Here is a 115,343-nt window from a genome sequence, read left to right as displayed (position 1 = left end):
GTCACCGATCACGTCGGTGGGAACCGAGAACGCGAAGGCCTCCATGGCGTCGACGGTGGTACCCGGACGCAGTCGGTCCATGTGTGTGGCGACAACCCTTTGCAGCGCGGCGTCCATCGCCGCGACGGCTTTTGGTGTGAAGAAGCCTTTGAGGACACCACGAATGCGGTCGTGACGGGGGGGATCCATGGAGATCACCGAGTATTTTCGGCCGTCGTTGTCGGGGTTCTCCGGCGCCGGACCCAGTTTGGACGAGAAGGTTTCCCAGTCGCGCAGGGCCTGCGAGACGTCGTCGAACCGGGACAGCACCCACCAACGGTCGTCGGGGTCCCGGTACACGGGCGCCTCGTCACGCAAGCGGCGATAGACAGGGTACGGATCGTCGAAGATCGCCTTGGAGAACGGCGAATACATCAACTCCCTGGTTGCCCGCACGGTACCAACTCTATCAGTTGCATGAACAATCAAACATAATCTGACTAGTTGCTCAGTCCGCAGCTGCCGGCCGACTTTCGATCAACTCGATCCAGTTGCCATCGGGGTCGGTTGCCATGAGCCCGCGACTCCCGCCCGCAAATGCCACCGTCCGATCGGCCCACGCCTTTCCCCCGTAACGCTCGATGAGCGAGACGAGTCCGTCAGGGTCATCGACGCGAAACGACAGATGGGTGAAGCCCAGCGCATTCAATTGCCGCGGTTGACCGTCGCCGTGCACCCCCGGCACCGGGTAGCCCAGCAACTCCAGCCGAAATCCGTCGCGCTGCAGGTAAACAAGATCCAGCACCAGACCCGGCACGCCCAGCAATGTCGCCGTCTCGGGATTGGCCACGCGCATGCGGCGAACTTCCTCGAAACCAAGTGCGGCACAATAGAAAACAGCTGAACTTTCGATGTCGGAAACACACAGCCCGATGTGGGTCAGCGCGAGGCGGGCGGTCATCGGTCGTCGTCCAATAGTTCGTCGAGCAGGTCATTGTGCTCACCGAGCAGTGGCGGGCGACTACGAGGACCGGCGGGTGTAGCGCTGAAAACATATGGCACACCCGGATACTCGAACGTTTCGTTCAGTTCCTCATGACGCACCGGAACCCGGAAACCCCGGGCCGCGATGTGCTTGTCCTCGAAGGCCTCGTCGGGCGACAGCACCGCACCGGCCGGGAATCCCCTGCGTTGGCTCTCCAAGAAGTACTCCTTGGCGGGCAACCGGGAAGCGATCAGCGTCATGGCACCCCGGGCCGCGGTCAGGATCGCGGTGGTTTCGTCGTCTGCACCGATCAGAGCTATGTCCACGGGCGCTTCGCGGGACGCGGCCAGCTCGAGGAATACCGATTCAGGAAACTCGTCCACTAGGTCGAGATCGGCCAGCCAGGCGAACAGGTCGGCGTACTCGCTGGGCTTTCTGGGCAACACTCCCGTGGTGGCGTAGGCACCGTCAGCACAACGCACCTGGGTCGGCTGACTAGGGGTGAAGTACGCGTGGCGCCCGGTCTGGCGTACACACGTCTCGTTGTTCACCAGCCAGTGGTAGGTGGTCTGTTCCGAGGTGACGTTGCACGCCGCGTTCACGCTGACGTCGACAAGTTGACCGTCGCCGGTCTGGTCGCGGTGCGCAAGGGCAACCAAGGTGCCGATCGCGCAATACATTCCGGCGATATTGGCCGATTGTTCGCCACCGCCCCGGATCGGCGGCAGCGAGTGGTCGTCGTAGCCGCAGTTCCATACCGGCCCGCCCCCGGCGAGCATGGTGAGGTCGGTCACTGGGTGGTCAGCGCGGACGCTATTCAAGCCGAACGGGCTGACCGCCACCCAGACCAGCGCGGGATGGTTTGTCGCCGGCCTGATGTCTTTGACCGCGCCAGCCCCCGAGATCACCACGTCTGCCGTGGCGATCAGGCGCCGGAGAGCGTTCATCCCCTCCCCCGAGCCGAATTCAACGGTCACCGAGCGCTTGCCCACATTGCCGCTCCACCAACGCAGGCTGGACTCGGATCCGGCGCCGCCGGCGAATGGCGGTCGCGCCCGGTCCGCCGAACCACCAGGAGGTTCCACGACGACCACGTCGGCACCGAGCTCGGCGAGCAACCGACCGCCTACGGCGGTGAATTGGTCGCCGATCTCGACTACCCGTATGTCATTCAGCGCGTTCAGATCACACCCTGTTTCGTCAGTTCGTCCAGCTCTCGATCAGTGCGGCCGAGCAGGCCGCCCAGTACATCGCGATTGTGTTCACCGAGGCACGGTGCCGCGCGCTGAATGCGCCACGGCGACGCCGAGAGTCGCAGCGGAATGCCCTCGACCCGCACCGTGCCGATCTCTGGGTGCTGCACCGTGGGGAAAAGGCCCCACTCTTCTAGGTCGGGATCGTCGTCGATCCGTTCGCGAGGAGATTTCACGACACTCGCAGGAACACCGGCACCAACAAGCTCATTCGCCAAAGTCGCGGGCTCCCGGGTGCGAGTACGGGCGGCGACCAGCCCGTCGAGTTCAGCACTGGACGCGAGCCGCTGGTCGAGGGTGGCGAAACGGTCGGCGACCAGTTCGGGTTCGTCCAAGACTTTGGCCAGTACGGCGACATCACTGTCGTCTCGGCAGGCTATGGCGATCCACCGGTCCTCTCCGAGGCACGGGTAGATCCCGTGCGGGGCCATTTCCCCGAAGTCGGCGTGGTTGCCGTTGGGCAGCCCCGCTCTGCGGGTCGACCGCTTGTTGACCGTCCAGTCGAGCACTTCTGTCGGCAGCATCGCGATACCGGCCGGCACCGTTGCCAAATCGACGTGCTGGCCCTCGCCGGTGCGCTCCCGATGGTGCACCGCCGCCAGAATCGCAATGACCATGTAATAGGCGGCGATGTGGTCCATGTAGGAGAAACCCCATCCGGCCGGCTCGCTGTCCGGCAGCCCGGAGGTGAAGGTCAGGCCGCTGAGCGCCTGCACAATCGGACCCCACGTCTTGAAATCTCGGTACGGCCCGGTGTGGCCGAACCCGCAGTTGGAGACGTAGATAATGTCGGGCTTGATCCGCCGCAGGTCGTCGTAGCCGAATCCCATCCGGGCGAGCACGCCGGCCGCAAAGTTCTCACACACGATGTCTGACAACGCGATCAGCTCGCGCAGCAGTTGCTTACCCGGATCGACACGCAGGTTGATGGTCACGCCGAGCTTGCCGACGTTGTGGTTGTTGAAGCCGGCGCCCAGGTTGACTCCCCTGCGCTCGTCGACGAACGGCCCGACACCGCGCAGCGCGTCCCACATCCCGCGAGTGACCGGATCTTCGACGCGGATCACCTCGGCTCCGAAGGCGGCCAGGATCTTCGTCGCGCCCGCTCCGGCCAACTGGCCGCCTAGATCGCACACGCGCAGATGGGATAGACCGCGGGTCATCATGCAACAATAAGACATAATTTGTTCTGCTGCCAACGTGGCATCCGTAGGCAGAAGCGGCCGGGAGCTGCTCGCAGAGTGACAACAAATGTTCTATTGTTCAAAGAATGGTGACGATCGCAGCCGCCCGATTTGACGAACCGGCGTTCTACCTCGGCGACCCGAACGCGACATTCGCGCAGCTGCGCGACACCGACCCCGTGCATTGGTATGACGAGGGCAAGTTCTGGGTCATCACTAAATACGATGACATCAAAGGGATTTCGGCGCGCCCGGAGAAGTTCAAGTCGGAGCGCATCGGCATCATGATGGATCTGATCGCCCACCGTGAGGGCCGAGACCCGCAGGGTTACGGGACTCGCGGCATCATGTTCATGGACCCCCCGGAACACCGCGCGCACCGGAAGGCAATCGGGGTCCGGTTCACACCCGCCGCGGTGGCGAAGCTGGAGGAGCGGGTCCGCCAAGTCGTGCACGACGTCCTCGACGACTTGCCGAACGGTGAGTTCGACTGGATCGAGCGGGTGGCCGAGCCCATTCCCGTCTATGTGTTCGCATACTTGCTGGGGGTGCCCGAAGAGGACTGGCCCAAGGTCGCCGGGTGGGCGACCACGATCGCAAATGTCGGCAGCGGCGTGGCCAGCGATGAGGACTACACGTTCATCTTCGAACACATCGGCCCCTACCTCATGGGTTTGGTCGCCGAACGCAAGGAGCAACCACGGGACGATCTGCTCACCATGCTGTCCACCGTCACCATCGACGGGGAGCCCTTCACGGACATGGAGGTGATGATCTACGCGCTGACGCTACTGGCGGCGGGCAGCGAGACGACACAAAGCCTGATAGCGGGAATGGCGGACTGCCTCGACGGTCATCCCGATCAGGCCGCAAAGCTGTTCGCCGAACCGAGTCTGAGCGGCAACGCAGTCGAGGAGGTCCTTCGATACTGGACGCCGGTCATGAGCATGGCACGCCAGGCCGCCCAGGATGTCAAATTACGCGGCGTAACCATCAAAGGAGGCGACGGCGTGCTGCTCGCCTACGCGTCGGCCAATCGCGACCAGGACCATTGGGGGCCTACCGCGGAGCGGTTCGACATCACCCGCGAAGACGCTGCAAGCCATCTGGGATTCGGTGTCGGGGAGCACTTCTGCATGGGCGCCGCACTTGCCCGGCGTGAAGCACGTTTGCTGCTGGAGGAAGTCACCAGGCGCGCCAAGGGCGTTCATGTGGTCGGCGACCGCGTGCCGCGGGCATCGGCGCTGGTCCACACCCACGACCACTTGCCTGTCGTCCTGGACTACCGCTGAAGCCCTCATCCATGAGCGGACCGATGGCCGGGGCGCGCGTCCTCGAGCACGACCGAGAGTATCGCTAACGTGCTCGAGCCCGGTGAACGGTCAATGGAAATCAACGGCGGCAGCGTCGTTTATGAACTCCTCGGGGAGGCAGGCGAACTCATCGTCCTGACGCCCGGAGGCCGGTTCAGCAAGGACAGCGACTGGTTTCGACCGCTGGCCGACGGGCTTGTCGCCGGCGGCAAACGCGTGCTGTTGTGGGACCGGCCAAACTGCGGCAGATCCGATGTCCAGTTCTTCGGTCCGTCCGAATCACACATGCGCGCCGACACGCTCTATGAGCTGCTGACCAGATTGGTTGCCGGGCCTTGCGTGCTGGCCGGCGGTTCGAGCGGGGCCAGAGACTCGATGCTGACCGCCATTCTCTATCCCGAGGTCGCGTCAAAACTGGTGCTGTGGAACATCGTCGGCGGCATCTATGGGTCCTTTTTCCTCGGTTCCTACTACGTGATTCCCAGCATCGTCGCCGTACGGGGGCTCGGCGGAGGAGGCATCGGGATGGCGGCATTGCTCAATGCGCCTGAGTGGCAAGAACGTATCGCCGCGAACCCCAACAACCGCCAACGGCTGCTGGACATGGACAGTGCCGAGTTCTTGAAGGTGATGAAGCGTTGGCTCAACGCCTACGTACCCAAGACCGGACAGGCAATGCCCGGCGTCGACGACGAGATGTTCGAGCGAATCACGGTACCCACCTTGATCTTCCGTGGCTCCGACAGCGACTGGGACCATCCACGCCGCACGTCTCTTGACGTGAGCTGCCTGATCAAGGGATCCCTCGTGGTCGACCCGCCGTGGCCGGACGACTACTGGCTGCGCGCCGCGGAGAAGTTTTCGACGGGCGAGGCAGGACGATTTACCTTGTTCGACAACTGGGTGCTACTGGTAGACCCAATCCTTGAATTCCTCAGTGGTCACCAGTCGTCGGAGTAATCCGGCTACGCCGGCATCTTCACGCTGAATTGTCAGTTCTGCGCGCCGGCTTGGCTGCTGCGAATGACTCCAGCGTCTCCACGGTACGTGTCGTCTGCCGATAGTGAATCGCCGGGGCCAACCACCCAGCTATGAAGCGGCGCAGCGCCATTCGATCTCCGACATGGTCACCAGGATCGACAACCAGCGAATGGAACGTGCGGATGCAAAGCTCACCGACCTCGTCGAGCGCGACGTCATCGTAGCCGTGCCGCGTCCAGTCCACGTCGTACCGACGTAGCATCGAGCGTCCGAACGCCGAGGCCAACTCTGAGGCGAAGGGCAACGCCGGCGAGTCGTTGACCCGAGCGGTGAGGACTTGATGAATCTGCGGGTCACCAGCCAGGCTTTCGACTGCAAAAGCAACGCCTTCAACCAACGCTGCCACAGGATCGTGCAGTCCACGGACATGCTCCGCGAACCGTTCCATGAACCCGTCGGCTGAACGCACCCGACTTCCCGCCAGCAGTGCCTCGGTGCCGGGGAAATAGCGGTACACGGTCGGGCGGCTGACGCCAAGAATGCGCGCAACTTCAGTCACGCGAACGGGCTTCCCGCGTTCGACGAGTAAATCAACGGCATCGAGGATTCGGTCGATCGCTTCCTCGTCGGATGCGGGGGTGTGGCCCGACCAACCGTGTCTACGCACGCCGGACTCCGGACTGACCGATCGCAGTAGCAGTCGCGACGCACGAGCAGCCAAACGCCCCGAAATCGCCTGCGGGAGAACATGCAATCTGGGATTCGCGCATCATGTTTTACCAACCAGCTCGGCGTATTCTCGGTCTGACGATCTAGACAAAATGTAATGTCTGACATGCAGCCCGTCAACCGGCACGACGGTGGGACGCCGTAACAGGCTGATTTATGGCTGATATCGCCAATAGACATACCGGTCATGAGGAGCCCAACACATTCAGACTTTACACTTCATGCGATAATGGCTAGTCTCAGGGGCGCGACCGTCCGGCCAAACGCGTCGCTTGCGGCAGCCGAAATCGAGGCGCTGTATTAGCACTAGGGCCGGGGCCAAGGAGGATTCCGTGACGCGGACTCTGGACATCGACCTCACAAACCCGCAGCTCTATGAGAATGGGTTCCCGCACGAAGTGTTCACCGAGCTGCGTCGCCGCGGGCCGGTGCACCTTCATCCCGCGATCGAGGGTCGCCCGGACATACCCTCGATTCCGTTCTGGTCAATCGTCACGCACCCCGAGATCCAACAGGCCAACCGCGACTGGAAGACCTTCGCCGCGCAGGACGGTCCTTTGCTCGGACCTGATCCATTGATGAGTGCCGGGCGCACGTTGCTGACGTTGGACCCACCCGAACAAACCGAGATGCGCCGGATCATTTCCTCGGAGTTCACTCCGCGCATGGTCAATACCCTCGAGCAGCGCCTAGCTGACCGCACCGCACGCATCCTCGAGGCCGCGGCGGCAAGCGGTACGTGTGACTTCGTCCGGGACGTCGCCTATCAGGTGCCGATGCACGTGATCGCCGACATCATCGGCATCCCCGAGGACACCCGCTCGTGGGTGTTCGAACGCACTGATCAACTGCTGAAAGCGGGCGATCCGTACCGGCCCGGCTTTTCCCCGGAAACCCGGCTCGGGTTGCAGGCCGAACTGTTCGAGTACGCGCAACGCATCACCGCTGAGAAGCGGGCGAATCCGGCCGACGACGTATGGACCAAGCTTGCGGAGCGGCTCGACGGGTTCGAACTGGAAATGTTCTTCCTCATCCTGTCCCTCGCCGGCAGCGAAACGACCCGCAACGCCCTCTCGATGGGTTTGGTCGCACTCTTGGAGAACCCGGACCAGTTGGCCGAGTTGCGTTCGAACCGAGGTATTTCGGCAACTGTTGTGGACGAGGTCTTGCGCTGGTCCAGTCCGGTGTTGTTCTTCGGACGCACTGCCACCAAAGACGTGACCATCGGGGATCAGGATGTGCAGGCAGGCGATCGTGTGGTGTTCTGGTACCCGTCCGGAAACCGCGACGAGAATGTCTTTGCCGACCCTTTTCGATTCGACATCAACCGATCGCCCAATCCGCACATGGCCTTCGGGGGCGGAGGTGCGCACTACTGCCTGGGCGCCAATCTCGCCCAGAAGGAGATCAAAGTGGTGTACGAGTCGATCGCGGCCGGTTACGACGTCGAGGCGGCGGGACCTGCGGTGTGGACAGGCGCCGGGCCAGTGCACAACGTTGGCATTGGGATCGAGTCATTTCCGGTGCGCATCAACGCACTCAGCTGACGCCGCTTTCAGCGGATTACCGTTCCAACAAGGCAACCACACAGGACCCCCCGCCGCCCATGGCCTGCGCCAGCCCGATGCGGGGATCCGCAACCTGGCGCGAATCAGCCTCTCCCCGAAGCTGACTGACGACTTCGGCCACCTGGGCAAGACCGGTGGCACCGAATGCATGACCACGGGCCAGGCACCCGCCGTCGGTGTTGGTAGGTAGCCGCCCACCGCTGGCAAGCCCACCGGAGACCGCCAGTTCGGCGGCCCCCTTGCCGTCGGCGAGACCCAGCGCGATCAGGGCGGTGATCTCCTCGCTGGCGCACATGTCGTGCAGCGAGACGATACCGATATCGGCGGGCGCCCTCCCGGCTGCGGCGAAGGCCCGGTTGGCGGCGAGAGCTATTTGCGATGGCGGACCGACGCACGGACCGGACACCGGCCACTGCGGGTCCAGCGGCCAACTGGTCTGTTCTACGGCGGCGACCGAAACCGATCGCGGGAAGGTGTTGGCGGTCACCACAATCGCCGCCCCGCCGTCGGCCGAGGCATGACACATCATCTTCGTCAGCGGCTCGGCGACCATGCGGGCCGACATGACTTGCTCGATGGTCACTTCGGCGTCGCTTCGTCGCGCGGCCAATGGATTGAGCCGAGCTTGGTTGTACGCCTTGGCCGCCACCGCGGCGATGACCTCCGGCTTCGAGTTCGTCTCGTACAGCCAGCGATTCGCCTCGATGGCGTAATGCAGTTGTGGCGGAAAGCGATCCCAGAATTCGACGGCGGCCGGCACGACGCCGCCGGGTTCCAGCGCGGTGGTCTTCTCGTATCCGATCGCCAGGGCGGTGTCGCACCGGCCGGACGCCACCGCCCACACCGCGTGGCGCAACGCGACCATGCCGCCCGCAGAGGCACTCTCGGTCGCGGTCACCGGGATGCCGGTGCGGCCCAACCGATGGGCCACTTTCAGGGCGGTCTGCGGCGGAGCCATTGAGGACGAGGTGAACACCTCACCCACGGCGTCATAGCCCAGCCCGGCGTCGGCGAGAGCCAGCTCCGCGGCCTCCACGCCAAGGTCGGCCAACGGGGTGCCGCTACGCTTGCCGAACGGCGTCACCCCGATCCCGGCGATGTGCGTGCCCGTCATGCCGGCTCCGCGTGGAAGAGGAGAACTGTTTTGTCCGACAGGGACGTTCGGATGATGCGGCCCGTGGTGCCGGGCGCCGGACGGGGCCCGGAAACCAACACTTGCAGCCGCCCGCCGTCCGTGTCGACCCATGCCACGCTGTAGCCGTTCTCGCCGTAGCCGGGAATCGGCGACTTCGCCGGCACGAATGTCGCCGACCACACGGTCGCCGTCAAACCGTCGGATACGTCAACGGGCACTTGTCATCCTTTCCTGGTGAAGGTTCGTGCTTCCCAGCGCCGGTGGGGGCGCGAGTGGCACGGGGCCGCGGCCCACGAACCGCCACGGCAGGCCGACCAACCGGGCGGTACCGATTTCGGGGTCTGGGTGGGCGATTTCGGGAAAGAATCCGCGTGCCGCCAGATGAGGATCGGCGACCAGGTCTTCGGCCCGCAACACTGGCACGGCGCGGATGCCCTCCGTCGCCAATCGCGCACTCGCTTCGTGAGCCGACATCGTGGCAATCACAGACGTCAAATGGCTTTGCGTCGCAGCATGATCCGCCGCATGTGTCAGGTCTTCCGACCCGCTGAGTTCGACAGCGACCCAACGCCCGTCGACGGCTCGGTAGATTCCCCGGTGTGGTGGGTTCGCATTGTCGACAACGGATTGTTCGGTAGCCGAGGCCGCACTGACGAACTCCGCTACGGTGGATGCGACGACCTCCGCCATCGACAGATCGATCACCGCGCCGGTGTTACGGCCCGGACCCAAGGCCCAGGCAGCGATCACGGTGGCCGCCACCACGGATGACAGCGGATCGGCGATGACGGTGCCCAGTTTCGCCGGGGTGCCGTCGGCGCCCAAGGTCAATCCCGCCAGTCCGCCGTACGCCTGAACGTTGTTGGCGTACACCCGATACCCGGCCATCGGTCCCGTCGAACCAAAGCCGGAGACCCGCATCACCAACTTGCCCGAGTCCGCGAGTGCCGCGGGGTTCACGTCCAACCGGGTCAGGCGAGAGGTTCCGACGTTCTCGATGAGTACGTCGGCATCTTTCAGCGCTGCGGCGACATCCTGGGTGGCCCGACTCGGCTCGATCAACCTGCTCTGTTTGGAGTGGTTGGAAACCGCGAAGTAGGCGCCGCGCTCGATTCCCGGTTTCCCGTGGGCGAAGGGGCCGGTACGGCGGTAGATGTCGAGACGGTCGGGATCTTCCAGGCGCACCACCGGCGCCCCCATTGCACCGAGGAGTGCCCCGACGATGGGCCCGGCCAGCACGTGGGTCAGCTCGACGATCCGCACGTCGCTGAGCCGGGACGTTCGGTCGTCGACACCGGGACGGCCGATTTGCGTCAGCCACGGTGCCTCGAGGACGGACAAGGGAACATCGCCGAGCCGAGTCGCCGAAACCGCAGCGCGGAAGGCGAATTGGGGTGATGTCAGAATCTCCTCGGGTGTGTTCACCGGGGTCGACGGCACGCCATGAGCCTGCAGCAGGGCGGCGCATCCCTCTTTGGCCTGAGTTGCCGCCCAGGCGGCGACGTGTTGGTTGATCAGGCCCGCGTGTTCGATACGGGCGGATCGCTCGTCAAGACCTGCTGCCCACGCAGGATGATTCAGGGCGCCAAGCAGCCCTTTCCACTGGTGGTTCTCCACCGCGGTGATCCGCACGAGGCCGTCGCGGCACTCGAACAGACCGGACGGTGCCAGGTAACGACCGCTGCCCGCCCGCCCGGGGCATGAGTAAAGCACGTGGGCGCACTCCGGCAGAGCTGCGGTGAACACCACGGCTTCCTGCACCGACACGTCCACCAGGACCGATCCCTTGGTGCTGTTGCGTTGATCGAGACCGTGCAGTGCCGCCAGCGCGGTCACCGCACCCGCGGCCTTGGACGCGACGTAGCCGGGTGCGGGCACGGGCGTGCCGTCAGACCCTTCGATGGTGGCGAGCATCCCGCCGGCGGCCTGGGCCACCAACTCGCCGCCCGACTCGGCGCACCGTGGTCCATCGAGACCGAACGGACTTACCACGACCACCACGGCGTTGTGGGCTTCCGGTGGTCGCACGACGGTGCCGCGGTCGACGATCACGATGTCATACATGTCATCGTTACTCGCCAAAGCGTCTGCATCCGTTGGCGGTCCGAGGATGCGTTTGGATTGGTCGAGCGTCAGGTCGACGGCCGCAACCGGCCCGGTCTTGGTGCTGATGATCGGCCCGACGCGGCTGGGTGTGTCGTGGTGAGACGCCTTGGCGACCTCGGCGCCCAGGCTGGCCAACAGCGCCGCCGCCGTGGATCCGGCGATCCCGTCACCGATTTCGAGGACCTTGATTCCCGTCAGAAAGGAGTCCCGAGCGCGGGTGTTCATCCACGCTCCCCGTTCTGGGCGACGGGATGGCGGCCACTGAGCCAGCGCGTCACGGCGTCCCGGTGCTGGGCTCGGGCACCGAGCGCGGTCACGGCACTCGCCGCACGGCGAAGGTGAACGTGAGCTTCGTGCTCCCACGTATAGGCAATGCCGCCGAATACCTGGGTGGCGCCTTCGGGTACCGCGCGCAGCGCATCGATGCCCCAAAATGCGCCAAGCGATGTCAGCGCCGGTGCATCGGGATGCCGTTGCTCGCACGCGTCCGCGGCGCGGTTGACCAGAGCCCGTCCGATCTCGATTGCGCACCGCTGGTCGACAAGGCGATGCTTGATGGCTTGATACGTGCCGATCGGATGACCGAATGCGATGCGCTGTTTGGCGTATTCGGTTGCGGCGTCGTTGGCCGCCGACGCGATGCCGACGAGTTCGGCCAGCTGCGCGACCTGCGCGCGCAGGATCGCGTCGCGATGACGTCGACCGGCGCCTTGGCCCTCATCGATGGCACGAATTGGCGCGTCCTGCAACTCGATTCGTGCAGCCGGATTATGATCCAATGGCGTCACCGGTTGGCGAACCACGCCGGCGGCGGTCGGATCGACCACCCCCAGAATGGTTTGATCGCCCGCGCCCGCGCAGACCAACAACCTGGTCGCGACCGCAGCGAACGGCACCAATGGCCATACTCCCGAGACGCGGTCGCCGGTGCGCTCACCGCATCCGGGCAGCAGCAGGCTGATTCCGTCGCCGCTCCGGTCCTCACACCAGTTCGCCGCGGCCGTTGCGGGCAACGGGACCGGGGCCGCCACGGTGCCGGCTAGTTCGGCGAGCACACATAGTTCGCGAAGACCCCCTCCTCCCCCGCCGTTCGCTTCGCTCACCAGGACATCGGGCCAGCCCAACCCGGTTATGGTTTGCCACAGCCCGGCATCGAAAGCCGGACTCGGTCCGTCGAGCAAGCTGCGGAAAGCGGCCGGTGACCACGCCCGCCGTAGGATGTCGCCGGCCGACTGCCGTAGTTCGGACAGTTCTGCTGCGGTGTCCGCGATCTCAGTCAGTAGACGGGTGTCGTTACGGGTCACGAGGCAGCCCCAGCAACTTCTCGGCGATCACATTCCGCTGGATCTCCGATGTGCCCGCCCCAAAGGTCGCGGCCCGCATCAGCAGATAGCTCTGCGCGACATTGCCGTTCTTGGCCGCGCCCAGTGAGCCGCGCTCCAGCGTTCCGGCGGGTCCGGCGAGGTCCAACCCGAAATTGGCCATCGCCTGGTCGACCTCGGACGTCAGCAGCTTGGCAACCGACGCCTCCGGTCCGGGGCTGACGCCACGAACCCCGGCGGCGGTCGCTTGCGCCGCGATCTGCCGCAGCGCCTCGACCTGTGCCGCGAACCCGACGACCCGATCCGCGACGTAGCTGTCGCCAAAGCCGTTGGTTGTCAGCGCATTAGGTTCCTGAGCCAGGCGGGCCAGAATCGCGAGTCGCCGCTCGATGCGGTGGGTGCGACTCTGGCCGACGCGCTCATAACCCAGAGTGGACTTCGCGACGGTCCAACCGCCGTGCAGCGGTCCGAGCACATGCGTGAGCGGCACCCGCACCGCATCGAAGAACACCTCGTTGAATTCGGCGGCACCGGTTATCTGGCGGATGGGGCGCACCTCGATCCCAGGTGTCCGAAGTGGCACCAGTACATAGCTGATCCCGGCGTGTTTGTCCGCAGCCGGGTCGGTGCGGGCCAGAATGTAGATCCAGTCCGCGTACTGGGCTTTCGAGGTCCAAATCTTCTGACCGGTGATCACCAGGTCGTCGCCGTCGATTTCGGCCCGTGTTTTCAGCGCGGCCAGGTCGCTGCCCGCCTCGGGTTCGCTGAACCCCTGGCACCACACCTCTTCTCCGGACAGGATTTTCGGCAGATAGCGGGCACGCTGCTCATCGGTGCCCCACTGGATGATGGTGGGTCCCAGTTGGTTGATGGCACTGCGGTTGATGGGCTCGGGAGCCCGCGCAGCGGCCATCTCGGCGTTGAAGATCAACTGCTGCAGCGGCGTTGCCGCGCGGCCGCCGAATTGCACGGGCCACGAGATGGCGGCCAGACCCGCGTTGTGTAGTTGTCCCTGCCACCATCGCATCCGTGCGAGGCGGCTCTCGTCGTCGCGGCGATCGCCCACGCCGGCAGCCAGTGTTGCGGCCAGGAAGGCGCGGACCTCGTCGCGGAACTCGCGGTCGGCGTCGCCGAGGACGGCATCGTAATCGGGTTCGGTCACGCCCCACCACGAAGTATCGAGGCCATCCGCACCTTCATGTCCCCGTAGGTGATCGCGGCGGCACCCGCTTTCGGCGCGCGTCCCGCAGCTACTTTCGGTGCGGACAGATCCAGGCCAGTATTCTTCTCCCGCAACGCCGAAACGGTGCAGTTCTGCCTGCCGAGGCGCTCTACCCCGGTGTAGCCGAACTCGCGCGCGGCGTTCTTCCACGTGATGGCTTCGACCTCGTCGAAGGTGCAGCCCTCCAGTTGGGCGGCGAGTTGTTCGGGCGCATCGGGCCAGCTGCTGTCGGAGTGCGGATAGTCCATTTCCCAGCAGATGGTTTCTATCCCGATCCGTTCGCGCATCTCGATGCCAACCCGGTCACGAATGAAACACGACATGAAGTTGCGGCGGAACACGTCGGTGGGGCTCAATCCGTCTCCGAGATCGTCACCGGTCCAGGCGCGCTGCCGGGAGTAGATGTCCTCAAATCGTTCCAGCAGGAAGGGAATCCAGCCGATGCCTCCCTCCGAGAGGGAGAACTTGATCGTCGGGAACTTTGTGAGTACCGGGGAGAACAGCAGATCGGCGGTGAACCGCTGGGTGTCGATCGGCATCATCGAGTTGTAAGCGAGGTAGGTGGTCTGGTCGGACGGCACGGGCAACCCACCGCCGGTGCCGATGTGGATGTTCACCACCGTGTTCTCTTCGCACAGCGCCTCCCACAACGGATCCCAGTGCGGGTCCTGCCAGGGCGGCTGGCCGTAATTGGCGATGTGCTGCGGCGCCGTCACCGCACGGCAACCCAATCCGGCCAGGCGGTGGACCTCGGCGGCGGCGAGCGCCGGATCCCACAGCGGCAGAATGCCCATTGGGATGAATCGATCCGGATGACGGCCACACCAGTCCTCAATGTGCCAGTCGTTGTAGGCGCGCACCATCACCGCCGAGACTTCACGGTCGCCCCGGTAGGTGAACAGCGCTCCCGAGATGGTCGGAAACGACGGAAAGCACAGCGACGCCAGCACACCGGCAGCGTTCATGTCGGCGACCCGTGCGTCGACGTCATAGCATCCTGACCGCATATCGGTGAAACGCGACGGCTCGAAGCCCCACTCGTCGTTGGGCCGTCCCGCGACTGCATTGAGTCCGATATTGGGTAGCTTCAGGTCGTCGTAAACCCAATAGCACACGCCATCTTCGTCCTCGATAATCCGCGGGGCATCGTCGGCGTAGCGGCTTGGCACTCGCCCCGCGAACATGTCGGGTGGCTCGATGGTGTGGTCGTCCACGCTGATCAGCACCAAATCGAGAGGATCAATCACCCGTACATCTTAAACTTCTAGACAGATTCTGTCTAAGTGTTCAGTCATGTCGCGTGCGCGTTGGCGTAGTCCGCGATCCAGTCGGCCATGAGCCCGTAAATCGCCTCGATCGCGTCGCGCGCGGCTGTATCGTCGCCGGTCGGTTCGTAGTCAACCTCCCAGACGACGGTCGATTCTCCCGCGTCATCCGAGGCGTCGGAGACGCGAGCCACAGCCACGAAGCGGCTGACCGGCATTGGATTGTTGGTGATCTCGTAGGACAGGGCGCGTTCTTCCGGCTTGATCCAGATAAGCGTCTCGGTCACCGGGTTCCCACCGCTGGTGCCGATGAGCCGCCGCATGCCGGGGCCGTCGCCCTCGACCCCAACGTCGCTGACCCCCGGGATCCAGTCGACGTTGCCGAAATCGGCAAGGGTCGCCCACACCGCTTCCGGTGGCGCGGCAAGGCGCTTGCTGACAGTAATCGTTGGCATTCGCCGACCGTATCACCGCGATGTAACAATTAGTCGACTAATGTACTTGTGTATCGCTGGCTGGAAGAGGGTGAGATGAGCAACGACGCCCCCGACGGAGACGAGTTCAAGGTCGAAGAAGACTGGGTCCGCTACGAAGTCGTCGAGCCGCACATCGCCCACATCACCATCAACCGCCCGGAGCGGCGCAACGCCATCCTCTCTCCTGACATGCACAACTTGTTCAAGGAACGACTGAATCGCGCCGAGGACGACGATGATGTCAAGGTGGTGGTCCTGCTCGCCGAGGGCAAGGATTTCTGCAGCGGCGACGATGTCCGCCGGTTACCAGTCGAAGCTGCCGGGCTGCGCAAAGGACAGCGGTTGCCGCAGACCGCACGACTGGGCAACGCGCGCCGACTGCACCGCCACCTGACGAACTGGCTGGAGTTCCCCAAGACCGTGATCGCCGCTTGCCAGGGCGCCACGTTGGGGGCCGGCATGAATCTCGCACTGGCCGCCGACATCCTGGTGGTGGCCGAGGACATGTACCTCGCCCGGCCGCAGGCGCGCATCGGGTTCGCGGGATTCTCCACGGCCATGCCGCTGGCGTTGCTCAAGCTGGGCCCGAATCGCGGCTACGAGGCCATGATCACCGGCCGCAAGGTGGCCGCGACCGAGCTGCGCGACTGGGGGGTCGCCGCGTCGGTGGTGCCGACCGAGTCACTGCGCGATGAAGCCATGCGTTACGCCCGCGCTATCGCCCACCACTCCGCGGACGGGTTGATGGTAGGAAAGCACGCGCTGATCGCGTTTTGGCATGCCGTCGGCATGGCGCAGTTTGGCGACTGGGTTCCGATGGGGCACACGGTATTCAGCAACCTGTCCTGGCGTGACGACGAGTTCAACTTCATGAAAGAACGAACCGAGCGGGGTGGTCGCGAAGCGCTGGCGGAGTTGGAGCGCCGCTATTCGGAGTGGGGCTTCGACTAGCTCCCGGACGAACAACTATACAGATACTGTATTTGTGTTCTGTATGCTGAGAACACGGACGTCGTTACGAAGGGCTGGATGAACGATGGGTGTGCTGGACGGACGTACCGCGCTGGTAACCGGCGCCGGGCGGGGAATCGGCGCCGCGGTGGCCGAAGGCCTCGCGGCCGAGGGCGCGACGGTCCTGGTGTCCGACGCCGGCGTCAGCGTCGACGGTACCGGCCACGACGCTGGTCCGGCCGAAAGTGTGGTGGCCGGCATCACGAACCGGGGCGGCAAGGCATTCGCCGACACCACCGACATCACCGACTTCGCCGCATGCGCGGAACTCATCGACCGCGCGGCCGAAACACTCGGCGGCTTGGACGTCGTGGTGAATGCGGCCGGAATCCTGCGCGACGGAATGGTATTCAAGATGAGCGAGCAGGATTGGGATGCGGTGGTCTCGGTGCACCTCAAGGGCACGTTCAACGTCACGCGCCATGCCGCGGCCTGGTGGCGCGAAAACCGGGGCGGACAGTACCGACTGATCACCTTCACGTCGATGTCGGGGCTGCAGGGCGCGCCGAGCCAGCCCAACTACGCGGCGGCCAAAATGGGCATCGTCGGCCTGACCTTCTCGTGCGCCAACGCGCTGCGAAACTACGGGGTCAGGAGCAACGCGATCGCACCGATCGCCGGAACCCGCATGACCCAGGGCATCAAGGGCGGCGGCAGCATGGACTACTCGGACAGCAATGTTCGGCTGTCCCCCAAGAACTGTGTGCCTCCCGTGGTGTATCTGGCCAGCGTGCAGTCGGATTGGCTCAATCGCCGCGTGATCTTCGCGGGCAACGGCCGGATTAGTCTGATGTCGAACCCCGTCATAGAGCGCGAGATCGTGTCGGCGTCGGGGACCTGGGATATTCCCACGGCCTTCGCCGAGATCGAGACGTCGTTCAAGGAAGCGGTCCTGTATCCCAACATCTTCGATAAACCACCCGCCAGCTAGTAGACGGAGAGGGTGACATGACCGAGGTTGCGACTGTGCAGGTACCCGAAAAGTACGCCTGCGGTGAAACTTTCGTGCCGAAAAGCCGGTACATCGACCCCGAATATCTCCAACTCGAACTCGACCGGTTGTTCACTCAGGTTTGGCAGCCCGCATGTCGCGAGGAGGAGATCCCCGACCCCGGTTGCTATTACGAATATGCGATCGGCCGCCAGTCGATCATGGTCGTACGGCAGAAGGACGGCGGCATCAAGGCGTTTCACAACACCTGCGCCCACCGTGGCATGAAGATCGTCCTGGGCAACGGTTGCACACCGGATCACGAATTCCGGTGTGGTTTCCACGGTTGGCGCTACGGGCTTGACGGCCGGTCGTCCTTTGTTCCGTGCCGCGACGAGTTCGCCTCCCGGCCACGCGAAGAGTGGGACCTGCGCCCGGTCAGCGTCGGAACATGGGGTGGGTGGGTCTTCGTAAGCATGGCCGCGGACCCACCGGACCTGCTTGAGTGGTTGGACCCCTTGCCCACGGCGCTAGCGCCATTTCGTTTGCACGACATGCGGTACCGCTGGCGCAAGCGCACCTTCCTGCCCGCGAATTGGAAGACCGTCATCGACGCCTTCATCGAGGGCTACCACACCCCCGGTACCCACCCGCAGACGATGCGTTCCGCGGAGGGCCCGCGGCCGTCGACCGCCCCCGCCACACCCCAGGAGTACGTCTACGCTCCGTACACACCGACCATCGCGTACCAGAATCATTCCCGGTTCGTCTACACACAGCGCCCCGAACACGCCAGCCGCGACAGTGGACGTCAGGAACTTTCCTCTCGCCCCGAGGTTTTTGCGAATTCGATGCAGTACCAATACCTCGAAGTCGGCTCCCTGGTCACCGAACGTGACTACCGCGCCGCCCAACAGTTGGCCACGGAGGAGCCCAGTGAAGTCCCGCCCTTCGTGCGCTACCACCAGCTATGCGAGGAGCTCGCACACGCCGAGGGCGTCGACTTCCCGAAGATGACGATGGAGCAGTACTTCGCCGGAAACGGCGACTGGCATGTGTTTCCCACCATGGTCATCCTCGTGGAAAAGTCGTGTCTCCTCGGCTACCGCATGCTGCCGGATGCCGACGATCCGAACCGCTGCACGTTCGAAATGTTTTCGTTGGAGCATTTCGCGCCCGGGGATGTTCCCCAGACACAATGGCAAGTTTTCGAGCGGTGGCAAGACCACGACGGATGGGGTGAGCTCCCGTCGCAAGACCTTCGAAACATCGGCGCAATCCACGCCGGCATGCATTCCGCGGGTTTCGACGGACTGTGGCTGAACACCGCGCAGGAGATGTCGATTCGAAACGAACACGCTATCGCCGACAGGTACCTGTTCGGATCGGGCACTCAACCACCCGCGTCCGGGTGAGGTTAGCCCTGAAAGTCGGGGCCTGGCGGCGGCAGTTCCGGCGGGGCGAAGGTCCAGTTGTCCGGATTCTTGGGTGAATACACGACGGGGAACTGCTGTCCGACGACCGGCCACTGCTCGACGTCGACGGCCATCCGCTGATACACGTCGTACTCGTTGACCGTCGGTCCGTTGATGACGCCGGAGATGGTGACGAACTGCTCGCCGGTGGCGTCGGGTCGCGGACTGACCCCGGTGACCAGCAGCGTGCCGCTGGCCATGTCGCCCCGTGGGCCCCGTCCAAAGAACCGCGGCCCGATCAACAGGAACAGGGCCCCTATCAACAGGACCAGCACGAGGAATTCCCACATACCGTCATGGTAGGACTGCTGCATGGATCGCAACGATCTGATTTTCGCGCTGCAGTTGGCAGACCGTGCGGACGCGGTGACGCGCGCCCGGTTCGGTGCGCTGGATCTGCGCGTCGACACCAAGCCTGATCTGACGCCGGTCACCGACGCCGACCGGGCGGTCGAGACCGCAGTGCGCGAGGCGCTTGACCGCGACCGGCCCAACGACAGCGTGTTGGGCGAAGAGTTCGGCGGCACAACAACTTTCAGTGGCCGACAGTGGATTGTCGACCCGATCGACGGCACCAAGAACTTCGTGCGCGGAGTTCCGGTGTGGGCGAGCTTGATCGCGTTGCTCGAAGATGGCGTGCCGATCGTTGGCGTCGTAAGTGCGCCCGCATTGCAACGTCGGTGGTGGGCCGCACGCGGGCAGGGCGCGTTCGCGTCGGTCGACGGTGGCACGCCGCGCCGGTTGAGGGTGTCGGCGGTTGCCGACCTGGGGTCGGCCAGCCTGTCGTTCTCCAGCCTCTCCGGCTGGGCGGAGCTCGGGATACGCGACCGCTTCATCGACCTCACCGATGCGGTGTGGCGGGTGCGCGGCTACGGCGACTTCCTGTCCTATTGCCTGGTGGCCGAGGGGGCCGTCGACATCGCCGCGGAACCCGAGGTCTCGGTGTGGGACCTGGCGGCGCTGGACATCCTGCTGCGCGAGGCGGGCGGACAGTTCACCAGCCTGGATGGCACCCCGGGGCCACATGGCGGCAGTGCCGTCGGGACCAATGGCCTGCTGCACGAGCAGGTGCTGAGCAGCCTGCGCGTTGTGAATTAACTAACACGGCCCTACCTATCTTACTCCGGAGTAAGATAACGTTGATGGCATCGCCCCAACGACAGAGGCTTTTGACATGACCCAGACCCAGCCCAGTGTGAAATCGCCCCGCTCCGGTTCAAAGCGACCCGGACGCGCGAACTCCAATTCCGGCGTCGGATTGCAGCCCCACAAACGCACCGGAATCGACATCGCCATAGCCCTGCTAACCCCGATCGTCGGCCAGGAATTCTTGGACAAGTACCACCTGCGCGACCCGATGAATCGAGCCCTGCGCTACGGCGTGAAGACGATGTTCTCCACCGCGGGCGCCGCCAGCCGTCAGTTCAAACGGGTGCAGAGCGCGGGTAGCGGGCCGACCCGCCTGAAGTCCAGCGGCAAGGACTACTTCGACCTCACCCCCGACGACGACCAGAAGATGATCGTCGAGACCGTCAACGAATTCGCCGAAGAGGTGCTGCGGCCCGCCGCACCAGACGCCGACGACGCCGCCGCCTACCCGGCTGACCTGATCGCCAAGGCGGCCGAACTCGGCATCACCGCGATCAACATTCCCGAAGACTTCGACGGCATCGCCGAGCACCGCTCCAGCGTGACCAACGTGCTTGTGGCCGAGGCCCTGGCCTACGGCGATATGGGCCTGGCGCTTCCGATTCTGGCGCCCGGCGGCGTCGCGGCCGCGCTAACCCACTGGGGCAGCGCCGATCAGCAGGCGACCTACCTGAAAGAGTTTGCCGGCGAGAATGTTCCGCAGGCTTGCGTGGCCATCGCCGAGCCGCAACCGCTGTTCGACCCCACCCGGCTCAAGACCACCGCCGTACGCACCCCGTCCGGCTACCGGCTCGACGGCGTGAAGTCACTGGTCCCCGCCGCGGCCGACGCCGAATTGTTCATCGTCGGTGCGCAGTTGAACGGCAAGCCGGCGTTGTTCATCGTCGAGTCATCCTCGCCGGGCCTGACCGTCAAGCCCGACCCGAGCATGGGCGTGCGCGCCGCAGCGCTGGGCCAGGTTGAGCTGTCCGGGGTTTCGGTGCCGCTCGATGCCCGGCTGGGCGAAGATCAGGCCACCGACAACGACTACTCCGAAGCGATCGCCTTGGCCCGGTTGGGCTGGGCCGCGCTGGCTGTCGGCACCTCGCACGCGGTGCTCGACTACGTCATCCCGTACGTCAAGGAACGCCACGCATTCGGCGAGCCGATCGCCCGACGTCAAGCGGTGGCGTTCATGTGCGCCAACATCGCCATCGAATTGGACGGGTTGCGCCTGATCACCTGGCGTGGCGCGTCGCGCGCCGAGCAGGGCCTGCCGTTCGCCCGCGAGGCCGCCTTGGCCAAACGCCTCGGCGCCGACAAGGGCATGCAGATCGGCCTGGACGGCGTGCAGCTGCTGGGCGGCCACGGCTACACCAAAGAACACCCGGTCGAGCGCTGGTACCGCGACTTGCGAGCCATCGGCGTGGCCGAGGGCGTCGTAGTCATCTGAGCAGTTACCTCAAACCAGACCTCATACGAGCTGAAAGTTTAGTCATGGCAATCAATCTGGAGCTTCCCCGCAAGCTGCAAGCGGTCATCGTCAAGACCCACCAGGGCGCGGCGGAGTTGATGCGCCCGATCGCGCGGAAGTATGACCTGAAGGAACACGCCTACCCGGTCGAACTCGACACCTTGATCAAGCTGTTCGAGGGCGCATCCGAATCGTTCAACTTCGCCGGCGCGGACTCGCTCCGCGACGACGACGAGGGCAAAGACGAGAACCACAACGGCGCCAACATGGCCGCACTGGTGCAAACCATGGAAGCCAGCTGGGGCGACGTCGCGATGATGCTGTCCCTGCCCTACCAGGGCTTGGGCAATGCCGCCATCTCCGCGGTGGCCACCGACGAGCAACTGGAACGGCTCGGAAAGGTTTGGGCCGCAATGGCCATCACCGAGCCGGGCTTCGGGTCCGACTCGGCGGCGGTGACGACGACGGCCACCTTGGACGGCGACGAGTACGTCATCAACGGCGAGAAGATCTTCGTCACGGCCGGCTCGCGCGCCACCCACATCGTCGTGTGGGCCACGCTGGACAAGTCGAAGGGCCGCGCGGCGATCAAGTCCTTCATCGTGCCGCGCGAGCACCCGGGTGTGACCGTCGAACGCCTAGAGCGCAAGCTCGGCATCAAGGGGTCGGACACCGCGGTGATCCGCTTCGACAACGCCCGCATCCCCAAAGAGAACCTGCTGGGCAATCCCGAAATCGAGGAGGGCAAGGGGTTCTCCGGTGTGATGGAGACCTTCGACAACACCCGGCCCATCGTGGCCGCGATGGCTGTCGGGATCGGCCGCGCCGCATTGGAGGAAATTCGCAAGATCCTCACCGAGGCCGGCGTGGACATCGACTACGACCGACCGGCGCATGTCCAAAGCGCCGCCGCGGCGGAGTTCCTGCGGATGGAGGCCGACTGGGAGGCCAGCTACCTGCTGTCACTGCGCGCCGCATGGCAGGCCGACAACGGCATTCCGAACTCCAAAGAGGCGTCGATGAGCAAGGCCAAGGCGGGCCGCATGGCCAGTGACGTCACGCTCAAGTCCGTCGAATTGGCCGGCACCACCGGCTATTCCGAGCAGTCCATGTTGGAGAAGTGGGGCCGCGACTCCAAGATTCTGGACATCTTCGAGGGCACGCAGCAGATTCAGCAGCTGGTGGTCGCCCGCCGCCTGCTCGGCCTCTCGTCGGCCGAACTCAAGTAGCCTCGACGACCCGGCGAGCAGACGCAAACTTGTACGAAATCGCCTAGAATAGTACAAGTTTGCGTCTGCTCGCGGTCAGTCGATGATTGCGGGCGGCGGGTCGATTTCCTCGTCTGGGTCCACCAAGTCCAGCTGCCACCACTGGACGTCGTGCCAAGCACCGAGCTTCCAGCCCACCCGCCGAAGTAGGCCCGCCGGCTGAAACCCGAACGACGCGTGCAGCGCATTGCTGCCATCGTTGGGTTGGGCGATGATGCCGATTGCCCGCCGGAAGCCGCGGCGGGCGAGCCGATTCAGCAGTTCATCGTAGAGCAGGCGGCCACCACCCGAGCGCCGGCGGTCCATCGCCACATAGACGCTCGTTTCCACCGCCCAGCGGTACGCGGCACGCGGATTCAGTTGCTGTGCATAGGCGTAGCCGACGACTTCATCGTCGATCTCTAACACCAGCCATTCGTGAATGACCTGTGCGGCGGCAATCCGTGCCGCCATCTGCTCGAGCGTCGGCACTTCCGTTTCGAAGCTTATCGCGGTGTCCAGCACGTACGGACGGTAAATTTCCACGCACGCCGCAGCGTCGGCGGCGCTGGCCGAACGAACGGCCGAACGTACCACCGGCATTACCCGGCAACCTCATTCAGCTGTTCGCGGGTTTCCTCATCGAGCTCGATGTCGGCGACGGCCATGTTCTCCTCGAGGTGCGGTACGGACGACGTGCCTGGGATCAGCACGACATTGGACGCCACGCCCAACGTCCAGGCCAGCGCGATCTGTGCTGGGGTGCGGCCGAGTTCGGCGGCCACGCGCTGGATCAACTCGTTCCCCAACACCGGGTTAGCCGGCCCCGCAAACGCCGATCCCAGGGGAAAGAATGGCACGAAGGCGATGCCCCGCGAACGGCAGACGTCCAGCACCGGCGTGGAATCCCGGTGTACGAGGTTGAACGCATTTTGCACGCAGGCGATCTCGGTGACTTCCAGGGCATGCAGCAGTTGCGCCGGACTGACGTTGCTGAGGCCGATGTCGCCGATCAGCCCTTCGTCCCGAGCGGCGATCATGACTGCCAATTGGTCGTCGAAGCGCTGGTCGGGTGCATCGCTCTCAAACACTCGCAGGTTGACCGCCGCCAGTTGCTCGACCCCGAGGGTGCGCAAGTTGGCTTCGATGTCGCGGCGCAACTCGGCGGGTTCGTCGATCTCCATCCAGGCTCCGGCCTCGTCGCGCCGGGCGCCCACCTTGCTCACCAGAGCCAAGTCCTCCGGGTAGGGGTACAACGCCTCCCGGATCAACTCGTTGGCAACGTCGGGACCGTAGAACTGGGCGGTGTCGATGTGGGTGACGCCCAGTTCGACCGCCCTGCGCAGCACGGCCAATGCCTCGCCTTTGTCCCGCGGCGGCCCGAACACTCCGGGGCCGGGCAGCTGCATCGCACCGAAGCCGATACGCGAGACGGTGTATCGACCGAGTGGAAATGAATTCATGCCCTGAGGCTAGCGTCGAGCCGACGAGTTCTAGATTGAGGCAGCAGGGATCTACGACGGGAGCAGCATGCGCGCGGTAAGAGTGACTCGACTTGATGGTCCAGACGCCATCGAGGTGGCAGACGTCGACGAACCCACCGGCGACGGTGTCGTGGTCGACGTACACGCGGCCGGGGTGGCATTTCCGGATGCGCTGCTCACCCGTGGCCTCTACCAGTACCGCCCGGACCCGCCCTTCACCCTCGGCGCCGAGATCGCCGGGGTGGTCCGATCGGCGCCGGACGACAGCGGCTTCCGTGCCGGCGACCGGGTGCTGGGCCTGACCATGCTCACCGGCGGCATGGCCGAAGTCGCGATACTGGCGCCCGACCGGGTGTTCAAGCTGCCCGACAACGTCAGCTTCGAGGCCGGCGCCGGGGTGCTGTTCAACGACCTGACCGTGTATTTCGCGCTGACGGTGCGTGGCCGCTTGCAGCAGGGCGAGACGGTGTTGGTGCACGGGGCGGCCGGGGGTATCGGCACGTCGGCGCTGCGACTGGCACCGGCGCTCGGGGCGTCGCGCGTGATCGCGGTGGTCAGCTCCGAGGAAAAGGGACAGATCGCCACAGCGGCCGGCGCCACCGACGTCGTGCTCGCCGACGGGTTCAAGGATGCGGTCAAAGAGCTCACCAGCGGCCGGGGCGTGGACATCGTGGTGGATCCCGTCGGTGGCGACCGGTTCACCGATTCGCTGCGCTCCCTGGCCCCGGCGGGCCGGTTGCTGGTGATCGGCTTCACCGGCGGCGAGATACCCACGGTGAAGGTAAACCGGTTGCTGCTGAACAACATTGACGTTGTCGGTGTGGGCTGGGGAGCCTGGGCCGGCAGGCACCCGGGTGCGCTGCAAGAGCAGTGGGCCGCACTTGAGGAGCTGTTCACCTCCGGGAAGTTGACCCCGCCGGAACCCGAGGTCTTCCCCCTCGATGAGGCGGCGGCAGCGGTGGCTTCGCTGGAGAACCGCACCGCCAAGGGAAAGGTCGTGTTGCGCGTCCGCAATTAATCGCGGACCGCCGGGTTGGCCTTGTTTCCCCGCAAAAGAAAAAGTAATGTCACTTTTAGTTTTGTAGCGGAGACCCCCGGGAGCCAGCCATGGAATCGTTCATCCACCTGCGAAAAGGCAAGACGCCGCGGCGCGTCCACGCCGACCTCGACGGACTCAAGGACGACGAACTCGGCCGCGGCGGATTCACCGGCCGCACGGCCAACATGTACCGCCGCCACGACCCCACCGCCTTCCGGTCGGTCGGCCCGCTGCGGCCCACCGACGTGCTGGCCGACCAACTCAAGCCCAGCGACGCCACCGACGCCAACGGCGGGCCGCTGCTGATGTTCAGCAACCCCGACTGCCGCATTCTGCTGAGTCGGCGGCAGGAGGAAATGCCGTTTTACACCCGCTACGTCGACGGCGATCTGCTCTGCTTCGTCCACCAGGGCAGCGGCCTGCTCGAGACCGAGTTCGGCCCGCTGAGCTACCGGCAGGGCGACTGGGTCTACATCCCCAAGGCGTGCACCTGGCGCCAGATACCCGATGGCGAGACGACCCTGCTGATGATCGAGGCGACCGACGAGTTCCGCGTCCCTCCCCCGGGCACCCTGGGCCGCCACTTCCCGTTCGATCCGGCACAGGCGACCATCCCCGACCCGGAACCGATCGAGGACGACGGCCGCGACCAGTACGAGGTCCGGCTCATGCACCGGGAGATCGAGGATAGCGATTCGACAACGCTGTACTACCAACACAATCCGATCGACGTCGAAGGTTGGCGCGGCGACAACTTCGCCTTCACGTTCAACATCGCCGACTACACCGTCGTCACCTCAGACAGCGTGCACCTGCCGCCGACGGTGCACCTGTTCATGCAGGCCACGGGCGTCTACGTGATGAACTTCCTACCTAAGCCGGCCGAAACCGTTCCCGGCACCGAGCGCACACCGTGGTATCACCGCAACGTCGACTACGACGAGATCGCGTTCTTCCACGGCGGCTCGCTGTATGGGATCCCGATGCCGCCGGGCCTGATCTCGCATGCGCCGCAAGGGGTTCACCACGGAGCCCCGGAGAAGGCGCGAGAACGAGCGCGTCGCAAGTTCGACGAATACTCCAGCGTCGACTGGCAGGTGATCGCCATCGACACCCGCCGGCGCCTGACACCCTCGGCCGAAATTCTGGCCAACGATCTCGGACAACACTGAGGTAGGACAACATCGAAATGACTCAAGCCGTCAAGTACGACTACGAACGCATCCCGTATCTGGTTGCCTTCCAAAATAATTCCGGTGTCCGCGACGTCTACGGCGGGCTGGCCGAGATCACCGTCCTGGAAAGCTTCCTGCTCAAGCCCAAGGACAAGCCGTCAGACACCGTGCTGGTGTTCATGCACCCCATCGGCGGGGGCGCCTACCTGCCGATGATCAATGCGCTGGCCCGCGCCGGCCACCACGTCATCTACTGCAACAGCCGGTTCCGCGGGACGGATTCGGCATTGATGATGGAAAAGGTCGTCGAGGACCTCGGCGAGTGCATCAAGGACGCCAAGAACCGGCTGGGCTATCAAAAGGTGGTGCTGGCCGGCTGGAGCGGCGGCGGTTCGCTGTCGGTGTTCTATCAGCAGCAGGCGCAAAAGCCCACCATCACGGCCAGCCCGTCCGGCGACGGCCCCGACCTGACCCAGCTGGACCTGATTCCGGCCGACGGCATCATGCTGCTCGCCGCCCACATCAGCCGGCACGGCACCCTGACCGAGTGGCTGGACGCCTCGATACTCGACGAATCCGACCCCACCAAGCGCGATCCCGAACTGGATCTTTACAACCCGGACAACCCCAACCAGCCGCCGTACAGCGAGGAGTTCCTGCAGCGGTATCGCCAGGCGCAGATCGACCGCAATCGCCGCATCACCGCCTGGGTCAGGGACAAGCTGGCCGAGTTGCGCGCCGCCGGCCGCCCCGACGAGGAGTTCTGCTTCGTCGTGCACGGCACCATGGCCGACCCGCGCTGGCTGGACCCGACCGTCGACCCCAACGAGCGCACCCCGGGCACCTGCTACCTGGGCGACCCGCGGGTGGTGAACATGAGCCCGGTGGGGCTGGCCCGGTTCTCGACGCTGCGCGGCTGGCTGTCGCAATGGAGCTACGACGACGCCCGGGGCGACGGTGTGGCGTGCGGCCCCGACATCGCCGTTCCCGCGCTGGTCATCGGTAACCTGGCCGACGACGCATGCACCCCCAGCCACACCCGACGCCTCTTCGAGGCGATCGGTCATCCCGACAAGGAGATGCACGAAATTTCGGGCGCCACACACTATTACGCGGGTCCTGACCAGCGCGACAAGTTGCGCGAGGCCGTCGGCATAGTGACCGACTGGCTGACTCGCCACGACTTCGTGGGGTCGGAATGACGGTTAGTGGCGCATTGGACGGCATCCGGGTGCTTGAACTGGGCACCCTGATCGCGGGCCCGTTCGCCGGACGACTGCTCGGCGACATGGGCGCCGAGGTCATCAAGGTGGAACCACCCGGCGCCCCGGATCCGCTACGAACCTGGGGTCAAGCCGAACTGGACGGCCACCACGTCTTCTGGACGGTCCATGCCCGCAACAAGAAAGCGATCACCCTCGACCTGCGCCGGCCGCGCGGTCGCGAGTTGTTTCTCGAGCTGGTGGACAAGTCCGACATCGTCGTCGAGAACTTCCGGCCGGGCACCCTCGAAAAGTGGGACTTGGGTTACGACGTGCTCAGCCAACGCAACTCGGGCATCATCCTGGTCCGGGTGTCGGGCTACGGGCAGACCGGGCCCGACGCGCGCAAGGCGGGTTACGCCTCCGTCGCCGAGGCGGCCAGTGGCTTGCGCCACCTCAACGGGTTTCCCGGTGGCCCGCCGCCGCGGCTTGCCCTGTCGCTCGGTGACAGCCTGGCCGGCATGTTCGGCGCCCAGGGCGCCCTGGCCGCCCTCTATCGCCGCAGCGTGACCGGGCACGGCCAGGTGGTCGACGTAGCCTTGACCGAATCATGCCTGGCCGTACAGGAATCCACCATCCCGGACTACGACGTGGGTGGGGTCGTGCGCGGACCGTCGGGCACCCGACTGGAAGGCATCGCGCCCTCCAACATCTACCGCAGCGCCGACGGGTCCTGGGTGGTGATCGCGGCCAACCAAGACACCGTGTTCGCGCGCCTCTGCCAGGCGATGGACCGTCCGGAACTGGCCACCGACGAGCGGTTCGCCACACACGGCGCCCGCGGACGCAATCAGGACGAACTGGACAAGATCATCGGCGCGTGGGCGGCCGAGCGACAGCCAGCCGACATCATCGAAACCCTCTCCGCCGCAGGCGTTATCGCCGGGCCGATCAACACCGTCGCCGAGGTGGTCAACGATCCGCAACTGCGGGCCCGCGGCATGCTGGTCGAACACTTCGACGAGCGCCTGCAGCGACCCGTGCTGGGACCGGGGATCGTGCCGGTGCTGTCGGAGTCCCCGGGCAGCGTCCGCAATGCCGGCCCCGCGTATCCGGGCCAGCACAACGACGACGTCTATGTCGGACTGCTCGGCAAGACACACGACGAGCTTGCCGATTTGCGTGCCGAAGAGGTGATCTGAGATGACGCACATCTCGATTCGCGAAGTGGCGCTGCGCGACGGTCTGCAGATCGAGAAGCCAATCCCGTTGGCGGCCAAGCTGGAACTGCTTGCCGCCGTGGCGGCCACGGGCGTCCGTGAGGTGGAGGCGACGGCGTTCGTCTCCCCGACGAAAGTGCCGTCGATGGCCGACGCCGCCGAACTCGCGGCCGAACTGCACAACTACCCCGACATCGATTTTTCGGCCCTGGTGGCCAGCCCGAACGGCGCCAAGCGGGCCATCGCGGCGGGGTTCCGCTCGATCGAGTACGTGGTGGCTGCCGACGACACGTTCAGCATGAAAAATGTCGGGCGCACCAGCGCCGAGGCCACCGAACAGATCGCGGATATCGTCGCGATCGCGCACGGCAGCGGTGTCGCCGTCGAGGTCATCGTCGCCACCGCGTGGGACTCCCCCTTCGAGGGACCCACCCCGCCCCAGCGAGTGCTCGATATCGCCGCCGCGGCACGAGACCAGGGTGTGGACCGCTTCTCCATCGCCGACACCATCGGCACCGCCACCCCCGGTCGGGTCAGTTCGCTTATCGCACAACTTCGTCCGGTGATCGGTGACCTCGCGTTGGGCGGACATTTCCACAACACCCGTGGCGCGGGACTGGCCAGCGCCTATGCCGCCGTCACCGCCGGCGTCACCCGGTTGGACGCCTCCGCCGGCGGGCTCGGTGGTTGCCCGTTTGCGCCAGGCGCGACCGGCAACATCGCCACCGAGGATCTGGTGTATCTGCTGACCGACAGCGGGTTCGAGGTAGATATCGACCTGGCCGCCGCGATCGCCGCCGCTGAAGTCGCGAAATCCGTTGTAGGACATGACTTACCCAGTGCCCTGTTGCGTGCGGGCGACCGGATTCGCAGCTGATGCCCGCCAGCACGCTCAGCGCCAAAGGCCGCCAAACGCGGGAGGCGATCGAACAGGCAGCGCGAAAGCTGTTTGCTGAGCGTGGCTTTCACGGAACCACCCTGGCCGACATCACCTCGGCCGCAGGAAAATCGTCGGCGGTCTTCTACCGGTACTTCACCGACAAGGAAGATCTACTGGCCGCGCTGGCGGAGTCATTTCTGCACGATGTGGTCGCACCGTCGGGGCAGAGCGTGTCGCTGCCGGAGTCGCCCAACGACGACACGTTTTTCACTACGGCGGTCACCGGTTACTGGAACATGTTCAAACAAAACATCGGCATCATGATCGCCGTCGCCCAGTTGGCCGCCACCCAGCAGCGGTTCGCTGCAGTGCAGAACGAGTTCCGGCGGTTCGGCATGGACATTGTGGCCGCCTCGGTGCGCCGGGCGCAGGAGCAGGGCTACGCGGCCGACCTCAACGCCGAACACATCGCCGCCGCGATAGCCTTGCTCTTCGAGAACTTCACGACCGTCTTCGTCGGCGCATCGGGACAGGACGGCCCGCGGGGGCTAGGGGTCACGATCAACGACGACGATGCGATCAAGACGTTGTCCACGGTCTGGAAGAAGACACTGTACGGCGGGTAAGGAGATCGTTGACCGGGGTCGAAGAGCTGGCCGACAAGTTGCGTGCAGTGATCGGTGGCACGCTGAAAGTGGACGCGGCAAGCATCACGATTGACAACCTGCGCCCACTGCGTCGCAACTACGGGGCCGCCGCCTGGGCATTCGACGCCACCAGCCCGGCGGGCCGCGGCACGCTGATCCTGCGCCTGGAACCGGTGAACCGCAGTTCGATCGAGGCCGCCCCGCAGCTGCAAGCTCATGCCCACTTCAGCGCCAAGGCGAAAGGGGTTCCGGTGCCGCGCGTCGTTGCCGCCGACGACTCCGATGCCACGCTGGGCAGTCCTTACGTGATCCTCGAAATGCCCAGGGGCGAAACGGAACACTCCGTGATTGTGCGCCGGCTCGACAGCGCCGGCCGACACGCCGGCGGCCGTGCGCAACTGCTGCGACAGTGCGCGCTCGCGCTGTCTCGCATCCATCGGATCGAGACCGCTGAACCGGAAAAGGCCCGCCAGGACCGCCTCGCGATCTACCGCGCCTCACTCGACGCCCTGGCCGACGCACCCGCCGCTTTCGAATGGGCTTATCGGTGGCTGCTCACCCACCAACCACCCCCATCGCCGGCGGTGGTGGTCAACGGCGACTTCCGAATGGGGAATCTCGCGGTCGATGGCATGCACCTGACCGCCATACTTGGGTGGCGGTATCTGCACGTCGGCGACGCATGCGAAGACCTGGCCTGGTTCTGCGACCGGGCCTGGCGCTACGGCGCCCCGCTGACCAGGGGCGCGGGCGGTCTGGGCAGCATCGACACCTTCCTGGGCGCCTACGAAGAAGCCAGCGGGACTACCGTCGACCGAGTGAGGTTTCACTGGTGGCGGGTGATGGCGGCGCTGCTGCGGGGAATCATGAACTTCTCGGAAGCCCAGATCGGACGGACGGCCCAGGTCCCCTCGATGAGGGCGGCCATCATGGGCCGCCGGATTTGCGAGACCGAATGGGACCTGCTCAACCTCATCGGCGAGGGAACGGGTAAATGAGTTCGAACGAGTCCCCGTCCCGGGACCGCACCGCCACCGAGCTGCTGGCGTTGGTCACCCAGTTCCTGGAAGAGCATGTCTTGCCGGCCGCCACCGCCAGCCCGCACAGCCACGACGAAATCGCCGCGGCCGTAGCCGCGCTGCGAATCGTCGAGCGCGAAATGCTCGGCGACCCGGCCGGGGATGCAACCTCCCGGGCTGCGCTGGCCCGCCTCGGCTTCTCCGACGAAGCCCAACTGGCGGCGGCGATTCGCAACGGTGATCTCGACGACCGCGCCGCTGACGTCACCTCCTGCTTGCGGGTACTGGCACAACAGCGGCTGGCGGTCGCCAATCCCGGATACCAGAACGAATAGAGTCCACCGCAACAGAGGAGATATCAACGTGGATTTCACCCTCCCCGAACACCTTCCGGGTCTACTCGCGGAGATGGACGACTTCATCGAGACCGAGATCAAACCGCTGGAACGGGAGAACATCCAGTACTTCGACCATCGTCGGGAGAACGCCCGCACCGACTGGGACAACGGCGGCATCCCGCGGCGGGAATGGGAAGACCTGCTCGCCGAAATGCGCAGGCGCGCCGACAAGGCGGGCTGGCTGCGTTACGGCCTGCCGTCCCGGTTCGGTGGCCGCGACGGTACCAACTTGGACATGGCGGTCATCCGGGAACACTTGGCGCACAAGGGTCTTGGATTGCACAACGATCTGCAGGACGAGTCGTCGATCGTCGGCAACTTCCCGCAGGTGATCATGATGGACCGGTTCGGCACCGAAGAGCAGAAGAAGGAGTGGACCGAGGCGCTGATCACCGGCGAGCGGTCGATGGCATTCGGGCTGACCGAACCCAAGCACGGGTCCGACGCCACGTGGCTGGAGACCACCGCGGTCAAGGATGGCGACAGCTGGATCATCAACGGCGCCAAGCGGTTCAACACCGGGGTGCACCGCGCCACCCACGACCTCGTGTTCGCCCGCACTTCGGGTGAGGCCGGGCAAGCCACGGGTATCACCGCGTTCCTGGTGCCGACCGACACCCCGGGCTTCACCGTGCCGTACTACTGGTGGACGTTCAACATGCCCACCGACCACGCCGAGGTCGAACTGAAGGACGTCCGGGTCCCCGGCGACGCGGTGCTGGGCGAGGTCGACCGCGGCCTCGAGGTGGGCCAGACGTTCTTGCACGAGAACAGGATTCGTCAGGCCGCCAGCAGCCTCGGCGCCGCGCAGCACTGCATCGACCGCGCGGTGGCCTATGCCGGCGAACGCATCGTGTTCGGTAAGCCGCTGGCGGTGAACCAGGCCGTACAGTGGCCGCTGGTCGAATTGCAGACCGAGGCGCAGATGGTGCGCCTATTGGTGTATTACGCGGCCACGCAATTGGACAACAACCACCACATGGAGGTGTCCGACAAGGTGTCGATGGCCAACTACCGGGCGAATCGTCTGGTTTGCGAAGCCGCCGACCGCGCGATGCAGGTCTGCGGCGGCGTCGGCTACAGCCGACACGAGCCGTTCGAGCACATCTATCGCCATCACCGTCGCTACCGCATCACCGAGGGTGCCGAAGAAATCCAGATTCGCCGAGTTGCCCAGCGGCTGTTCAAGTTCGGCAAGAAGTGACCCAGGGCACGACGCTCGCGGACAGCGTGTCTGCGCTGCTTACCTCGGTGATGCGCGCTGAGGTGACGGTAGCCAATCTGCGCCCCCTGACCGGTGGCGCCAGCAGGACGACATGGGCGTTCGACGCCGTCACCGAGGCGGGCAATCGACCGCTGATCCTGCGCACCGGGCCGCCCGACGACGTGCACGCGAGCATGGAACTGGAAGCGCGGGTTCAGGCGGCGGCAGCGGCGGCGGGGGCACCCGTGCCGCATGTCTTGGTCGCCGACAATTCCCCTGCGACACTGGGAAATCCGTTTTTGATCTGCGACGAGATCAAGGGTGAAACCATCGTCCGACGCATCCAGCGTCAGCTCGACGACCCGGGCCGCGAGCGGCTGCTGACGCAGTGCGCCCGCGCCCTGGCGGCCATCCACCGGGCGGCCGCCAACGACCCCGAACTGCTCCACGAGGACCCGATTACGCAGTGGCGGGAGCGACTGGACGAGATGGGCGACACCACCGCCACTTTCGAATGGACCTTCCGCTGGCTGACCGCGCACCGGCCGGCCCCGTCGCCACCGGTTCTGGTGCACGGTGACTTTCGGATGGGAAATCTCATCGTCGACGGATCAGACCTCGCCGCCGTGCTGGATTGGGAGCTGGTGCACGTCGGCGACGCATACGAGGACTTGGCCTGGTTCTGCGTGCGTGCCTGGCGATTCGGCGCACCCCCCAGTCACGGGGCCGGCGGTCTGGGCAGCATCGAAAGCTTTCTGCGCGCCTACGAGGACGCCAGCGGTACGGCAATAGACCGCAAGGCGTTTCGGTGGTGGCTGGTGCTGGCCACCCTGCGCTGGGGAATCATCTGCCGGTACCAGGCGGAACGCCACTTGAGCGGGCAGACTCGCTCGGTGGAGTTGGCGACGATCGGTCGCCGGGTGTGTGAGAACGAGTGGGATCTGATCCAGCTACTCAAGGAGGACCGGGCATGACTCATGGCCGTCCGACCGCGGCGGAACTGGTAGCCGCCGTCGCCGAGTTCCTGGAAGGCGAGATCCGGGAGGCGACCGGCGGCCAGGTCAACTTCCACGCCAGGGTGGCCGCCAACGCCTTGCGCATCGTGGAGCGCGAACTGCTCGGCCCCGCCGACGCCGAAGCCTCCGAGGTCCGGTCGTCGCTCGCTGAGCTCGGCTTCGCCGACGAGGCCAGCCTGGCCGCCGCGATCCGGTCCGGCCAACTCGACGGGCGCGACGAGGCCGTCCTGAACTGTTTGAGCGCCTTGGTACGACATCGGTTGGCGGCCGCCCACCCCGGTTACGACAGCGAATAGGAGTGACTCGCATGCCCACTGGCGACGACGCGAGCAAGGCCCAAATCCTCGACGTGGCCGACAGGCTGTTCGCCGCGATCGAGAACACCGACATCGCGACGGTCGAACGGATGTGGAGCGACGACATCTTGGTGTGGCGGCCCGGCGCCCGTCGCGACGATGACAAGCCGCGCGCGCTGCGGGTGATCGAGTGGTTCATCTCGGTCACCACCGAGCGCCGCTACGAAATTCTGGACCGCCAGGTCTTCGACAATGGCTCCGGTGGCTCCGGTGGCTCCGATGGCGCCGCCCGGGGTTTCGTCCAGCAACACGTGCTGCATGCGACCGGTACCGCAGGCCAGACGATCGCCCTGCGGGTTTGCATCGTGATCAAGCTGGACATAAATGGTTTTATCAACCGTATCGACGAATACTTCGACCCCGCCGACATCGCGGTGTTACTGGCCTGACCTCCCACGGCCTCCAACAACGAGCTCCAACGGATAGACAGCGAGGCAGACGATGACGACGCTGGAAACGCTGCTCAGCGATCCTGACACGACCGGTGGATGGAATCTCGTCGCAGACCGCTCGGTCGTCGGCTTCAAGGTCAAGAACATGTGGGGCCTCATCCCCGTCAAGGGCGAGTTCCACGAGCTCAGCGGGCGCGGCGAGCTGTCCAGCGATGGAGCGGTCACCGGTCACCTGGAGATCGAGGTCGCGTCGCTGCGCACCGGCATCAAGGCCCGGGACAAGCACCTGCTCTCGGCCGATTTCTTCGACGCGGACCGCTATCCGCAGATCCGCGTCGTGGTCAGCGCGCTGCAGCCGACCCAAGGCAAGGGCGCTGACCTGAAGGCAACCTTCACCATCAAAGGCGTAACCGATCCGGTGCCGCTGCCGGTCACGATCACCGAACTCAGCGACGGGTCGGTGCGGGTCTGCGGGGAAGCCCAAATCGATCGGATTCAGTTCGGCGTGGACTGGAACAGGCTCGGCATGATCGCCCCGACCGTGACGACAACGGCCGAACTGATCTTCGTACAGGCCGCGCAGTAGCATCTTTCACCGTGCCCGACTCCACTGAAAAATTGCGGATCCTGGTCTACAGCGACAACGTCCACACCCGTGAGCAGGTGATACAGGCATTGGGCAAGCGCCTGCACCCGGATCTACCCGAATTTAGCTACGTCGAGGTAGCGACCGGGCCCATGGTCATCCGGCAGATGGATGAGGGGGGCATCGATCTGGCCATCCTCGACGGTGAGGCCACGCCCACCGGAGGCATGGGGATCGCCAAGCAGCTCAAGGACGAATTGACGACGTGTCCGCCCATCCTGGTGCTCACCGGTCGCCCGGACGATGCCTGGCTGGCCAGTTGGTCACGAGCCGAGGCTGCGGTGCCCCATCCGATCGACCCGATCGTGCTGGGCAGGACCGTGCTGGGTCTGCTGCGGACGCCGACGCACTAGCCGCCGCGTATTTGCAGCTGCTGCTCCTCTTCTTCCTCGACCTGGGGGCGGAATTCCTTCGGCTCCGGCCGGAGCGTAGGCACCTTCTCTCCCGTCTCGGAAGACTCCTCGTCCTTGGCCTTCGCCCCGACTCGTAATCCCGCCTCCGGAATTCCAGAAACCCGGGTGCGGGTTGCCTGCGTGGTCGCCGCTCCCGGCGCCGCCTTGGCTGCGGCTTCCGGGTCCGCGGTAGCCAGCACGCTCATTGCCGGAACCTCTGGGGCGACTTCCACGCCTTCTTCGGCAGCCTCGGCTTCCAACGCGGCTTCTTCCGCTGCTGCGGCTTCTGCAGCCCGCTTGGCCTCGGCTTCTTCCTCTTCTTTGGACTTGGGGCCCTTGACCGGACCGGCATTGATGACGCCCGACTGGCCGCCGCTGTTAGCGGCCATGCCGGCCATCATCATCGGGCCGGCCATCATCGCCGGACTCATCATCATGCCGGGGTTAGCCGCGGTCATGCCGCCGCTGGCCGCCGCCGTGTAGCCGCCCGCACTCACGGCCCCAGCCGAAGGATCACCTTGCGTGAACCCGGCGCCGGTATTCGCCCCGAGCAGGTCCTGCGCGCCGCCGGCTACGGGCCCACCGCCGCCGGCAGCGACACCGCCGCCACCACTGGCGACGGCCTGCTCGCCACCGCCACCCCCACCGGCGCCCGCGACACCGGTGCCTGCGGCACCTGCGGCCAGTGCCCCGCCCCCGGTCTCGGCACCGGCGCCGTTGGCGCCGCCCAACCCGGGAAGGCCCTTCAGCACGCTGCTCCACGGCACGACCTGCGCCGCCACCGACGACACGCCGGAGTAGTAGCCGGACATGGCGGCCACGTCCGCGGCCCACATCTCCTCATAGAGGCTCTCGGCGAAGGCTATGGCCGGTGCGTTCTGGCCGAAGAGGTTCGTCATCACCAGCTGCACGAAGGCGTCGCGGTTGGCCGCGACTGCCTGCGGGAGCACGGTTGCGGCCTTGGCCGCCTCGAACATGCTGGCCACCGCCCGCGCCTGCGCCGATGCACCGGCCGACTGCGTCGCCGCCGCCGCCAGCCACCCCGCATACGGAGCCGCCGCGGCGGCCATCGCCTGCGCTGCCGGGCCCTGCCACGCCTGACCAGCCAAACCGGCGGTCACCGACTGAAACGATTGCGCCGCGGCAGCCAACTCGTCGGCTAGGCCCTCCCAGGCCGCGGCCGCAGCCAACATCGGCCCGGAACCGGCGCCCAAAAACATGCGCAACGAGTTGATTTCCGGCGGCAGCGTGAAAAAGCTCACAGCTCCATTCCTCCCAGCTGACTAACCGGTGAATTCAGAGCGTAACAACATAGCTCCGCGAATTCGCTGGTTTGGTCACATCATATAGCCAAGCTGCGGATACGTGGTCCCTCTCGGACGCGCAACCTGGGAATCGACGCGTGTCCAGTTGGTTGACCCCCAACATGTGCGCTGTGTGACGCACGACTATGTTGATGCATATTGTGACGGCCCACACGAACCGGTCCTTCACAGCAGCCCCGCTACCGCCCGGCCGCCGCGCTGGCGGCCCCATACGACGGATCTTGGAGCGACTTGAACGTCTACGTACCCATTCTGGTCCTCGCCGCGCTTGCCGCCGTCTTCGCCGTGGGCTCGGTGGTACTCGCGAGCATCGTCGGCCCGTCCCGCTACAACCGGTCCAAACAGGCCGCGTACGAGTGCGGCATCGAGCCGACCGACATGACATCCCGTTCGCCCGCTGGGCAGACGGCGACCGGCCAGCGGTTTCCGATCAAGTACTACCTGACGGCGATGTTGTTCATCGTTTTCGACATCGAGATCGTGTTCCTCTACCCGTGGGCGGTCACCTTTGACTACCTGGGCAAGTTCGCGCTGGTCGAAATGGTCATTTTCATGCTCACGGTGTTCGTGGCGTACGCCTATGTGTGGCGCCGCGGAGGCCTGACCTGGGATTGAGGTAGGGACGTGGGTCTCGAAGAACAATTACCCGGCGGGATACTGCTGTCGACCGTCGAAAAGGTGGCGGGCTACGTCCGCAAGAACTCCCTGTGGCCGGCCACCTTCGGGTTGGCCTGCTGCGCCATCGAGATGATGGCGACGGCCGGCCCGAGGTTTGACATCGCACGGTTCGGCATGGAGCGGTTCTCGGCGACGCCGCGGCAGGCGGACCTGATGATCGTCGCCGGACGGGTCAGCCAGAAGATGGCCCCGGTGCTGCGCCAGGTTTACGACCAGATGGCCGAGCCGAAGTGGGTTCTGGCGATGGGCGTCTGCGCCTCGTCGGGCGGGATGTTCAACAACTACGCGATCGTGCAGGGCGTCGACCACGTCGTGCCGGTGGACATCTACTTGCCCGGCTGTCCGCCCCGGCCGGAAATGCTGTTGCACGCAATCCTGAAGTTGCACGAGAAGATTCAGGAGATGCCGCTGGGCGTCAACCGGGAGCGTGCCATCGCCGAAGCCGAAGAGGCAGCGTTGTCGGCCCGGCCCACCATCGAGATGCGCGGGTTGCTGCGATGAGCTCACCGGATCACGACCCGCAGGGAGCGACGCTTACTCCGACGGGAACGGATGTTCCGTCCGGCGGAGAAACCGCCAATGAAGAGGTGATCAATGTCCGCCGCGGCATGTTCGGCGTGCAGGGGACCGGCGACACCTCCGGATATGGGCGCCTGGTCCGCAAAGTCACCCTCCCCGGGGGTACGCCGCGGCCGTACGGCAGTTACTTCGACGAGGTCGTCGACCGGTTGGAAGAGGCGCTGCAGCGCGACGGGCTCGAATTCGACGAGACGATAGAGAAGGTCGTCGTCTACCGCGACGAGTTGACCCTGCACGTCACCCGGGACCGATTGCCGCAGGTGGCCCAGCGACTGCGGGATGAACCCGAACTGCGTTTCGAACTTTGCCTGGGTGTGAACGGGGTGCACTACCCCAACGAGACAGGCCGGGAATTGCACGCGGTCTACCCGTTGAGGTCGATAACCCACTCCCGCCGACTGCGGCTGGAAGTGTCTGCGCCAGACAGTGATCCGCACATCCCGTCGCTCTTCGCCATTTATCCGACCAACGACTGGCACGAGCGCGAGACGTACGACTTCTTCGGAATCATCTTCGACGGCCATCCGTCGTTGACCCGCATCGAGATGCCGGACGACTGGCACGGACACCCGCAACGCAAGGACTACCCGCTCGGCGGCATCCCGGTCGAATACAAGGGCGCCAAGATACCTCCGCCCGACGAGCGCAGGGGCTACAACTAATGCGAAAAGACGGAAAAGAAGAATGACCGACACCGCCGAGACAGTCCTGTTGGCCGGCGGCCAGGACTGGGATCAAGTCATCGAAGCTGCACGCAACGCGGATCCCGGCGAACGCATCGTCGTCAACATGGGGCCCCAGCACCCGTCCACCCATGGGGTGTTGCGGCTGATCCTCGAGATCGAAGGCGAAACCATCACCGAGGTCCGGTGTGGAATCGGCTACTTGCACACCGGAATCGAGAAGAACCTGGAATTTCGGTACTGGACCCAGGGCGTCACGTTCGTGACCCGGATGGATTACCTGTCACCGTTTTTCAACGAGGTCGCGTACTGCCTGGGCGTGGAGAAGCTGCTCGGCATCACCGACGAAATCCCGGAGCGGGTCAACATCATTCGGGTGATGCTGATGGAGCTCAACCGAATCTCGTCGCACCTGGTCGCGTTGGCCACCGGCGGCATGGAGCTTGGCGCGATGACCGCCATGTTCATCGGCTTCCGGGCGCGCGAGATCGTGCTGACCATCTTCGAACACATCACCGGTCTGCGGATGAACCACGCGTACATCCGCCCGGGTGGGCTGGCGCAGGACCTGCCACCCAATGCGGTTGACTACATCGCCGAATCGCTCGAGGCACTGAAGGTCCCGCTGCGCGAGATGGGCGAGTTGCTCAACGAAAACGCCATCTGGAAAGCGCGCACCCAGGACATCGGCTACCTGGACCTGGCGGGGTGTATGGCGCTGGGCGTCACCGGCCCGATCCTGCGCTCCACCGGCTTGCCGCACGACTTGCGTAGGGCCGAACCCTACTGCGGGTACGAGAACTACGACTTCGATGTGATCACCGACGACTCGTGTGATTCGTACGGGCGCTACATGATTCGCGTCAAAGAGATGTGGGAGTCAGTGAAGATCGTCGAGCAGTGTCTGGACAAGCTGCGGCCGGGGCCGACCATGGTCGAGGACCGCAAGATCGCCTGGCCGGCCGACCTGTACGTCGGACCCGACGGCATGGGCAATTCACCCGAACACATTGCCAAGATCATGGGCGGTTCCATGGAGGCGCTGATCCACCACTTCAAGCTGGTCACCGAGGGCATCCGGGTTCCGGCCGGCCAGGTCTACGTGGCCGTCGAGTCACCACGCGGCGAACTCGGTGTGCATATGGTCAGCGACGGCGGTACCCGCCCCTACCGTGTGCACTACCGGGATCCATCCTTCACCAACCTGCAGTCGGTGGCAGCGATGTGCGAGGGCGCGATGGTGGCCGACCTGATCACCGCGGTCGCCAGCATCGACCCGGTCATGGGCGGGGTGGACCGATGACGGAGCCGGGTTCGGGGGGCGTTCAAAACGGGGGGGCCGGGGAGCGGGTTTTCATCCGCCTGGGACCGCCGCCGGAGGAGCCCAACCAATTCTTGGTCGAGGGCGCCCCGCAGTCGTATCCGCCCGACGTGCAGGCCCGCCTCGAGGTCGAGGCGAAGGAGATCATCGGACGCTACCCGAGCAAGCGCTCGGCGCTGCTGCCGTTGCTGCACCTGGTACAGGGCGAGGATTCCTACCTGACGCCGGCGGGTCTGCAGTTCTGCGCCGAACAGCTCGGACTGACCGGCGCTGAAGTGTCGGCGGTGGCGTCCTTCTACACCATGTATCGCCGCGGCCCCACCGGCAAATACCTGGTCGGCGTCTGCACCAACACCTTGTGCGCTGTCATGGGCGGCGACGCCATCTTCGACGACCTCAAGGAACACCTCGGCGTCGGCAACGACGAGACCACCGAAGACGGGTCGGTCACCCTGCAACACATCGAGTGCAACGCGGCCTGCGACTACGCGCCGGTGGTGATGGTGAACTGGGAGTTCTTCGACAACCAGACCGTGGAGTCCGCGCGCGAACTCGTCGACTCGCTGCGCACCGAACAGCCCAAAGCACCCACTCGCGGCGCCCCGCTGTGTACGTTCCGCCAGACGTCGCGCATCCTGGCCGGCCTGCCCGACCCTCGCCCCGACGAAGGGCAGGGCGGCGCGGGCGAGGCCACGTTGGCCGGTTTGCGGGTGGCGCAGGAGAACGGCATGGAGGCGCCCGAGGCCAACTCGGAGAACAAATCGGAGGCCGGCCAATGACCAGCGCCCCGGCGACGCCGCTGACCCCAGTGCTCAGCCGCTTCTGGGACGACCCCCAATCCTGGACCCTGGAAACGTACCTGCGCCACGACGGCTACAAGGGCCTGGAAAAGGCGCTGGCCATGGAGCCCGACGCCGTGATCGCTGCGGTCAAGGACTCGGGCCTGCGCGGACGCGGTGGAGCCGGCTTCTCGACCGGCACCAAGTGGTCCTTCATTCCGCAGGGCGACAGCGGTCCGGCGGCCAAGCCGCACTATCTGGTGGTCAACGCCGACGAGTCGGAACCGGGTACGTGCAAAGACATTCCGTTGATGTTGGCGACCCCGCACGTGCTCGTCGAGGGCGTCATCATCGCCTCGTACGCGATTCGGGCCAGCCACGCGTTCATCTACGTGCGCGGTGAGGTGGTGCCGGTGCTGCGCAGGCTGCAAAATGCGGTGGCCGAGGCCTACGCCGCCGGCTACCTCGGTCGCGACATCAAGGGTTCCGGCTTCGATTTGGAACTGGTGGTCCACGCGGGAGCCGGCGCCTACATCTGCGGCGAGGAGACGGCGCTGCTGGACTCGCTGGAAGGCCGGCGCGGCCAGCCGCGGCTGCGGCCACCCTTCCCCGCCGTGGCCGGGCTGTACGGCTCGCCGACGGTGATCAACAACGTCGAGACCATCGCCAGCGTGCCGTCGATCATCTTCAACGGCGTCGACTGGTTCCGGTCCATGGGTAGCGAGAAATCGCCTGGCTTCACGCTGTATTCGTTGTCCGGACACGTGACCCGCCCCGGCCAGTACGAGGCACCGCTGGGCATCACGTTGCGCGAGTTGCTCGACTACGCCGGCGGCATTCGGGCGGGGCACCGGCTCAAGTTCTGGACACCCGGTGGATCCTCGACGCCGCTGCTCACCGATGAGCACCTCGACATACCGCTGGACTACGAGGGCGTCGGCGCGGCCGGCTCGATGCTGGGCACCAAGGCGCTGGAAATCTTCGACGAGACCACCTGCGTGGTACGCGCGGTGCGACGGTGGACGGAGTTCTACAAGCACGAGTCGTGCGGCAAGTGCACGCCGTGCCGGGAGGGCACGTTCTGGCTGGACAAGATCTATGCGCGGCTGGAGAACGGCGGCGGCACCCGCGAGGACATCGACAAATTGTCCGACATCGCCGACGCCATTCTGGGAAAGTCGTTCTGCGCGTTGGGCGATGGCGCCGCCAGCCCAGTGATGTCGTCGATCAAGCATTTCCGCGACGAATACATCGCCCACATCGAAAAGGGCGGCTGCCCCTTCGACCCTCGAGACTCGATGTTGACGCCGAATGGAGCTAATGCGTGACCGCGCCGACGACGATGCAGAGCAGGAAAGCGATGTGGGGGCACCTCCCGCTCGCGGGGGAGAGGAGCGGCGCGTGACGACACAGTCCGCCGACACTGAAAACCGGCTGGCCCAGCCGGAAATGGTGACGCTGACTATCGACGACGTCGAAATCAGCGTCCCCAAGGGGACTTTGGTGATCCGCGCAGCCGAGCTGATGGGCATCCAGATCCCCCGGTTCTGCGACCATCCGCTGCTGGACCCGGTCGGCGCCTGCCGGCAGTGCCTGGTTGAGGTTGAGGGACAACGCAAGCCGCTGGCCTCCTGCACCACCGTGGCCACCGACGACATGGTGGTGCGCACCCAACTCACCTCGAGCGCGGCCGACAAGGCCCAGCACGGCGTGATGGAGCTGCTGCTGATCAACCATCCGCTGGACTGCCCGATGTGCGACAAGGGCGGCGAATGCCCACTGCAGAACCAGGCAATGTCCAACGGGCGCACCGATTCTCGCTTCACCGACGCCAAGCGCACCTTCGCCAAGCCGATCAACATCTCGTCGCAGGTCCTGCTGGACCGTGAGCGCTGCATCCTGTGCGCGCGCTGCACGCGGTTCTCCGAGCAGATCGCGGGAGATCCGTTCATCGACATGCAGGAACGCGGCGCGCTGCAGCAGGTCGGCATCTACGCCGACCAGCCGTTCGAGTCCTACTTCTCCGGCAACACGGTGCAGATCTGCCCGGTCGGGGCACTGACCGGAACGGCCTACCGATTCCGGGCGCGCCCGTTCGACCTGGTTTCCAGCCCGAGCGTGTGCGAGCACTGTGCATCCGGATGCGCCCAGCGCACCGATCACCGCCGCGGCAAGGTGCTGCGCCGGCTCGCCGGCGACGACCCGGAAGTCAACGAGGAGTGGAACTGCGACAAGGGCCGGTGGGCCTTCACCTACGAGACCCAGCCGGATGTCATCACCACTCCCCTGATCCGTGACAGCGACGGCACGCTGCAACCGGCGTCCTGGGCGCACGCGATGGTGGCGGCGGCTCAAGGGCTGGACGCGGCGCGCGGCCGCGCGGGTGTCCTGGTCGGCGGGCGGGTCACCTGGGAGGACGCCTACGCCTATTCCAAGTTCGCGCGAATCGTGTTGCATACCAACGACATCGATTTCCGCGCCCGGCCCCACTCGGCGGAGGAGGCGGACTTCCTCGCGGCACGGGTCGCCGGACGCCCGGTCAGCGTCAGCTACTCCGACTTGGAGTCGGCGCCCGTGGTCCTGCTCGTCGGGTTCGAACCGGAAGAAGAGTCACCCATCGTCTTCCTGCGCCTGCGAAAGGCGGCCCGCAAGCGCTCGCTTCCGGTGTACGCGATCGCGCCGTTCGCCACCCGCGCGCTGCAGAAAATGTCCGGCCGGCTGCTGAAAGCCCGCCCGGGCGAAGAGCCTTCGGTGCTCGACGGACTCGCGACCGGTGAGCTCGCAGACCTGCTGGCCAAGCCCGGCGCCGTCATCCTGGTCGGGGAACGACTGGCCACGGTGCCCGGCGGATTGTCCGCGGCCGCGCGGTTGGCCGACGCTACCGGAGCCCGGCTGGCCTGGGTGCCACGGCGGGCCGGTGAACGCGGTGCGCTGGAAGCCGGGGCCCTGCCGGGGCTGCTGCCCGGCGGACGCCCGGTGGCCGACGACAACGCCCGATCGCAGGTGACTGCCGCCTGGCATGTCGACGAATTGCCCTCCGAGCCGGGGCGCGACGCCGAGGGCATCCTTGCCGCCGCCGCAGACGGTTCACTCGGGGCGTTGGTCGTGGGCGGTATCGAGCCGGGCGACTTCGCCGACCCGGACGCGGTGCTGGCCGCGCTGGACGCCGCCGGCTTCGTGGTGAGCCTGGAACTGCGGCACAGCGAGGTCACCGAACGCGCCGACGTGGTGTTCCCAATCGCGCCCGCGTCACAGAAGGCCGGCGCCTTCGTCGACTGGGAAGGTCGGTACCGCGGTTTCGAGCCCGCGCTGCGCGGCACCACTCAAACGGCCCGACAGTCCGATCACCGGGTGCTCGACTCGCTGGCCGACGAGTTTGGTGTCTACCTCGGCACGACCAGCGTCGAGACGGCCCGTGAGGAACTGGCTGCGCTGGGCACCTGGGACGGCCAGCGCCCGGCAGCTCCGAACATCGATGCGCCGAGCCCGGCCCAACCTGAGGCGGGTCAGGCCGTCCTGACCGGCTGGCGGATGCTGCTCGACAAGGGCCGCCTGCAGGACGGCGAACCGCACCTGGCCGGTACCGCACGCAGACCCGTGGTGCGCCTGTCCCCCGATACGGCGGCCGAGATCAATGCCGCTGACGGCGACGAGGTGACAGTGAGCACGCCGCGCGGCTCGATCACCTTGCCGCTCAACATCACCGACATGCCTGACCGGGTGGTGTGGCTTCCGTTGAACTCGGAGGGCTCAGCGGTGCACCGCCAGCTGGGCGTGACCATCGGCAGCATCGTAAATATTGGAGTGTCGTCATGACTTCGCCGATCTTCGGACACGACCCCTGGTGGCTGGTGGGCGCCAAGGTGTTGGTCGTCTTTGCGTTCCTGATGCTGACGGTGCTGGTGGCGATCCTGGCCGAACGCAAACTGCTGGGTCGGATGCAATTGCGCCCGGGTCCGAACCGGGTGGGACCGAAGGGCGCCCTGCAGAGCTTGGCCGACGGGGTCAAGCTGGCGCTCAAGGAAAGCATCACCCCGGGCGGCATCGACAAGTTCGTTTACTTTGCGGCGCCTGTTATTTCGGCGATCCCGGCGTTCACCGCCTTCGCGGTCATCCCGTTCGGTCCCGAGGTCTCGGTGTTCGGCCACCGCACCCCCTTGCAACTCACCGATCTGCCGGTGGCCGTGTTGTTCATCCTCGCCATGTCCGCGGTCGGCGTGTACGGGATCGTGCTGGGCGGTTGGGCATCTGGGTCTACCTACCCGCTGTTGGGCGGGGTGCGGTCCACGGCACAGGTGATTTCCTATGAGGTCGCCATGGGGCTGTCGTTCGCGGCGGTGTTCCTCTACGCCGGCAGCATGTCCACCTCGGAGATCATCGCCAAACAGGACCGAGTCTGGTACATCTTCCTGCTGGCACCGTCGTTCGTCGTCTACCTGGTCTCGATGGTGGGTGAAACCAACCGGGCGCCCTTCGACCTGCCCGAGGCCGAAGGCGAGCTGGTCGCCGGCTTCCACACCGAGTACTCGTCGCTGAAGTTCGCGATGTTCATGCTCGCCGAATACGTCAACATGACAACGGTTTCGGCGTTGGCCGCGACCATGTTCCTGGGCGGCTGGCGTGCCCCGTGGCCGCTGAACATGTGGGCCGGCGCCAACACCGGCTGGTGGCCGGTGCTCTGGTTCGTCGGCAAGGTGTGGCTGTTCCTGTTCATCTACTTCTGGCTGCGCGCCACGCTGCCCCGGCTGCGTTACGACCAATTCATGGCGCTGGGCTGGAAATTGCTGATTCCGGTGTCCCTGATCTGGGTGATGATCGCGGGCATCATCCGTGCGGCGAAGAACGAGGGTTTCCAGTACTGGACCCCGACCTTGGTCGTCAGCAGTGCTGTCGTCGCGATCTGGCTGGTGTTCTGGCTGCGAAAGCCGTTCAGCGCGCCGAGTGCTCGCGCATCAGCACGGCAGGAACGCAAGCAACTTAAGCAACGCGAGGCCGAACTGGCCGACGTTGCCGCCGACGAGTGGCCGACTTTCCCCACCCCGCCGCTGCCGACAAAGGAGAAAGTCCGTGGCTAAGTTTTTAGACGCCATCGCCGGTTTCGGCGTGACGTTCGGTTCGATGTTCAAAAAGACCGTCACCGAGGAGTATCCGGAGAAGCCCGGCCCGGTCGCACCGCGCTACCACGGCAGGCACCAACTCAACCGGTACCCCGACGGCCTGGAGAAATGCATCGGCTGCGAGCTGTGCGCCTGGGCCTGCCCGGCCGACGCGATCTACGTCGAGGGCGCGGACAACACCGAAGAGCAACGGTTTTCGCCCGGGGAACGCTACGGCCGCGTGTACCAGATCAACTACCTGCGCTGCATCGGTTGCGGCCTGTGCATCGAGGCGTGCCCCACTCGAGCACTGACGATGACCAACAACTACGAGATGGCCGACGACAACCGGGCCGACCTGATCTACGAGAAGGACCGACTGCTGGCTCCCCTGCTGCCTGGCATGACAGCGCCGCCGCATCCCCGGACCGAGGGCGCCACCGACAAGGACTACTACCTGGGCAACGTGACCGCCGACGGCCTGCGGCGGCGCGATGGCGCCGGGCCTGACGCGCAAGCCGACACCAAAGCCGACGCGAAAGCCGACACCAAAGCCGAAGCCGGAGCAGCGAAGTGATCACCACACTTGCTCACGACGTCATCACTCGCACCTCGACCGGCGAGGCCGTGATGTTCTGGGTGTTGGGCACGATCGCAGTGCTTGGCGCGCTCGGGGTGGTGTTGGCCGTCAACGCCGTGTACTCGGCGATGTATCTGGCGCTGACCATGATCATCCTGGCCGTGTTCTACATCGCCCAGGACGCACTGTTTTTGGGCGTCGTCCAAGTGGTGGTCTACACCGGCGCGGTCATGATGCTGTTCTTGTTCGTGCTGATGCTGATCGGTGTGGACTCGGCGGAATCGCTGAAGGAGACACTGCGGGGCCAGCGCGTGGCCGCGGTGGCGACCGGAATCGGGTTCGGAATCCTGCTGATCGGCGGCATCGGCAACTACGCGACCGGCGGCTTCGACGGGCTGGCCACCGCGAACAACCAGGGCAACGTCGAAGGCCTCGCGGTGCTCATCTTCACGCGCTATTTGTGGGCGTTCGAATTGACCAGCGCACTGCTGATCACCGCCGCCGTCGGGGCGATGGTGTTGGCCCACCGGGAGCGCTTCGAGCGCCGCAAGACCCAGAAAGAGCTGTCGCAGGAGCGGTTCCGGCCGGGCGGCCATCCCACTCCCCTGCCCAGCCCTGGCGTCTACGCGCGCCACAATGCGGTGGACGTCGCCGCACTACTGCCCGACGGCTCCTACTCAGAGTTGTCCGTCTCGCGGCTCTTGCTGACCCGCGGAGCCGACGGCAAGCAAGCCCCCTCGCGCGAGGCTATCTCCGGTGTTTTCAAAGGCGGAAAATCATGAACCCGGCCAACTACCTTTACCTTTCGGCACTGCTGTTCACCATCGGCGCAGCGGGCGTGCTGTTGCGACGCAACGCGATCGTCATGTTCATGTGCGTCGAGCTCATGCTCAACGCCGTCAACCTGGCATTCGTCACGTTTTCACGCATGCACGGCAAGCTCGACGGACAGATGGTCGCGTTCTTCACGATGGTGGTGGCCGCCTGCGAGGTCGTGATCGGCCTGGCCATCATCATGACGATTTTCCGTGCCCGCAAATCGGCGTCGGTCGACGACGCGAATCTACTCAAAGGCTAAAAACGCCAAGATGACTGACTACACCTGGCTGTTGGTGGCGCTGCCCCTTGCTGGTGCCGCGATCTTGCTGTTCGGCGGTAGGCGAACGGACGCGTGGGGACATTGGTTGGGTTGCCTGGCGGCCCTGTCCGCGTTCGGGGTGGGCGCGACGCTGCTCGCGGATCTACTCAGTCGCGCCGCGGAGGACCGGACGATCCACCAAACGGTGTTCTCCTGGATTCCGGTCGGCGGGCTGCAGGTCGACTTCGGCTTGCAAATCGACCAGCTCTCAATGTGTTTCGTGCTGCTGATCTCCGGGGTCGGGTCGCTGATCCACATCTATTCGGTCGCCTACATGGCCGAAGACGAGGACCGCCGAAGGTTTTTCGGCTACCTCAACCTGTTCCTGGCCTCGATGCTGCTGCTGGTGATCGCCGACAACTACGTGCTGCTCTATGTCGGTTGGGAAGGCGTCGGCCTGGCGTCCTACCTGCTGATCGGGTTCTGGTACCACAAGCCGTCGGCGGCGACCGCGGCCAAGAAGGCGTTCGTGATGAACCGGGTCGGGGACGCCGGCCTGGCGCTGGCCATGTTCTTGATGTTCGCCACCTTTGGAACCGTCTCCTACAGCGGGGTGTTCGCCGGCGTACCGGCCGCTAGCGAGGCAGTGCTGAACGTGACGGGACTGCTGCTACTGCTCGGCGCCTGCGCGAAGTCCGCCCAGGTGCCCCTGCAGGCCTGGTTGGGCGACGCCATGGAAGGCCCGACCCCGGTGTCGGCGCTGATCCACGCGGCCACCATGGTGACCGCCGGCGTGTACCTGATCGTGCGCTCCAACCCGTTGTTCAACCTGGCCCCCGGCGCTCAACTGGCTGTCGTCATCGTCGGCGCCGTCACACTGATGCTCGGGGCGTTCATCGGCTGCGCGAAGGACGACATCAAACGCGCGCTGGCGGCCTCCACCATGAGCCAGATCGGCTACATGGTGCTGGCTGCCGGGCTGGGCCCCGCCGGCTACGCGTTCGCGATCATGCACCTGCTCACTCACGGCTTCTTCAAGGCCGGACTGTTCCTCGGGTCCGGCGCGGTGATCCACGCCATGCACGAAGAGCAGGACATGCGCCGCTACGGCGGCCTGCGTGCCGCACTTCCCATCACGTTCGTCACCTTCGGGCTGGGATACCTGGCGATCATCGGCGTGCCGCCGTTCGCCGGCTTCTTCTCCAAGGACGCCATCATCGAGGCCGCGCTGGGCGCCGGAGGCGTACGCGGCTACGTGCTGGGAGGTACCGCCCTGCTGGGTGCGGGGATCACCGCGTTCTACATGACCCGGGTGATGCTGATGACGTTCTTCGGCAAGAAGCGTTGGGCGCCGGAATCCCACCCCCACGAGGCGCCGGCCCTGATGACGTGGCCGATGATCCTGCTTGCCGTCGGCTCGGTGTTCTCCGGTGGCCTGTTCGCCATCGGCGGCACGCTGGCGCACTGGCTGGAACCCGTCGTCGGCGCCCACGAAGAGTCCGCACATGCAGTGCCCGCGTGGATCAGCACCACCCTGGCCCTATCGGTTGTGGTCATCGGTGTCGCGGTCGCCTACCGGATGTACGGCGGCAAAGCTGAAATCCCCAGGGTGGCCCCCGTTCGCGTCTCGCCGCTGACCACAGCCGCACGCGCCGACGCCTACGGTGATGCCTTCAACGAGGAGGTGTTCATGCGCCCAGGCGCGCAATTGACCAAAGCGCTGGTCACCATCGACGACGCGGGCGTGGACGGCTCGGTCAACTCACTGGCCGCGCTGATCAGCCGAACGTCGAATGGGCTGCGGCAACTGCAAACCGGGTTCGCCCGTAACTACGCGTTGTCGATGCTCGTGGGCGCGGTCGTGGTCGCCGCGGTGCTGCTGGCGGTGAACCTGTGGTGACGCACTTCGGTTGGCTTACCTGGTTGTGGCTGGCACCGCTGGCGGGCTCGATCGTCATCATCCTGATGCCGCCCGGGCTGCGGCAGGTAGCCAAGTGGACGGGTTTGGTTGTCAGTCTTGCGACCCTGGCGTTGGCGGCCAAGATCACCGTCGGCTTCAAGCCCGGCGGGGACACCTATCAGTTCTACGAAAAGCACGAGTGGATACCGGCTTTCGGCGCCGGCTACACCCTCGGTGTGGACGGCATCGCGGTGGTGCTGGTGATACTGACCGCCGTGCTGGTCCCGATACTGCTGATCGCGGGCTGGAACGACGCAGCTGGTGACGAGCGTGGCGAACGCAACCCGCGCGGCGTGCACGCCTATGTCGCCTTGACGCTCGCCATCGAGTCGATGGTGCTGATCTCCGTCGTCGCCCTGGACGTGCTGCTGTTCTACGTCTTCTTCGAGGCGATGCTCATCCCGATGTACTTCCTGATCGGCGGCTTCGGGCAGGGCGAGAACCGCTCGCGTGCCGCGGTGAAGTTCTTGCTGTACAACCTGTTCGGCGGGCTCATAATGCTGGCGGCGGTGATCGGGTTGTATGTGATCACCGCGCAGCACGGCGGCGGCACATTCGATTTCGTCGAAATCGTTCAAGGCGTGCGCGACGGGGGTCGCTTTGCCGACGTGGACCCGGCGGTATTCAAGGCGTTGTTCCTTGGGTTCATGTTCGCGTTCGCGATCAAGGCGCCACTGTGGCCGTTCCACCGCTGGCTGCCCGACGCCGCCGTCGAGTCCACACCGGCGACCGCCGTGTTGATCACTGCGGTGATGGACAAGGTCGGCACCTTCGGCATGCTGCGCTACTGCCTGCAGTTGTTCCCGGAAGCCTCAACGTATTTCCGTCCGGTGATCGTCACGCTGGCCATCATCGGCGTGATCTACGGCGCGATCGTGGCGATCGGCCAGACCGACATGATGCGCCTGATCGCCTACACCTCGATTTCGCACTTCGGCTTCATCATCGCCGGCATCTTCGTGATGACCACGCAGGGACAAAGCGGGTCGACGCTCTACATGCTCAACCACGGGATCTCCACCGCGGCGGTGTTCTTGATCGCGGGCTTCTTGGTGTCCCGCCGCGGCAGCAGGGCGATCGCCGACTACGGCGGCGTGCAGAAGGTGGCGCCCATCCTGGCCGGTACGTTCCTGGTCTCTTGCATGGCCACCCTGTCGCTGCCCGGCCTGGCCCCGTTCGTCAGCGAATTCCTGGTGCTGCTGGGCACTTTCAACCGTTACTGGCTGGCGGCGGCCTTCGGGGTGACCGCGCTGGTGTTGGCGGCGATCTACATGTTGTGGCTGTACCAGCGCACGATGACCGGGCCGCTGGCCGCGGGCAACGAAAAGATTCGTGACCTGGTGCCGCGCGAAATAGTTGTCGTCGCACCGCTGTTGGCGCTGCTGTTCGTGCTCGGGGTCTACCCCAAGCCCGTGCTCGATGTCATCAACCCGGCGGTGGAAAGCACCATGCAGACCATCAATCAACATGATCCCTCGCCCACGGTGACGCCCCCAGGTTCCGGTGTGGGCGGCTCCCGGACAGCCCAAGGACCGCACCAATGATCCCTGCTCCCCATGTCGAGTATTTCGAGCTGTCGCCAATGCTCATCATCTTCGCCGTGGCGGTGGTGGGCGTGCTGGTGGAGGCGTTCGTACCGCGGCGTTTCCGGTACATCGCACAGGTGACGACATCACTTGCCGGGCTCGTCGCAGCATTCGTCGCGGTGGTCGCGGTGGCCAAGTCCATTCCGGCCTCGTCCTCCGGGCTGCGCGCGGTCGTCGGATCGATCGCCGTAGACCGACCGACGCTGTTCCTACAGGGCACGCTGTTGTTGGTCGCCGTTCTCGCGATCATCTTCATGGCCGAGCGCCAGGCACCCGCCGTTGCGACCAAAACGCCCGCCGCGGTGGGTAGCGCGCGCGGACTGGACTCGTTCACGCCGCAGGCCTCCGCGGTGCCCGGAAGTGACGCGGAGCGCGAGGCGGAGCGTGCGGGCAACGCGCAGACCGAGTTGTTCCCGCTGACGCTGTTGTCCGTCGGCGGCATGATGGTGTTCCCCGCGTCCAACGACCTGCTGACGATGTTCGTTGCGCTGGAAGTTCTTTCGCTGCCCCTGTACCTGATGTGTGGGCTGGCCCGGCATCGTCGCCTGCTCTCACAGGAGTCGGCGATGAAGTACTTCCTGCTGGGCGCGTTCTCGTCGGCGTTTTTCCTTTACGGTGTCGCCCTGCTGTACGGCGCGACCGGCGCCCTGACGTTGACCGGTATTCGGGATACCTTGGCGGCACAAAGTGATTCGTCCATGGCGCTGGTCGGTGTGGGGCTACTGTCGGTGGGCCTGCTGTTCAAGGTCGGTGCGGTGCCGTTCCACTCGTGGATTCCCGACGTGTACCAGGGCGCACCCACGCCCGTCACCGGGTTCATGGCGGCGGCCACCAAGGTCGCGGCGTTCGGTGCGCTGCTGCGGGTGGTCTACGTGGCGCTGCCGCCGCTGCACGATCAGTGGCGTCCGGTGCTGTGGGCGATCGCGATCCTGACGATGACGGTCGGCACGATCACCGCGGTGAACCAGACCGACGTCAAGCGCATGCTCGCCTACTCGTCGGTGGCCCACGTCGGGTTCATCCTGACCGGCGTGATCGCGGACAACCAGTCGGGGCTCGCGGGCACCTTGTTCTATCTGGTCGCCTACAGCTTCAGCACTGTCGGGGCCTTCGCCATTGTCGGCCTGGTCCGCGACGCCAAGGGCGTCGAGGACGCCACGCTGTCGCACTGGGCGGGACTGGGCCAGCGCAGCCCCATTGTGGGCGTGATGCTTTCGATGTTCCTGCTGGCCTTCGCCGGCATCCCGTTGACCAGCGGATTCGTCAGCAAGTTCGCGGCATTCAAGGCGGCGGCCGAGGGCGGCGCGGTGCCGCTGGTCATCCTTGGTGTGATCTCGAGTGCGGTGGCCGCGTACTTCTACGTCCGGGTGATCGTCTCGATGTTCTTCACCGAGCCGACCGATGACACACCGCAAGTGGTGGCGCCCGGCGTGTTGGCCAAGGCGGCCATTGCGGTATGTGCTTTGGTCACAGTGATTTTGGGCATCCTGCCGCAGTCGGTGCTGGACCTCGCCAACAACGCCGCGCAGTTGCTGCACTGAGTTCGACTACGGTGGGCCGAAAATGCCTGCCCGGTCGTCGCCTTGGTTGAAGAGTCCCGCGGAACCGTTTCCTGAGTTTCCGATGCCGCTGGACCACGGCGTTGGCCTGGGCCGACGCTCCGGCGGCTTGACTGGCCGCGGCGCTTAACCACCTCGCGTACGGCGCCGCCGCGGTCGCCATTGCAGTGGCGGCCGGACCTTGCCACGCCTGGCCGGTCAGCCCCGAGGTGACCGCCGCGAAGGACTCCGCAACCGCCCCCAGCTCATCGGCCAGCGCCGTCCAGGCTCCGGCTGCCGCCAGCATCGGCGCCGCTCCGGCCCCCGCAAATATGCCCGAATTCGTCAGGCAAACAGAGCTTGCAAGGCGGTGATGTTCTCCGACAGCGCCTTCCCGATGACCAGGAGCTCGACGATGCCCGCGACGGTGGCCAACCCGACGTCGGCCGCCAGCGGGTACCCGAGTGCGTTGATCAGGTTGCCCTTTGCGAGTTCGCTCAGGAAGAGCTGAGCGTTGTACAGGGGCATTGTCGTGGCGAAGGCCAAGGCGGTGTCCGCGGTGGGAAGGAGCACGGCATAGTCGGTCGAGATGATCTCGGCGGCCGTGTTCACAACCTCTTCTGGCGCCGGCAGTTTGGCCACCGCGTTGACGAAGTCGACCGGTTGCGGCGGTATCAATGCGGGCACCGTGGGCGGATTCGCGGACAAGGATTGCAACTCGAGGTTGAAGTCGTGGATGCCCTGCTGGGTCCCGGCGCTGAACGCCTCGACGAGGGTTTGTGGGCTGACTTCAGGGAATAAGCCGAACGGGGTCTGCACGTCGGCGTAGCCCGTGGAGTAGCCGTGGTAGGGGTCGCCGTAGCCGAGGTTGACGATCACTTCCACATTGGGCTCGATCAAGGCGGCCAGCGGCCGGCCGATGACGGGTATCGCCCGTAGCGGGGTGAGAATCGGCAACTCGTCCGTCGGGATCATGTAGTAGTAGGTCTTGCCGCCGTTCTCGTAGTACCCGGGTGATGTCTCCAACTGGATGGCGTTGGCCACTTGCGCCGGGGTGAGGTCCAGATACTTGGTGTGTACGGTGGCGATGCCGATTACCGCGTTGAGGTCGGAGATGAAGTTGAGCGGATATCGCGGGAAGGACGCGAAACCGTCGTACTCCTGCGTGTAGATGGCCGTGTTGTAGAGCGTGTCCGACGGCGTCGCACCGTAGAATGTCAAACCCAGAGTGGGGAGGGTGAGGTTCGGGAAGCGGGCCAGCAGACCGCCATTGGGGTTCATCTCATTGCCGACGAGGATGAAGTTGAGCATGTCGGGATTCGGTGACCCCATGGCGGCGAGCTTGTACATCAGCAGCGATGAGATGATCGCGCTTTGGGAGTATCCGAAAACGGTAGTGGACTCGCCGGCGGCGAATTGCGCTTGAACGTAATTCTCAAGAATCGTGAGGCCTTCGCTCACCGATTGATTCAGGGTCGAGCTTTTGACGCCCGTGATCGGATACAACTCTTCGGGCGTGAACAGGGTCGTCAGAATCCCGTTCGCGTGGACGTACAGCTCGTTGGCGAAGGTGACGTAGGCCGGGGGCGGTATGGGCACGCCGGTGGGTCCGATGAAGACCGCGGTGTTCAGGGCGGGGAACGGCGGCGGCGGAACGGCTGCCGCCAACGCGTTGGGGGCCGCGGCGGCGCCCAATGCGCCCTGCAGTGCAGTGACCGTCGCGAGTTCGGTTTGTACGTAAGCGTTTGCGGCGGCGGCCAGGGTCCGCTGGAACTGCGTCTGGAACGCTTCGACCTGGCCGACGACGGCTTGGAACTCTTTCCCGTACGCGCCAAACAGATTGGCGAAGGCGACCGACACCTCGTCGGCGGCGGCGGCCAGCAGATTGGAGGTGGGGGCAGCCGCGGCGGCGCTTGCCGCGGTCACGGTTGAACCTATGGTTTCAATGTCCGCTACGGCCGCGGTGACGATCTCCGGTTCGACAAGCAAAGATGTCATTTGTTCCCGTTCCCTCCCCTGTGGCCGGCATTCCGGCGTCATCGTATGACGACACCGTCAATTCTGTCCTGATTTTGCGCCATTTCTCGCGGGCGCGATTATTACACAGGGGCGGAATAGACTGGCGGCAATTGATAATTTGGGACGCCGGTACCAAGTTCGCCAATGCCCCTGTTGCCGAATCCGCTGTTGAAATCACCCAGGTTATTGGTACCAACCAGGCCGATACTGTTGTTCATGAAGCCAGCATTAATCGCGATGCTATTTCAACCCAGAAATGGGCGCGTTGCCAGCACGTAGATCGCCAACACCGCAAGTGGGGCCACCAACGGCAGCCACGGCAACTGCAACGGGAATGCCGTCGCGACCAGGCCGGCGAACGTGAACCCTGATGCCGCAACGATTGTCGGCGCGGTGATGACGACATCCGCGGCCGGCCCGGCATGCCGGCACACCAGATAGGCAACAGCGAAGAGCCCCGACAGCGTCACCAGCAAATACGACGGATCCGAAATCACGATCACCGCCATCGATAGGAGCACGGCCAGAGTTGCGGCCGGCCGAAACACGGTGCTTATTGCGACCGCTATCAACGCCGCCAATGCCAGCACAATTGCCGTGCCGTGGGATTCGAGCGCCGCCGCGGCGACCATCGGAAGGCCGAAGATCGGCGCCAGGGCACTGCCCCGTTGCAGCACAGCAGCCATCCCGCCCCCCTACGCCCGGCCACGCAGCCGACGGCGCCGGTCGGGCAACGCGCTCATCGCCTGATCGAGCGAGAAGTCACCCGGCCACGACAACACATCGACGCCGACGGTAGCCATGTCGCGGTACATCGCGAAGCGCTGCAGTGTCCACATCCGTACCACCAAGGGATCCTGCTCGTCCTCGAATGGCGAACCGGCCAGCACGTCGACCGCGACCACGACGTGCCCGCGCTTGCGCAAATCGATTAGCGCCAGCGCGAATTCGGTATCAAGCAGGGTGGAGAACGCGATGACGATCGCGCCCGCGGGCACGGCGGCGGGCGGTGCCAGTGTCCCGGTCGTGTGTTCGAAGTGGTCGCCGGCGTCCAGCACGGTATCGAGCACCCGGTAGAACTGGCGCTGACCAATGTCGGCGCCAAGCCAACGGGGGCGATTACCGCCGAGTGCGATTATCCCGGCGCGGTCGCCATTGCGCAGGGCGGTCTGCACCACTTGCGCTGCTCCGCGCGCTATCCGTTCGGTTGCCTCGGTCGCCGGGCCCGGCGGCTGCCGGTAGGTGTCGATCAGCACGATGACGTCGGCGGCGCGGTCGGTCAACCGTTGGGTCACGTGCAGTCGTCCGCGGCGTGCGCTGACCGCCCAGTTCACGGCGCGCAGCTGGTCGCCCGGGACGTACGGGCGAATGTCGGCATACTCGACGCCAGGCCCGATGTACCGGGTGAGATGGGCGCCCAGCCGGTCCAACAGGTCGGTCTGCGGAGTCGGTGTGGACTGTGGCGGGGTCAGCGGGAACACGAAAATGTGCGCGGCGTCGGCGAATCCGGTGCCACGCAACAGTCCACCGCGGGCGACGACGTCGACCCGGGCCCGGATCGGATAACGCCCCCAACGTGATGCCACCACCACAACGGTTTTCGAGTACCGACCGGTCGAGTCGATGACCTCGACCTCCATGCCGGGAAGAGCCGACACCGTGAGTTCGACCGCGCCGGATCCGGAATGGACTTCGGCCCACACCGTCACTCGGGACTGCTCGTCCTCGAAGCATCGCTGCGACGCAGGCTCCCCGTGCACCCGGACCGCCGGGGCGGGGCGCTGCCAACTGAGTGAGCTCAATACACCGAGAAATGGCGCCGCGAACGCAACCAGTTCCCAACGGCCGGCGATGACGGCGGCGGCCAAGGCCACCGCGCCGCAGGTGGCGATCGCCAGCGTCAGATGTGTTGCGCGCCAGCGTAATTCGACATCGAGAGTGGTTCTCAACCCGACCCGCCGTCAGCACCCTTGGCACGAGGGACAGGCAGGCGTCGCAGCAATTCCCCAACGACGTCGGCACCCTGAATCTTTCGCACCCACATCTCGGGACGCAACGTGATGCGGTGCGCGACTGCCGGAATGGCCAGCGCCTTGACGTCTTCGGGGATGACATAGTCCCTACCGAGCAGCAACGCCCGGGCGCGCGCGAGTTGGACCAGGTCGAGTTCGGCTCGCGGACTTGCACCCACGGCGACCTGCGGGTGGTGCCGCGTCGCCGTCGCCAGCGAGACCACGTAATGCAGGACGTCGTCGTGCACGGTCACCTGCTCGACCGACTCACGCATGGCCAGCAGATCGTGCGCGTCCACAACCTGATTGACCACCGGCTGGGCCGAACCCCGGTCGAGGCGGCGGCGCAGCATCGAGGTCTCATCGCTCTCCGAGAGGTAACGCAGCTCCATCCGAAGCGCAAACCGGTCGAGCTGCGCTTCCGGCAATGGATAAGTGCCTTCGTACTCGATCGGATTGTCGGTGGCCAGCACGATGAACGGCAGGGGCAGCGGGTGGGTGTGACCGTCGATGCTGACCTGGCCTTCGGCCATGGCCTCGAGCAACGCGGCCTGAGTCTTGGGCGGGGTTCGGTTGATCTCGTCGGCAAGCAGCAGGTTGGTGAAGATTGGTCCGCGCCGGAAATCGAAACGGCCGGATTGCATGTCGTAGATGGTCGAACCGAGAAGGTCGGCCGGCAGCAGGTCGGGAGTGAACTGAACGCGGGTGAACTGGAGCCCCAGCGCGGCGGCGAACGACCTGGCGATCAGCGTCTTACCGAGGCCGGGGAGATCTTCGATCAACACGTGCCCGCGAGCCAGGACGGCAGTGAGGATCAGCGTGAGGGCCGAGCGCTTTCCCACCACGACCCGTTCAATTTCGTCGAGCACCGCTTCACAGTGAGCGGTGGTGGTCGCGGCCGGTAGCGTCATGTCAAACCCGTTCCGTCATGTCAAACCTGTTCCAACCTTTGCAGAATGGTTTCCAATGCCCGACGGCCGGGTCCGGGACCGCGGTCGCCGGTGTGCGAGATGTTGTTGGGGTTAACCCATTCCCATAGCTCGGCGCCGAACAGCGTTTGCCCGGTCGCGTTGAAGGCCGCCGGGTCTTTCGTCTGGCTTTGGCCGGTAGCGATTTCGAAACGGCGGGCAAGCATGGGGCGCAGATGCCGGTCCCAGTCCGCCCGCGTCGACTCGGACCGACGGATTGTGGTTTCGGTGTTGGACAACCACCTACGCAAACCCTCGCCGAGATCGTCGGCATCGAAGTCGGTGTCGGGTCGGTTTCCGCTGCCGAGCACCCGCCGGATATTGAGTAGCACCAACGCCAGGGCCACGCCGGACGCGGCCAGCACGAGATGCCGAGCCTGCAGCACCAGTGTCAAAACCTCTATCCCGACAATGAGGCAGATGCCCAGGGCGATAAGCTTTTTCATGCTCGGCTCCGGGAGCTTCCAGCAAGTTCCTCGCGCACCAGCTGAAGGATCCGCACCGCCTCCTCGCGGTGCGCCTCGGTCATCACGTGAGGGCTGAACCGGGCCTCGACGAACAGGTTCACCAACAGGGCGGCGTTATCACCGTGCAACGCACGGCGACCCACAGCGCGGGCCAGAACTTCCGAGGGGGTGTCGCAGTCTTGCGGGGCGGCTCCGGGAACGGTCGCCAGCTCGCGCTCCATCGCCGCGTAGCACGCGATGATCGCCTCGCGTGGGTCGCGGCTGCGGTCAGCCATCTCGGCCAGGCCGACTTCGGCGGCACGGACCAGAGAATCGGAAGGCGCTTGCGGTGGCGGAGGTTCGAGGTCATCGTCGGCGGATGCACCGTCGGAATCCGGCGCCACTTGTGCGCGGCGCCGCGCGGCGACGGCCGCCCCGGCGATGACCATGAGAGCCAACGGAATTGAGCTTGCGAGAAGGATCTGCAGCACGCCACGGTTGCTGTCGTTGTTCTGGGACTGCTTGGGCGGTGTCGTGGTAGCGGGAGCGCCGACCGATGTCGTCGTGTTCGAATCCTGCTGTTGCTCAGGAGGACTGAGCTCGTAGGGCTGGAAGATTCGGGACAAGGCGAATGCGACAAGCAGCCAGGCCAAGATGACTGCGAGGCCGATCAGAATCACGCGCCAGCTGGGCCGAGCAGGACGGCCGCCCAGCATGCGAGACAGCTCCCCCGCGCTGGGCGCCACAGTGCGGGGGTCGCGCAGGCGGGCAATGATCGCGAACGCCATCATCGCCAATGTCCCGGCGAGCGACGCGACCAAGATGGTCATCGCCACCTTGCCGCCGCCGGCGTCGGCGAGCTGTCCGCCACTGGGCGGGGGGAGATATCCGCGCAGTGCGGCAGCCGTCAGAAACAGGAGCACGATCAGGGCCACCACGCGGCCTGTCGCGTTGCCGGACATCAGCCGACGACCAGCGAAACGTTGGCCGGCCAACGCAGCACTGAGGCTGGAGTGCGCCCCATGACCGAAGGCTAGCGACACTGGCCCGTCGCGGTCCAGTGGAGGTGGTGTCGTCGGGGGGGTCGGGTAGTATCGAACTTATGTTCGAACACGACATGTTTTCGCAGGTAGATCCGGACGCCGACGAGGCGCAACTGGTCGCGCGCATCACCGAGTTGGAGCGCGTCAAGTCCGCCGCCGCGGCCGGACAGGCACGCGCGGCGGCGGCACTCGACGCCGCCCGACGGGCCGCCGAGGCCGCCGCCGGTGTCGCTGCGGCCAAGCGGGGCCGCGGTCTGGGTAGCGAAATCGCCCTGGCCCGGCACGACTCCCCCGCTCGCGGCGGTCGGCACCTGGGGTTCGCGCGCGCCTTGGTCCACGAGATGCCGCACACCTTGGCCGCCCTGGAAAGCGGAGTGTTGTCGGAGTGGCGCGCCACCTTGATCGTGCGGGAGTCGGCCTGCCTGGACGTCGAGCACCGCCGCAAGCTCGATCAGGAACTGTGCGAGGACGCGACCAAGCTGGCGGGGATGGGCGATCGCCGGGTGGAAGCGGAGGCCAAGGCCATCGCCTACCGGCTGGACCCGCGCGCCGTGGTCGATCGTGCGGCCAAGGCCGAGCAGGACCGCACCGTGACCATCCGGCCCGCCCCCGACACCATGACCTGGGTCAGCGCGTTGTTGCCCGTGGCCAAGGGCGTCGCCGTGTTTGCCGCCCTGACGCGCGCCGCCAACACCACCTCTGACGGCCGCAGCCGGGGCCAGGTGATGGCCGACACCCTGATGGAGCGCATCACCGGCACGCCGGCCGATGTGGCGACGCCGGTCGCGCTCAACCTGGTGCTGTCGGATCAGGTGTTGTTCGGCGACGACTCGAGCCCCGCAGTGATCGACGGCCATGGCCCGATCCCGGCGCAAGTGGCGCGCAACCTGGTCGACAACGCCCTCGCCGACAAGCGGTCGTGGGCCACGCTGCGGCGGCTCTACGCCCGACCTGACACCGGCGCGCTGGTGGCGATGGAATCGCGGTCTCGACGGTTCCCCCGTGGCCTGGCCCACTTCGTCGGCGTGCGCGACCAGCGCTGCCGCACCCCGTACTGCGACGCCCGCATCCGACATCGCGACCACGCACAGCCACACCGGCGCGGCGGAAAGACGACCGCGGACAACGGCACCGGCTTGTGCGAACTGTGCAACTACGCGAAGGAGGCACCGGGCTGGCAGGTGACGGCAGGCAACGAAAACGGTAGACACACCGTCCGTTTCAAGACGCCGACGGGAACCTGCCACCTATCCATCGCGCCACCGCTGCCCGGCTACCCACTTATCGACGTCAGCGAAGTGGAGACCGCGATCGGCGTCGAGCTCGTCAATCTGCACGCCGCTTGACGCTCACGGGTTGAACGGCGCGAAACTGCCGTCGAGAACCTGCAGGTGCCCGATGGTCCGGCCGGTGACCACGCCGGAGTCCACCTGCGCCAATTGCACTGTCGCCTGCGCGAATTCGTCCGCGGAGCTGACCTCGTCAAATCCCTTGGCGTAGTAGGACAAACCCGGTGTCATGATCGCCTTGGAGGGTGCCAGCGCATTCACCGCGATGTTGTGGTCGGCGAGGTCGTAGGCGGCGCAGGAAGTCAAGTGCTCGAGCGCGGCTTTGGAGCCACCGTAGCCGGGCAGGACGCCGCCACGCTCGCGGTAGGGCCCGGGGCCGGGTAGCCGGGAGGCGATCGAGGTGATGTTGATGATCGAGCCGCCGCCGGCGGTGATCATGTCGGGGCTGACGAGCTGCATGAGTTCGTAAGCCGCGAACACCGCGATCTCGAAGTGCCGCCGGTACGCGCTGAATGGGGTACTGACGAATCCCGGCCAGCCTGGTTTCGCGGACTTCGTGTTCGGCTTCGGCGCGGCGGTGCCAGGCCGGCCAGGCGCGGTGAACGCGGCGTTGTTGACCAGAATCGTGATAGCACCCAGCGCGTTTCGCGATTCTTCTACCAGGCGCGCGATGTCCTCGCGATCCGTCAGGTCGGCCCGCACCGCGACCGCCCGGCCACCCGCCGCCTCGATGTCGGCCACGGTCTCGCCGATGGTGCCCGGCAGCCGCTCGTCCCACACCTGTTCGGTTCGCCCGACGACGGCCACCGCGGCACCCTCTGCCGCCAGGGCAAGTGCGATTGCCCGCCCCAGTCCCCGGCTTGCGCCGGTGACGATCGCGTTTCGACCCTTCAGCATGTCACTCCGTGCACCACGATCGCGGCGGTCTGATCCACCCAGGCGTCGTCCAGTTTGTCGTCGGGATACAACAGCATCCGCAACATCGTCGCTCCTCCGATCAACTCGATCAGCCTGTCGGGATCGACATCGGGATGAGCCTCGCCGCGTTTGACGGCTTCGCACAGTCGCACCCGCACGGCGACGAACACGTCGGCGAAACGGGACATGACCCGCGCGTTCAGTTCGTTGTCGGCGGTCATGTCGGCCAACAGGCCGGGCAGGGCTGCCCGCACCACCGGGGTGGTGAACACGTCACGAGCGGCCACGATCATCATCCGGATGTCGGCGGCGAAGTCACCGGCTGGCGCCTCCAGCGCGGTGGGCGCCGAGGGGAACGCCGCCTCGTGCACCAACTCCGCCTTGCTCGACCAGCGCCGGTACAACGCCGATTTGGTGGTTCCCGCACGTTCGGCAACAGCGGCCAGACTCAGATTGGAATAGCCGATCTCGACCAGCAACTCGGCGGTCGCTGCCAGAATGGCAGAGTCGATGCGCGGGTCCCGCGGCCGCCCGGCACCGGGGGCCTTGTCAAGGCGAGACGTGTCTGCTTTCATAACGCTACCTACCGTATCGTAATTACCGCGCGAAGGAAGCACCTGTGGCCAATGAACCGGCGGTCGAGGAAATAGGCCGCATGCAGCGCTCGAGCCGCGACACCAGCACGGTACCCAACCTGCTGTCGCGGTGGTTGTCGACGGTGTTGCCCGTCGCTCCTGAAATAACGGTGGAGAGCGGCATCGACTCGACGGGCATGTCGTCGGAAACGATCATCCTGACCGCCCGTTGGGAAGAAAACGGGCAGCCGGTGGAGCAGAAGCTGGTGGCCCGGGTGGCGCCCACCGCTCAGGACGTGCCGGTGTTCCCCAGCTATCGGCTCGACCACCAATTCGAAGTCATCCGGCAAGTGGCAGAACTCACCGATGTGCCCGTCCCGCGGGTGCGCTGGATCGAAAACACCGGGGATGTCCTAGGGGCGCCGTTCTTCTTGATGGACTACGTCGACGGCGTGGTGCCGCCGGACGTGATGCCATACACGTTCGGCGGCAACTGGTTTGCCGATGCGCCCGCCGAGGAGCGACGCCAACTGCAGGACGCCTCGGTCGCAATTCTGGCCAAATTGCATTCAATTCCGAACGCCGAGCAGACATTCGGTTTCCTTACCGAAGGCCTGACCGGTGAAACCGCGCTGCGCAGACACTTCGGCTGGGTGCGGTCTTGGTACGACTTCGCCGTCCCGGACATCGGGCGCTCACCGTTGGTGGAGCGCAGTTTCGAATGGCTGCAGGACAATTGGCCGACAGCGGCCGATGCGCGCGAACCGGCCCTGTTGTGGGGCGATGCACGGGTGGGCAACGTCTTGTACCGCGACTTCGAACCGGTGGCGGTGCTGGACTGGGAGATGGTGACGCTGGGTCCGCGGGAGCTCGACGTCGCGTGGATGATTTATGCCCACAAGGTCTTTGAAGAACTGGCCGGCCTGGCGACGCTGCCGGGTCTACCCGACGTGATGCGTGAGGACGACGTTCGCGCCACGTATCAGCAACTCACCGGCGTGGAACTCGATGACCTGCGTTGGTTTTACGCCTACGCCGGGGTGATGTGGGCGTGTGTGTTCATGCGTACCGGTGCGCGGCGGGTGCACTTCGGCGAAGCCGAGAAACCCGACGACGTGGAGTCGTTGTTCTACCACGCCGGGTTGATGAAACGCCTTATCGGAGAGGATCAGTAATGCTCGGGCCACTAGACGAATACCCGGTACACCAGATCCCTCAGCCGATCGCCTGGCCCGGGTCGTCCGACCGCAACTTCTACGACCGCTCCTACTTCAACGCCCACGACCGCACCGGGAACATCTTCGTGATCACCGGCATCGGCTACTACCCCAACCTCGGAGTCAAGGACGCGTTCTTCCTCGTCCGACGCGGAGATACCCAAACCGCGGTCCACCTTTCGGACGCGATCGACCAGGACCGGCTCAACCAGCACGTCAACGGCTATCGCGTCGAGGTCATCGAGCCGTTGCGCAAAATCCGCATCGTGCTCGACGAAACCGAAGGCATCGCAGCCGATCTCACCTGGGACGGTCTTTTCAACGTCGTCCAGGAGCAGCCGCACATTTTGCGGTCGGGCAACCGGGTGACCTTGAACGCACAGCGGTTCGCGCAACTGGGCAGCTGGTCGGGTCGCATCGTTGTCGACGACGAAGAGATCAAGGTCGACCCCGCGACGTGGATAGGCAGCCGCGACCGGTCCTGGGGCATCCGGCCCATCGGCGAGCCCGAACCCGCCGGCCGGCCGGCCGATCCCCCGTTCGAGGGCATGTGGTGGCTGTACGTGCCGATGGCGTTCGACGACTTCGCGATCGTGCTGATCATCCAGGAGGAGCCCAACGGGTTCCGCTCGCTCAATGACTGCACCCGGGTCTGGCGCGACGGCCGGGTCGAGCAATTGGGTTGGCCCCACGTCAAGATCCACTACCGTTCCGGCACCCGCATCCCGACCGGAGCGACCATCGAAGCGACTACACCCGACGGCAGCCCCGTGCACTTCGACGTGGAATCGAAGCTGCCGGTGCCGATCCACGTCGGCGGCGGCTACGGCGGCGATTCGGATTGGCTGCACGGGGTGTGGAAGGGCGAGAAATTCGTCGAGCGGTTGACCTACGACATGACCGACCCGGCGATCATCGGCCGGTCCGGCTTCGGGGTGATCGACCATGTGGGCCGCGCGGTATGCCGCGAGGGGGACGCGGATCCGGTGGAAGGCTGGGGCCTGTACGAGCACGGTGCGTTGGGACGCCACGACCCTTCGGGATTCAAGGACTGGTTGACCGTCGCGCCCTAGCGCAGCAGGTCAACAACTTCCGCCAGCGTCGACAGGGCGATTGGCGTCGGCTGGTACAGGAAGACAGTGTCGGCGACGCCCTCCACGCGGTCGCGGACATACGCCGCGATGTCGGCAGGGGCGCCGCAGCCCGCCAGGGTATGCAGCATCTCGTCGTCGATCAGGTCGGCCATCTCGTGCCAACGGCCTTGTTTGGACATCGCATTCAGCTCGGGCTGCAACTCTTCCCAGCCGTGCGCGGCCAGCACTGGCCGATATGCCGGTGTCGAGCCGTAGAACGCCAACAGCCGTCGGGTGCTCGCGATGGCATCCGGATCGTCCGACGACACGATGATTTCGGGGATGATGACGAACTCGTCGGCCCGACGCCCGCCGGCCGCAAGACCTTCGCGCACCGCGGGCATGGTGCTGTCGTGCAGAAAACGCTTGGAGCCGAACGGCATTACCAATAGTCCGTCGGCGTGCTGCGCCGTGGCGCGGGTTAGCTTGGGCCCCAACGCACCCACATAGATCGGCGGTGGGCCATAGGGATTCGGGCCGGGATCAAAGGTCGGCGTCATCAACGTGTGTCGGTAATAGTCACCGCGAAAGTTCAAGCGGGATCCGGTGTTCCACGCCTCGAAGATCGCGCGCAGGGCGGCGATCAGCTCAACCATACGACCCACCGGGTTGTCGAACTGCGCCCCGAACCGCTTCTCGATCTGCGGACGGATCTGGGTGCCGAGCCCGAGGCGGAACCGACCGCCGGAGAGCAACTGATGGTCGTTGGCCTGATGCGCCAGATGAATGGGGTTGCGCGGAAAAGCGATCGCCACATTCGTCATCAAGTCGAGCCCGCCCACCGTCGCCGCCAGCGTCAGCGGAGCGAACACGTCGTGCGGCCCTTCGAAGGTTGCGACGCCGTGCACGCCGGCGTCACGCAACGCCCTTGCGTTATCGGCCGCATCGGCGAGCCCATACAGGGCTGTCAAGACTTTCAACGCACCGCCTCCGGTTTTCGGAAATCAAATTCATCCTAGGGAGAGCCGTCCAAATGATGTTGACTAGAGGGCGTGACGAACCCGCCGTGGACTGTCGACGTCGTCGTGGTGGGTGCCGGCTTCGCCGGATTGGCCGCGGCACGAGAACTGTCGCGACAAGGTCATGACGTAGTGGTGCTTGAGGGCCGCGACCGCGTGGGCGGTCGCTCCTTCACCGGCACCGTCGCTGGCCTGCCAATCGACTTGGGCGGATCCTTTGTCGGCCCCACCCAGGATGCCGTCCTGAAGCTGGCAGCCGAACTCCAGATTCCCACCGCCCCGACGCGCCACACGGGCAAGAATGTGATCCGCTGGCGCGGCGCGTCGCGCTCGTACAGCGGCACCATTCCGCGGCTGTCGCTGCTCGGCCTGGTCGACATCGGCCGGCTGCAGTGGCAACTCGCCAGGATCTGCCGCGACGTTCCGATCGACGCTCCCTGGGACGCACCGGAAGCCCACCACCTCGACGCGGTGTCGTTGCGGGAGTGGTTGCGCATGGTGAAGGCGACGGCGAGCTCGCATGACCTGATGGCGATCATGAGCAGGGTGACGTGGGGCTGCGAGCCCGAGGATGTGTCGATGCTGCACGCCGCGCGCTACATCCGCGCCGCCGGTGGACTGGACCGGTTGCTCGACACCGAAAACGGCGCGCAGCAGGACCACTTCCCGGGCGGCACGCAGCAGATCCCCCTCGCCATGGCGGCCGAACTCGGCGACCGTGTCGTGCTCAACGCACCGGTCCGGCGCATCGAGCGGCACGGAGCCGGCGTGACGATCACGACCGATCGAGGCCAGGCCGAGGCGGGCTTCGTCATCGTCGCGATCCCCCCGGCGCACCGCGCCGCCATCGAGTTCAGTCCCCCGCTCCCACCGGAGTACGACCAGCTCGCCAAGAACTGGCCGCAGGGTCGGTTGAGCAAGGCCTACGCCGCGTACCAAAAGCCGTTCTGGCGTTCCAATGGTTACTCCGGTCAGACCCTGTCCGACCAGGGCCCGGTGTTCATCACCTTCGACCTCAGCCCGCACGACGACGGGCCCGGCCTCTTGCTGGGATTCGTCGACTCGCGCACCTTCGACTCGCTTCCCGCCGAGCAGCGCCGACGTGAGGCGTTGCGCTGCTTTGCCGCGGTGTTCGGCGACGAGGCGCTGACCCCGCTCGACTATGCCGACCAACGCTGGGGCACTGAGGAATTCGCGCCGGGCGGGCCGACCGCGGCGGTACCGCCGGGGTCTTGGACCAGATACGGCCGGTGGCTGCGCGCACCCGTCGGGCCCATCCATTGGGCTGGGACGGAAACCGCGGACGAATGGACCGGATACTTTGACGGTGCGGTCCGGTCCGGTCAGCGGGCGGCCGGCGCGGTCAGCGCCTTGCTATAAGCCCTGTTATGAGCTGATCCGGTGGACCGAACCGTGCCGGGTCGCCGACATCTGTGCTAGGGCACGCAGGTGGCGATTCACCTCATGTGGCTGTTCCAACATCGAGCAGTGGCCACCGGGCAACTCGACCAAGTCGATGACGTTGGGGGCGGTCTTGGCGATGTGCCGCGCTGCGGCGATCGGGGTGAGCCGATCCCGCTGGCTGCCGATGACCAGCGTCGGCACTGTCAAGCCTTCCAGGTTCAAGTAGCCCGTGCCCAGCTCTTCGACGAGCATCTTCGCGCAACCACCGCGCCCGGCGGCCGAGGTCTCGGCGAACAACTCATAGACCAACTGCGCCGCGCTCTTTTCGGCGTCGGCGGCGACGGCCATCATCGCGATCAGGTAGCGCGTCGGAATCCGGACCGCTCCCGGGATCGGGATACCACCAAAAGTGCTGATCAGCTTGCGACCGGCCAGGACCCGCGCTGGTGACAACCCGCGCGGCACCGGCAGCAGTTTCAACTGGCGCAGCAGATCCCCGGTGGTGGTGTTGATCATTGCGACGGCGTCGGCACGCCGGGGCACCTTGTGGCGGTAGCGGTGCGACCAGGCGGCGATCGTGATTCCGCCCATCGAATGTCCGGCGATCACCGCGCGCTCGTGCGGAGCCAACGTTGCGTCAAGCACGCAATCCAGGTCGGACGCAAGGTGTTTGAGGGTGTAGCTGCCCTTTCGCGGAATGCTGCTTTGGCCGTGACCGCGGTGGTCGAACGCGATCACCCGGTATTCGGACGACAAGTCGGCGATCTGGTGGGCCCAGGCCCGGGAAGCGCACACGATTCCGTGGGTCAATACGATCGGGTATCCGTCGGCGGGGCCGAACACCTGGGTGTGGAGCTGGGTACCATCCGCAGCGCGGACCTTCAGGGTCTGACTGGGCGGCAATGCATCCGGCGCCGGACACGAAACACTGACCTGGGACATCCGAGCATTCATCGCCGCTCCCCTTTTGAACGCGGCCTCGTTGCCGCACTCTGGATCGCCGACTTTACCTGAACGTAAAGAGATGCGAGACGGGTAGGTGCGGCGACACCGAGTCTGTTATAGCCCTGTGACTTTCGGGGTCGAGGACGCGGCGTCCGCCGGGACGTTGGCCAGCCGCCCCACGTGCAGTTCACGTTGAATGCGGGCGGCGTGCACGACGGCGTTGGCGGTGCGACAGGCGTGCGTGTCAAGGTGCGACGGGGAAATCGGCAATCCGGCCGCGACCCGAAGCACCATCACGGCCAAAGCGGTACCGGTCCGATGAGGGACTATCAGCAGATTGGCGCTGGCGTCGCGGCCAGTGATGGTCAGCACGTGCTGCTGCATGCCTTCCCAACCGGGCACATCCAACCTTGGTGGGGCCTGCGACGCCGACCAACCGACCTGGATGTCGACGATCTCCCCCAGACGTGCGCCCAAGAGCGTGACCAGCTGGGGAAGTTCCCGTCCAATGGCAGCGCTTCGTGGCCACCAGGCGCCATCGATGTGACGTCCGAGCGTTGAAGCCAGCGTCACCCGAACCGTCACTGTGTTCCGATCCACGCGCCGGGCCCCTCGCACTCGAAATCGACCGCCTACGGGTGTAGGACGGCGGAGTCGTATTGCCTGTCGATCTGCTCGCGCTGGTCATGCGTGAGGACAACGGTTGAAAACAAAACAGCTCGATTCCGACGTTACGCCATCGCCCGCGCTCAGGATGAAATATGAGACGCTGGCTGCCGTGGCCCCGATATCCCGTCGGGAGTTTTTGACAACGGCGGCGGTGGGCGGCAGCGCCGCACTTTCGGCCGGCTGCGCCGCGCCCGATCACCACGCCGGCGAGCCGATCCCGGCGGGAAACGAGTCGGCGCTGATAGTCGGCGCAGGTGTGGCGGGTCTGGCCGCCGCGCGCAGCCTGGCCGATGCGGGCTGGCCGGTGCGGTTGATCGAAGCCCGCAGTCGAATTGGGGGGCGGATCCATACAAACCGCGACTGGGGCACGCCGCTGGAGCTGGGAGCGTCGTGGATTCATGGCACCACCGACAATCCATTGAACGAACTCGCCGAACGGGCTCGGGCGCAACGGGTTCCGACCGCCTACTACGAATCGGCGAAGTTGGCGATCGACCCGCGGCTGTCAGGGGTCAACTACGACAACAAGGTCTGGCGACAATTCGTCAGCGACGCATGCGCGGAAGTCGACGGCGGGACGGTGGCGGCGGCCGTCAAAGCCGCGGCCAACCGCGAAGAGCTGACCACCACCGAACGCGCCGAGTTGGCTTTCTACGTCAACTCCGAAATTGAGGAGGAATACGCCGCTGACGCGGATCAGCTGTCAGCCAACACTTTTGATCAGGGCAACTTCACCAGCGGCCCGCAGGTCGTCATTACCAGCGGCTACGACGCCATACCGCGACTGCTCGCCGACGGGCTGCAGATCGAGCTGAATACCGTCGTCACCGCGGTGGTCCGACGGGGCACTTCCGTCACCGTACGGGCCGGCGACCGGTCATTCGAGGGACGTGCCGCCATTGTCACGGCCCCGCTCGGCGTCCTGAAGTCAGGGGCCATCGCCTTCGACCCACCCCTTCCCGACCAACACCTCCGTGCCGTGCACGCCCTAGGGTTCGGCGCGCTGTCCAAGAGCTTTTTCCGCTTCGATCGACGGACCTGGGATGAGGAAAACGCCTTCTTCCATTACCTGGGCTCCGACGACGGAATGTGGACGCAGTGGTTCACGTTGCCCGCCGCTGCGGGGCCAATTGTGTTGGCATTCAATGCCGGTCACCGCGGTCGATGGGTCGAGAACGCCACGCCGGGTGAAGTGATGACGAACGCGCTGCCCATTGCTCGACAGCTCTTCGGCAGCGATGTCGCACCGGTGCAGGTCATGTCGTCGCGTTGGACCACCGATCCTTACGCGCTGGGCTGCTACTCGTTTCACGCGCCCGGTTCCGGCCTTGACGACCGCCGTCGGCTTCAGGAACCGATCGGCGATCGCCTCTACCTCGCCGGCGAGGCTGTCACCGTGGACAATCCCGGCGACGTGCACGGCGCGCTGCTCAGCGGAAGATCCGCCGCGGCGGAGTTGATGCGCCGCTTGAGGTGAAGCCTTGTGCGATGAGGACTACCTCGGCGTTTTTGGCCACCACCATCTTCTCGAACATCTCGCGGAGCAGCGCGACCGTCCTACGGCTGGCTCCGGACAGCTCACGCGAGCCCGCCGGTCCAGGACCGGGGCACCACGCGCGGGTGCGCGCTGATGGCGGATTGGATTGAGGGCTCCATCGAGTTATCGGCGACGAACAGCAACTCGTCGCCGGCCGCCAAGACGTCATCGGGCTTGGCGACAATCACACCGTCACCCCGAAGAATCGTGACCAAGGCCGTGTTCTTCGGCAGGTGCAACTCACCCACGCGCTGCCCGACCAGCGGATTGTCTTCAGGCAGCGTGAGCTTGGTCAGCGCGGCAAGCCCTTCTCGCAGCCCCATCAACCGCACCAGGTGACCCACGTCAATGGCGCCCTCGATCCCGGCGACCATCGCGCCCGGGGCCGAAACCGCCACGTCGATACCCCACGACTGGCTGAACAGCCACTCGTTCCGCAGGTCGTTGATCCTCGCCACCACCCGGGGCACCCCGAACTCGGTCTTGGCCAGCAAACCCACCACGAGATTCGCCTTGTCGTCACCCGTGGCCGCGATCAGGACGTCGCACGTCTGGATGCCCGCCTCCTGCAATGACGACAATTCGCAGGCGTCGGCGTTCAACCAGTCCGCTTCAGGGACGGTGTTCGGCTCGAAGTTGCTGCGCTGACGCTCGATCAGCAAGATCTTGTGACCGTTGTCCAGCAACTCGCGGGCGACAGACCGGCCAACGTTACCGGCGCCCACTACGACGATCCGCATCTTCCGCTTTACCACTAAGACATCTTGGCTCATCCGGCCTGCACCGCGCGCACCGTGCCGCCAGTACTGATTTACTAACAGGCGAGCATTTCCTGGTGCCGAGTCACCGCCCACCGCCGAGCACATCTGAGACGGGTTGAGACGGGATTTGAAGTGAGCTTGCCGCAGCTGTACCTAGCCATGCTGATCGGTGGCCTCGTGCTGCTTGCCAGCATCGTGGGTACCCGCTTGGCGACCCGTATCGGGTTTCCCAGCATGCTGCTGTTCCTGCTGGTCGGTGTTGCTGTCGGCGAAGACGGGCTCGGCGTGCAGTTCGACGACGTGCAGCTGGCGCGGAATGTGGGGACGGCCGCTCTGGCGCTGATCCTCATCGAAGGCGGCCTGACCACCCAGTTTTCCGACATTCGTTCGGTGCTGGCCCCGGCGGTTTCGTTGGCCACCGTCGGCGTCGTCATCAGCATGGCGGTGACCGCGGTCGGGACGCATTTCTTGTTGGGCATCGACTGGCAAGTCTCGCTGTTGCTGGGCGCCATCGTGTGCTCTACCGACGCCGCGGCGGTGTTCTCGGTCCTGAGAGTGCTCCCCCTGCCCCGGCGCATAGCCGGGCTGCTGGAGGCCGAATCCGGGTTCAACGACGCACCCGCCGTGATTCTGGTGCTCATGTTCAGCTCCGTGCCCTTCGTGTTCGAGCCGGAGGGGGCGATCCTTGATCTGCTTTTCCAGCTCGCCGTCGGCGGCGCGCTCGGACTGGCGATCGGTTACCTCGGCGCGATAGCGCTGCGCCGCATCGCACTGCCGGCGTCCGGTTTGTATCCGGTTTCGACCTTCGGGTTGGGGCTGGTCGCGTTCTCGGCAGCCGGTGAGAGCCAGGCCAGTGGATTCATCGCCGCGTACCTGGCCTCGGTGGTCCTGGCAAACTCCGGACTACCCCACCGAGCCGCGACCAGGTCCTTCGCGGAGGGGGTCGGCTGGCTGGCGCAGATCGGGTTGTTCGTGCTGCTGGGGCTCCTCGTGGACCCGAGCGAAGTGGCGCATGACGCGATCCCGGCGGTGGTGATCGGCCTGCTGCTGCTGCTGGTCGCGCGGCCTCTGTCGGTGGTGGCATCTCTGCTCTGGTTCCGCATTCCCTGGCGGGAGCAGGCGTTTCTATCGTGGGCCGGGTTGCGAGGCGCGGTCCCGATTGTGTTGGCCACCTTCCCGGTGGTCGCGGGCGTTGCCGATAGTTACCGCCTGCTCAACATCGTTTTCATGCTGGTGCTGGTCTTCACCGTCATACAGGCCCCGAGCCTGCGCCCCATCGCGCAGAGGTTGGGACTAATCACGCGCGAAACGACGCGCGAGATTCAGGTCGAAGCGGCACCTCTCGACGTGCTCGACGCCGAACTGCTGACCATGACGGTGCAGCCAGAGTCGCGGTTGCACAACGTCACCATCGTCGAGCTGCGATTGCCCGACCCCGCGGTGATCACGCTGATCATCCGCAAGGGCCATACCTTTGTCCCGATGCCCGACACGCGCATTCAGGCCGGCGATGAATTGTTGATCGTCACGACCAGCAAGACGCGCACGGCCACCGAATCGAGACTTCGTGCGGTGAGCAGACGGGGCAAGCTCGCGTACTGGTTCGACGAGTACGGCGAACCCGACTAGCGCGGGGCGTCATACAGAGGGTCATACAGAGGTCAGGGCGGCCTCGTCGTCCTCGGCACCCGCGTCGTCAGCTTTCGCGGCGATCGGCGGGACCCGGGTGGCTCGGACGTAGACGGTGTCGCCGTCCTTCAGGGCCAGCGCCTCGGCGTCACCGCGGGTGATCTGCGCGGTGAAGGGCGCTCCGTCGGCACCGGTCAACTCCACCCGAACCTCGAAGCCCAGTGCCACCACTCGATCCACGGTGGCGGGCAACACCCCGAGCGAGTCCGCGCTGCGGTCACCGCCCTCGATCGCCAACTCAGGGCTGCGTCCGACCCGGATGTCGTGCGGGCGGACCAATGCGCCGTTGAGGGTGGACACCGCACCCAGGAACGACATGACAAACGGATTGGCCGGGGTGTCATACACCTCGGTGGGCGATCCGACCTGCTCGATACGCCCCTTGTTCAGCACCGCAATCCGATCGGCCACATCCAACGCCTCAGCCTGATCATGCGTCACCAACACCGTGGTCACATGCACCTCGTCATGCAACCGGCGCAACCAACTGCGCAGATCCTCCCGCACCTTGGCATCCAGCGCCCCAAACGGCTCATCGAGCAACAACACCTCCGGATCCACCGCCAACGCCCGCGCCAACGCCATCCGCTGACGCTGACCACCGGAGAGCTGATTGGGATAACGACGCTGAAACCCGCTAAGCCCCACCACCTCCAACAGATCATCGACCTTCTTTTTGATCTCCGCCTTGGGCCGCTTGCGGATCTTCAACCCATAGGCCACGTTGTCGCGCACCGTCAGATGCTTAAACGCCGCATAATGCTGAAACACAAACCCGATACCCCGCCGCTGCGGCGGCACCCGAGTCACGTCACGACCATTGATCGTCACCATCCCCGAATCAGGCTGATCCAGACCCGCGATCGTGCGCAACAACGTCGACTTGCCCGAACCACTCGGCCCCAACAACGCCGTCAACGACCCACTGGGCACCTCAAAGTCCACATGATCCAGCGCAACGAAATCGCCGTAATTCTTATAGGCATCACGCACCACAATCGCGGGATTGCTCGTGTCCGTCATCGGTAAGTCTCCTTCTCAGACATGGCTATTCGCCTACGCGGCGAAATCGTGATTCCGTGGCTGCGCGAATGTGGTCGAACGCCACGGACGTTCCGCTCACGCCACGCCAGATCGCGCAGAGAGGACTGGCGGGTCAGCGACGACAGCGCATGAGGATGCCGCACTCCAGAACACCGGGTGCCACATGCATGGCGGGAAGCCTAATGGTTGAACCTGCTACCAGCGATGTGACGACGCGGGGCGAAGCACCACGGGACGCCCACGCTGACCCACCCGTTCTTCGGTATCGCGGGAGTTCGGCCGCAGTTTGCTGCACGTTGTCGAGAGACCGGGCGGCAACTCACACGGTGGACGTGAAAAAGTCACGCTGAAGAAAAGGTGCGTTGACGGGTTGCAGGCGTTCTGGTAGCCACCCGTGCAACTCGCGTTCGAAAGCCGACTCCAACTGAGTGCGCGCGGGCGTCGGGACGAATTCTCCTTTTCGTCATGCCTCCATACGGTGCCACATACAGGTATGTATCGTATACGTGCACGTATCCTACGGGGCCGTGCAACCGGTCGACCAGCGGCGGAACGGCGTGACTGTCGGACTAGGCAATTTGCCCACACTTCGCCGAAAGGACCGAAAAGCTGTGACGTTCTGCGCTATACATGCTGCGCAGGCGTCAATTTAATGCGCTGACAGGTTGACAACTTAAGGCGGAAGGTGAGGCAGTGAGCTTCCTGGCGCTTCCCCCTGAGATCAACTCGGCTCTGATGCATGCAGGTGCCGGTACGGCGCCTCTGCTCGAGGCCGCGACGGCATGGAAAGGGCTGTCGGCCGAATTGGCAACTGCGGCCGATTCGTTCGCCTCGGTGACATCGAGTTTGGTCGGCGGTCCGTGGCAGGGCGCCTCGGCGACGGCGATGGCGGAGGCCGCTGCTCCGTACACCAGCTGGTTGAGCGCCGCGGCCGCCTCGGCCGAGTCGACGGCCACCCAGGCCCTCGGAGTGGTCAGCGCATTCGAAACGGCTCTGGCCGCGACCGTGGACCCCCTGGTGATCGCGGCCAACCGGTCCGAGCTGGTGTCGTTGGCGTTGTCCAATATCTTCGGCCAGAACTCCCCCGCGATCGCTGCCGTCGAGTGGGACTACGAGTTGATGTGGGCCAAGGATGTGGCCGCGATGGCCGGATACCACGTCGACGTGTCACTACTGGTCTCCAAGTTGCAGGAGTTCGCCCGACCTGCACTGGCCGGCCTTGGCGGATTGGGCGCCGTCAGCGGGAGCGTCGGCTCGATCGCCACCGCCGGTCAACACCTCGGCTCGCCGCTGGCCGCCTTGACCGGAGTTACCGGGTTGAGGGTCGACAGCCAGATCGGGATCGGCGGTCATCTTCCCGGCGTCGGGAGTTTCGGCTGGTCAAGTACGGGTGGCCCATTAGCATTTCCCACTCTGGGTTCGAATTTGAGCGTGGCCGGCACGGGCCTGTTGCGAAGTTGGCTCACCCAATGGGGGTTCAATGCCCCTAGTTCAGCGACTGGTGGCGCAGCCAGCGTGGCCGGAGTGGACCTGGACGGGTTCATCAACAGCTTCATCCGCTCGGTTAACCCTGGCGCCGATCTTGATCTCTTCCCCATTACGTTGCCGTTGGACCTCAATGTGGCTGGTGGCATTGGTCCGATCAACATTCAGCCCATCCAGATTCTTCCGACGATTCCGCTGAACTTCAATCACACCTTCTACCTGGGTCCGGTGACCGTTCCGGACATCCACGTGCCCGCGATTCCGTTGGCGGGCATTTCGATACCGATTGACATCGGCCCCCTCAACATGTCACCCATTACGGTCTTTCCCGGCGCGGTGATACCGAATGAGATCATCCCCATTCCCGCCTTCAACATTGTGCCCACCGGGCCGATCCAAATCTTTAATTTTCTTTTCGGAACCGGGGTGCTCGAAGTCAATCTGGGAGTGAATGCGACCACCGCGCAAGTTGGTCTGTCCATTCCGCCGATCACCCTTTTTCCGAGCGGCCTGAACATCCCTGACAATCCGATCCATCTAGATGTCGGCGCGTCCGCGGGAACCGGCGGTTTCACCATTCCCGGATTCTCGCTCCCGGAGCAAGCAATCCCGGTGACGATCAACATTGCCGGTCAAATCGACGGCCTCAGCACTCCGGCAATCACGATCGACGCCATTCCCAGCCAACTGCACCTGGCCGTCACGGCTGACCGAGTCGTGCCCATTTTCCCGTTGCCGACGATCCCGCTGCACATCGACCTCAATGGCTCCCTCGGAGCCCTGAACGTGGCACCAATCTCGATGCCCGCGACGCACGTGGCCATCACCAATGCATCGGTCACCGTCGGCAGTTTTACGTTGCCCCAAATGTCCGTGCCTCACATTCCATTGCACGTGTCGGGCACCGTAGCGCTGGCTGAAAACAGCATTACGCACTTCACCCTGCTGGACCCCCTCGATATCCACGCGCAGTTGGCCCTCGGCCAAATTACCGGCCCATCTGTCCACATTGAGAGAATGCTGCGGCCACTCGCTGATGCCGCTTATGTCGTGATAAGCGATGTCACGGCCAACCTTGAGATCACCCCGCTTGGATTCGAAAGCATCAGCCTAAAGACGTTTGAATTTGCACTGCCGGACATTAGTATTCCGAGTCAGAATCTGTTGTCACTTGATCTCGCTGGTGGCATCGATCCGGTAACCTTTTTCTCCGGTGGGCTCACCTTCCCGGAAAACTCCGTGAGCCTGACCAATTTTTCCGCTGGCCTAAATCCATTCACGATCTTTTCGGACGGCTTCAAAGTCGACCAGTTCCCGTTCAAATTCCACGCCGAAGTCCTTTCACCCACCCCGTACAGCACGGGCAGCGTCGGACCGATACACATACCGGCGGCACCTGCGCTTCCCGCCATCCACGGGGGTGTCACCGGCAACGTCGGCCTCAACTTGGGGCTCCCGTCAATTCCCCTGCCGGCTATCCATGGTGGGCTGCACGGGAACACCAACTATGGCTTCTTTACCGACCAGCCCATTGACATACTCCCCTTCCGCGGAACGGGAAACCTTGCCATCAGCCAGATCAACGCTGCCATCAAGGTGAGTTCATTTCCCCTAGACCTCGTTGTGCCTGTCATCGGGCTCCGCATCGCGGGGGAGGTCGCGCCTTTCAGCCTTTCTCAGGCAATCCCCTCAATGGTCGCGCCGATCGATTTCACGACCGGGCCCATTACCGTCCCGCCGCTTTCCCTCACCGGTTCCATACCCCTCGAGCTGCCGTTCGACGTCCTCTCCGCCATCACCGTCCCGGGGATCACGCACAGCCAGTCGATCCCACTCGATTTTGCGTTCGATACGCCTGCGCTCAGCATTCCCGAAACCACAATTGCCGCAATATCTTTCGGTGGAAATATGGCCAACTCCGCCGGCGGCGGGTGGACGGCACTGCTGAACGCGTTCGCCGACAATGTCGTCAACGCCGGACCACGGTTGAGCACCGCGCTCGACGCCGGCGTCGATTGGCTCGGCCATCAGCTATCGAACGCCGGCCTCGGCAACGCCGGCGTCTACAACTTGGGCAGCGGCAACCTGGGCGATTTCAACTTCGGCGGCGGAAATGTCGGCAGTTACAACCTCGGTTGGGGAAATATCGGCGTCGCCAACATTGGCCTGGGCAACTCGGCGCTGGGCACCCTGATGGGCCAGAACTTCGGCTTCGGCAACTCCGGCTCGGGCAACATCGGGTTTGGCAACACCGGCAACGGCAACATCGGCATTGGCAACACCGGCAACGGCAACTCCGGTATCGGGTTGATCGGCGACAACCGCAGCGGCTTCGGCGGCTGGAACTCGGGCAGCGGCAATGTCGGCCTGTTCAACTCCGGCACCGGCAACTGGGGCCTGTTCAACTCCGGCATCAACAACAGCGGTTTCGGCAACTCTGGCGAGTCCAACACGGGCTTGTTCAACGCCGGCCTGGCGAATACCGGTGTCGGGAACGCCGGCGCTTACAACAGGGGTGGTTTCAATGCCGGCGTCTTGAACACCGGCGCCTTCAACCCGGGCAATGCCAACACGGGCTGGTTCAACAGCGGTCACGCCAACACCGGCATTGCCAATTCCGGCAACTCGAACATTGGCGTGCTGATCTCGGGCAACCACAGCGTCGGCGCTCTCTTCACGGGTGATTTCGCAGGCGGCGCGGGCATCAACATTCTCGACATCAACGAAAATCTGGGTCCGATCCACATCGACCCAATCCATGTGCCTGGTCTGCCGATCGACATCAACGAGACCTTCTACATCGGGCCGTTCACCATCCCGCAGATCGATGTTCCGGCGATACCGCTCGACATCCACCAGGGCCTCACCCTGCCCGCCATCACCCTGTTCGAGGGCTTGCATCTGCCCGCTCAGGTCCACACCATCCCCATCGAAATCCCCGCCGGCTCAGCCTCGACGTTGACGCTTCCCGTCATCAAGTACACGGCCCAGGCCCACTTTGGCGTGCTGCCACCGTTGAACCCCCAGGACTTCTTCATCGGGCAAACCTCTGACCCGAGGTCGACCAGCGGTCAACCCACCACCGGCATTACCTTCCATTTCGCCGAGAGCAGCGGCCGAACGGGCCACATCACCCTGAACCTTCCCGAAATCAACATCCCAAAGATCGCGACGTCCCCGGTGCCGCTGAGCATCGACGTGACGGGGGGTATCCCGGCGTTCTCGCTTTTCCCGGGTGGGCTGTCCATTCCCGAGAACCCCATCCCGGTGAATCTCTCCGTGACGGGCGGCCTGCAGCCGTTCACCATCTTCCCGGACGGCTACACGATCGACCCGATCCCGCTGCACCTGCGCCTGGACGCCAACCTGCTCAACCCGTTCGACGGAATTCCCCCCTCATTGAACCTGGTGGACTTCCACGTGTACGGCGGCCTTGGCCCGGTGGCGATCCCAGACCTCCCCATTCCCGCAATTCCGTTGAGCCTTACCGCCAACCTCAGCCACGGCGACTTCACCATCCCGCAGCTCCAGCTCCCCAACATTCCCGTCCAAATCAGCGGAAACATAGGTTTGGGCCCCATCGGGATCGAATCCCAACCCATTGCCGCCATTTGGGGCGATCCCTTGGCCACGATTCACTTCGACGCGTCCCAAAGCGCGGGCATGAGGATCGACCCGTTCTACGTCTGGTCGCCTTCTAATTCGTTGTGGGACCCAGCTACCACTGGCCCGTCCTTCATAGCATTCGGCACGGATTGGCAAGGGGCGCCCTTCCCGTTGCCGCATGGGCCACTGATCATCGGCGGAGCCTCATCGGGGCCATGGTCGGCGACCATCAGTGGCGGCATGTTGGCCTTCAACACCCCAGCGGTCATGATCGACCAAATCCCGCTGGGCTTCCAGGTGCCGGGCGGGTTCGATGGTGCGACCATCTTCCCCGGTGGGTTGACCTTCCCGGCGAACAACCTGCTGAACCTCGACTTGGCCGCCGGCACACAGGCTTTCACCATTCCAGCCCGAACAATTCAGGCCATCTCCGCAGACCTGCACGCCATCGTCAGCATTGCCACCCCCGACAACCCGTGGCCTCCATACAATCTGCTGAAGGTCAACGCGACCGGTGGGGTCGGGCCCTTTGTGTTCCCGTCATTCCACATTCCCTCTATCCCGCTGGGCTTCGAGCTCGGCGGCGGCATTGGTCCCATCACCATTCCGTCGTTCTCGACGCCACCCATCAGCTTGGGCCTGGACCCGTTCGCCAGCCTGGGGCCGGTCACCGTCCACCCCATCAGCTTCGACCAGATCATCCTCCAGATAGACGGAATCGAAGTCAGCGCGATGACAACCGGGGCGTCCACCAGCTCCATCCAAATGCGCGTCAGCGGACTCGCGGGAGCCATCGTCGACCTGGGTGGCACCACCGCTGGAAGCACCACCCCGCCATTCGGCATACCAGGGTTCAGCGTGGTCACCCCGCCCGGTGGCGGCATCCCCGGTTTCGGGTTCCCCGTCGACCCGATCACCATTACTCTGCCGCTGTCGGTCACCATTCCGTCCCTGACCTTCCCGGGCGTCTCGATTCCCCACCTACCGCTCGGCTTGGGCTTGTCCGGCGGCTTGCCTGCCTTTGATCTGCCGTCAATCACCATCGATCGGATTCCGATCAACCTCGCCGGCAACCTCACCTTGTTCTAGACGGGTAATCTCCTTGTCCCACTTGCTATTCCGGAGGTAAACGAGAGTGTCGTCCTACGTGATTGCCACCCCGGCGGCTCTGTCCACAGCCTCGGCGGACGTGTGGGGAATCGGCGAGGCGATCAGGGCGGCGAGTGCCGCGGCCGCTCCGTGGACGACGGGCATACAAGCAGCGGCTGCCGACGAGGTGTCCACCGCTATCGCCAGACTGTTCGGCACCTTCGGCCATGAGTATCAGGTGTTGAGCGCCGAGGCGCTATCGATGAACGACCGGTTCTGGCAGGCATTCGAAGAGGGCGCCCAGGCGTATGCGCGGATGGACGCCATCAACGCTTCGCCGCTGCGGCCATTGCTGAACAACCCGCTGACCAACACGGTCATGGGCATGGTCAACCTGCCGACCCAGTTACTGACGGACCTCCCGCTGCTCGGTGACGGCGCCGACGCCACGGGACCGGGGCAGAACGGCCAGGACGCCGGGATCCTCGGCGGCAACGGGGGCGATGGCGGACCGGGGGGACCCGGCCAAAATGGCGGTAACGGCGGGCGTGGGCCGCTGCTCGGGGTCGGCAATGGCGGAAACGGCGGCGCCGGTGGAGCCGGGGTGGCCGGCATCAACGGCGGTGCAGGCGGCAACGGCGGCAACGGCGGCGCCAGCGGGGCGGCCGGAGGTATCCCCGGCGTCGGCGGCAACGGCGGGGCAGGCGCACCGGGTGCGCCGGGCCAGGCCGGCGGACCCGGAGGTATGGGCGGCGTCGGGGGCGCCAATGCCCAAGCATTTGGCGGCGTCGGGGGTGCCGGGGGCGCCGGCGGTGCCGGCGGGGCAGGCGGCGAGGGGCTGCCCGGCGGCGTGGGTGGTGCCGGCGGGGCTGGCGGGGTCGGCGGCGCAGGGGGTGCCGGCAGCCAGCTTTCCGGCACCACCGGTCCTGGTGGGGTGGGCGGCGACGGCGGTGATGGAGGAGCCGGCGGTGCGGGCCTTAGCACCTCTGGTGTTGGCGGCAATGGCGGGGCGGGCGGGCGCGGCGGTGACGCCGGGGCTGGCGGGTTCGGCAGCACGATCGGCGCCTATGGCCACGGCGGCGCCGGCGGCCAAGGCGGTGTGGGCGCGGACGGCGCGCAGGGCGCGCCCGGGGCAGTGGGCTTCGCCGGTGGCACCGGCGGAAGCGGCGGTGTTGGCGGTAACTCTGGGCCGGGCGGTATCGCGGGCGCTGGGGGCGCCGGTGGCCGCGGCGGTAATGGCGGCGACGGCGGCAGCACCGCGTTGCAGTCGGGCCTGCAGGGCGGCGCCGGCGGCCAGGGCGGTGCCGGCGGGACGGGCGGCAACGGCGGCCACGGCGGCATCGGTGGCAATGCCGGTGACGGCGGGGCCGGCGGCACGGGCGGCAACGGCGGTTTGAGCGACCAATTCGGTAACACGGGCGGCGCCGGCGCCGCGGGTGGCGCGGGTGGCAATGGCGGCGACGCCGGCACAGCCGGCACCGGGACCACAACGGGCCTCGGCGGCCGGGGCGGCGCTGGGGGAACGGGCGGCAACGGCAGTAACGGCGCCTCAGCCAACGTCGGCAATGCGGGCTTCGTTGGCGGCAACGGTGGCGTCGGCGGCAACGGCGGCTCGGGTGGCGCCACCGGTATCGGCGGCAATGCCGGCAACGGCGGAAACGGGGGCAACGGAGGCAACGGAGGCGTCGACAGTGTTGGCTCCGGCATGGCTCCATCCGGTGGCGCCGGTGGCAACGGCGGCGACGCCGGCACGGCCGGCACCGGGGCCACCGCGGGCAAGGGCGGCAGGGGCGGCAACGGCGGCAACGGGGGCAACGGGCGCATAGCGGCGGACGGCCTCGGCGGCCAAGTGGGAAACACCGGTGGCAGCGGCGGCGCGGGCGGCAACGGCGGTAACGCCACCGGCGCCGGAAGTGTCGGCGGCAATGCCGGTAACGGCGGTAACGGCGGCGCCGGCGGCGCCGGCGGCGCGGACATCGGAACCGGCGCCGGAGCCGGTGGTGCCGGTGGCAAGGGGGGCAACGCCGGCAGCGTCGGCAGTGGCGAGACCGAAGGCATGGGCGGCATCGGTGGCGCCGGGGGTGTAGGCGGCACCGGTGGACTCGGCAGTAACGGCGCCGCGGGTCAAGCCGGATCCGCCGGCGGTAAGGGCGGCGCGGGCGGCAACGGCGGCAATGCCACGGGCACCGGCAGCATCGGCGGCAAGGCCGGCAACGGTGGCCAAGGCGGCAACGGAGGCAACGGCGGGGCCGACACCGGCACCGGCGGCACCACCGCCCCGTCCGGTGGCAACGGCGGCAACGGCGGCGACGCCGGCCTGGCTGGCACCGGCGCCGCGCACGGCGACGGCGGCATCGGCGGGGCAGGCGGGAATGGCGGCGCCGGAAGCAACGGCAACACCGGCGACAACGGCGGCCATGGCGGGGCAGGCGGCGACGGCGGCAACGCTTCCGGCGCCGGGGCCATCGGCGGCAAAGCGGGCAACGGCGGCGCCGGCGGCAACGGCGGCGACGGCGCCAAGGACACCGGCACCGGCGGCGTCGACGCCCCAGCGGGCGGGACCGGCGGCAACGGCGGCGACGCCGGCAAGATCGGCATTGGCACCGCGCAGGACGGCGCGGGCGGAGTCGGTGGTGACGGCGGCAACGGCGGAAACGGCGTCAACGGCAACAACGCCACCGAGGTCAAGACCCCCGGCGACAACGGCGGCAAGGGCGGCGCGGGTGGCAACGGCGGCAACGCCACCGGCGCGGGAAGCGTCGGCGGCAAAGCGGGCAACGGCGGCAACGGCGGAAACGGCGGCAACGCGCTGGGCTCTGTCGGCGACCAAACCGGCCAACTCATCGGCTACACCGGCGGGGCTGGCGGCAATGGCGGTGACGCCGGTGTCGCTGGCATCGGTGCCACCGCTGGCGCCGGCGGCACGGGCGGCAACGGCGGCAATGGCGGCAACGGCAGTTCCAACCCCTCCAACGGGATCTCGGGCATCAACGGCGACGCCGGCGGCGACGGTGGCGCCGGCGGTAACGGGGGCAGCGGCGGTGCCACTGGCACCGGCGGCAACGGAGGCAATGGCGGTAGCGGCGGCAACGGCGGCAACGGCGGCGACACCCTCGTTCAAAAAGCCAGCAATGGCGGCGCCGGCGGCCACGGAGGCAATGGCGGTGCCGGCGGCACCGGCGCGATCTCGGGCAACGGTGGCGCCGGTGGCAGTGGCGGCAACGGCGGCCACGGCGGCAATGGCGCCACCAATCCCGCCTTCGTCAACGGCGTCGACAACGGAGGTAACGGCGGCAATGCCGGCCACGGCGGCAACGGCGGCAGCGCCGGATCTGGCGGCATTGCCGGCAGCGGCGGCTCCGGCGGGCAGGGCGGCGCCGGCGGTACAGGCGGCGTGAGCAATGCAGGCAGCGTCAACGGCAGCAACGGTGGCGAGGGGGGCCACGGCGGCGCGGGTGGCAACGGCGGCTCCGCCACCGGCACCGGCATCGGCGGCGATGCCGGTAACGGCGGTACCGGTGGCAACGCCGGCAACGGCGGCACGGCCACCACCGGCAAGGGCGGCAACGGCAACGCCGGCGGCAACGGCGGCAACGCCGGGAATGCCGGCACCGGCGCCACCAACGGCCTCGGCGGCCGCGGCGGACAAGGCGGCCACGGTGGCAACGGCGGGCAGGGCCACAACGGCGGCAACGGCGGGGCCGGCGGCAACGGCGGCAACGCCGTGGGTACCGATAGCGTCGGCGGGACGGGTGGCGACGGCGGTGCTGGCGCACACGGCGGCAACGGTCAACTCGGCGCAGTGGCAGGCGGCGCCGGCGGCCACGGCGCGGCGGGCGGTAACGGCGGCAAGGCCACTGGCACCGACAGCGTCGGCGGCAATGCTGGTAACGGCGGAAACGGCGGCGATGGCGGCGACGGCATCGACGTAGGCACGGGCGGCGCCACCGCTGCGGCCGGCGGGGCGGGCGGCAACGGGGGCAACGCCGGCGTGGTGGGCAGCGGCGCGAAATCCGGCAATGGCGGACATGGCGGCAACGGTGGACATGGCGGCAACGGCGGCAACGGCAACGGCGGGGTCGACACCCCGGGTCAGGCCGGAGACCACGGCGGCGTCGGCGGCAACGGCGGCAATGGCGGCAACGCCGGCGGCGTGGGCGGCCAGGCCGGCAACGGCGGCAACGGCGGCAACGGCGGCAATGGCGGTGCCGGCGGAACCGACACCGGCACGGGCGGCTCCAGCGCCCCCGCGGGCGGCAACGGTGGCCGAGGCGGTAACGGCGGTCGGGCGGGTACGGTCCTTGCCGCCGGCACTACCGGTGGCGTTTCCGGCGCCGGCGGCAACGGCGGCAACGGCGGTGCCGGCGCCAATGGAGCCAACGGCGACAGCGGCGGCCACGGCGGCAACGGCGGCATCGGCGGCAACGGCGGGAACGCCTCGGGCACCGGCGGCACTGCGGGTAATGCCGGCCACGGCGGCAACGGCGGCAAGGGTGGCGACGGCGGAGCGGACATAGGAACCAATGGCGCCACCGCCCCGGCCGGCGGTGCGGGCGGCAACGGCGGCAACGCCGGCACGGTCGGGACCGGCGGCATCAGCGGCCCAGTCAAGGGCGGCACCGGCGGAAACGGCGGCGACGGTGGCGCGGGCGGCAACGCCAAGAGCGGCGCCGCCGGCCAGGCCGGGAACAACGGCGGCCACGGTGGGGCCGGCGGCAACGGCGGCAACGCCAGCGGGGTCGGCAGCGTCGGCGGCAACGCCGGGCACGGCGGCCAAGGCGGCAACGGCGGACACGGCGGGGTCGACACCAGCACTGGTGGCGGCACCGCTCCGTCCGGCGGAGCCGGCGGCGACGGGGGCGATGCCGGCAAGGCAGGCAGCGGGGCCACAGCGGGCCAGGGCGGTGTCGGTGGCGCCGGTGGCGACGGCAGCAACGGCAATTCGGTGGTCAACAGCAACCTTGTCGGTAACCACGGCGGGGCAGGCGGCTCCGGTGGCGACGGCGGCAACGCCAGCGGCGCCAACAGTGTCGGCGGCAAAGCCGGCAACGGCGGTCACGGAGGCAACGGCGCCAACGGTGGCGCCGACACCCTTGGCACCGGCGTCACCGCTGCCTCTGGCGGCAATGGCGGCAATGGTGGCGACGCCGGCGCGGTCGGTAGCGGCGCCACCGCGGGCGCGGGCGGGATCGGCGGCAACGGCGGCAACGGCGGAAAGGGAGCGGACGGCCTCGTCGGCAGCGCGGGCAACTCCGGCGACATCGGTGGCACCGGCGGGCTCGGCGGAAACGGGGGCAACGCCAGTGGTGTCGGCAGCGTCGGCGGTAACGGCGGCACCGGCGGAGCTGGCGGAAACGGCGGCAACGCCGGGGCTGACACCGGCGCGACCGCTCCGTCCGGCGGTGCCGGCGGCACCGGCGGCAATGGCGGCAACGCGGGTGCCGGGGCCAAGGCCGGAAACGGCGGCGCGGGCGGCACCGGTGGCAACGGCGGCGACGGCGCCAAGGGCGCCAACGGTACTGGTGAAAGCCCTGGGCACAACGGCGGCAGCGGTGGGGCCGGCGGAAAGGGCGGCAACGGCGGCAACTCCGGCACCGGCGGCACCAACGGGGCCAGCGGCTCCGGCGGCCACGGCGGCCACGGCGGCGATGGCGGCAGCAACGGCAACCTGTCCCAGACAAGCAGCAACGGCGGCCACGGCGGGCACGGTGGCGACGCCGGCATTTCCGGCAGCGGCGGTGCCGCCAGCCCCGTCGGCGGCACCGGCGGAAAGGGCGGCAACGGCGGCAACGGCAGTAACGCCGTCGACCTTGGGCTCATTGGTCCGTTGCCGCCCGGTCCCACCGGCGGCGCTGGCGGGAACGGCGGCAATGGCGGCGCCGGCGGCATCGGCGACCTCGTCGCGACCGGCGGCGCCGGCGGGAACGGCGGCAAGGGCGGCAGCGGCAGCAACATCGCGCTTCAAACCGCGCCGGTGCCACTCGCGGGCGGCGGTGGTGGGGCCGGCGGCGCGGGCGGTGCCGGTGGTGCCAGCACCGGCGGCCTCGCCCAGAACTTCGGCGGAGTCGGCGGCGCGGGCGGCACCGGCGGCAATGGCGGGCATGGCAACAACAGCCACACCGTCGGCGGCACCCCAGTCGCGGCCGGCGCGGGCGGCGTCGGGGGTAACGGCGGCGCCGGCGGCGCCGGCGGTGCGGTGGGCGTCGGCGGCGTCGGCGGCAACGGCGGCATAGGCGGCCAAGCCGGCGAAGGTGGCGCCGGCGGCAACGCCTCCCCCGGCTCGTCGGCGGTCGGCGCCAAGGGGGGCAATGGCGGCACCGGCGGAACCGGCGGCAACGGCGGCGCCGCCACAGGCGCCGGCAGCACAGCCGGTGCCGGAGCCAACGGCGGCCAGGGCGGCACTGGTGGCCACGGTGGTACCGCCGGCAACGGCAACGCCGGTAGCGCCGGGAGCGCGGGCGGGCCGGGTGGCGTTGCCGTGGGCGTTACCGGCGGCAGCGGCGGCAAGGCCGGTGACGGCGGCAACGGCGGTTCCTAAAGCCGCTACGCGCTAGCGTGTAAGGCGTGCACTGGATCAGGGCACTTCTGTCGGTGTGCTGCCTGTTGTTGGTGGCTGGGTGCTCGTCGGGGAGATACGTGACGGTTAACGATTCCGACAACGGTCGTCACATCGAACTCAAGGGCGGCCAGATGTTGGACATCGTCCTGGCCGACGACTATGAGACGTCGCACCATCAGTGGCGTGACGAGCGGACATACGACACCTCGGTTCTCGAACCGTTAGGGATGAGATTCGAACCCGCGCGCAAGCCTCCTGGCGGCGGCGAGGGTGGAACGTTCACCAGCAAATACCGGGCCGGCCGTGCCGGAACTGTGCACGTCACCCTGGTGCAGGCGGACAACAGCGACCACGTCGCGCGCCGCTTCGCGATCGACGTCACGGTGCGCTAGCGCCGCTTAGGAAAGAGATAGACAACAAACCCGCCCTATCACCGCGAGACACTTCACTCAAAATGTCTCAGCAGTATGCGCAGGTTGTGACCCGTTCTGACGACCGCTGTGTTCGTTGGCCCGGCGCGCGGCCTTTCAACTTCATCACGAGGTATTGACCGCCTGGGTGGCCCTACCGAGTCTTAGGTGAGCTCTCGGGAAAGGTGCGCTGAAACTTGAAGGTTGCAAAGGCCACTGACGGTGCCGCCATGATGTTCTCGCCGCTCATTGCGGCGGGTCGATTGAACGTCGCGGCGGCGATTCGCACGCGTAGGCGTGGGTACAGCGGGTGGACGGGTGCGGTCAACACGGACTACGACCCACTGGACCCAGCAGTGGCAGCGCAGCCCCATGCTGCGTACGACGCCATGCACCGCAGTGGACGTGTTCACTACAACCCCCGACGCGCGACCTGGATCCTGCACCGCCTCGACGATGTCCGCGCAGCGCTGCGCGACACCGACCGGGTGACCAGCAGCGAGGGAGTGACCCGAATACGGGTAGTCGCCGATCTCGTCGTGCTCACCGACGGCGAGCAGCACAGCCGCCTGCGGAAACAAGTCCACCCGGCCTTCACCAAAGGGGCGCTGGACAGTTGGCGCGACATCATCGACAGCCTCGCCGCCGAACTCGTCGACGACATGATCGCTTCGCGCGGCTGTGATGCAGTAGAGCTGTTAACGACGCCGATGCCCCTTCGGGTGATCGCAGCGATTCTCGGCGTCCCGGAGAGCGACATCGCCGACTTCCGCCGTTGGTCGGACGAGAGCACTCAGATAATCAACTTCACGCCCACGGTAAAAGGTTTCGTCAACACAACGCGATCCCTGCGGGCCGCAGCGGCTCTGCGGCGCTACTTCTTGAAACAACTCGCGGACGGGCATCTCAAAGACTCGGACACCGTCCTCGGCCGCTTATTGGCGCACAACTCCGATGGGGCGCTAACCGACAACCAGTTGTTCTACATCGCCATCCTGCTTCTGATCGCCGGCAATGAGACCACAACCAACCTTCTTGGCGGGATGCTGCACACCTACGCCCATTACCCCGAGCAGTACGACATGATCCGCGCCAACCCCGACCTCATCCCGCAGGCCATCGAAGAACATGTCCGCTACACCAGTCCCATTCAAAACCTCTACCGCTACACACGTGCCGACTATCAAGTCGGCGAGGTCACCATCCCAGCGGGTTCACGCGTGATGTTGTCGTTCGGAGCGGCCAACCGCGACCCGCTCGCATTCGACGACCCCAATACCTTCCGCGCCGACCGAAACCCACGCTCCCACGTGGGATTTGGCTACGGTCCACACCTGTGCCTCGGTGCACCGCTGGCACGAATGGAGGCACAAGCCGTCCTCCGCGAACTGGTCTCCCGGGTGTCACGAATCTCCGTCACCGGACCCACGACGTGGTCCACCAACAGCTCACTACGCGGGCCGACACGACTCCCTGTCGTTCTCCACGAATAGCCGACCGGATGATCCGGAGCCGATTCACCGGTTGGTGGCACCGGCGGAGCAGCCGGCACCGGTATTGGCACCGGCGGCACGGGCGGCACCGGCACCGGCGGCAAGGGCGCCGGCGGCGGCGACGGCCGCGGCGGGCGCCCCGCCTAACACCCGCTGCCTGCTAGCACCGGGACTCCTGTAATCCCATTGCTACCGTGTGTAATTCAATGTTCGACGAGCTGGGCGCCCGCCGCGGATGACATCTCGGACGCCTAGACGGGATGATGGCGGCCGATGAGCGCGGAGGACTGGGAACCCTGGCTGAGCGAGCTCGAGGCGGCGTCGGCTGCCTGCGACGACGCTCGTCTGGCGGCGGCGTTGGATGATCTGTGGCGCTTCCCCTTTCACGAGCAGCGCGCGCGGCGGCACGATTGTTGGGACCGCTTGTTCGTGGTCTTGGTACGCGGGCTCGGCAGTGAGGTCGCCAGGGTCCGCGATCTTTGCGACCACTACGCACGCATCGTCATGGGCGCCGAGTACGGACCGCCGTATGACGACACCATCCAGGAGCAACGCTCGGCCTACGTAGAACGCCGCACGGCTCAACTGTTGCCGGCGCTAACTCCGCTGGTTCGCAGCGGAGAGAAGTCATTACTCCGCACGATCGACGACCAGGTCCATGTCGAAGACCTGGCTGATTGTGCGCCCCAGCGGGTCGTTGAAGAGTTCATCGCGGCGGTCGCCGCCGGATCGCCGCTGGAGCTCGCGGCGCGGATCGCCTATCTCGACGGGCGGGCCGCGTGGGAGCGTCCGGGAGAATCGCTCGTCGGCTGTCTCGACCACGCCGACGACATGGTGCGCGCCTACGCTGCACGTGCGCTCGGCAAACGCTACTGCGACGCTCGAGAGGTACTCTCACCACCGCTGCCCGAGTTCGCATCGCGGCTTACCGCCAAGGAGATCGAGCGGCCGGGCATCGCGGGGCCGTTCTTCTCGAATTGGTACGGCTTCGGCATGCAGGACTTCGCCGACCGCGCCGAGGTGCAGGTCGAGGATTGGTTGTGCACCATCCTGGCCCAACGTAAGCATCCCGAGCCGGACACTCTGCCGTGCAGCAATGGCATCGACTTCTTCGCCCACGAGATCTTCGGTGGCCGCCCCGGGTACGTACGTCGGCTCCTCGACATGGGACACCGTGAGCTGGCGGTGGAGGCGGCCACGGAGATCGATTACGAGGTCGACGACATGGAACCGATCCTCGTCGAGCTCGGCAACAGCGCCGAGGCCGAGATCTGCCGGCGCGCCTGCTGGCATCTCGCCTACCACTACCGTCGGCTCCATACGGAGGGCGAGGCGCGCGGCTTTGTAGCCCGGCGAACCCTCGCCCGGGGTGTAGATCTTTTTATCAACTTCGTGCAGCCGCCCGAAGGCCAGCGCTACGCGTACGCAGCGACCATCTTTGCGCCGCACGGCGAGGCGTTCGACAAGGCAACCGCCGCAGCGTTGCTCGACACCGTCTTACCGCCCTCGCTGCGTGGTGACCTTGTGCCCTTCGGCGCCCCGGGCGACGGTGGCGTGCCTGGGCTGTACTCATTCGACGGGCAGAGCGCCAACGCGCGATACGCCTGCGGAGCGCTGGCGTTGTTTCGCGGTGACGCCGGTGCACAGCGCTGGACCTCGATCCGCATCATCTGGCACGGAACGCCGGGAGCCTGGCGTCCAGAAGATTGCGGCTAGTAGCGCCCGAACGTGATGGCGGGCGGACAAGCGCAGGCGCACATACAGCGATTGGAACGTTGTCGCGTTGAAGTCGAAACGGGCGGCGACGTAACCGCGCGACTGGCGCCTACCTCAGGTTCTGCACTATCGAACCCATGGTGTCAGACATCGTCTTCAAGACATTGGACACGAGCGTCAGAAACAGGTTGTACCTGCCCATCATCTGCTGAAGCAACAGAGATTCAATGGTGTTGCGCCACATGTCGAAGAACACCTCAACCGGAGAGCGTATTAGCGACGGCGTGGGTGGCGGCACGTCGATCGGCGGCTCGTGGACCACAGCAGCGGGGCCAACTTGCAACAGTGAAGCATTAGCCTCCTCGGCAGTCAGATAGGCGCCCCTCGCCGCGTCCAAACTGCGCACGAACTGCGCTTGAAACGCGGCGGCCTTCTCGGCCAACGCGTGATAACCCTCTGCGTACTGGGAAAACAGATGCGCGATACCCGCGGACACCTCGTCGGCCGCTGCGGGCGCCACGGCGACGGTGCGCATAGCCGCAGCCGCATGTGCTGTGCTGAGGTCCGACCCGATGATTTTCAAGTCCTCTGCCGCCTTCATCATCATGGGCGGCGCAACGATCAAATGCGACATTCCACCGTCCTCACTGTGCGAAGCCAACGCGGGCTAACCTCGATTTTTCGTCGAGGGTGATTTCGGTCGGACTTGGCGATGGGGTGCGTGGTGTCTGGGGTTTGTGTGGTTTAGGGCGTGTTGGGGTTGTCCCGTGTCGCCGGGTTGGCGGGCTTTCCCAGGGCCGGTGGTCTTTCGTGCTCGGTTGGTCAGCTGGGTTGTCGGTCAACCGAAGGCGGTGCGGATGTGTTGCCATGCGGTGGCGATGGCTGCGGCCCATCGCCAGGTGGCGTCGATGCGTAGTCGGGTTCGGCGGGCGCCGCGGGTGATGCGGGCTGCGACGTGCAGGACTCGGTAGCGGAAGGTAGCGATCTCGGCACGGGTCAGGCCGGGTGGCCGGTGAATCCGATGAGCTGGCACCAGGTGACCAGATCGGCTGCGGCCAAGACGATTTCCAGCCAGGCGGCGTTGGCGTCGAATGCCTGACACGGCAGGTTGCGCAGGCCGGTGGCTTTGAGTTCGCGGATGCGGTCTTCGACGCGGGCGTGTTGGCGGTGGCGTAGTTCCAGACCTGCCACCTGGCCGGCGACCACACCGGGCGGTGTGTCGGTGATGAACGCGGTGACCCGCATCCCGTCGGCGTCGGTGAACCGCAACTGCGCACCCGGATGGGGCCTTTCCTTGCGCAGGATCAGCCGGGTCCCCGCCGCCACGATGACAGGTTGACCAGGTTGGTGGCCTCGGCGACCCAGGCGCCCTCGCGGATACCACCGTCGGTGTCGATCGCCGGATACCAGCACTGCCCGATGTTGAGAGTGTCCACAGCGTCCTGCACCCGCCAATCCACGGGGTAGCCGAAGGAGAACCCCGCCCGCGGCGCGGCAGGCGTCGGCGAAGTCGTGGGTGGCCCCGGCGGTGTCGCAGCGCACCAGCACCGCCGGCTTGTCGGGGTCGTCGCGATGATCGGGGTCCGGCCGCCATCGCGCCGCAGGCCGCCAGTGCCTGCGCTAGGACACTGACGTGGTCAGCTGCGGTGTTGGAGCCCGCGCCACCGGGGCGCAGTAGGCCGCCAGCGCTTCCCCGCCGGCGATCTCGGGGCGGTCCACGAAGGCCAGCAGCGGGTGGTGACCGTAGGTCTTTTCCAGGTCGCCCTGCCTTCTCCTTGTTATCGGAATGATCGAGGACCAGGGTGGCGTCGATGTCGATGTGCAACCAGCCACCCGGTGCGGGGCGGCGCCGGCGGCCAGGCCGCTGCGCGGGCCGCAGCCCGGGCGGCACGCACCCGCGGTAGGTGCGAAGCATCGATGCGCTCATCGATTAGCCGCCACATCGTGGTCGTGGAGGCTTTGGCACCCAGGACATGCTCACGGTCGCCGCACAGTTGTCCGACCGCGTCGATGCAGTCCGCCCCATCGGCGACCGCGGCAGCCAGATCAGCGAACACCTCCCCGGGCGCATACACCCACGGGCCCCGGTAGGTATCTGCCAACGCGGCGGTGACCTGCGCCGATAACCCGCTGCGGTCCGCGAGCTCACGCACCATGGCCATCCCGGCATGCGACACGACACCATAACCGTCGGCGGAAACTTTCACCCGCGACCCGACCGCGATATTCTTCACCTGCGAGGTGCCTTCCCGCTGGAACGACTGAACCCGTAGAGAAGTCCAATTATTCCTTGCAGGACAGGCACTTTCGCATATCTACACCCCGAAACTCACAACGTTTCACGAAAAATCCGGGCTAACAGGAATTGCGTTAGCGTCGCTCGAATCGGCACGGTTGGCTTGAGTAATCGACTACTCAAGTAGGCGAAGTCGACGCTTGCTGAGCGCGATCACCGAGCCCACGCCGTCATGTCTTGGCGAGACTCGTCGATCGTTGGGCGAGCTTGTCAGCCCGTCGCGGCCAGGTCTGGCCGATGGGCGCCGCTACGCAGTTTGTCCAGAGCGCGGGCAAGTAGACGTGAGACGTGCATTTGCGAACACCCGACTCGTTCAGCGATTTCGGTCTGTGTCATCTCGTCGAAAAAGCGAAGTTTGATGACCATTCGCTCCCGCTCTGGCAAAGCAGCGATCAGGGGCCGCACCGTCTCAACACTTAAAATCTTTTCGAGGCTCGGATCGGTAGACCCCATTGTGTCTTTCAACGAGTCCCCCTCGTCGCCTTCTCCTCGTGGGGCATCCATGGATAGCACCGAATAGTTGCTGTTCGCAACCATCACGTCCACTACCACCGCTCGGTCGATACCTAGGCGCTCGGCCAGTTCTGACGCGTTGGGGGCTCGCTGCAGCTGCCGCGTCAAATCGTTTGTCGCCGTGTTCAATTGCGACTGAAGTTCCTTGATCCGTCGCGGCACTTTCACAGCCCATCCGTGGTCGCGGAAGTGGCGACGAACTTCGCCCGTGATCGTTGGAACCGCGAATGCTAGAAAGTCTGCGCCGTTGTCGATGTCGAAACGGTTGACCGCGTTGATCAGACCTACCCGGGCTACCTGTACGAGATCATCGAGGGACTCGCCCCGTCCTCGGTAGCGACTGGCGATGTGGTCGGCTAACGGTAAGCACCGCTGCACAATCAGATCTCGCTGCTGGCGATACGCGACAGACTCTGGCGGCAACTCGTTCAGACGGCGAAACATTTCGGCGACGTCTGCGTACTCGCCGGTCAACGTCATATCAATCCTCAAATCCTCGTCCGCAAGACATTTTCTGCGCGGGCTCTGATCTGAACTCGACCTGACCTATCTACCCTTTTGGCCAAGAAACGAAACGTTGTGTTGTCGCTTCCGTCCTCTGGACGGCTCCGGGTCTGCTGCACGATCGGGTGACGTTCCGGTACCCCATGGCCCGACCGCCGGTGGGTTTCGGACTGCCGTGAGATCTCATTTGCGCAGGTCAGCGGTGGGCGGGCAGCGCTACCGCTAACGTAACTCGGATGCGGCCGCCAAAGTGTTTCCGCACCATGGGTTGGGCGTCATGGTCGCCAGATGATCGCTGCCTGTGATCAACTTTCAGCCGCTTGGACGCCGATGAATTCCACCCCGGCGAGAATCGCGGGGCGGTGGCGCAAGATTCGGTAATGAGCTAATCGGCCGAGCCCTCGCGTGGTCACTAGCCGTGCGCCTGGCCATGCCGTGGCCAGTCGCTCGCTGGCGGCATAGGGGCTATCCGGGTCGTCGGGGTCGTGGATCAGGAGCAGTGGCGGGTAGTTGGCTCGTTGACCGATCCGCGTCATGTTCGTCTCGTGTAGCGGCATGCCGATTCGTCTTTCCAGACGCCGCTGCAGGCCCGCGCGGATCCGGCGACCGAAGCCGTGGCGTGCGGCGAATAGGTCGAGATAGAGGGGAAATTCGCCCATGGGCGCCAATAAGACCAAGCGCCCTACGGGTGCACCCTGTGCCGCCGCAAATGCGGTCGCGTTTGCGCCGAGTGAATGAGCGACTACCGCGTGGGCAGGCCCATGGGTCTCGATCATGGCCGCAATCGCGGCGGCACACTCGATGGAAGTGGTACGCCCGGGGGCTAGCGCACCGGGATCAGATTCGTTGTGGCTGGGCAAGTCGAACGCAACGACCCGATACCCCGCCTCCACCAGCGGTTTGACGAACACTGCCAGATGGGCCCGCTGGCCGCCCCAACCGTGGACAAGGTATATCGGCGGCCCCTCGCCCCATTCCTCGCCAGCGACCCGATGCCCATCCCAATACGCTTCTATCGGCCTGCCCGGGCCCACACCCGGCGGCATCCGCAGGCTCGACTCGAGTACCGGTGGGGTGCACCACAACTCGACTGCCCACCGCGATCCCAAAGAGGGCGCAAACCATTCGAGCAGCCGAAAGGTTCGGCGCACTCTGTCAGCGACCGGGGGAAGGACTCCGGAGCCGTCGACGTCGAGTGGGGCAATCCCGCCGGCCTGTGCTTGTGGCGACGCGGGTCCAGGAGCTCCTTCAGTCATCAACCGCGATCGTAGTAGGGGCCAACAAACGAAATTGTCGCGATACGGCGAAGACTGCGGGTTTCGCTACGACTCAGGCGCCAGTGGTGCGGTCGGCGGGGGCCGGTGGGGGCGGCGCAGAAAGCAACGCCCTACTGAACAGCGGAGGCACGGCGACGCCGCTGTCGAGGGCGCCGGCAAAGGCGGCTTAGGCGTCAACGGCGGCGGCCCCGGCCCTGACGGCGGGGGCTTCTAAGGCCGCGAGTCGGCAGACGCAGCGCCACACGCGCGGGGACCTAGCTGCTCAGTTCAACGATTCCTGCCGAACCGTGACCAACTACCAAAATAATCCGCGGGGGCTTCAGAAATCACCGTCAGCGAGCGTTTCACGCTACACAAGTAAACAAATCCGATTTCCGGGCACTAGCTAGCCAAAAACCAAATACTGACGGCTAGCTGCATGGTACCGTTCGCCATCGCTGAGCTGCGATTACCAGTTCTTCGCGGTTGGAGAAACTCATGTCATACGTAATCGCGGCACCTGAGGCCTTGAGCGCGGCGGCCGGGGATTTGGCCAAGATCGCGGACTCGATCAATACCACCAGGGCAGCCGCGGCATCCCACACGACCGGGATCATGGCGGCGGCGACCGATGAGGTGTCGACGGCTGTCGCGAACTTGTTTTCCTCTTACGGACAGCAGTACCAATCGCTCAGCACCCAGGCAATGGCGTTTCATGACCGGTTCGTGCAGGCGGTAGCCGCTGGTGCGGGCTCGTATGCCGGCGCCGAGGCCGCCGCGGCCTCGCCGCTACAGAGTGCGCTCGATGCGATCAATTCGCCTTTCCTGGCGGCGACCGGCCGTCCGTTGGTCGGTAACGGGGCCAACGGGACCGCGGCGAATCCCAACGGCGGTGACGGCGGTCTCTTACTCGGCAACGGCGGCACCGGCTACACGCAAACAACGGCTGGCGTAGCCGGCGGCCGCGGCGGGAACGCTGGATTGCTTGGCAATGGCGGCGCGGGCGGTGGCGCCGGGGCCGGTGCAAACGGCGGCAGCGGTGGAGCCGGCGGAATGCTCTATGGCAGCGGCGGCGCCGGCGGCGCCGGTGGGGCTGCCACGCTGCTCCTCGGCCCCGGCGTTGGCGGTGCGGGTGGAGACGCAGGGCTGTGGGGCAGCGGCGGGGCCGGGGGCCCCGGCGGCGCGGGCCTGGCCGGGGTTGCCGGCACGAACAGCACATCGCAGGCCGCGGCAGGCGGCAACGGCTCTAATGAGATCCAAGCTCCAGGCGGCTCGGGCGACCCAGGTGCCAACGGCGCCGCTGGCGCGGGCCAGGTCGGCGGCACGGGTGGCACTGGCGGCTCCAGTACCTACGCCAACGTCGCCACCCCCGCCGCCGAAGGGGGCACCGGCGGCGCTGGCGGCATCGGCGGCACGGGGGCCGCCGGTAGTGCCGGCGGTGTCGGAGGCGCCGGTGGTAGCGGCGGCGCCGGCGGACTGCTGTTCGGCGACGGAGGCGCCGGCGGTGTCGGTGGTGTCGGAGGGGCAGGAGGTGCCGGCGCCGTCGGCGGGACGGGTGGTCTCGGCGGTACCGGCGGTCAAGGCACCGCTACCAACGCCGTAAACGCAGGAGCCCTCGGCGGAGACGGCGGCCGCGGCGGCACGGGCGGAGTTGGCGGCATCGGCGGCACGGGTGGTGATGGGGGTGTTGGAGGTGCCGGTGGTCGCGGTGGGTTGTTCGGCAGCGGCGGTGCTGCCGGACACGGGGGCGCTGGTGGCGCCGGCGGGCAGGGCGGTGGCGGCGGCGTTGGGGGCGCAGGAGGCACCGGCGGCGACGCCACTGCCGGGGTAACCGGGGGCACAGCTCACGCCAATGCCGGCCGCGGCGGCAGCGGCGGTGACGGGGGCAACGGCGGCGACGGCGGCCACGGCGGGGTTGGCGGCGCTGCGGGGACGCCGGGTGCAGGCCTCTTCGGCCTGGGCCTCTCGGGCTCGAGCGGCATCACCGGGTCCGCTGGGACCGGTGGAGCGGGTGGCGGCGGCGGCATGGGTAGTACGTCGGTCGGAGGACCAGGCACGCCCCATAACAGCGGCACTGGCGGATTCCAGGGCGGAGTCCGGACTGATACCGACGCGCCGGTCTTCGGCGTCAGCGGGTCTCCCGGTAACCCCGGATAGCCCAGCTGCGGGGGCCGCAAGCATCCGGACGGCGCATGAGCAGACGTCACGGTGGGCACCCCGGCAAATCTGTTTGACTAGAACCTTTTCGAGAACGACCGCGCCGGTTCCCAACCGGATAGAAAACAGCCCCCAGGCTTGCGCCTGAGGGCCATTCTCGCTGGTAGCGGGGACAGGATTCGAACCTGCGACCTCTGGGTTATGAGCCCAGCGAGCTACCGAGCTGCTCCACCCCGCGTCGGTGAATGCAAGGTTACCGAACGCGGGCTAACCTGGCCAAATCGAGCTCTGAGCAGCGCTTATGGACGGTCCCGCCCTCGACGAAAATCCGTTGCCGCGGCACATTGGAGATAGATAACATCCGACAGCTAGTCGCCCACGGACCCCTTCGGCGCCAGCCCCTCGCAACAGCGCTCAAGGAGATCGACATGTCACAACGCATCGGGACCAAGCTGCTGAACTTCGCTTCGGAAATCGAAGGCGACACCGTCGCGCAGGCGAAGACCACCGCGTCGATGCCGTTCGTGCACCCGCACGTCTCCCTCATGCCCGACGCCCACCTGGGCAAGGGCTCGGCCGTCGGAACCGTCATCCCCACCAAGGGCGCCGTAATTCCCGCGGCGGTCGGGGTGGACATCGGCTGCGGCATGGTCGCGGCAAAGACGCGGTTCACCGAGGACGATCTGTCGGGGAAGTTCGGCGGCGACTACCGGCCAAAGTTGCCTCAGCTGCGACGCGCGGTCGAGGAGACAATTCCGCTGTCGCCGGGCAACTACAACAAGTCGCTTCGGCGGTTTCCGTTCACCACCAAAAAGCTCGACGAGCTGTTCAAGCTGCAGGATGACCTCGGTGTCGACCTGTCGCACAGCCCAAAGTGGATGGAGCAGTTGGGATCATTGGGCGGCGGGAATCACTTCATCGAACTGTGCTTGGACACCGACGACAACGTCTGGTTGTTCCTGCACAGCGGCTCGCGCGGCGTCGGCAACAAAATCGCACAGCGGCACATCAAGATCGCCCTGCAGCAATGTACAAAGGACCCCTTGATCAAGCTGCCGAACCGGGACCTGGCGTTTCTCACGGAAGGCGCTCCCGAATTCGACCGCTACATCAAGGATTTGGAGTGGGCTCAGCGCTTCGCCTACCTCAACCGCGCCGAGATGATGGATCGCTTTGTCCACGTCTTTGCTCAGTGGCTCGGTGTGCAAGCGCAACGTGTGGAGTTGGAGCGAATCAACACGCACCATAACTACACGGTCCCAACGCAAATCGACGGTGAGGCTGTCTGGCTGACTCGCAAGGGCGCAATCGACGCGACCGAGGGCAAGCTGGGCATCATCCCTGGGTCGATGGGTACGCGTTCGTACATCGTGCGCGGCAAGGGAAACGCCGACGGACTCTGGTCGGCCCCGCACGGGGCAGGCCGGCGGTTCAGCCGGACAAAAGCCAAGAAGCTTTTTACCGAGCAGGATCTGGCAGCGGCCATGGCGGGCATCGAATACCGGCACGGCAAGGAATGGGTCGACGAGATTCCGCAGGCCTACAAGGACATCGACCAGGTGATGACGGACGCGGAACCACTCGTCGAAATCGTCACCTCGTTGCGGCAGATCATGAACGTCAAGGGCACCTAGACGTCCGGCAGGCGCTGGCTGAGCTGCTCCATCGTCAGCAGTTCACGGCGGTCCACACTGAGATAGGGGATGCCGATTCCCAGTTCGTCCCAGCGGGCGGCGACTCGGGCTTCCAGTGGCGGCGAGAGCTTGTTGATCGCCGGATAGTGGCGCCCGCCCCACTCCGGGCGGGGTTCGAACTCCCAGCTTCGCGTTGCGTCGATGAGCACCCGCGTCCATTCGCCGCTGCCGTACTTGCCCATGTCTGCCTTCTCGGGTGGCGTGGAGGGATCCAGCGGTGAGCCGAGTGTCGGCCCATAGAACGAGATGTCGCCGAGGCCGGCGTTGACACGGTAGGCCATCGCCCAGTCGAGTGCCTGCGGATCGTGGATGTCGATGTCCTCCTCAACGACCATCACGTTCTTGTAAAACCAGATGGATCCGCTGGTACCCCACAGCGCCGCGGCAACCTGCTGCGCGTGACCGCGGTAAGCCTTGTGGACCTGAACAACGATGTTGGTGCCATTCGACACCTGCGACATCCACACATCGGTCACGCCCCGGACGCCGGCGCTTTCAAGAACGTTCCAGGCGATGGCGGAGCGGGCGTAGTTGATCATCGAGTCTTCGACGAGGAATCCCGGCCGCATGCCTTCCAGCGAGCCCCGCAGCACCGGGTCATTGCGATGGGTAATCCGGGTGACCTGCAGCACCGGCGTCGGCGCCGCATGGCCATCGAGGTACCCGGGGTATTCCGCGAACGGGCCCTCGGGCACGAAGGTAGCCGGGTCAGGGTCGAGGTAACCCTCGACGACGATCTCGGCGCTCGCCGGGACATGCAACGGCACCGTTTCGCACGCCACCAGATCTACCGGCCGGCCGAGCAGCGCGCCCATCATGTCCCACTCGCAGACATCTTTCGGGAACGGACTGCCTGCACAGAACGGCAATACGTCGTGCCAGCCGTAGACGATGGCCACCGGCATCGGCTCGGGCTTGTACTGCTGAAGATGACCGCCCCAACCTTGGATGGGCGCCAACAGCTTGGCAATCTTGTCGCGGTCGACGATCATGCCGCGGTAGACCCCGATGTTGTCGCGTCCGGTCACCTTGTCTTCGGTCACCACACCGCAGAATGTGTCGATATACCGACCGCCGTCCGCGGCATGCCATTTCGGCGCCGGAAACTGCCAGAGGTCGATCTGATCGCCCGCGATGCTGTTCTCTTTCACCGGACCGGTCTGCACAATGCGCGGCGGAATCGGTTTCAGGAACGCGTCTTTGAGGTGACGCACGACGACGGCATCGCTGGCGCTCGACGACAGACCCAGCATGAGCCGGATCTGACACCCATTTCCGATCGCCGACGTCAGAAACTTGGTGCACCGGGTGTCTTCATGCCCGACGATGTTCTCGAACAGCAGCGCTGGTCCACCCAGGGACAGATTCGCCCGGGTGATCGCACCGATTTCCTCATCCCAGTCGACGCGGGCCGTGATGTGCCGCAGCTGGCCTGCGGTCTTGAGGGTCGCCATCCAACTCCGCAGGTCGGGTACCAGTTCGTTGCTCACAGTGTCACCCCCGCAACCGATCGCGTGCCATTCACGCCGTCTTTCCAGCGTTTGATCAGGTCGTGCTCGATGCCGAGTTGGTCGATGACCCGGCCGACGACGTAGTTCGTCGCCTCGTCGATGGACGTGGGTCGCGCGTAGTAGGCCACCGTCGGCGGGAAGATCACCGCCCCCATCCGCGCCAGGTAATGCATGTTGTCCAAATGGATCTCGCTCAATGGTGCCTCACGCGCGACCAGAACCAGCTTGCGGCGTTCCTTCAGTGTCACGTCGGCAGCACGGGTGATGAGATTGTCGCTGAAGCCGATTCGAATCGCGCTCAAGGTCTTCATGCTGCACGGGCAGACAACCATGCCGTCCGTGCGGAACGACCCACTGGAGATGCCGGCGGCGAGATCGCGGGCGCTGTATGCGTGTGACGCCAATGCCCGGACGTCGTTGACGGTGTGATCCGTCTCCATTTTGATCGTCGCGCGAGCCCAATCACTCAGTACGAGATGGGTTTCGACGTCAAGGTCGCGGAGGACTTCGAGCAGCCGAATACCGAGGGCGGCTCCGGTTGCACCGGTCATGCCAACTACCAAGCGCATGATGATCACTCCTCGGACAGCCCACGGGTCAAGCCCGAGAAAATCAGCACCACCGCGGTGAGAAACGCGTACCGCATGCTCCGGAAACCAAGCAGAACCAGCCGCTCCTGCCACGGCTTGCCACGATGTCCCTGCGACAGCGTCGGATTGGCGGCCGCGGTGCCGAGCGCGGCGCCAACCGTGGTGAACAACCAGTTGCCGTAGGTGCCGTAGAGGGTCGTCCAGCGAGCCGCGCGCCTTAGGTTGGGCGGCAGTTTGACCTGGGTCCAGATCGCACCCAGCGCGATCAGGAAGGTGCCGTTCATCACCCCTTCCAGGTGCGCCGAAAGCGCCATGCGCATGTTGGTGAAGCGGCGCTGCTGGGTCCCTGTCACTACACCAATCAGGAACAACAACATGCCATGCCAAACCAAACGCCGACCCGTCACTTGCAATTCGGTCATGGGGACCGCCTCCTCGAACCGTTGTGGTGTCAAAGCTTTCGGGTTCGAATCCCGGCCCACCAGCACGGTCGCCCGGACGCTTCCGCACGAGGCCGCGATGCACCATCGCGGTACGGATTGCGCCTTCGAACTCATGCGTCAAGCATGCGCACCGCGGCCGTACAGCTAACTAGGACAACGAGACGTCTTTCCCACACTTTGGGTCATCGGGCGGTCCGCGCGGCGAGCAGGTATCTGATTGCGCCCTGCCCGCTGGAGCTGGTGTCCATGTCACCGGCCGACACCCCCGCCGCCTGCAGCAGATCGCTCAATTCGCGCGAGGTGGTGGCCCACCCGTGCGTTTGCAAGTAATTGTCTGCGTCGTTGCGTTCATGCGTATACGTCAGCCCGCTGAGGTCGGCGTCGAGCCCGTACTGTCGCCAGGCTCCAGCAAGCTCCTCCATCAAGGCTCCGATGGACTGGGCCCCGCGTGGTAGATGGTCGGCGACAAGTCGGCTGCCCTTGGCGCTGAGTGCGGTGATGTCGTCCAACATCCGGTTCTGCGCGTCACCGGGGAGATATCCGATCATCAGTCCCTCGAGCATCCACGCGCTGGGACTTGAGCTGTCAAAGCCTGCCTCCCGCAGTGCCGTTGGCCAGTCCTGCCGCAGATCGGTTCCCACCGTGCGCAATTCGACCGACGGACTCGCGCCGATTTCGGCCAACGTCGAGGTTTTGAACTCAAGCACCGCGGGTTGATCGATCTCGTAGACCACGGCTTCCGCCGGCCATGCCAGCCGGTAGACACGCGAGTCCAGCCCCGAGCCGACGATCACCGCCTGCTGGATACCGGCCGCCATCGCGTCTGGGAAGAACTGGTCGAAGAAGTGCGCCCGTACCGCGAAAAAATCGGCTATCCAAGCACTTCCGAGATCGGAATACGCGAGGTCACCACGTGCCAACCGCGCGAAGAATTCGACACCGGCAGCGCAGACCAGCGGTGCGGCGTACGGATCGTTGATGATCGGATTCGGCTGCCGACTGGCCGCTGCCCTGGCCGCAGCGACCATGGTGGCCGTCGCCCCCACGCTCGTCGCGAGGTCCCAGGTGTCGTTCTCAGTTCTTGCCATGTTATCCCTTCTCATCGAAATACGGTGCGCAACAATGTCGATGCGGTGGTGAGCGGTCCGCGGCGGCCGACCATGTTCATCAGGTGCAGGAATCGCTGTACCACCAGCGGATCGGTTTCTGCCGCCGTGACCATGCGGTCAACAACCGCGTTTCGGATCCGCACCGACGCGGTTCGCTTCCCCGCTATCTGCGGCAGCGCGAGGTCAGAACTCACCGCCATCCGCCAAGCCACGCCCGCTTCTTTCGCCGCGCGGCGAAAGAAGCGCCGCGGCAGATCTTCGTCGCCGTGGCGCAGACAATCGCGCAGGATCAAGGCCTCGACGGCGGCGATCGTCATGCCCTGGCCGTAGAGCGGGTTGAAGGTGCACATGGCGTCGCCCATTACGATCAGGCCATCCGGCCGGTGGGTCAGCCTGTCGTAGTGTCGCCAACGGTTGGCCCGGAATTTGTACTGCATGAGGTCGGCGAGTGGTTCCGCGGACCGCGCGGCCGCTAGCACATGTGGTGGTGCGACATCGGTCAGGCAGTCGAACAACGAGGCGCGGTCGGTCGGCGCCGGGCGCCCAGCCAGTGTCTGCACCGCCAGCATGTAGTTGTCGTTCTCGCCGGCGAACATGGCGAAAGCCAGTGGGCGCTTTGGCTCGGCCGCAGTGAGGGTGATGTTCTCCCGCAACCCGCCCGGCGCAACGTAGACCGGCAGACCGGAGTAGGTGACATGCACCTTCAGCTCACTTTCCGGCGGACGAGGATAGCCCAATTGCTCCAGCAGAACCGGCGTCCGGGAGCCGCGGCCGGTGGCATCCACCACCAGGTCCGCCAAAAGAGTTCGTTGGGCACCGGAGTCGCGCCGGGCCAACACCACGCCGGTCACCCGGCCGAGCTGCCCGTTCGAAGTCAGCCGCACCGCGTCGTGGGCCTCGGCAAACGTCACGTTAGGGATGTCCAAAACGCGTCGACGCAGCCGCCATTCGAGAAATGGCCGATGCGCGTAGTGGACGACGATCGAACCGGGGTCGGGAATGTTGCCGGACCGCAACAGTTGGTGCCCGCCGAAGTTCATGCAGAGTCGCGACAGATCACCGTCGTCCCACACCCGCGCACCGCCGGCGACAAGGTCGGCAAGGAAGCCAGGGAACAGCTTTTCCATGCTTTGTGTGGCGCGTGCCGTCGGGATGTGGGGCAACCCGCCCTGGGGCACTCCCCGACGGTTGCGCGGTCCGTTGGGCAATGAATCACGTTCGACGACGGTCACATCACCGTAGAAATCGGCAAGCACCCGCGCTGCCAGCAGTCCGGCGATACCGGCCCCCAGGACTACGGCATTACCTTTCGATTCAGACAATGTCAGCTCCAAGCTTGCCGGCACGAAATTCGGTGGGTGTGGTGGCGAGCAGCCGGCGCATCACAGTCGCCAGATGTTGTGGACTGGCGAATCCGCATTGCTGCGCGATCTCGCCGATACTCAAGGAGGGGTTGCCCAGCAGCTCACACGCCTTGGTGACACGGCGGTTCATCAACCACCGATGGGGTGGCTCTCCTGTTCCTTCACGGAACAGTGTTGCCACGCGTGCCGCTGACAGTCCCACCAGTTCGGCCAGGTCGTTTAGGCCGACATCATCGGACACGTGGGCTTCGAGATACTCGACCAGCCGCTTCAGGCGCCAATCACGGTACCCGGCAACACTTCTCTCCGTTCGGGTAATGGAACCGGAAAGACTGGAATGCTCCCGGATAAGGCGGACGACCAGATGCTGAGCGAGCAAATCGATCGTCATAGCCGAATACGCGTCCGGGTAGCTCATTTCGCGAACGATCTGACGGGCGATGTTCTCCACGAACGGATCACGCGAGCACATCGGGTCGGTAAGCGTTACGGAGCCGGCCGCCTTCATAACACCGCTCTGCGCGGCGACACGTTCGACCAGCCTGTGCGGTAGATACACGTGTAGGTAACTGAATGGCCGCTCTGACCTGAATATCCCTCGGGGATGCTCGCCGGCCGCAACCAGATTCATGTGGAAGGCCGGATGCGGGCGGCTCCATTTCTTCCGGCCGTTCCCGAAGTAGGTGTGGTGATGTTTGCCGCTGAGCGCAAGGGAGACCAGGTCTATGCCTTCCCGAGCCGGCCCCCGCAATTCGTAGACCCGCTCGCCGCGAAAGCGCCAGATCGCTGCCGACACACCGTGGCTGGCTGACGTGATGCGCCTGTGTGGCGCGAACCCCACCGCACCCGCGATGTTTTCCGGTGCGCTGGCTGCCGTATGCGTGCACGAGGATTCGGTGAATGATCGCGAAATCACAAGTGCCAGTCTGGGGTAGGAGACGATCCGCCAAGGTCCGGGTATTGAGACAGATTTCGTTCAAATAGCGACACGTCAATTTGATGCGCACTGCGTGTACAGGGCACACGACACAGACACGCGTTGGCTGGCGCATCTGCGGTAGAAGGGTGACCGACGAAAGGATTGCAGTGGATGTAGTTGAGGGAAAGTTGTTTGCCGACGGGAAATTCCGCGACGCCGACAATGTCGAGCCGGTGATAGAAGCGGCAACGGAAAAGGTCCTGGGACTAGGAGCGAGCGCTACCCGCGCCGATATCGACGACGCCGTGGCGGCGGCCCGGCGCGCACTCCCCGACTGGCGGTCGACTCCACCCACCGATCGCGCCAAAGCCCTGTTTACGCTGGCCGACGCACTCGAGGCACTTGCGCTCCGTACGAGTGAGCTGTGCAGCCAGGAGACGGGCGCCCCCATCACGTACTCGCGGCAAGCCAATGGCTTCCTGCCGGCGGTGATATTCCGCTACTACGCAGGACTGATAGACACGTTTGACATCGAGGAATTCAGGCCGAGTCTGGTCGGGCACACCTTGGTGCGCCACGAGCCGATCGGCGTGGTGGGTGCCATCGTGCCGTGGAATGTGCCTCAACTCCTGGCCACGATGAAGCTGGCCCCAGCACTGGCAGCAGGCTGCACCGTGGTCTTGAAACCGGCGCCCGAGACGGCGCTGGACGCGCTGGCGATCGCAGAGGCAGCCGAAGAAGCGGGGCTACCGCCCGGCGTCCTCAACGTAATTCCGGGTGGGCGCGAGACCGGCGCGTACTTGGTAGGTCACCGCGATATCGACAAAGTGGCTTTCACCGGATCGACGGACACGGGACGGCTCATCGGGCAGACCTGCGGGCAACTTGTCCGTCCGATAACCCTGGAGTTGGGCGGGAAATCGGCCGCCATCATCCTTGACGACGCCGAACTGGAAACCACAATTCAAGGGCTGCGGTCGGTGTCCTTCGGTAACAACGGCCAATTGTGTTATGCCGGTACGCGGATCCTCGCGCCGCGCGGTCGCTGCGGGGAATTCGTTGACGCGCTGGCTGAGATGGCCGACGGTCTGGTCGTCGGAAATCCGCTCGACGAGAACGTCGACATCGGCCCGCTGGTCAGTTCGCGTCAGCGGGAACGGGTATTGAACTACATCGAGATCGGCAAGGCGGAAGGCGCCCGAATCGTTACCGGAGGCGGCGTACCGGCAGATTGCCGCCGTGGCTGGTATGTGGCGCCGACAGTGTTTGCCGACGTGCCCAATTCGGCGCGAATAGCCCGCGACGAGATCTTCGGACCGGTGCTGACGGTGATCCCCTACGAGTCGGACCGCGAAGCGATCGAACTAGCCAACGATTCGGAGTTCGGCCTTGCGGGCAGTGTGTGGTCGTCCGACGAGGCACGGGCCACCCAGGTGGCCCGTGCCGTGCACACGGGAACCATCGGCATCAACATGTATCAGCCCGACTTGGGTTCCCCCTTTGGCGGCATCAAAGCGAGCGGCTTCGGCCGTGAGCTCGGCCCTGAGGGTTTGGCCGCCTATCACACGACCAAGTCGATCTTCCACGCGGCCGGCGCCGCTGCAGCACGATGACCTCGCCCGTGACGTGGCCGACCCGAAAAGCTCGGCGCGAAAGACTATCCGACGGCCGTCAGGACCGTTTCGGTTCCATCCTGAGGCGGCCACAACGGCTGCGGTACCTCGACACCGAACGGTGCATCCCAGTGATTGCGGGACGATACCTCCTGCACCGGAAGCCGGTTGGCGGCAACACCCCAGCGGCCCCGCGGGTAACCCAGGGCCAGCATGGCCGACATCCGCCAGCCCTCCTCGACCGGCACGCCCAGCAACTCGTTCACCTTGTCTTCACAGTTGCGGAGCACCATGGTCATGACACCGCCGACTCCCTCGGCACGCGCAGCGAGCAGCGCGCTCCAGATCGCCGGATAGATGTTGGCGCCACCAAGATCGTCGATAGCGAAGACGAAGAGCAACAACGGAATCTCTTCAAAGTGGTCGGCAAGGTAATTGCCCGAACCCTTGATCCGGCGCATATTCTCGGCGTGCGCGGTTGGATCCACGCCGGGTGCCGCCGCGGCCATCGGTCCCGTCCCCGAGCTGAACTTCTCGTATTCCAAAGCGCGGGCCTGCCGAAACAGTTGAGCGAATTGGCCTTTCAGCTTCGGGTCGTCCACCGCAAGGAAGTGCCAGCGTTGGGTGTTTCCGCCGTTCGGCGCACGAACGGCCGCATCGAGGATCCGCGCTTGGGTGTCCAGCGGGATCGGGTCCGACCGCAACCGCCGCATCATTCTGGTGGTGTACAGCGCCTCGTAAATGTCCATCGGTCACTCCTTCCACTACTCGGGCCAGCTGTTGTTGCGGATGATGTCCACGAAGTTCGCCCGCTTGAAGTTCGGGTCGAAGTGCGCGAGCACGTCGTCGTTCATGGTGCCGAAGGTGCTCTCCGGGCGGTGCTTCATGCCCTCGTTGAAGGCCGCGATGATGCGATTCTTGAAGTCTGGTCGCGGGTGTGCCGCCGTCACCGCATCCAATGCCTCGGGTACCAGGTCCTCGCGGCCCATGCCGAGCACATCAGTCTCGACACCGGCTGTGACCAAAGCGATTTCGGGGTCCAGGAATTCCGGCACGCCCGGCGTCGTGTGCAGGGCGATGCCCAGCCACACCTTCTCGGCGTCGGCCCGGTCGTAACCACGCTCAAGCAGGAAGTCGCGCGCCGCGTTGGCGCCGTCGACCTCAAAGCGCAACATGGACTCCCGGTAGCGCGGCGTCAGCCCAATGTCGTGAAACATCGCACCGACGTACAGCATCTCCAGGTCCGGCTGCAGACCCAGCCGGCGACCGTGCAGCGCACCGAACAGGAACACCCGTCGGGAATGGTCGAAAAGCAGATCGTCTTCGACGTCGCGGATGTATTCGGTGACTTCGCGTACCAGCGGTGTGTCCGGGATGATGATGCCGGCTACGGCTTCGATGGAGTGAGTGGTCATGGTTTCCTCCTTGGTTGGTGTGATCAGTGTGAGCGGATGCACCCACACCGGGCCGTGGCGTTTGCGCCGTGATTCCCACAAAAAGCGACACCAGCCAGCAGAATGGACAGGTGCGGCCTGCAACCCACGACAGTGGAGCTCCCCGGGTGGTGGTCATCGTCGTGTTCGACGACGTGACGATGCTGGACGTCGCGGGCGCGGGCGAGGTCTTTGCCGAGGCCAACAGGTTCGGCGCCAATTACCGGTTGAAGATCGCGTCGGTCAACGGCGGCGACGTCGTCACTTCGATCGGCACCCGGCTGGGCGTGACCGACGCCATTTCCTCGATCGAAGCGGCCGACACCGTCATGGTCGCCGGCAGCGACCACCTGCCCCGGCGGCCCATCGACCCTGCCCTGGTCGAGGCGGTCAGATCGATCGCGGGCCGGACCAAGCGGCTGGCGTCGATCTGCACCGGTTCGTTCGTTCTTGCGCAGGCCGGTCTGCTCGACGGCCGACGCGCGACCACGCACTGGCATGACGTTCGGCTGTTCGCTCGGGCTTTCCCTGAGATCACCGTCGAGCCGGACGCGATTTTCGTCCGCGACGGTGACATCTTCACCTCAGCCGGGATATCGGCCGGCATCGACCTGGCGCTGTCGCTGGTCGAAGCGGATCACGGCACCGACCTGGTGCGTGCCGTGGCCCGCTGGTTGGTCGTCTACCTCAAACGGGCGGGCGGGCAGTCGCAATTCTCGGTGCTTGTCGAGGCCGACCCGCCGCCGGAGTCTCCGCTGCGCAAGGTCACCGATGCTATCTCGGCCGACCCCGCTGCCAACCACACCGTGAATTCGCTTGCGGCGCGGGCGTCTTTGAGCACCCGGCAGTTGACGCGGCTCTTCCAGTCCGAGCTCGGCACCACGCCGGCCCGTTATGTGGAGTTGGTGCGCATCGATGCCGCCCGCGCAGCACTCGACGCCGGCCGCACCGTTGCCGACACCGCACGGTTGGCGGGGTTCGGCAGCCCCGAGAGCCTGCGGCGGGTGTTCGTCGACCACCTCGGCGTCTCGCCAAAGGCCTACCGGGAGAGATTCCGCACCGCGTCCCGCAGCTGAACATCATATTCATTACAGATATCCTCTACCCGTCGAGTCCCCCGTCCTGAAGGAAGCCGATGCCGGCAGCCAAGTCCAAGCCGGTGAAGTCCGCCCGCACCTACCGGTCGGAGTTGCGGACCAAAGGGGCGCGGGAGACCCGCAGAAACATCCTCGACACCGCGATGCGGTTGTTCCTCGAGCGCGGCTACGGCAAGGTGACCGTCGCCGACATCGCAAGCGAAGCAGCGCTGGCATTGCCCACGGTCTACGCCAGCGCCGGCGGCAAGGCGGCCATTCTGGCGACGCTCATCGAAGAAGCGATGCAGGATCCCATCGTCGCCGAAACGCTCGCCGCGGTGCGCAAGGCCAAGTCCGCCACCGACGTCCTCAAGATCGCCGCGCACGGTACTCGGGTGGACAACGAGCGCTATCACGACATCATCGAAGTGATGAAATACGCTGCCGCAGTAGACGCTACGGCAACGGACATCCTTCAGGAGTCCGACGTGGGGTATCGGCAGGCGTTGGGTCAGATCGCACGGAAGCTGCGCACACTCAAGGCGCTACCCCGCGGCGTGACCGAGGCCAAAGCGACGGACATCCTGTGGTTCTACTTCGGGCACGAGGCGTGGCACCGACTTGTCGCCGAGCGTGGCTGGTCCTGGGACGACGCCGAGCGGTGGCTGCTGGCGCAAACCTCCGCGGCGTTGATTCGGCCCCAGGTCAGTTAACCCGAAAACACAGGCATGTCGATGCCGTACGCCGCGTTTTCCTGCGGCGTCGCCAACACATATCCGTACCGCGCCGACGCCTCGACGAACTTCGCAAGTTCTGCCGCTGTCGGCGGCCGCAGATCCTTCGTGACCGGGCGGCCGATTTCGGCGAAGAACCTGCCGAGTCGCGACGTGGTGATGATGAGGTCGACGGCCGGTTCATCGGTGACGTTGCGGTGAGCGTGCATGACGTTGCCGGGTATGCGCACGTAATCGCCAGCCGACGCATCCCGCCAGGCCAGTTGGTTGCCGACGGAAACGAGTACCTGTTGCTGCCCGGAGAGGATGAAGAAGTCCTCAGCGTCGGCGTGCCGGTGCAGCGGTACCACGGCTCCGGGCGGCACCACGCCGCGCATAACGCAGAATTCGTCTGTGCGGCTGAGGAATTCGACGGTTGCACCGAAGACGTCCAGGGCCGGGCCAGCTGAGGAGCGAGCCACCTGAGACAACAGCGCACTGGCGGTTTGATGATCGACAGTCACAGTATTGATTATAGACATCATATATCTAATGGCGGTGCTGGCCGGGAGGCGCAAACCGCGGGCGTACTGTTGCTGCGTGCAGATTGACGTGATGATGGTTCCGCAGCCACTGGGCCAGATCGGAGAGCTGGCCCGTCAAACTCAAGACGCCGGCTTCTCCGGCATGCTGTTCACCGAGACTGGGCGCACCGCCTATCTCAACGCCGCCGTCGCCTCACAGGCCGCGCCGGGGCTCGAGTTGTCCACCGGGGTCGCCGTGGCATTTCCGCGCAGCCCCTTCGTCACCGCGGCCTCGGCGTGGGAATTGCAGGAGGCGACGGGCGGAAAGTTCCGGCTCGGCCTGGGCACGCAAGTACGCACCCACGTGGTGCGCCGTTACGGCGTGGAATTCGAGCGGCCCGGTCCGAGGCTGCGCGACTACGTCCGCGCGGTGAAGGCGTGCTTTGCCGCGTTTCGGACGGGAAAGTTGGACTACCACGGCGAGTTCTACAACCTGGACTTCATCACCCCCCAGTGGAGTGCGGGACCGATCGACGCGCCCGACCCCAAAGTCGATGTGGCAGCGGTGAATCCGTGGATGCTGCGGATGGCTGGCGAGGTCGCCGACGGGGTACACGTCCACCCGCTCGGCGAACCCGGCTATCTGGCCCGCCACGTACTGCCCAGCATCTCCGCCGGCGCCGAAAAGGCGGGACGGTCCCCATCGGACATCGCGGTCATCGTGCCCGTTTTGACGATCGTCGGGGACAGCGACGAGGAGCGCGAGAAAGACCGCCAGCTTGTCCGGTCCAGCATGGCCTTCTACTCGAGCACGCCCAACTATTCCTTCATCTGGGACGAAGCCGGTTTCGAGGGAACGACCGCGCGGATTCGGGAGAAGCAGAAGGCCGGGGACTTCGCGGGTATGGCCGCCCAGATCACCGACGAGCACATCGCCACACTCGCCACCGAATCGACGTGGGACGGGCTGGCTCAAGCCCTGACCGACAAATACGAGGGCATCGCGACGCGGCTCGCGCTGTACAACGCCGTCGGCGATCCGGAGCGGTTCGAACGCTACGGCGAGGTGGCACGCCAGCTGCAGCGGTGACGGCCGTGACGAGCGCGCGCAAAATGCCGGCTTTTGCGGCGTGTCACCGTACAAACACGCGCGCTCGCCGTCAAAGGCTCAGCTACCGAGCGGCGTTGAACTTGTTGATGGCTTCGTCGAGGCGTTGCAGCGCCGCCCCATAGCCGGCGAAGTCACCCTTCTTCTGCGCGTCCCGTGCCGCCCCGATCGCCGACTGAATCTCCTGCAACGCAGCGACTTTGGCCGGCGACAACGTGGTCGCCCCATCCGGAGGCGGCGGCACGACGGCCGTGGGCGGCGTGGTGCCCGGTGCATTGGCCGGCGGCGGGGTGTCAGCCGCCGGCGGCGGCGCACCGGGCTCGGTCGGCACGATGCCCGTCGCCGCATTACCCGCACCGGGGCCGAACAGCGTGTTGAGCGCGTCACGCACGGTGGGTCCGTAGCCGACCTTGTCGTTGTACATCATCGCCACGCGGATCAACCGCGGATACGACGAGGCCGCATCGCTGGATCCCGGTGAGGCGTATACGGGTTCGACGTACAGCAGCCCACCCTGACCGACCGGAAGGGTCAGCAGGTTGCCCCACTTGATGCGGTTCTGATTATCTCGGCCGATCACACCAAGGTCCTGAGACACCGCCGGATCGGTGGTGATCGCGTTGTTGGCCAATTTGGGACCGTTGACCTGGCCCGGGATGGTCAGCACGGTGATCTTGCCGTACGTCGCGGGATCGGAGCTGGCGCTGATGTAGGCGGCCAGGTAGTCGCGCTTGAACCTGTTCATCGCGCTGGTCAGCTGATACGACGCCGTGTTGTCGTTCTTGTAAATGTTTTTCGCGACGATGTAGTACGGCGGCTGATAGCTGCTGGCGGTGGGGTTCGGGTCCAGCGGCACGTCCCAGAAGTCCGACGTCGAGAAGAACGTCACGGGGTCGTTCACGTGGTACTTCGCCAGCAGCATGCGCTGCACCTTGAACAGGTCCTCGGGGTAGCGCAGATGATCGGCCAACTCAGGCGTGATGTCGCTCTTCGGCTTGACCGTGCCGGGGAACACCTTCATCCAGGCCTTCAGCACTGGGTCTTGTTCGTCCTGCTGGTACAGCGTGACCGTGCCGTCGTACGCGTCAACCGTGGCCTTCACCGAATTGCGGATGTAGGACACCTTCTTGTCCGGGGCCAGCCGGTTGAACGCCACCTCGTTCGAATCAGCCGTCGCCGACGACAGCGAAGTGAGCTCGGAGTACGGGTAGTTGTCCAGCGTGGTGTAGCCGTCGATGATCCACAGCAGCCGCTTGTTGACGATCGCGGGGTACACCGCGGTATCGGTCGTCAGCCATGGGGCCACGGCCTCCACGCGCTGAGCCGGATCGCGGTTGAACAGGATCTTGCTGTTCGATCCGATGACGTTGGAGAACAGGAAGTTACGCTCGGCGAACTTCGCCGCGAAGACCGTGCGGGCGAACCAGCCACCGATCGGGACGCCGCCCAGGCCGCTGTAGGTGTAATTCTTGGTTTCGGTGCTGGTTTCGTAGTCGTATTCGCGGTCAGCGCCGGTCTTTCCGACGATCGCGTAGTCGGCCGGGGTGTTCGAGATGACCGGCCCGTAGTAGACCCGCGGCTGGTCCAGCTGTGCCGGCCCGTCGGATATGACGTTGCCGTTGGCGCCGACGACGTTGACCAGGAACTCGGGGTAGCCGCCGTTCTGGTTCGGGTCATTGGCGACGCCCCGCACCGTATTGGCCGGCGACGCGATGAACCCGTTGCCGTGCGTGTACACGGTGTGCCGGTTGATCCAGTCCCGCTGGTTTTCGATCAGCCGGTCGGGGTTGAGCTCACGCGCGGCCACCACGTAGTCCCGCAGATTGCCGTTGCGGTCCAGGTAGCGATCGATGGAGAGCTGGTCAGGGAAGTAGTAGAAGTTCTTACCCTGCTGGAACTGGGTGAATGCCGGGCTGACGATGGTGGGGTCGAGCAAGCGGATGTTGGAGGTGGTCGCGCGGTCGGAGGCTACCTGTTGGGCGGTGGCCTGCCCGTCGCCGGTGTAGTTGCGATAGGTCACCACATCCGGTGTCAGACCATAGGCCTCCCTGGTGGCCTTGATACTTCGGCTGATGTACTCGCTTTCCTTCTGCGCGGCATTGGGTTTCACGCTGAACTGCTCGACGATCAGCGGCCAGCCGGCACCCACGATCAGCGACGAAAGCAGCAACAGCACCAGGCCGATGGCCGGAATCCGCAAGTCTCGCAGGGTGATCGCGGAGAACACCGCAGCGGCACAGATCAAGGCGATGGCCATCAGGATCAGCTTGGCCGGCAATACCGCGTTGATGTCGGTGTAGCCGGCGCCGGTGAACGGCTTGCCGCCGCGGGTATGAGACAGCAGTTCGTACCGATCCAGCCAGTAGGCAACGGCTTTGAGCAGCACCAGAATCCCGGCCAGGGCTACCAGCTGCACACGTGCCGAGCGGCTCAGCGCACCGGCGCGTCCGGACAACCGAATCCCGCCGAAGATGTAGTGCGACACCAAGTTCGCCACGAACGCCATGAACGCGGCGACGAAGATGTAGCTGAGCACCAACCGGTAGAACGGCAACTCGAAGGCGTAGAAGCCCAAATCCTTGCCGAACTGCGGATCCGTGACACCGAAGTCACCGCCGTGCAGGAACAGCTGGATCCGGACCCAATAGCTCTGCGCGACCACGCCGGCCAACAACCCGATGGCCGTCGGGATCCCGATGGCCACCAGGCGCAGACGTCCCATCACCGCGACTCGATAGCGCGCCACCGGATCGTTGTCGTTACTCGGAACGAAGACGGGCCGGGTGCGGTAGGCCAGCGCGAGCCCGGCGAACACGATGCCGCCGACGAACACGCTCGCCACCAGAAACACCACCAGGCGGGTGACCAAGACGGTAGTGAAGACCGACCGATAGCCGAGCTCGCCGAACCAAAGCCAGTCCACGTAGGTGTCGATCAGGCGTGGACCGGCAAGCAGCAAGACGATCACACCAAGCGCGACGGTGATCAGGATCCGGCTGCGACGAGTCAGTTTCGGCATCCTTGCGGTGGGCCGCATTCCCACTAGCTACGCTCCCTGCTCTGTTTCCCCGATGCTCATCACTGTACGCATCGTGACCGCCGAACCCGATTGTCCGCTAGCAACTTGGCGTCGGCGCCCCCGATGTCATCGCGTGCAGCGCATCCACCGCCGAACCGAGCGTCTCAACCTTCACCAGCTTCAAGCCGTCCGGAATGTCGGAGGTCGCCTCGACGCAATTCTTGGCGGGCACCAGGAAGACGGTGGCACCGGCAGCGCGCGCGGCCGCCATCTTGTGGGTGATCCCACCGATGGGGCCCACTTTGCCGTCGAGCGCGATCGTGCCGGTGCCGGCGACGAAGGTATTGCCGACCAGCTCGCCGGTGGTCAGCTTGTCGACCAGGGCCAGGCTGAACATGAGTCCGGCCGAGGGTCCGCCGATGTTCGCGAGGTTGAAATTCACTTCGAACGGGGCCCATGGCGCATCGAGCACGGCGACGCCCATGAAGCCGTAGTCGCGGTCCTTGTTCTTGCCCAACGTGACCTGTGCGATGCCCGCAGGCTCGTTCTTGCGGCGGTAGTCGATTATCACCACATCGCCGGGCTTGGTCGTCTTCAGCAACGACGTGAACTGTTCGACGTTGGCCACCGGGGTGCCGTTGACGTTGTCGATGGCGTCACCGGCCTTGAGCTTGCCGGCCGATGGGCCGGGGTCGTTGACGGTAGCGATCGTCACTGCCTTCGGGTAGTTCAGGTAACCCAGCGCGGCGTATTCAGCTGCGTCTTCGGAGTTCTTGAAGTCTTCATTGTTGGCCTTGTCGACCTCGTCCCTCGATTTGCCGGGCGGGTACACCAGGTCACGAGGCACCAACTGCTCCTGGCCGGACAACCACAAGGTCAGGGCTTCGCCCAGGGTCAGCTCGTCGCGCTGGGACACCGTGGTCATGTTGAGGTGACCGGATGTCGGGTAGGTCTGGGTGCCCTCGATCTGCACGACCTGCTTCCCGTCGACCTCACCCAGGGTGTCGAACGTGGGACCGGGCCCCAGTGACACAAACGGCACCGTCGCCACCGCGAGCAACACCCCGAACGCCACGATCGGCACCAGCGCGACCATCAAGGTCAAAATCCGCCTGTTCACGCCGCATACACTAGTTGGAGCCTGGCGGGCCACGTTCACTGCGAGCGAGACGGTGGAGTGCGCTTTCTGTTCCGGCGGTGGGTACGGTTGGGTGTATGGCTGACGTGCCTTTCGGCTTCTCGTCCGGAGAAGACCCTGACCGCGACAACCGAGGGAGTAACGATCCCGAGTCCGGCGCGGGGTCCAATCCCTTCGGCGCGTTCGGGATCGGCGGCGACTTCGGCATGGCCGAGTTGGGGCAGATTTTCACCAAGCTCGGCGAGATGTTCGGTGGCGTCGGCAGCGCGATGGCCTCGGGCAAAGCCTCCGGGCCGGTCAACTACGACCTGGCGCGGCAA

General features: G+C 65.6%; 102 protein-coding genes, 1 tRNA gene and 1 pseudogene (2 of these 104 running past the window's edge). 55 read left to right on the top strand and 49 right to left on the bottom strand.

The window, feature by feature from the left end:
* The 4 genes from G6N68_RS05720 to G6N68_RS05705 all read right to left on the bottom strand — a co-directional run.
* Positions 1–435: the 5' end (the start) of a cytochrome P450 gene (locus G6N68_RS05720; protein WP_163708996.1), read on the bottom strand. The gene continues 759 nt to the left of window position 1, outside the view; 435 of the gene's 1,194 nt are visible here — the first part of the coding sequence; the start codon lies at positions 433–435; its stop codon lies beyond the left edge, outside the window.
* A gap of 52 nt (positions 436–487) precedes the next feature.
* Complete coding sequence (locus G6N68_RS05715) at positions 488–940, bottom strand: VOC family protein (protein ID WP_163708993.1); 453 nt, start codon at positions 938–940, stop codon at positions 488–490.
* A complete protein-coding gene (locus tag G6N68_RS05710; RefSeq protein ID WP_240355389.1) occupies positions 937–2,082 on the bottom strand; it encodes a CoA transferase in 1,146 nt (381 codons plus the stop codon). Before G6N68_RS05710 ends, G6N68_RS05715 begins: the two co-directional genes overlap by 4 nt.
* Before the next feature lie 62 nt (positions 2,083–2,144).
* On the bottom strand, positions 2,145–3,380 hold the full coding sequence (locus G6N68_RS05705; protein ID WP_163708990.1) for a CaiB/BaiF CoA transferase family protein: 1,236 nt from the start codon (positions 3,378–3,380) through the stop codon (positions 2,145–2,147).
* Positions 3,381–3,487: 107 nt separating this feature from the next.
* On the opposite strand from G6N68_RS05705, the gene G6N68_RS05700 reads away from it, so the two are divergent.
* Positions 3,488–4,693: a cytochrome P450 gene (locus G6N68_RS05700; RefSeq protein WP_163708988.1), complete on the top strand. Its 1,206-nt coding sequence runs from the start codon at positions 3,488–3,490 to the stop codon at positions 4,691–4,693.
* A gap of 93 nt (positions 4,694–4,786) precedes the next feature.
* Complete coding sequence (locus G6N68_RS05695; protein ID WP_163718225.1) at positions 4,787–5,674, top strand: alpha/beta fold hydrolase; 888 nt, start codon at positions 4,787–4,789, stop codon at positions 5,672–5,674.
* A gap of 19 nt (positions 5,675–5,693) precedes the next feature.
* Here G6N68_RS05695 and G6N68_RS05690 read toward each other — a convergent pair whose 3' ends face one another.
* A complete protein-coding gene (locus G6N68_RS05690) occupies positions 5,694–6,362 on the bottom strand; it encodes a TetR/AcrR family transcriptional regulator (RefSeq protein WP_163708985.1) in 669 nt (222 codons plus the stop codon).
* Positions 6,363–6,756: 394 nt separating this feature from the next.
* On the opposite strand from G6N68_RS05690, the gene G6N68_RS05685 reads away from it, so the two are divergent.
* A complete protein-coding gene (locus G6N68_RS05685) occupies positions 6,757–7,971 on the top strand; it encodes a cytochrome P450 (RefSeq protein ID WP_163708982.1) in 1,215 nt (404 codons plus the stop codon).
* Positions 7,972–7,987: 16 nt separating this feature from the next.
* Here G6N68_RS05685 and G6N68_RS05680 read toward each other — a convergent pair whose 3' ends face one another.
* Genes G6N68_RS05680 through G6N68_RS05650 form a run of 7 tightly spaced genes read right to left on the bottom strand, consistent with a single transcriptional unit; the run spans position 7,988 to position 15,497 of the window.
* Positions 7,988–9,106 (bottom strand): thiolase family protein, encoded by a 1,119-nt coding sequence (locus G6N68_RS05680; protein WP_163708979.1) that lies wholly within the window; start codon positions 9,104–9,106, stop codon positions 7,988–7,990.
* Positions 9,103–9,345 carry a hypothetical protein gene (locus G6N68_RS05675; RefSeq protein WP_240355388.1) on the bottom strand — a complete coding sequence of 81 codons (243 nt, stop codon included), beginning with the start codon at positions 9,343–9,345 and terminating at the stop codon, positions 9,103–9,105. The genes G6N68_RS05680 and G6N68_RS05675 overlap by 4 nt, the downstream gene beginning before the upstream one ends.
* Positions 9,335–11,458, bottom strand: coding sequence for a CoA transferase (locus G6N68_RS05670; protein ID WP_240355387.1), 2,124 nt, complete (start codon positions 11,456–11,458; stop codon positions 9,335–9,337). Before G6N68_RS05670 ends, G6N68_RS05675 begins: the two co-directional genes overlap by 11 nt.
* On the bottom strand, positions 11,455–12,537 hold the full coding sequence (locus G6N68_RS05665) for an acyl-CoA dehydrogenase family protein (RefSeq protein ID WP_163708976.1): 1,083 nt from the start codon (positions 12,535–12,537) through the stop codon (positions 11,455–11,457). The genes G6N68_RS05670 and G6N68_RS05665 overlap by 4 nt, the downstream gene beginning before the upstream one ends.
* Positions 12,527–13,717 carry an acyl-CoA dehydrogenase family protein gene (locus G6N68_RS05660; RefSeq protein ID WP_163708972.1) on the bottom strand — a complete coding sequence of 397 codons (1,191 nt, stop codon included), beginning with the start codon at positions 13,715–13,717 and terminating at the stop codon, positions 12,527–12,529. The genes G6N68_RS05665 and G6N68_RS05660 overlap by 11 nt, the downstream gene beginning before the upstream one ends.
* A complete protein-coding gene (locus G6N68_RS05655) occupies positions 13,714–15,024 on the bottom strand; it encodes an amidohydrolase family protein (protein ID WP_163708970.1) in 1,311 nt (436 codons plus the stop codon). Before G6N68_RS05655 ends, G6N68_RS05660 begins: the two co-directional genes overlap by 4 nt.
* Positions 15,025–15,068: 44 nt before the next feature.
* Positions 15,069–15,497, bottom strand: a complete 429-nt coding sequence (locus tag G6N68_RS05650) for an SRPBCC family protein (protein WP_163708967.1) — start codon at positions 15,495–15,497, stop codon at positions 15,069–15,071.
* Between the two features lie 75 nt (positions 15,498–15,572).
* Here G6N68_RS05650 and G6N68_RS05645 point away from each other — a divergent pair, with 75 nt between their 5' ends.
* From G6N68_RS05645 to G6N68_RS05635, 3 genes are all read left to right on the top strand, one after another.
* Positions 15,573–16,469 carry an enoyl-CoA hydratase/isomerase family protein gene (locus tag G6N68_RS05645; RefSeq protein ID WP_163708964.1) on the top strand — a complete coding sequence of 299 codons (897 nt, stop codon included), beginning with the start codon at positions 15,573–15,575 and terminating at the stop codon, positions 16,467–16,469.
* Positions 16,470–16,554: 85 nt separating this feature from the next.
* Positions 16,555–17,460 carry an SDR family NAD(P)-dependent oxidoreductase gene (locus G6N68_RS05640; RefSeq protein ID WP_163708960.1) on the top strand — a complete coding sequence of 302 codons (906 nt, stop codon included), beginning with the start codon at positions 16,555–16,557 and terminating at the stop codon, positions 17,458–17,460.
* 17 nt (positions 17,461–17,477) lie between these two features.
* On the top strand, positions 17,478–18,875 hold the full coding sequence (locus tag G6N68_RS05635; RefSeq protein WP_163708957.1) for an aromatic ring-hydroxylating oxygenase subunit alpha: 1,398 nt from the start codon (positions 17,478–17,480) through the stop codon (positions 18,873–18,875).
* Positions 18,876–18,877: 2 nt separating this feature from the next.
* Here the strand turns inward: G6N68_RS05635 and G6N68_RS05630 are convergent, their stop codons facing one another.
* Positions 18,878–19,225 carry a hypothetical protein gene (locus tag G6N68_RS05630; protein ID WP_163708954.1) on the bottom strand — a complete coding sequence of 116 codons (348 nt, stop codon included), beginning with the start codon at positions 19,223–19,225 and terminating at the stop codon, positions 18,878–18,880.
* Positions 19,226–19,247: 22 nt separating this feature from the next.
* Here G6N68_RS05630 and hisN point away from each other — a divergent pair, with 22 nt between their 5' ends.
* The 3 genes from hisN (at position 19,248) to G6N68_RS05615 (ending at position 22,766) form a co-directional block, all read left to right on the top strand.
* Positions 19,248–20,033: a histidinol-phosphatase gene (hisN, locus tag G6N68_RS05625; RefSeq protein ID WP_163708952.1), complete on the top strand. Its 786-nt coding sequence runs from the start codon at positions 19,248–19,250 to the stop codon at positions 20,031–20,033.
* A gap of 76 nt (positions 20,034–20,109) precedes the next feature.
* Positions 20,110–21,516 (top strand): acyl-CoA dehydrogenase family protein, encoded by a 1,407-nt coding sequence (locus tag G6N68_RS05620; RefSeq protein WP_163708949.1) that lies wholly within the window; start codon positions 20,110–20,112, stop codon positions 21,514–21,516.
* A 44-nt stretch (positions 21,517–21,560) separates the two neighbouring features.
* The gene (locus G6N68_RS05615; RefSeq protein ID WP_163708946.1) at positions 21,561–22,766 is read left to right on the top strand and encodes an acyl-CoA dehydrogenase family protein; all 1,206 of its coding nucleotides are present in this window, start codon (positions 21,561–21,563) and stop codon (positions 22,764–22,766) included.
* A gap of 75 nt (positions 22,767–22,841) precedes the next feature.
* Here the strand turns inward: G6N68_RS05615 and G6N68_RS05610 are convergent, their stop codons facing one another.
* Together G6N68_RS05610 and G6N68_RS05605 are read right to left on the bottom strand one after the other, a co-directional pair.
* Complete coding sequence (locus G6N68_RS05610) at positions 22,842–23,387, bottom strand: GNAT family N-acetyltransferase (RefSeq protein WP_163708942.1); 546 nt, start codon at positions 23,385–23,387, stop codon at positions 22,842–22,844.
* Complete coding sequence (locus G6N68_RS05605) at positions 23,387–24,247, bottom strand: oxidoreductase (protein ID WP_163708939.1); 861 nt, start codon at positions 24,245–24,247, stop codon at positions 23,387–23,389. The genes G6N68_RS05610 and G6N68_RS05605 overlap by 1 nt, the downstream gene beginning before the upstream one ends.
* Positions 24,248–24,314: 67 nt before the next feature.
* On the opposite strand from G6N68_RS05605, the gene G6N68_RS05600 reads away from it, so the two are divergent.
* The 14 genes from G6N68_RS05600 (at position 24,315) to G6N68_RS05535 (ending at position 35,815) form a co-directional block, all read left to right on the top strand.
* Complete coding sequence (locus tag G6N68_RS05600) at positions 24,315–25,286, top strand: NADPH:quinone oxidoreductase family protein (RefSeq protein WP_163708936.1); 972 nt, start codon at positions 24,315–24,317, stop codon at positions 25,284–25,286.
* An 89-nt stretch (positions 25,287–25,375) separates the two neighbouring features.
* Positions 25,376–26,479: a homogentisate 1,2-dioxygenase gene (locus G6N68_RS05595; protein ID WP_163708933.1), complete on the top strand. Its 1,104-nt coding sequence runs from the start codon at positions 25,376–25,378 to the stop codon at positions 26,477–26,479.
* A gap of 17 nt (positions 26,480–26,496) precedes the next feature.
* The gene (locus G6N68_RS05590; protein WP_163708929.1) at positions 26,497–27,684 is read left to right on the top strand and encodes an alpha/beta hydrolase; all 1,188 of its coding nucleotides are present in this window, start codon (positions 26,497–26,499) and stop codon (positions 27,682–27,684) included.
* Positions 27,681–28,886, top strand: coding sequence for a CaiB/BaiF CoA transferase family protein (locus G6N68_RS05585; RefSeq protein WP_163708927.1), 1,206 nt, complete (start codon positions 27,681–27,683; stop codon positions 28,884–28,886). The genes G6N68_RS05590 and G6N68_RS05585 overlap by 4 nt, the downstream gene beginning before the upstream one ends.
* 1 nt (position 28,887) lies before the next feature.
* A complete protein-coding gene (locus G6N68_RS05580) occupies positions 28,888–29,781 on the top strand; it encodes a hydroxymethylglutaryl-CoA lyase (protein ID WP_163708923.1) in 894 nt (297 codons plus the stop codon).
* Positions 29,781–30,410 (top strand): TetR/AcrR family transcriptional regulator, encoded by a 630-nt coding sequence (locus G6N68_RS05575; RefSeq protein WP_163708920.1) that lies wholly within the window; start codon positions 29,781–29,783, stop codon positions 30,408–30,410. Before G6N68_RS05580 ends, G6N68_RS05575 begins: the two co-directional genes overlap by 1 nt.
* Positions 30,411–30,418: 8 nt before the next feature.
* Positions 30,419–31,429 carry a phosphotransferase family protein gene (locus tag G6N68_RS05570; protein ID WP_163708916.1) on the top strand — a complete coding sequence of 337 codons (1,011 nt, stop codon included), beginning with the start codon at positions 30,419–30,421 and terminating at the stop codon, positions 31,427–31,429.
* On the top strand, positions 31,426–31,785 hold the full coding sequence (locus G6N68_RS05565) for a DUF6285 domain-containing protein (RefSeq protein ID WP_163708912.1): 360 nt from the start codon (positions 31,426–31,428) through the stop codon (positions 31,783–31,785). Before G6N68_RS05570 ends, G6N68_RS05565 begins: the two co-directional genes overlap by 4 nt.
* A 28-nt stretch (positions 31,786–31,813) precedes the next feature.
* Positions 31,814–33,052, top strand: a complete 1,239-nt coding sequence (locus G6N68_RS05560; protein WP_163708911.1) for an acyl-CoA dehydrogenase family protein — start codon at positions 31,814–31,816, stop codon at positions 33,050–33,052.
* Between the two features lie 50 nt (positions 33,053–33,102).
* Positions 33,103–34,026: a phosphotransferase family protein gene (locus tag G6N68_RS05555; RefSeq protein ID WP_163718218.1), complete on the top strand. Its 924-nt coding sequence runs from the start codon at positions 33,103–33,105 to the stop codon at positions 34,024–34,026.
* Positions 34,023–34,364 carry a DUF6285 domain-containing protein gene (locus tag G6N68_RS05550; protein ID WP_163708908.1) on the top strand — a complete coding sequence of 114 codons (342 nt, stop codon included), beginning with the start codon at positions 34,023–34,025 and terminating at the stop codon, positions 34,362–34,364. Before G6N68_RS05555 ends, G6N68_RS05550 begins: the two co-directional genes overlap by 4 nt.
* 11 nt (positions 34,365–34,375) lie before the next feature.
* Complete coding sequence (locus tag G6N68_RS05545; RefSeq protein ID WP_163708905.1) at positions 34,376–34,813, top strand: nuclear transport factor 2 family protein; 438 nt, start codon at positions 34,376–34,378, stop codon at positions 34,811–34,813.
* A gap of 52 nt (positions 34,814–34,865) precedes the next feature.
* The gene (locus G6N68_RS05540) at positions 34,866–35,402 is read left to right on the top strand and encodes a YceI family protein (protein ID WP_163708902.1); all 537 of its coding nucleotides are present in this window, start codon (positions 34,866–34,868) and stop codon (positions 35,400–35,402) included.
* A gap of 11 nt (positions 35,403–35,413) precedes the next feature.
* Entirely contained in the window at positions 35,414–35,815 is a 402-nt protein-coding gene (locus G6N68_RS05535) for an Rv3143 family two-component system response regulator (protein ID WP_163708900.1), read from the top strand.
* Here the strand turns inward: G6N68_RS05535 and G6N68_RS31970 are convergent.
* Positions 35,812–37,116: a PPE family protein gene (locus G6N68_RS31970; RefSeq protein ID WP_163708897.1), complete on the bottom strand. Its 1,305-nt coding sequence runs from the start codon at positions 37,114–37,116 to the stop codon at positions 35,812–35,814. The genes G6N68_RS05535 and G6N68_RS31970 overlap by 4 nt on opposite strands.
* Before the next feature lie 294 nt (positions 37,117–37,410).
* On the opposite strand from G6N68_RS31970, the gene G6N68_RS05525 reads away from it, so the two are divergent.
* The 14 genes from G6N68_RS05525 (at position 37,411) to nuoN (ending at position 53,060) form a co-directional block, all read left to right on the top strand.
* Complete coding sequence (locus G6N68_RS05525) at positions 37,411–37,794, top strand: NADH-quinone oxidoreductase subunit A (protein WP_163708894.1); 384 nt, start codon at positions 37,411–37,413, stop codon at positions 37,792–37,794.
* A gap of 9 nt (positions 37,795–37,803) precedes the next feature.
* The gene (locus G6N68_RS05520; protein ID WP_069419171.1) at positions 37,804–38,358 is read left to right on the top strand and encodes a NuoB/complex I 20 kDa subunit family protein; all 555 of its coding nucleotides are present in this window, start codon (positions 37,804–37,806) and stop codon (positions 38,356–38,358) included.
* A complete protein-coding gene (locus G6N68_RS05515; RefSeq protein ID WP_163708891.1) occupies positions 38,355–39,098 on the top strand; it encodes an NADH-quinone oxidoreductase subunit C in 744 nt (247 codons plus the stop codon). The genes G6N68_RS05520 and G6N68_RS05515 overlap by 4 nt, the downstream gene beginning before the upstream one ends.
* Before the next feature lie 22 nt (positions 39,099–39,120).
* Entirely contained in the window at positions 39,121–40,422 is a 1,302-nt protein-coding gene (nuoD, locus tag G6N68_RS05510; RefSeq protein ID WP_163708888.1) for an NADH dehydrogenase (quinone) subunit D, read from the top strand.
* A complete protein-coding gene (nuoE, locus tag G6N68_RS05505; protein ID WP_163708885.1) occupies positions 40,419–41,219 on the top strand; it encodes an NADH-quinone oxidoreductase subunit NuoE in 801 nt (266 codons plus the stop codon). The genes nuoD and nuoE overlap by 4 nt, the downstream gene beginning before the upstream one ends.
* Positions 41,216–42,547, top strand: coding sequence for an NADH-quinone oxidoreductase subunit NuoF (nuoF, locus tag G6N68_RS05500; protein ID WP_163708882.1), 1,332 nt, complete (start codon positions 41,216–41,218; stop codon positions 42,545–42,547). Before nuoE ends, nuoF begins: the two co-directional genes overlap by 4 nt.
* Positions 42,548–42,620: 73 nt before the next feature.
* Positions 42,621–45,035, top strand: coding sequence for an NADH-quinone oxidoreductase subunit G (locus tag G6N68_RS05495; protein WP_263991915.1), 2,415 nt, complete (start codon positions 42,621–42,623; stop codon positions 45,033–45,035).
* Complete coding sequence (gene nuoH / locus G6N68_RS05490) at positions 45,032–46,294, top strand: NADH-quinone oxidoreductase subunit NuoH (protein WP_163708880.1); 1,263 nt, start codon at positions 45,032–45,034, stop codon at positions 46,292–46,294. Before G6N68_RS05495 ends, nuoH begins: the two co-directional genes overlap by 4 nt.
* A complete protein-coding gene (gene nuoI, locus G6N68_RS05485) occupies positions 46,287–46,892 on the top strand; it encodes an NADH-quinone oxidoreductase subunit NuoI (RefSeq protein ID WP_371871538.1) in 606 nt (201 codons plus the stop codon). The genes nuoH and nuoI overlap by 8 nt, the downstream gene beginning before the upstream one ends.
* Positions 46,889–47,677, top strand: coding sequence for an NADH-quinone oxidoreductase subunit J (locus tag G6N68_RS05480; protein WP_163708877.1), 789 nt, complete (start codon positions 46,889–46,891; stop codon positions 47,675–47,677). The genes nuoI and G6N68_RS05480 overlap by 4 nt, the downstream gene beginning before the upstream one ends.
* Complete coding sequence (nuoK, locus tag G6N68_RS05475; RefSeq protein ID WP_163708874.1) at positions 47,674–47,973, top strand: NADH-quinone oxidoreductase subunit NuoK; 300 nt, start codon at positions 47,674–47,676, stop codon at positions 47,971–47,973. Before G6N68_RS05480 ends, nuoK begins: the two co-directional genes overlap by 4 nt.
* Before the next feature lie 10 nt (positions 47,974–47,983).
* A complete protein-coding gene (gene nuoL, locus G6N68_RS05470) occupies positions 47,984–49,873 on the top strand; it encodes an NADH-quinone oxidoreductase subunit L (protein ID WP_163708871.1) in 1,890 nt (629 codons plus the stop codon).
* The gene (locus G6N68_RS05465) at positions 49,870–51,477 is read left to right on the top strand and encodes an NADH-quinone oxidoreductase subunit M (protein WP_163708869.1); all 1,608 of its coding nucleotides are present in this window, start codon (positions 49,870–49,872) and stop codon (positions 51,475–51,477) included. Before nuoL ends, G6N68_RS05465 begins: the two co-directional genes overlap by 4 nt.
* Positions 51,474–53,060 (top strand): NADH-quinone oxidoreductase subunit NuoN, encoded by a 1,587-nt coding sequence (gene nuoN, locus G6N68_RS05460; RefSeq protein WP_163708867.1) that lies wholly within the window; start codon positions 51,474–51,476, stop codon positions 53,058–53,060. Before G6N68_RS05465 ends, nuoN begins: the two co-directional genes overlap by 4 nt.
* A gap of 88 nt (positions 53,061–53,148) precedes the next feature.
* On the opposite strand, the pseudogene G6N68_RS31770 reads toward nuoN, so the two are convergent.
* From G6N68_RS31770 to G6N68_RS05425, 7 genes and pseudogenes are all read right to left on the bottom strand, one after another.
* Positions 53,149–53,406 (bottom strand): annotated as a pseudogene (locus tag G6N68_RS31770) (PPE domain-containing protein); the annotation flags it as partial.
* A complete protein-coding gene (locus G6N68_RS05450) occupies positions 53,403–55,055 on the bottom strand; it encodes a PE family protein (RefSeq protein ID WP_163708861.1) in 1,653 nt (550 codons plus the stop codon). The gene G6N68_RS05450 and the pseudogene G6N68_RS31770, both read right to left, overlap by 4 nt.
* Positions 55,056–55,321: 266 nt before the next feature.
* Positions 55,322–55,762 carry a hypothetical protein gene (locus G6N68_RS05445; RefSeq protein ID WP_163708857.1) on the bottom strand — a complete coding sequence of 147 codons (441 nt, stop codon included), beginning with the start codon at positions 55,760–55,762 and terminating at the stop codon, positions 55,322–55,324.
* Between the two features lie 9 nt (positions 55,763–55,771).
* Positions 55,772–57,025 (bottom strand): DUF58 domain-containing protein, encoded by a 1,254-nt coding sequence (locus G6N68_RS05440; protein WP_163708854.1) that lies wholly within the window; start codon positions 57,023–57,025, stop codon positions 55,772–55,774.
* Positions 57,022–57,999, bottom strand: coding sequence for an AAA family ATPase (locus G6N68_RS05435; protein WP_163708852.1), 978 nt, complete (start codon positions 57,997–57,999; stop codon positions 57,022–57,024). The genes G6N68_RS05440 and G6N68_RS05435 overlap by 4 nt, the downstream gene beginning before the upstream one ends.
* Before the next feature lie 20 nt (positions 58,000–58,019).
* Positions 58,020–58,502, bottom strand: a complete 483-nt coding sequence (locus tag G6N68_RS05430; protein WP_163708849.1) for a hypothetical protein — start codon at positions 58,500–58,502, stop codon at positions 58,020–58,022.
* A complete protein-coding gene (locus G6N68_RS05425; RefSeq protein WP_163718214.1) occupies positions 58,499–59,464 on the bottom strand; it encodes a DUF4129 domain-containing protein in 966 nt (321 codons plus the stop codon). Before G6N68_RS05425 ends, G6N68_RS05430 begins: the two co-directional genes overlap by 4 nt.
* 140 nt (positions 59,465–59,604) lie before the next feature.
* Between G6N68_RS05425 and G6N68_RS05420 the strand changes: the two genes are divergently transcribed.
* Positions 59,605–60,891: an HNH endonuclease gene (locus tag G6N68_RS05420; RefSeq protein ID WP_163708847.1), complete on the top strand. Its 1,287-nt coding sequence runs from the start codon at positions 59,605–59,607 to the stop codon at positions 60,889–60,891.
* A gap of 3 nt (positions 60,892–60,894) precedes the next feature.
* Here the strand turns inward: G6N68_RS05420 and G6N68_RS05415 are convergent, their stop codons facing one another.
* Both G6N68_RS05415 and G6N68_RS05410 read right to left on the bottom strand, forming a co-directional pair.
* Positions 60,895–61,731 (bottom strand): SDR family NAD(P)-dependent oxidoreductase, encoded by an 837-nt coding sequence (locus G6N68_RS05415; RefSeq protein ID WP_163708845.1) that lies wholly within the window; start codon positions 61,729–61,731, stop codon positions 60,895–60,897.
* Complete coding sequence (locus tag G6N68_RS05410) at positions 61,725–62,327, bottom strand: TetR/AcrR family transcriptional regulator C-terminal ligand-binding domain-containing protein (protein ID WP_163708843.1); 603 nt, start codon at positions 62,325–62,327, stop codon at positions 61,725–61,727. The genes G6N68_RS05415 and G6N68_RS05410 overlap by 7 nt, the downstream gene beginning before the upstream one ends.
* Before the next feature lie 44 nt (positions 62,328–62,371).
* Between G6N68_RS05410 and G6N68_RS05405 the strand changes: the two genes are divergently transcribed.
* Positions 62,372–63,502, top strand: coding sequence for a phosphotransferase family protein (locus G6N68_RS05405; RefSeq protein ID WP_163708841.1), 1,131 nt, complete (start codon positions 62,372–62,374; stop codon positions 63,500–63,502).
* The gene (locus G6N68_RS05400; protein ID WP_163708839.1) at positions 63,502–64,617 is read left to right on the top strand and encodes an Rv3169 family protein; all 1,116 of its coding nucleotides are present in this window, start codon (positions 63,502–63,504) and stop codon (positions 64,615–64,617) included. The genes G6N68_RS05405 and G6N68_RS05400 overlap by 1 nt, the downstream gene beginning before the upstream one ends.
* On the opposite strand, the gene G6N68_RS05395 is transcribed toward G6N68_RS05400, so the two are convergent.
* Positions 64,614–65,597 (bottom strand): TIGR03617 family F420-dependent LLM class oxidoreductase, encoded by a 984-nt coding sequence (locus G6N68_RS05395; protein WP_163708837.1) that lies wholly within the window; start codon positions 65,595–65,597, stop codon positions 64,614–64,616. The two genes, G6N68_RS05400 and G6N68_RS05395, sit on opposite strands and share 4 nt — an antisense overlap.
* Before the next feature lie 72 nt (positions 65,598–65,669).
* Between G6N68_RS05395 and G6N68_RS05390 the strand changes: the two genes are divergently transcribed.
* Positions 65,670–67,016, top strand: coding sequence for a flavin monoamine oxidase family protein (locus G6N68_RS05390; RefSeq protein ID WP_163708833.1), 1,347 nt, complete (start codon positions 65,670–65,672; stop codon positions 67,014–67,016).
* A gap of 6 nt (positions 67,017–67,022) precedes the next feature.
* Here the strand turns inward: G6N68_RS05390 and G6N68_RS05385 are convergent, their stop codons facing one another.
* Entirely contained in the window at positions 67,023–67,994 is a 972-nt protein-coding gene (locus G6N68_RS05385; RefSeq protein ID WP_163708830.1) for an alpha/beta fold hydrolase, read from the bottom strand.
* Positions 67,995–68,099: 105 nt separating this feature from the next.
* Positions 68,100–68,585: a DUF5994 family protein gene (locus G6N68_RS05380; RefSeq protein ID WP_205351251.1), complete on the bottom strand. Its 486-nt coding sequence runs from the start codon at positions 68,583–68,585 to the stop codon at positions 68,100–68,102.
* Positions 68,586–68,763: 178 nt separating this feature from the next.
* Between G6N68_RS05380 and G6N68_RS05375 the strand changes: the two genes are divergently transcribed.
* On the top strand, positions 68,764–70,131 hold the full coding sequence (locus G6N68_RS05375) for a flavin monoamine oxidase family protein (RefSeq protein ID WP_240355386.1): 1,368 nt from the start codon (positions 68,764–68,766) through the stop codon (positions 70,129–70,131).
* A 101-nt stretch (positions 70,132–70,232) separates the two neighbouring features.
* Here the strand turns inward: G6N68_RS05375 and G6N68_RS05370 are convergent, their stop codons facing one another.
* Complete coding sequence (locus G6N68_RS05370) at positions 70,233–70,931, bottom strand: potassium channel family protein (RefSeq protein ID WP_163718210.1); 699 nt, start codon at positions 70,929–70,931, stop codon at positions 70,233–70,235.
* A 153-nt stretch (positions 70,932–71,084) separates the two neighbouring features.
* Between G6N68_RS05370 and G6N68_RS05365 the strand changes: the two genes are divergently transcribed.
* A complete protein-coding gene (locus G6N68_RS05365; RefSeq protein ID WP_163708827.1) occupies positions 71,085–72,581 on the top strand; it encodes a potassium/proton antiporter in 1,497 nt (498 codons plus the stop codon).
* A 21-nt stretch (positions 72,582–72,602) separates the two neighbouring features.
* On the opposite strand, the gene G6N68_RS05360 is transcribed toward G6N68_RS05365, so the two are convergent.
* Positions 72,603–73,664, bottom strand: a complete 1,062-nt coding sequence (locus G6N68_RS05360) for a sulfate/molybdate ABC transporter ATP-binding protein (protein WP_163708824.1) — start codon at positions 73,662–73,664, stop codon at positions 72,603–72,605.
* A gap of 714 nt (positions 73,665–74,378) precedes the next feature.
* Here G6N68_RS05360 and G6N68_RS05355 point away from each other — a divergent pair.
* From G6N68_RS05355 to G6N68_RS05340, 4 genes are all read left to right on the top strand, one after another.
* Positions 74,379–79,865, top strand: a complete 5,487-nt coding sequence (locus G6N68_RS05355; RefSeq protein WP_163708822.1) for a PPE family protein — start codon at positions 74,379–74,381, stop codon at positions 79,863–79,865.
* A 46-nt stretch (positions 79,866–79,911) separates the two neighbouring features.
* Positions 79,912–86,403, top strand: a complete 6,492-nt coding sequence (locus G6N68_RS05350; protein ID WP_163708819.1) for a PE family protein — start codon at positions 79,912–79,914, stop codon at positions 86,401–86,403.
* Between the two features lie 98 nt (positions 86,404–86,501).
* Entirely contained in the window at positions 86,502–86,816 is a 315-nt protein-coding gene (locus tag G6N68_RS05345) for a protease inhibitor I42 family protein (RefSeq protein WP_163708816.1), read from the top strand.
* Positions 86,817–87,067: 251 nt separating this feature from the next.
* Positions 87,068–88,327 carry a cytochrome P450 gene (locus G6N68_RS05340; RefSeq protein WP_163718208.1) on the top strand — a complete coding sequence of 420 codons (1,260 nt, stop codon included), beginning with the start codon at positions 87,068–87,070 and terminating at the stop codon, positions 88,325–88,327.
* Between the two features lie 24 nt (positions 88,328–88,351).
* Here G6N68_RS05340 and G6N68_RS31365 read toward each other — a convergent pair whose 3' ends face one another.
* The gene (locus G6N68_RS31365; protein ID WP_263991913.1) at positions 88,352–88,477 is read right to left on the bottom strand and encodes a hypothetical protein; all 126 of its coding nucleotides are present in this window, start codon (positions 88,475–88,477) and stop codon (positions 88,352–88,354) included.
* 123 nt (positions 88,478–88,600) lie between these two features.
* Between G6N68_RS31365 and G6N68_RS05335 the strand changes: the two genes are divergently transcribed.
* On the top strand, positions 88,601–90,043 hold the full coding sequence (locus tag G6N68_RS05335) for a hypothetical protein (RefSeq protein WP_163708812.1): 1,443 nt from the start codon (positions 88,601–88,603) through the stop codon (positions 90,041–90,043).
* Positions 90,044–90,152: 109 nt separating this feature from the next.
* On the opposite strand, the gene G6N68_RS05330 is transcribed toward G6N68_RS05335, so the two are convergent.
* The 6 genes from G6N68_RS05330 to G6N68_RS05315 form a co-directional block, all read right to left on the bottom strand.
* Positions 90,153–90,677: a PE family protein gene (locus G6N68_RS05330; protein WP_163708810.1), complete on the bottom strand. Its 525-nt coding sequence runs from the start codon at positions 90,675–90,677 to the stop codon at positions 90,153–90,155.
* A 204-nt stretch (positions 90,678–90,881) separates the two neighbouring features.
* Complete coding sequence (locus tag G6N68_RS30560) at positions 90,882–91,076, bottom strand: hypothetical protein (protein ID WP_240355385.1); 195 nt, start codon at positions 91,074–91,076, stop codon at positions 90,882–90,884.
* Positions 91,040–91,585 carry a transposase gene (locus G6N68_RS30555; RefSeq protein WP_240355676.1) on the bottom strand — a complete coding sequence of 182 codons (546 nt, stop codon included), beginning with the start codon at positions 91,583–91,585 and terminating at the stop codon, positions 91,040–91,042. Before G6N68_RS30555 ends, G6N68_RS30560 begins: the two co-directional genes overlap by 37 nt.
* A 236-nt stretch (positions 91,586–91,821) precedes the next feature.
* The gene (locus G6N68_RS30550) at positions 91,822–92,277 is read right to left on the bottom strand and encodes a transposase (protein ID WP_240355384.1); all 456 of its coding nucleotides are present in this window, start codon (positions 92,275–92,277) and stop codon (positions 91,822–91,824) included.
* 272 nt (positions 92,278–92,549) lie between these two features.
* The gene (locus G6N68_RS05320; protein ID WP_163708806.1) at positions 92,550–93,332 is read right to left on the bottom strand and encodes a SigB/SigF/SigG family RNA polymerase sigma factor; all 783 of its coding nucleotides are present in this window, start codon (positions 93,330–93,332) and stop codon (positions 92,550–92,552) included.
* 329 nt (positions 93,333–93,661) lie between these two features.
* Positions 93,662–94,612, bottom strand: coding sequence for an alpha/beta fold hydrolase (locus G6N68_RS05315; protein WP_163708803.1), 951 nt, complete (start codon positions 94,610–94,612; stop codon positions 93,662–93,664).
* 498 nt (positions 94,613–95,110) lie between these two features.
* Here G6N68_RS05315 and G6N68_RS31965 point away from each other — a divergent pair, with 498 nt between their 5' ends.
* Positions 95,111–96,769, top strand: coding sequence for a PE family protein (locus G6N68_RS31965; protein WP_163708800.1), 1,659 nt, complete (start codon positions 95,111–95,113; stop codon positions 96,767–96,769).
* A 161-nt stretch (positions 96,770–96,930) separates the two neighbouring features.
* Here the strand turns inward: G6N68_RS31965 and G6N68_RS05305 are convergent.
* Positions 96,931–97,007: transfer RNA gene (locus G6N68_RS05305), tRNA-Met, on the bottom strand.
* 190 nt (positions 97,008–97,197) lie between these two features.
* Between G6N68_RS05305 and G6N68_RS05300 the strand changes: the two genes are divergently transcribed.
* On the top strand, positions 97,198–98,403 hold the full coding sequence (locus tag G6N68_RS05300) for an RtcB family protein (RefSeq protein ID WP_163708798.1): 1,206 nt from the start codon (positions 97,198–97,200) through the stop codon (positions 98,401–98,403).
* Here the strand turns inward: G6N68_RS05300 and G6N68_RS05295 are convergent.
* The 6 genes from G6N68_RS05295 to G6N68_RS05270 all read right to left on the bottom strand — a co-directional run bounded on the left by G6N68_RS05295 (position 98,400) and on the right by G6N68_RS05270 (position 104,276).
* The gene (locus tag G6N68_RS05295; protein WP_240355383.1) at positions 98,400–99,953 is read right to left on the bottom strand and encodes a UbiD family decarboxylase; all 1,554 of its coding nucleotides are present in this window, start codon (positions 99,951–99,953) and stop codon (positions 98,400–98,402) included. The two genes, G6N68_RS05300 and G6N68_RS05295, sit on opposite strands and share 4 nt — an antisense overlap.
* On the bottom strand, positions 99,950–100,543 hold the full coding sequence (locus G6N68_RS05290; RefSeq protein ID WP_163708794.1) for a UbiX family flavin prenyltransferase: 594 nt from the start codon (positions 100,541–100,543) through the stop codon (positions 99,950–99,952). The genes G6N68_RS05295 and G6N68_RS05290 overlap by 4 nt, the downstream gene beginning before the upstream one ends.
* A 5-nt stretch (positions 100,544–100,548) precedes the next feature.
* A complete protein-coding gene (locus G6N68_RS05285) occupies positions 100,549–101,052 on the bottom strand; it encodes a styrene oxide isomerase (protein ID WP_240355382.1) in 504 nt (167 codons plus the stop codon).
* A 137-nt stretch (positions 101,053–101,189) separates the two neighbouring features.
* Complete coding sequence (locus G6N68_RS05280) at positions 101,190–102,095, bottom strand: SAM-dependent methyltransferase (RefSeq protein ID WP_163708790.1); 906 nt, start codon at positions 102,093–102,095, stop codon at positions 101,190–101,192.
* A gap of 11 nt (positions 102,096–102,106) precedes the next feature.
* Complete coding sequence (locus G6N68_RS05275; protein ID WP_205351249.1) at positions 102,107–103,438, bottom strand: FAD-dependent oxidoreductase; 1,332 nt, start codon at positions 103,436–103,438, stop codon at positions 102,107–102,109.
* Positions 103,431–104,276, bottom strand: a complete 846-nt coding sequence (locus G6N68_RS05270) for a helix-turn-helix domain-containing protein (protein ID WP_240355381.1) — start codon at positions 104,274–104,276, stop codon at positions 103,431–103,433. The genes G6N68_RS05275 and G6N68_RS05270 overlap by 8 nt, the downstream gene beginning before the upstream one ends.
* A 284-nt stretch (positions 104,277–104,560) precedes the next feature.
* Between G6N68_RS05270 and G6N68_RS05265 the strand changes: the two genes are divergently transcribed.
* Positions 104,561–106,012: an aldehyde dehydrogenase gene (locus G6N68_RS05265; protein ID WP_371871675.1), complete on the top strand. Its 1,452-nt coding sequence runs from the start codon at positions 104,561–104,563 to the stop codon at positions 106,010–106,012.
* Between the two features lie 44 nt (positions 106,013–106,056).
* On the opposite strand, the gene G6N68_RS05260 is transcribed toward G6N68_RS05265, so the two are convergent.
* Both G6N68_RS05260 and G6N68_RS05255 read right to left on the bottom strand, forming a co-directional pair.
* The gene (locus tag G6N68_RS05260; protein ID WP_163708782.1) at positions 106,057–106,761 is read right to left on the bottom strand and encodes a nitroreductase family protein; all 705 of its coding nucleotides are present in this window, start codon (positions 106,759–106,761) and stop codon (positions 106,057–106,059) included.
* A gap of 15 nt (positions 106,762–106,776) precedes the next feature.
* Positions 106,777–107,427, bottom strand: a complete 651-nt coding sequence (locus G6N68_RS05255; protein ID WP_163708779.1) for an HD domain-containing protein — start codon at positions 107,425–107,427, stop codon at positions 106,777–106,779.
* 179 nt (positions 107,428–107,606) lie between these two features.
* Between G6N68_RS05255 and G6N68_RS05250 the strand changes: the two genes are divergently transcribed.
* Both G6N68_RS05250 and G6N68_RS05245 read left to right on the top strand, forming a co-directional pair.
* Positions 107,607–108,521 (top strand): GlxA family transcriptional regulator, encoded by a 915-nt coding sequence (locus tag G6N68_RS05250; protein ID WP_240355674.1) that lies wholly within the window; start codon positions 107,607–107,609, stop codon positions 108,519–108,521.
* Positions 108,522–108,580: 59 nt separating this feature from the next.
* Complete coding sequence (locus G6N68_RS05245; RefSeq protein WP_163708776.1) at positions 108,581–109,234, top strand: TetR/AcrR family transcriptional regulator; 654 nt, start codon at positions 108,581–108,583, stop codon at positions 109,232–109,234.
* On the opposite strand, the gene G6N68_RS05240 is transcribed toward G6N68_RS05245, so the two are convergent.
* Positions 109,231–109,758 carry a cupin domain-containing protein gene (locus G6N68_RS05240; RefSeq protein ID WP_240355379.1) on the bottom strand — a complete coding sequence of 176 codons (528 nt, stop codon included), beginning with the start codon at positions 109,756–109,758 and terminating at the stop codon, positions 109,231–109,233. The genes G6N68_RS05245 and G6N68_RS05240 overlap by 4 nt on opposite strands.
* Before the next feature lie 76 nt (positions 109,759–109,834).
* On the opposite strand from G6N68_RS05240, the gene G6N68_RS05235 reads away from it, so the two are divergent.
* Positions 109,835–110,848, top strand: coding sequence for a TIGR03617 family F420-dependent LLM class oxidoreductase (locus G6N68_RS05235; protein WP_163708770.1), 1,014 nt, complete (start codon positions 109,835–109,837; stop codon positions 110,846–110,848).
* Between the two features lie 82 nt (positions 110,849–110,930).
* Here the strand turns inward: G6N68_RS05235 and G6N68_RS05230 are convergent, their stop codons facing one another.
* Both G6N68_RS05230 and G6N68_RS05225 read right to left on the bottom strand, forming a co-directional pair.
* Positions 110,931–113,909, bottom strand: a complete 2,979-nt coding sequence (locus G6N68_RS05230; RefSeq protein ID WP_163708767.1) for a UPF0182 family protein — start codon at positions 113,907–113,909, stop codon at positions 110,931–110,933.
* A gap of 73 nt (positions 113,910–113,982) precedes the next feature.
* Positions 113,983–115,005 (bottom strand): YlbL family protein, encoded by a 1,023-nt coding sequence (locus tag G6N68_RS05225; protein ID WP_163708764.1) that lies wholly within the window; start codon positions 115,003–115,005, stop codon positions 113,983–113,985.
* Between the two features lie 95 nt (positions 115,006–115,100).
* Between G6N68_RS05225 and G6N68_RS05220 the strand changes: the two genes are divergently transcribed.
* Positions 115,101–115,343, top strand: the beginning of a protein-coding gene (locus G6N68_RS05220) for a zinc-dependent metalloprotease (RefSeq protein ID WP_163708760.1). It continues 1,137 nt past the right edge of the window; only the first 243 of its 1,380 coding nucleotides appear in the window; the start codon lies at positions 115,101–115,103; the stop codon falls past the right edge of the window.

The sequence above is a fragment of the Mycobacterium bourgelatii genome, from assembly GCF_010723575.1.
Lineage (GTDB): Bacteria > Actinomycetota > Actinomycetes > Mycobacteriales > Mycobacteriaceae > Mycobacterium > Mycobacterium bourgelatii.
Note: the sequence above shows the minus strand (reverse complement) of the source record. Positions and strands in the feature narration are given on the sequence as shown.

What these genes read in the sequence shown, in the direction of transcription:
- G6N68_RS05700 (WP_163708988.1), top strand. Translation starts at nt 3,488, where the DNA reads ATGGTGACGATCGCAGCCGCCCGATTTGACGAACCGGCGTTCTACCTC.
- G6N68_RS05585 (WP_163708927.1), top strand. Translation starts at nt 27,681, where the DNA reads ATGACGGTTAGTGGCGCATTGGACGGCATCCGGGTGCTTGAACTGGGC.
- G6N68_RS05615 (WP_163708946.1), top strand. Translation starts at nt 21,561, where the DNA reads ATGGCAATCAATCTGGAGCTTCCCCGCAAGCTGCAAGCGGTCATCGTC.
- G6N68_RS05715 (WP_163708993.1), bottom strand. Translation starts at nt 940, where the DNA reads ATGACCGCCCGCCTCGCGCTGACCCACATCGGGCTGTGTGTTTCCGAC.
- nuoN (WP_163708867.1), top strand. Translation starts at nt 51,474, where the DNA reads ATGATCCCTGCTCCCCATGTCGAGTATTTCGAGCTGTCGCCAATGCTC.
- G6N68_RS05540 (WP_163708902.1), top strand. Translation starts at nt 34,866, where the DNA reads ATGACGACGCTGGAAACGCTGCTCAGCGATCCTGACACGACCGGTGGA.
- G6N68_RS05430 (WP_163708849.1), bottom strand. Translation starts at nt 58,502, where the DNA reads ATGAAAAAGCTTATCGCCCTGGGCATCTGCCTCATTGTCGGGATAGAG.
- nuoD (WP_163708888.1), top strand. Translation starts at nt 39,121, where the DNA reads ATGACCGACACCGCCGAGACAGTCCTGTTGGCCGGCGGCCAGGACTGG.
- G6N68_RS05445 (WP_163708857.1), bottom strand. Translation starts at nt 55,762, where the DNA reads ATGGCTGCTGTGCTGCAACGGGGCAGTGCCCTGGCGCCGATCTTCGGC.
- G6N68_RS05335 (WP_163708812.1), top strand. Translation starts at nt 88,601, where the DNA reads ATGAGCGCGGAGGACTGGGAACCCTGGCTGAGCGAGCTCGAGGCGGCG.
- G6N68_RS05640 (WP_163708960.1), top strand. Translation starts at nt 16,555, where the DNA reads ATGGGTGTGCTGGACGGACGTACCGCGCTGGTAACCGGCGCCGGGCGG.
- G6N68_RS05250 (WP_240355674.1), top strand. Translation starts at nt 107,607, where the DNA reads ATGCTGGACGTCGCGGGCGCGGGCGAGGTCTTTGCCGAGGCCAACAGG.
- G6N68_RS05420 (WP_163708847.1), top strand. Translation starts at nt 59,605, where the DNA reads ATGTTCGAACACGACATGTTTTCGCAGGTAGATCCGGACGCCGACGAG.
- nuoF (WP_163708882.1), top strand. Translation starts at nt 41,216, where the DNA reads ATGACCAGCGCCCCGGCGACGCCGCTGACCCCAGTGCTCAGCCGCTTC.
- G6N68_RS05290 (WP_163708794.1), bottom strand. Translation starts at nt 100,543, where the DNA reads ATGCGCTTGGTAGTTGGCATGACCGGTGCAACCGGAGCCGCCCTCGGT.
- G6N68_RS05680 (WP_163708979.1), bottom strand. Translation starts at nt 9,106, where the DNA reads ATGACGGGCACGCACATCGCCGGGATCGGGGTGACGCCGTTCGGCAAG.
- G6N68_RS05300 (WP_163708798.1), top strand. Translation starts at nt 97,198, where the DNA reads ATGTCACAACGCATCGGGACCAAGCTGCTGAACTTCGCTTCGGAAATC.
- G6N68_RS05645 (WP_163708964.1), top strand. Translation starts at nt 15,573, where the DNA reads ATGAGCAACGACGCCCCCGACGGAGACGAGTTCAAGGTCGAAGAAGAC.
- G6N68_RS05360 (WP_163708824.1), bottom strand. Translation starts at nt 73,664, where the DNA reads ATGACGGACACGAGCAATCCCGCGATTGTGGTGCGTGATGCCTATAAG.
- G6N68_RS05425 (WP_163718214.1), bottom strand. Translation starts at nt 59,464, where the DNA reads ATGTCCGGCAACGCGACAGGCCGCGTGGTGGCCCTGATCGTGCTCCTG.
- G6N68_RS05280 (WP_163708790.1), bottom strand. Translation starts at nt 102,095, where the DNA reads ATGGCAAGAACTGAGAACGACACCTGGGACCTCGCGACGAGCGTGGGG.
- G6N68_RS05400 (WP_163708839.1), top strand. Translation starts at nt 63,502, where the DNA reads ATGCTCGGGCCACTAGACGAATACCCGGTACACCAGATCCCTCAGCCG.
- G6N68_RS05705 (WP_163708990.1), bottom strand. Translation starts at nt 3,380, where the DNA reads ATGACCCGCGGTCTATCCCATCTGCGCGTGTGCGATCTAGGCGGCCAG.
- G6N68_RS05630 (WP_163708954.1), bottom strand. Translation starts at nt 19,225, where the DNA reads ATGTGGGAATTCCTCGTGCTGGTCCTGTTGATAGGGGCCCTGTTCCTG.
- G6N68_RS31965 (WP_163708800.1), top strand. Translation starts at nt 95,111, where the DNA reads ATGTCATACGTAATCGCGGCACCTGAGGCCTTGAGCGCGGCGGCCGGG.
- G6N68_RS05605 (WP_163708939.1), bottom strand. Translation starts at nt 24,247, where the DNA reads ATGAATTCATTTCCACTCGGTCGATACACCGTCTCGCGTATCGGCTTC.
- G6N68_RS05410 (WP_163708843.1), bottom strand. Translation starts at nt 62,327, where the DNA reads ATGAAAGCAGACACGTCTCGCCTTGACAAGGCCCCCGGTGCCGGGCGG.
- G6N68_RS05450 (WP_163708861.1), bottom strand. Translation starts at nt 55,055, where the DNA reads ATGACATCTTTGCTTGTCGAACCGGAGATCGTCACCGCGGCCGTAGCG.
- G6N68_RS05435 (WP_163708852.1), bottom strand. Translation starts at nt 57,999, where the DNA reads ATGACGCTACCGGCCGCGACCACCACCGCTCACTGTGAAGCGGTGCTC.
- G6N68_RS05620 (WP_163708949.1), top strand. Translation starts at nt 20,110, where the DNA reads ATGACCCAGACCCAGCCCAGTGTGAAATCGCCCCGCTCCGGTTCAAAG.
- G6N68_RS05670 (WP_240355387.1), bottom strand. Translation starts at nt 11,458, where the DNA reads ATGAACACCCGCGCTCGGGACTCCTTTCTGACGGGAATCAAGGTCCTC.
- G6N68_RS05340 (WP_163718208.1), top strand. Translation starts at nt 87,068, where the DNA reads ATGTTCTCGCCGCTCATTGCGGCGGGTCGATTGAACGTCGCGGCGGCG.
- nuoL (WP_163708871.1), top strand. Translation starts at nt 47,984, where the DNA reads ATGACTGACTACACCTGGCTGTTGGTGGCGCTGCCCCTTGCTGGTGCC.
- G6N68_RS05580 (WP_163708923.1), top strand. Translation starts at nt 28,888, where the DNA reads ATGACGCACATCTCGATTCGCGAAGTGGCGCTGCGCGACGGTCTGCAG.
- G6N68_RS05515 (WP_163708891.1), top strand. Translation starts at nt 38,355, where the DNA reads ATGAGCTCACCGGATCACGACCCGCAGGGAGCGACGCTTACTCCGACG.
- G6N68_RS05650 (WP_163708967.1), bottom strand. Translation starts at nt 15,497, where the DNA reads ATGCCAACGATTACTGTCAGCAAGCGCCTTGCCGCGCCACCGGAAGCG.
- nuoH (WP_163708880.1), top strand. Translation starts at nt 45,032, where the DNA reads ATGACTTCGCCGATCTTCGGACACGACCCCTGGTGGCTGGTGGGCGCC.
- G6N68_RS05590 (WP_163708929.1), top strand. Translation starts at nt 26,497, where the DNA reads ATGACTCAAGCCGTCAAGTACGACTACGAACGCATCCCGTATCTGGTT.
- G6N68_RS05555 (WP_163718218.1), top strand. Translation starts at nt 33,103, where the DNA reads ATGCGCGCTGAGGTGACGGTAGCCAATCTGCGCCCCCTGACCGGTGGC.
- nuoE (WP_163708885.1), top strand. Translation starts at nt 40,419, where the DNA reads ATGACGGAGCCGGGTTCGGGGGGCGTTCAAAACGGGGGGGCCGGGGAG.
- G6N68_RS05415 (WP_163708845.1), bottom strand. Translation starts at nt 61,731, where the DNA reads ATGCTGAAGGGTCGAAACGCGATCGTCACCGGCGCAAGCCGGGGACTG.
- G6N68_RS05695 (WP_163718225.1), top strand. Translation starts at nt 4,787, where the DNA reads ATGGAAATCAACGGCGGCAGCGTCGTTTATGAACTCCTCGGGGAGGCA.
- hisN (WP_163708952.1), top strand. Translation starts at nt 19,248, where the DNA reads ATGGATCGCAACGATCTGATTTTCGCGCTGCAGTTGGCAGACCGTGCG.
- G6N68_RS05550 (WP_163708908.1), top strand. Translation starts at nt 34,023, where the DNA reads ATGACTCATGGCCGTCCGACCGCGGCGGAACTGGTAGCCGCCGTCGCC.
- G6N68_RS05385 (WP_163708830.1), bottom strand. Translation starts at nt 67,994, where the DNA reads ATGAATGCTCGGATGTCCCAGGTCAGTGTTTCGTGTCCGGCGCCGGAT.
- G6N68_RS05610 (WP_163708942.1), bottom strand. Translation starts at nt 23,387, where the DNA reads ATGCCGGTGGTACGTTCGGCCGTTCGTTCGGCCAGCGCCGCCGACGCT.
- nuoK (WP_163708874.1), top strand. Translation starts at nt 47,674, where the DNA reads ATGAACCCGGCCAACTACCTTTACCTTTCGGCACTGCTGTTCACCATC.
- G6N68_RS05545 (WP_163708905.1), top strand. Translation starts at nt 34,376, where the DNA reads ATGCCCACTGGCGACGACGCGAGCAAGGCCCAAATCCTCGACGTGGCC.
- G6N68_RS05320 (WP_163708806.1), bottom strand. Translation starts at nt 93,332, where the DNA reads ATGACGTTGACCGGCGAGTACGCAGACGTCGCCGAAATGTTTCGCCGT.
- G6N68_RS05565 (WP_163708912.1), top strand. Translation starts at nt 31,426, where the DNA reads ATGAGTTCGAACGAGTCCCCGTCCCGGGACCGCACCGCCACCGAGCTG.
- G6N68_RS05330 (WP_163708810.1), bottom strand. Translation starts at nt 90,677, where the DNA reads ATGTCGCATTTGATCGTTGCGCCGCCCATGATGATGAAGGCGGCAGAG.
- G6N68_RS05595 (WP_163708933.1), top strand. Translation starts at nt 25,376, where the DNA reads ATGGAATCGTTCATCCACCTGCGAAAAGGCAAGACGCCGCGGCGCGTC.
- G6N68_RS05255 (WP_163708779.1), bottom strand. Translation starts at nt 107,427, where the DNA reads ATGACCACTCACTCCATCGAAGCCGTAGCCGGCATCATCATCCCGGAC.
- G6N68_RS05245 (WP_163708776.1), top strand. Translation starts at nt 108,581, where the DNA reads ATGCCGGCAGCCAAGTCCAAGCCGGTGAAGTCCGCCCGCACCTACCGG.
- G6N68_RS05600 (WP_163708936.1), top strand. Translation starts at nt 24,315, where the DNA reads ATGCGCGCGGTAAGAGTGACTCGACTTGATGGTCCAGACGCCATCGAG.
- G6N68_RS05260 (WP_163708782.1), bottom strand. Translation starts at nt 106,761, where the DNA reads ATGGACATTTACGAGGCGCTGTACACCACCAGAATGATGCGGCGGTTG.
- G6N68_RS05635 (WP_163708957.1), top strand. Translation starts at nt 17,478, where the DNA reads ATGACCGAGGTTGCGACTGTGCAGGTACCCGAAAAGTACGCCTGCGGT.
- G6N68_RS05575 (WP_163708920.1), top strand. Translation starts at nt 29,781, where the DNA reads ATGCCCGCCAGCACGCTCAGCGCCAAAGGCCGCCAAACGCGGGAGGCG.
- G6N68_RS05315 (WP_163708803.1), bottom strand. Translation starts at nt 94,612, where the DNA reads ATGACTGAAGGAGCTCCTGGACCCGCGTCGCCACAAGCACAGGCCGGC.
- G6N68_RS05370 (WP_163718210.1), bottom strand. Translation starts at nt 70,931, where the DNA reads ATGCGGATCGTCGTAGTGGGCGCCGGTAACGTTGGCCGGTCTGTCGCC.